At 71.8% G+C, this 115,343-nt stretch carries 99 protein-coding genes, 2 tRNA genes and 2 pseudogenes (1 of these 103 cut by a window edge); 68 read left to right on the forward strand and 35 right to left on the reverse strand.

Features of this window, described 5'->3' with window-relative positions; translation table 11 throughout:
• Positions 1–413: 413 nt before the first annotated feature.
• From FJK98_RS03675 to FJK98_RS03720, 11 genes and pseudogenes are all read left to right on the forward strand, one after another.
• Positions 414–926: a hypothetical protein gene (locus FJK98_RS03675; protein WP_194823073.1), complete on the forward strand. Its 513-nt coding sequence runs from the start codon at positions 414–416 to the stop codon at positions 924–926.
• A gap of 97 nt (positions 927–1,023) precedes the next feature.
• Positions 1,024–1,647, forward strand: a complete 624-nt coding sequence (locus tag FJK98_RS03680) for an RNA methyltransferase (RefSeq protein ID WP_145917764.1) — start codon at positions 1,024–1,026, stop codon at positions 1,645–1,647.
• A gap of 205 nt (positions 1,648–1,852) precedes the next feature.
• Positions 1,853–2,497, forward strand: a complete 645-nt coding sequence (locus FJK98_RS03685) for a DUF6758 family protein (protein WP_145922547.1) — start codon at positions 1,853–1,855, stop codon at positions 2,495–2,497.
• Positions 2,498–2,613: 116 nt separating this feature from the next.
• Positions 2,614–2,772, forward strand: a complete 159-nt coding sequence (locus FJK98_RS33055; protein ID WP_165942702.1) for a hypothetical protein — start codon at positions 2,614–2,616, stop codon at positions 2,770–2,772.
• A 6-nt stretch (positions 2,773–2,778) separates the two neighbouring features.
• Complete coding sequence (locus FJK98_RS03690) at positions 2,779–3,645, forward strand: PH domain-containing protein (protein WP_145917765.1); 867 nt, start codon at positions 2,779–2,781, stop codon at positions 3,643–3,645.
• A 103-nt stretch (positions 3,646–3,748) separates the two neighbouring features.
• Positions 3,749–4,174 (forward strand): annotated as a pseudogene (locus FJK98_RS03695) (SigE family RNA polymerase sigma factor); the annotation flags it as partial.
• A gap of 266 nt (positions 4,175–4,440) precedes the next feature.
• Positions 4,441–4,665 (forward strand): hypothetical protein, encoded by a 225-nt coding sequence (locus FJK98_RS03700; RefSeq protein ID WP_145917766.1) that lies wholly within the window; start codon positions 4,441–4,443, stop codon positions 4,663–4,665.
• A 56-nt stretch (positions 4,666–4,721) separates the two neighbouring features.
• A complete protein-coding gene (locus tag FJK98_RS03705) occupies positions 4,722–5,912 on the forward strand; it encodes a hypothetical protein (protein ID WP_240762594.1) in 1,191 nt (396 codons plus the stop codon).
• Positions 5,913–5,934: 22 nt separating this feature from the next.
• Positions 5,935–6,801 (forward strand): PHP domain-containing protein, encoded by an 867-nt coding sequence (locus tag FJK98_RS03710; protein WP_145917768.1) that lies wholly within the window; start codon positions 5,935–5,937, stop codon positions 6,799–6,801.
• A 40-nt stretch (positions 6,802–6,841) separates the two neighbouring features.
• The gene (locus FJK98_RS03715; protein WP_145917769.1) at positions 6,842–7,456 is read left to right on the forward strand and encodes a MarC family protein; all 615 of its coding nucleotides are present in this window, start codon (positions 6,842–6,844) and stop codon (positions 7,454–7,456) included.
• Positions 7,457–7,582: 126 nt separating this feature from the next.
• On the forward strand, positions 7,583–8,419 hold the full coding sequence (locus FJK98_RS03720; protein ID WP_205789480.1) for a PD-(D/E)XK nuclease family protein: 837 nt from the start codon (positions 7,583–7,585) through the stop codon (positions 8,417–8,419).
• Positions 8,420–8,455: 36 nt separating this feature from the next.
• On the opposite strand, the gene FJK98_RS03725 is transcribed toward FJK98_RS03720, so the two are convergent.
• Positions 8,456–9,310 (reverse strand): oxygenase MpaB family protein, encoded by an 855-nt coding sequence (locus FJK98_RS03725; RefSeq protein WP_145917771.1) that lies wholly within the window; start codon positions 9,308–9,310, stop codon positions 8,456–8,458.
• A 167-nt stretch (positions 9,311–9,477) separates the two neighbouring features.
• On the opposite strand from FJK98_RS03725, the gene FJK98_RS03730 reads away from it, so the two are divergent.
• Both FJK98_RS03730 and FJK98_RS03740 read left to right on the forward strand, forming a co-directional pair.
• The gene (locus tag FJK98_RS03730; RefSeq protein ID WP_145917772.1) at positions 9,478–9,960 is read left to right on the forward strand and encodes a DUF2231 domain-containing protein; all 483 of its coding nucleotides are present in this window, start codon (positions 9,478–9,480) and stop codon (positions 9,958–9,960) included.
• Between the two features lie 990 nt (positions 9,961–10,950).
• Positions 10,951–11,133, forward strand: a complete 183-nt coding sequence (locus FJK98_RS03740; protein WP_309236914.1) for a hypothetical protein — start codon at positions 10,951–10,953, stop codon at positions 11,131–11,133.
• A gap of 111 nt (positions 11,134–11,244) precedes the next feature.
• Here FJK98_RS03740 and FJK98_RS03745 read toward each other — a convergent pair whose 3' ends face one another.
• Positions 11,245–11,796, reverse strand: a complete 552-nt coding sequence (locus FJK98_RS03745) for a flagellar biosynthesis protein FlgA (RefSeq protein ID WP_145917774.1) — start codon at positions 11,794–11,796, stop codon at positions 11,245–11,247.
• Positions 11,797–12,106: 310 nt separating this feature from the next.
• Between FJK98_RS03745 and FJK98_RS33820 the strand changes: the two genes are divergently transcribed.
• Positions 12,107–12,346: a hypothetical protein gene (locus FJK98_RS33820; protein ID WP_240763111.1), complete on the forward strand. Its 240-nt coding sequence runs from the start codon at positions 12,107–12,109 to the stop codon at positions 12,344–12,346.
• 62 nt (positions 12,347–12,408) lie between these two features.
• Here FJK98_RS33820 and FJK98_RS33825 read toward each other — a convergent pair.
• Together FJK98_RS33825 and FJK98_RS03755 are read right to left on the reverse strand one after the other, a co-directional pair.
• Positions 12,409–12,687: pseudogene (locus tag FJK98_RS33825) on the reverse strand (FmdB family zinc ribbon protein); the annotation flags it as partial.
• A gap of 68 nt (positions 12,688–12,755) precedes the next feature.
• Positions 12,756–13,400 (reverse strand): 5-formyltetrahydrofolate cyclo-ligase, encoded by a 645-nt coding sequence (locus FJK98_RS03755; RefSeq protein ID WP_145917775.1) that lies wholly within the window; start codon positions 13,398–13,400, stop codon positions 12,756–12,758.
• Between the two features lie 85 nt (positions 13,401–13,485).
• Between FJK98_RS03755 and FJK98_RS03760 the strand changes: the two genes are divergently transcribed.
• From FJK98_RS03760 to FJK98_RS03785, 6 genes are all read left to right on the forward strand, one after another.
• On the forward strand, positions 13,486–15,747 hold the full coding sequence (locus FJK98_RS03760) for a diguanylate cyclase (protein WP_205789375.1): 2,262 nt from the start codon (positions 13,486–13,488) through the stop codon (positions 15,745–15,747).
• Positions 15,748–15,756: 9 nt separating this feature from the next.
• On the forward strand, positions 15,757–16,758 hold the full coding sequence (locus FJK98_RS03765; RefSeq protein WP_145917776.1) for a UTP--glucose-1-phosphate uridylyltransferase: 1,002 nt from the start codon (positions 15,757–15,759) through the stop codon (positions 16,756–16,758).
• Positions 16,755–18,047: a gephyrin-like molybdotransferase Glp gene (glp, locus tag FJK98_RS03770; RefSeq protein WP_088647610.1), complete on the forward strand. Its 1,293-nt coding sequence runs from the start codon at positions 16,755–16,757 to the stop codon at positions 18,045–18,047. The genes FJK98_RS03765 and glp overlap by 4 nt, the downstream gene beginning before the upstream one ends.
• A gap of 91 nt (positions 18,048–18,138) precedes the next feature.
• Entirely contained in the window at positions 18,139–18,741 is a 603-nt protein-coding gene (locus FJK98_RS03775; protein WP_145922550.1) for a GNAT family N-acetyltransferase, read from the forward strand.
• Between the two features lie 178 nt (positions 18,742–18,919).
• Positions 18,920–19,729 (forward strand): hypothetical protein, encoded by an 810-nt coding sequence (locus FJK98_RS03780; protein ID WP_205789377.1) that lies wholly within the window; start codon positions 18,920–18,922, stop codon positions 19,727–19,729.
• Positions 19,730–19,981: 252 nt separating this feature from the next.
• Positions 19,982–20,055, forward strand: a tRNA-Ala gene (locus FJK98_RS03785).
• Between the two features lie 96 nt (positions 20,056–20,151).
• Here FJK98_RS03785 and FJK98_RS03790 read toward each other — a convergent pair.
• From FJK98_RS03790 to FJK98_RS03805, 4 genes are all read right to left on the reverse strand, one after another.
• Entirely contained in the window at positions 20,152–21,108 is a 957-nt protein-coding gene (locus tag FJK98_RS03790) for an acyltransferase domain-containing protein (RefSeq protein WP_168222377.1), read from the reverse strand.
• Between the two features lie 177 nt (positions 21,109–21,285).
• Positions 21,286–22,047 (reverse strand): SDR family NAD(P)-dependent oxidoreductase, encoded by a 762-nt coding sequence (locus tag FJK98_RS03795; RefSeq protein WP_145917778.1) that lies wholly within the window; start codon positions 22,045–22,047, stop codon positions 21,286–21,288.
• A 108-nt stretch (positions 22,048–22,155) separates the two neighbouring features.
• The gene (locus FJK98_RS03800; RefSeq protein ID WP_145917779.1) at positions 22,156–23,361 is read right to left on the reverse strand and encodes a cytochrome P450; all 1,206 of its coding nucleotides are present in this window, start codon (positions 23,359–23,361) and stop codon (positions 22,156–22,158) included.
• Positions 23,362–23,363: 2 nt separating this feature from the next.
• Positions 23,364–24,035 carry a TcmI family type II polyketide cyclase gene (locus FJK98_RS03805; RefSeq protein ID WP_145917780.1) on the reverse strand — a complete coding sequence of 224 codons (672 nt, stop codon included), beginning with the start codon at positions 24,033–24,035 and terminating at the stop codon, positions 23,364–23,366.
• 213 nt (positions 24,036–24,248) lie between these two features.
• Between FJK98_RS03805 and FJK98_RS03810 the strand changes: the two genes are divergently transcribed.
• Both FJK98_RS03810 and FJK98_RS33060 read left to right on the forward strand, forming a co-directional pair.
• Positions 24,249–25,190, forward strand: coding sequence for an aromatase/cyclase (locus tag FJK98_RS03810; RefSeq protein ID WP_145917781.1), 942 nt, complete (start codon positions 24,249–24,251; stop codon positions 25,188–25,190).
• 48 nt (positions 25,191–25,238) lie between these two features.
• Positions 25,239–26,261, forward strand: coding sequence for a methyltransferase (locus FJK98_RS33060; protein ID WP_168222378.1), 1,023 nt, complete (start codon positions 25,239–25,241; stop codon positions 26,259–26,261).
• 45 nt (positions 26,262–26,306) lie between these two features.
• Here the strand turns inward: FJK98_RS33060 and FJK98_RS33065 are convergent, their stop codons facing one another.
• On the reverse strand, positions 26,307–27,023 hold the full coding sequence (locus FJK98_RS33065) for a TetR/AcrR family transcriptional regulator (protein ID WP_205789379.1): 717 nt from the start codon (positions 27,021–27,023) through the stop codon (positions 26,307–26,309).
• Between the two features lie 110 nt (positions 27,024–27,133).
• On the opposite strand from FJK98_RS33065, the gene FJK98_RS03820 reads away from it, so the two are divergent.
• From FJK98_RS03820 to FJK98_RS03845, 6 genes are all read left to right on the forward strand, one after another.
• Positions 27,134–28,105: an ATP-binding cassette domain-containing protein gene (locus FJK98_RS03820; RefSeq protein ID WP_145917782.1), complete on the forward strand. Its 972-nt coding sequence runs from the start codon at positions 27,134–27,136 to the stop codon at positions 28,103–28,105.
• Positions 28,102–28,887 carry an ABC transporter permease gene (locus tag FJK98_RS03825; protein WP_145917783.1) on the forward strand — a complete coding sequence of 262 codons (786 nt, stop codon included), beginning with the start codon at positions 28,102–28,104 and terminating at the stop codon, positions 28,885–28,887. Before FJK98_RS03820 ends, FJK98_RS03825 begins: the two co-directional genes overlap by 4 nt.
• Positions 28,888–28,970: 83 nt before the next feature.
• Positions 28,971–30,446: an FAD-dependent oxidoreductase gene (locus tag FJK98_RS03830; protein WP_145917784.1), complete on the forward strand. Its 1,476-nt coding sequence runs from the start codon at positions 28,971–28,973 to the stop codon at positions 30,444–30,446.
• Positions 30,447–30,707: 261 nt separating this feature from the next.
• A complete protein-coding gene (locus tag FJK98_RS03835; protein ID WP_145917785.1) occupies positions 30,708–31,910 on the forward strand; it encodes a cytochrome P450 in 1,203 nt (400 codons plus the stop codon).
• A gap of 26 nt (positions 31,911–31,936) precedes the next feature.
• Positions 31,937–33,238 (forward strand): beta-ketoacyl synthase, encoded by a 1,302-nt coding sequence (locus tag FJK98_RS03840; protein WP_145917786.1) that lies wholly within the window; start codon positions 31,937–31,939, stop codon positions 33,236–33,238.
• The gene (locus FJK98_RS03845; protein ID WP_240762596.1) at positions 33,231–34,463 is read left to right on the forward strand and encodes a ketosynthase chain-length factor; all 1,233 of its coding nucleotides are present in this window, start codon (positions 33,231–33,233) and stop codon (positions 34,461–34,463) included. The genes FJK98_RS03840 and FJK98_RS03845 overlap by 8 nt, the downstream gene beginning before the upstream one ends.
• Positions 34,464–34,544: 81 nt before the next feature.
• Here the strand turns inward: FJK98_RS03845 and FJK98_RS03850 are convergent, their stop codons facing one another.
• Positions 34,545–35,549, reverse strand: a complete 1,005-nt coding sequence (locus FJK98_RS03850; RefSeq protein WP_145917787.1) for a ketoacyl-ACP synthase III family protein — start codon at positions 35,547–35,549, stop codon at positions 34,545–34,547.
• Positions 35,550–35,793: 244 nt separating this feature from the next.
• Between FJK98_RS03850 and FJK98_RS03855 the strand changes: the two genes are divergently transcribed.
• The 4 genes from FJK98_RS03855 (at position 35,794) to FJK98_RS03870 (ending at position 39,155) form a co-directional block, all read left to right on the forward strand.
• Positions 35,794–36,027: an acyl carrier protein gene (locus FJK98_RS03855; protein WP_205789381.1), complete on the forward strand. Its 234-nt coding sequence runs from the start codon at positions 35,794–35,796 to the stop codon at positions 36,025–36,027.
• A gap of 173 nt (positions 36,028–36,200) precedes the next feature.
• Positions 36,201–37,010, forward strand: coding sequence for a class I SAM-dependent methyltransferase (locus tag FJK98_RS03860; protein WP_145917788.1), 810 nt, complete (start codon positions 36,201–36,203; stop codon positions 37,008–37,010).
• A gap of 573 nt (positions 37,011–37,583) precedes the next feature.
• The gene (locus FJK98_RS03865) at positions 37,584–38,177 is read left to right on the forward strand and encodes a response regulator transcription factor (protein ID WP_205789382.1); all 594 of its coding nucleotides are present in this window, start codon (positions 37,584–37,586) and stop codon (positions 38,175–38,177) included.
• Between the two features lie 258 nt (positions 38,178–38,435).
• A complete protein-coding gene (locus FJK98_RS03870) occupies positions 38,436–39,155 on the forward strand; it encodes an SDR family oxidoreductase (RefSeq protein WP_205789384.1) in 720 nt (239 codons plus the stop codon).
• A gap of 100 nt (positions 39,156–39,255) precedes the next feature.
• Here the strand turns inward: FJK98_RS03870 and FJK98_RS03875 are convergent, their stop codons facing one another.
• A complete protein-coding gene (locus tag FJK98_RS03875) occupies positions 39,256–40,065 on the reverse strand; it encodes an AfsR/SARP family transcriptional regulator (protein ID WP_205789386.1) in 810 nt (269 codons plus the stop codon).
• Between the two features lie 216 nt (positions 40,066–40,281).
• Here FJK98_RS03875 and FJK98_RS03880 point away from each other — a divergent pair, with 216 nt between their 5' ends.
• The 3 genes from FJK98_RS03880 (at position 40,282) to FJK98_RS03890 (ending at position 56,438) form a co-directional block, all read left to right on the forward strand.
• Complete coding sequence (locus FJK98_RS03880; protein ID WP_145917792.1) at positions 40,282–53,640, forward strand: type I polyketide synthase; 13,359 nt, start codon at positions 40,282–40,284, stop codon at positions 53,638–53,640.
• Positions 53,641–53,657: 17 nt separating this feature from the next.
• Positions 53,658–54,881 carry an enoyl-[acyl-carrier-protein] reductase FabV gene (gene fabV / locus FJK98_RS03885; protein WP_205789396.1) on the forward strand — a complete coding sequence of 408 codons (1,224 nt, stop codon included), beginning with the start codon at positions 53,658–53,660 and terminating at the stop codon, positions 54,879–54,881.
• A gap of 108 nt (positions 54,882–54,989) precedes the next feature.
• Complete coding sequence (locus tag FJK98_RS03890) at positions 54,990–56,438, forward strand: aldehyde dehydrogenase (protein ID WP_145917793.1); 1,449 nt, start codon at positions 54,990–54,992, stop codon at positions 56,436–56,438.
• 183 nt (positions 56,439–56,621) lie between these two features.
• Here FJK98_RS03890 and FJK98_RS03895 read toward each other — a convergent pair whose 3' ends face one another.
• Complete coding sequence (locus FJK98_RS03895; RefSeq protein WP_145917794.1) at positions 56,622–57,047, reverse strand: MarR family winged helix-turn-helix transcriptional regulator; 426 nt, start codon at positions 57,045–57,047, stop codon at positions 56,622–56,624.
• A 108-nt stretch (positions 57,048–57,155) separates the two neighbouring features.
• Here FJK98_RS03895 and FJK98_RS33830 point away from each other — a divergent pair, with 108 nt between their 5' ends.
• The gene (locus tag FJK98_RS33830) at positions 57,156–57,587 is read left to right on the forward strand and encodes a DUF6069 family protein (RefSeq protein WP_145917795.1); all 432 of its coding nucleotides are present in this window, start codon (positions 57,156–57,158) and stop codon (positions 57,585–57,587) included.
• A gap of 281 nt (positions 57,588–57,868) precedes the next feature.
• Here FJK98_RS33830 and FJK98_RS03905 read toward each other — a convergent pair whose 3' ends face one another.
• Positions 57,869–58,609 (reverse strand): TetR/AcrR family transcriptional regulator, encoded by a 741-nt coding sequence (locus tag FJK98_RS03905; RefSeq protein ID WP_145917796.1) that lies wholly within the window; start codon positions 58,607–58,609, stop codon positions 57,869–57,871.
• Between the two features lie 52 nt (positions 58,610–58,661).
• On the opposite strand from FJK98_RS03905, the gene FJK98_RS03910 reads away from it, so the two are divergent.
• Positions 58,662–59,639, forward strand: a complete 978-nt coding sequence (locus tag FJK98_RS03910) for an ATP-binding cassette domain-containing protein (protein ID WP_145917797.1) — start codon at positions 58,662–58,664, stop codon at positions 59,637–59,639.
• Entirely contained in the window at positions 59,636–60,454 is an 819-nt protein-coding gene (locus tag FJK98_RS03915; protein WP_145917798.1) for an ABC transporter permease, read from the forward strand. Before FJK98_RS03910 ends, FJK98_RS03915 begins: the two co-directional genes overlap by 4 nt.
• A 200-nt stretch (positions 60,455–60,654) precedes the next feature.
• On the opposite strand, the gene FJK98_RS03920 is transcribed toward FJK98_RS03915, so the two are convergent.
• From FJK98_RS03920 to FJK98_RS03945, 6 genes are all read right to left on the reverse strand, one after another.
• A complete protein-coding gene (locus tag FJK98_RS03920; RefSeq protein WP_145917799.1) occupies positions 60,655–61,509 on the reverse strand; it encodes a S1 family peptidase in 855 nt (284 codons plus the stop codon).
• 151 nt (positions 61,510–61,660) lie between these two features.
• The gene (locus FJK98_RS03925) at positions 61,661–62,662 is read right to left on the reverse strand and encodes a DUF4352 domain-containing protein (protein ID WP_145917800.1); all 1,002 of its coding nucleotides are present in this window, start codon (positions 62,660–62,662) and stop codon (positions 61,661–61,663) included.
• 54 nt (positions 62,663–62,716) lie between these two features.
• Entirely contained in the window at positions 62,717–63,373 is a 657-nt protein-coding gene (locus tag FJK98_RS03930) for a 4'-phosphopantetheinyl transferase (RefSeq protein ID WP_145917801.1), read from the reverse strand.
• Between the two features lie 167 nt (positions 63,374–63,540).
• Positions 63,541–64,320 (reverse strand): peptidase, encoded by a 780-nt coding sequence (locus FJK98_RS03935; RefSeq protein WP_145922555.1) that lies wholly within the window; start codon positions 64,318–64,320, stop codon positions 63,541–63,543.
• Positions 64,320–65,600, reverse strand: a complete 1,281-nt coding sequence (locus FJK98_RS03940) for a VWA domain-containing protein (RefSeq protein WP_145917802.1) — start codon at positions 65,598–65,600, stop codon at positions 64,320–64,322. Before FJK98_RS03940 ends, FJK98_RS03935 begins: the two co-directional genes overlap by 1 nt.
• A 614-nt stretch (positions 65,601–66,214) precedes the next feature.
• Positions 66,215–67,981 carry a dolichyl-phosphate-mannose--protein mannosyltransferase gene (locus tag FJK98_RS03945; protein WP_145917803.1) on the reverse strand — a complete coding sequence of 589 codons (1,767 nt, stop codon included), beginning with the start codon at positions 67,979–67,981 and terminating at the stop codon, positions 66,215–66,217.
• A 92-nt stretch (positions 67,982–68,073) separates the two neighbouring features.
• On the opposite strand from FJK98_RS03945, the gene rsmI reads away from it, so the two are divergent.
• A complete protein-coding gene (gene rsmI, locus FJK98_RS03950; RefSeq protein ID WP_228543020.1) occupies positions 68,074–68,913 on the forward strand; it encodes a 16S rRNA (cytidine(1402)-2'-O)-methyltransferase in 840 nt (279 codons plus the stop codon).
• Between the two features lie 13 nt (positions 68,914–68,926).
• Here rsmI and FJK98_RS03955 read toward each other — a convergent pair whose 3' ends face one another.
• Complete coding sequence (locus FJK98_RS03955; protein WP_370516994.1) at positions 68,927–69,793, reverse strand: hypothetical protein; 867 nt, start codon at positions 69,791–69,793, stop codon at positions 68,927–68,929.
• Between the two features lie 143 nt (positions 69,794–69,936).
• Between FJK98_RS03955 and metG the strand changes: the two genes are divergently transcribed.
• A complete protein-coding gene (gene metG, locus FJK98_RS03960) occupies positions 69,937–71,739 on the forward strand; it encodes a methionine--tRNA ligase (protein WP_145917805.1) in 1,803 nt (600 codons plus the stop codon).
• Between the two features lie 61 nt (positions 71,740–71,800).
• Here metG and FJK98_RS03965 read toward each other — a convergent pair whose 3' ends face one another.
• Complete coding sequence (locus tag FJK98_RS03965) at positions 71,801–72,652, reverse strand: alpha/beta fold hydrolase (RefSeq protein ID WP_145917806.1); 852 nt, start codon at positions 72,650–72,652, stop codon at positions 71,801–71,803.
• Between the two features lie 65 nt (positions 72,653–72,717).
• A complete protein-coding gene (locus tag FJK98_RS03970; protein WP_145917807.1) occupies positions 72,718–73,962 on the reverse strand; it encodes a hypothetical protein in 1,245 nt (414 codons plus the stop codon).
• Positions 73,963–74,092: 130 nt separating this feature from the next.
• Here FJK98_RS03970 and FJK98_RS03975 point away from each other — a divergent pair, with 130 nt between their 5' ends.
• Complete coding sequence (locus FJK98_RS03975) at positions 74,093–74,992, forward strand: TatD family hydrolase (RefSeq protein WP_145922557.1); 900 nt, start codon at positions 74,093–74,095, stop codon at positions 74,990–74,992.
• A gap of 10 nt (positions 74,993–75,002) precedes the next feature.
• Here FJK98_RS03975 and FJK98_RS03985 read toward each other — a convergent pair whose 3' ends face one another.
• From FJK98_RS03985 to FJK98_RS04015, 7 genes are all read right to left on the reverse strand, one after another.
• On the reverse strand, positions 75,003–76,046 hold the full coding sequence (locus FJK98_RS03985) for an Lrp/AsnC family transcriptional regulator (protein WP_168222379.1): 1,044 nt from the start codon (positions 76,044–76,046) through the stop codon (positions 75,003–75,005).
• An 11-nt stretch (positions 76,047–76,057) separates the two neighbouring features.
• Positions 76,058–76,906, reverse strand: a complete 849-nt coding sequence (locus FJK98_RS03990; RefSeq protein WP_145917809.1) for an alpha/beta fold hydrolase — start codon at positions 76,904–76,906, stop codon at positions 76,058–76,060.
• Positions 76,907–76,911: 5 nt separating this feature from the next.
• The gene (locus FJK98_RS03995) at positions 76,912–78,075 is read right to left on the reverse strand and encodes a Xaa-Pro peptidase family protein (protein ID WP_145917810.1); all 1,164 of its coding nucleotides are present in this window, start codon (positions 78,073–78,075) and stop codon (positions 76,912–76,914) included.
• Between the two features lie 7 nt (positions 78,076–78,082).
• The gene (locus tag FJK98_RS04000) at positions 78,083–78,967 is read right to left on the reverse strand and encodes an ABC transporter permease (protein ID WP_145917811.1); all 885 of its coding nucleotides are present in this window, start codon (positions 78,965–78,967) and stop codon (positions 78,083–78,085) included.
• A complete protein-coding gene (locus tag FJK98_RS04005; RefSeq protein ID WP_240762600.1) occupies positions 78,964–79,929 on the reverse strand; it encodes an ABC transporter permease in 966 nt (321 codons plus the stop codon). Before FJK98_RS04005 ends, FJK98_RS04000 begins: the two co-directional genes overlap by 4 nt.
• Positions 79,930–79,995: 66 nt before the next feature.
• Positions 79,996–81,597, reverse strand: a complete 1,602-nt coding sequence (locus FJK98_RS04010) for an ABC transporter substrate-binding protein (RefSeq protein WP_145917812.1) — start codon at positions 81,595–81,597, stop codon at positions 79,996–79,998.
• Positions 81,597–82,805 carry a dipeptidase gene (locus tag FJK98_RS04015; protein ID WP_145917813.1) on the reverse strand — a complete coding sequence of 403 codons (1,209 nt, stop codon included), beginning with the start codon at positions 82,803–82,805 and terminating at the stop codon, positions 81,597–81,599. The genes FJK98_RS04010 and FJK98_RS04015 overlap by 1 nt, the downstream gene beginning before the upstream one ends.
• Positions 82,806–83,022: 217 nt before the next feature.
• Here FJK98_RS04015 and FJK98_RS04020 point away from each other — a divergent pair, with 217 nt between their 5' ends.
• The 8 genes from FJK98_RS04020 (at position 83,023) to FJK98_RS04050 (ending at position 90,200) form a co-directional block, all read left to right on the forward strand.
• Positions 83,023–84,066 (forward strand): ABC transporter ATP-binding protein, encoded by a 1,044-nt coding sequence (locus tag FJK98_RS04020; RefSeq protein WP_240762602.1) that lies wholly within the window; start codon positions 83,023–83,025, stop codon positions 84,064–84,066.
• Positions 84,053–85,087 carry an ABC transporter ATP-binding protein gene (locus FJK98_RS04025; protein WP_145917814.1) on the forward strand — a complete coding sequence of 345 codons (1,035 nt, stop codon included), beginning with the start codon at positions 84,053–84,055 and terminating at the stop codon, positions 85,085–85,087. The genes FJK98_RS04020 and FJK98_RS04025 overlap by 14 nt, the downstream gene beginning before the upstream one ends.
• Before the next feature lie 34 nt (positions 85,088–85,121).
• Entirely contained in the window at positions 85,122–85,997 is an 876-nt protein-coding gene (rsmA, locus tag FJK98_RS04030; protein WP_145917815.1) for a 16S rRNA (adenine(1518)-N(6)/adenine(1519)-N(6))-dimethyltransferase RsmA, read from the forward strand.
• A 9-nt stretch (positions 85,998–86,006) separates the two neighbouring features.
• A complete protein-coding gene (locus FJK98_RS33070) occupies positions 86,007–86,147 on the forward strand; it encodes a hypothetical protein (RefSeq protein WP_168222380.1) in 141 nt (46 codons plus the stop codon).
• Entirely contained in the window at positions 86,144–87,097 is a 954-nt protein-coding gene (locus FJK98_RS04035) for a 4-(cytidine 5'-diphospho)-2-C-methyl-D-erythritol kinase (RefSeq protein WP_145917816.1), read from the forward strand. The genes FJK98_RS33070 and FJK98_RS04035 overlap by 4 nt, the downstream gene beginning before the upstream one ends.
• A gap of 183 nt (positions 87,098–87,280) precedes the next feature.
• Positions 87,281–89,083: an ABC-F family ATP-binding cassette domain-containing protein gene (locus FJK98_RS04040; protein ID WP_145917817.1), complete on the forward strand. Its 1,803-nt coding sequence runs from the start codon at positions 87,281–87,283 to the stop codon at positions 89,081–89,083.
• A 90-nt stretch (positions 89,084–89,173) separates the two neighbouring features.
• Entirely contained in the window at positions 89,174–89,629 is a 456-nt protein-coding gene (locus FJK98_RS04045) for a DUF4383 domain-containing protein (RefSeq protein WP_145917818.1), read from the forward strand.
• A gap of 109 nt (positions 89,630–89,738) precedes the next feature.
• On the forward strand, positions 89,739–90,200 hold the full coding sequence (locus FJK98_RS04050; protein WP_145917819.1) for a DUF4383 domain-containing protein: 462 nt from the start codon (positions 89,739–89,741) through the stop codon (positions 90,198–90,200).
• An 8-nt stretch (positions 90,201–90,208) separates the two neighbouring features.
• Here the strand turns inward: FJK98_RS04050 and FJK98_RS04055 are convergent, their stop codons facing one another.
• Positions 90,209–90,898: a TetR/AcrR family transcriptional regulator gene (locus FJK98_RS04055; protein WP_145917820.1), complete on the reverse strand. Its 690-nt coding sequence runs from the start codon at positions 90,896–90,898 to the stop codon at positions 90,209–90,211.
• Between the two features lie 113 nt (positions 90,899–91,011).
• Positions 91,012–91,971, reverse strand: coding sequence for an acyl-CoA desaturase (locus FJK98_RS04060; RefSeq protein ID WP_145917821.1), 960 nt, complete (start codon positions 91,969–91,971; stop codon positions 91,012–91,014).
• Between the two features lie 120 nt (positions 91,972–92,091).
• Between FJK98_RS04060 and FJK98_RS04065 the strand changes: the two genes are divergently transcribed.
• From FJK98_RS04065 to cysN, 9 genes are all read left to right on the forward strand, one after another.
• On the forward strand, positions 92,092–92,922 hold the full coding sequence (locus tag FJK98_RS04065; protein WP_145917822.1) for a helix-turn-helix domain-containing protein: 831 nt from the start codon (positions 92,092–92,094) through the stop codon (positions 92,920–92,922).
• 46 nt (positions 92,923–92,968) lie between these two features.
• A tRNA-Gln gene (locus tag FJK98_RS04070) sits at positions 92,969–93,040 on the forward strand.
• 159 nt (positions 93,041–93,199) lie between these two features.
• Entirely contained in the window at positions 93,200–94,642 is a 1,443-nt protein-coding gene (gene glmU / locus FJK98_RS04075; protein ID WP_240762908.1) for a bifunctional UDP-N-acetylglucosamine diphosphorylase/glucosamine-1-phosphate N-acetyltransferase GlmU, read from the forward strand.
• A gap of 87 nt (positions 94,643–94,729) precedes the next feature.
• Positions 94,730–95,710 carry a ribose-phosphate diphosphokinase gene (locus tag FJK98_RS04080; RefSeq protein ID WP_145917824.1) on the forward strand — a complete coding sequence of 327 codons (981 nt, stop codon included), beginning with the start codon at positions 94,730–94,732 and terminating at the stop codon, positions 95,708–95,710.
• Positions 95,711–95,937: 227 nt separating this feature from the next.
• Positions 95,938–96,630 (forward strand): 50S ribosomal protein L25/general stress protein Ctc, encoded by a 693-nt coding sequence (locus tag FJK98_RS04085; RefSeq protein ID WP_145917825.1) that lies wholly within the window; start codon positions 95,938–95,940, stop codon positions 96,628–96,630.
• A gap of 99 nt (positions 96,631–96,729) precedes the next feature.
• Complete coding sequence (pth, locus tag FJK98_RS04090) at positions 96,730–97,320, forward strand: aminoacyl-tRNA hydrolase (protein WP_145917826.1); 591 nt, start codon at positions 96,730–96,732, stop codon at positions 97,318–97,320.
• Between the two features lie 120 nt (positions 97,321–97,440).
• Positions 97,441–98,244, forward strand: coding sequence for a 3'(2'),5'-bisphosphate nucleotidase CysQ (locus tag FJK98_RS04095; RefSeq protein WP_145922560.1), 804 nt, complete (start codon positions 97,441–97,443; stop codon positions 98,242–98,244).
• Positions 98,245–98,322: 78 nt separating this feature from the next.
• Positions 98,323–99,237: a sulfate adenylyltransferase subunit CysD gene (cysD, locus tag FJK98_RS04100; RefSeq protein ID WP_145917827.1), complete on the forward strand. Its 915-nt coding sequence runs from the start codon at positions 98,323–98,325 to the stop codon at positions 99,235–99,237.
• Positions 99,237–100,532, forward strand: coding sequence for a sulfate adenylyltransferase subunit CysN (cysN, locus tag FJK98_RS04105; protein WP_145917828.1), 1,296 nt, complete (start codon positions 99,237–99,239; stop codon positions 100,530–100,532). Before cysD ends, cysN begins: the two co-directional genes overlap by 1 nt.
• Positions 100,533–100,845: 313 nt before the next feature.
• Here cysN and galK read toward each other — a convergent pair whose 3' ends face one another.
• Together galK and galE are read right to left on the reverse strand one after the other, a co-directional pair.
• Entirely contained in the window at positions 100,846–102,012 is a 1,167-nt protein-coding gene (galK, locus tag FJK98_RS04115) for a galactokinase (protein WP_145917829.1), read from the reverse strand.
• Positions 102,009–102,938 (reverse strand): UDP-glucose 4-epimerase GalE, encoded by a 930-nt coding sequence (gene galE, locus FJK98_RS04120; protein ID WP_240762910.1) that lies wholly within the window; start codon positions 102,936–102,938, stop codon positions 102,009–102,011. The genes galK and galE overlap by 4 nt, the downstream gene beginning before the upstream one ends.
• Before the next feature lie 227 nt (positions 102,939–103,165).
• Here galE and FJK98_RS04125 point away from each other — a divergent pair, with 227 nt between their 5' ends.
• From FJK98_RS04125 to FJK98_RS04150, 6 genes are all read left to right on the forward strand, one after another.
• Positions 103,166–104,227 carry a hemolysin family protein gene (locus FJK98_RS04125; protein WP_145917831.1) on the forward strand — a complete coding sequence of 354 codons (1,062 nt, stop codon included), beginning with the start codon at positions 103,166–103,168 and terminating at the stop codon, positions 104,225–104,227.
• 33 nt (positions 104,228–104,260) lie between these two features.
• A complete protein-coding gene (gene trpS, locus FJK98_RS04130; protein WP_145917832.1) occupies positions 104,261–105,286 on the forward strand; it encodes a tryptophan--tRNA ligase in 1,026 nt (341 codons plus the stop codon).
• 32 nt (positions 105,287–105,318) lie between these two features.
• On the forward strand, positions 105,319–105,888 hold the full coding sequence (locus tag FJK98_RS04135; protein ID WP_145922561.1) for a 2'-5' RNA ligase family protein: 570 nt from the start codon (positions 105,319–105,321) through the stop codon (positions 105,886–105,888).
• A gap of 164 nt (positions 105,889–106,052) precedes the next feature.
• Complete coding sequence (locus FJK98_RS04140; RefSeq protein ID WP_145922562.1) at positions 106,053–106,964, forward strand: YhjD/YihY/BrkB family envelope integrity protein; 912 nt, start codon at positions 106,053–106,055, stop codon at positions 106,962–106,964.
• Entirely contained in the window at positions 106,964–107,332 is a 369-nt protein-coding gene (locus FJK98_RS04145) for a GntR family transcriptional regulator (protein ID WP_145917833.1), read from the forward strand. The genes FJK98_RS04140 and FJK98_RS04145 overlap by 1 nt, the downstream gene beginning before the upstream one ends.
• Before the next feature lie 116 nt (positions 107,333–107,448).
• A complete protein-coding gene (locus FJK98_RS04150) occupies positions 107,449–107,886 on the forward strand; it encodes a hypothetical protein (protein ID WP_145917834.1) in 438 nt (145 codons plus the stop codon).
• A gap of 165 nt (positions 107,887–108,051) precedes the next feature.
• On the opposite strand, the gene FJK98_RS04155 is transcribed toward FJK98_RS04150, so the two are convergent.
• Entirely contained in the window at positions 108,052–109,686 is a 1,635-nt protein-coding gene (locus FJK98_RS04155; RefSeq protein WP_145917835.1) for a glycoside hydrolase family 13 protein, read from the reverse strand.
• 220 nt (positions 109,687–109,906) lie between these two features.
• Entirely contained in the window at positions 109,907–110,971 is a 1,065-nt protein-coding gene (locus FJK98_RS04160) for a LacI family DNA-binding transcriptional regulator (RefSeq protein ID WP_145917836.1), read from the reverse strand.
• A 200-nt stretch (positions 110,972–111,171) separates the two neighbouring features.
• Between FJK98_RS04160 and FJK98_RS04165 the strand changes: the two genes are divergently transcribed.
• The 4 genes from FJK98_RS04165 to FJK98_RS04180 form a co-directional block, all read left to right on the forward strand.
• Complete coding sequence (locus FJK98_RS04165; RefSeq protein WP_145917837.1) at positions 111,172–112,425, forward strand: maltose ABC transporter substrate-binding protein; 1,254 nt, start codon at positions 111,172–111,174, stop codon at positions 112,423–112,425.
• Positions 112,425–114,062 (forward strand): ABC transporter permease subunit, encoded by a 1,638-nt coding sequence (locus tag FJK98_RS04170; protein WP_145917838.1) that lies wholly within the window; start codon positions 112,425–112,427, stop codon positions 114,060–114,062. The genes FJK98_RS04165 and FJK98_RS04170 overlap by 1 nt, the downstream gene beginning before the upstream one ends.
• A gap of 155 nt (positions 114,063–114,217) precedes the next feature.
• Positions 114,218–115,027 carry a sugar ABC transporter permease gene (locus FJK98_RS04175; RefSeq protein ID WP_205789483.1) on the forward strand — a complete coding sequence of 270 codons (810 nt, stop codon included), beginning with the start codon at positions 114,218–114,220 and terminating at the stop codon, positions 115,025–115,027.
• 290 nt (positions 115,028–115,317) lie between these two features.
• Positions 115,318–115,343, forward strand: the start of a protein-coding gene (locus FJK98_RS04180) for a glycoside hydrolase family 13 protein (RefSeq protein ID WP_145917840.1). The gene runs 1,840 nt beyond the window's last position; only the first 26 of its 1,866 coding nucleotides appear in the window; the start codon lies at positions 115,318–115,320; its stop codon lies off the right edge, out of view.

Genomic DNA, 115,343 nt, shown 5'->3' on the forward strand with positions numbered 1-115,343 from the left:
CGCCCGGAGCAGCCAACATGCGCCAACTTGTCGCCTGACAAGGTACTACTTCACCTGCGGAGATCGCTCTCTCGTTGATCGTTAGTGACTCTGTGTATTGTTACGAAAAGATAAATGTGACCTCCGTCTCTGTTCGTTCATCGTCGTGGTGGGGCAGAATCTTCGACATCAGAGCGTGGGCGGCGGGTGCCGGGGAGGGCCCCGCCGCTCATTGCGTCTCCCCCCGGGTGGGCCCGGGAGTGACATTTCCCTGTCACCCGCCGCCCGGTGTCTCCTTAACCAGCGGTAAGGCGCGTCGAGTCGTACTCACTGCTGCCCGTCGACGGCGACGCGCGGGCACCCGGACCGCGACACCGGCGGCCGGGCGGGCGCGGATCGCGCCGGGACGGGCCCGTCACCCGTCCGGCGGGCTTATGCTGGCGGCGGAGGTCCTGATGAGCCACTCCCTCGCCGGAGAGCCGCCCTCTGCCGGACGGCGTGCCGCACCGCTGACCACCGCCGTCTACTCCGCCACCGAGTGGGAACTGCTCACCACACTGCCCGGTCGGGTGCTGGTGGCCGCCGCCTCGCCGGGCCCCGGCCGCCCGCCCCGGGACGTAACCGCCGGCCTCGTCGGACTGGACGCCGTCGCCGCCGGCCGGGCCTCCGACAGTGACCTCGTCCGCGCCGTGGTCGCCGCGATCTACGCCCGGCACGACGGCGCGACCGCTCCGGTCGGCGGGCCCGCCGGCCCCGGGGACCTGCCGCCGGCCTGCCGGGCCGCCGTCCGGGTGCTGCGCCGACGGGCCGACCCCGCGGACTCCGCCGCGTACCGGCAGTGGGTGGAGTCGGTGGCGGTCCGGGTCTGCCGGACCGGTGCCCCCGACCCCACCGACCGGCGGTTCCTGGAACGCCTCGGCGACGCGCTGGGCCTGCGCGGGCGGTGAGGGCGGTACTGCCCGGTGGACCCGGGGGCGCGCCCCGGACGACACCGGCCGGGGTGGGGTGCGAGGGTCGCGGCGGCGGCCGTACCCTCTTGGAACCGTGACCGAGGACCAGCTCGACGTGGGTGTCGGACCGTGGCCGGGCGACCCGCCGGACGACCCGCGCTACGACCCGGAGCTGCTCGCCGCCGGCGACCGGCGCAACGTGGTGGACCGCTACCGCTACTGGCGGCGGGAGGCCGTCGTGGCCGACCTGGACGCCCGGCGGCACGACTTCCACGTGGCCATCGAGAACTGGCAGCACGACTTCAACATCGGCACGGTGGTCCGCAACGCCAACGCCTTCCTCGCCGCCGAGGTGCACATCGTCGGGCTGCGCCGGTGGAACCGCCGGGGCGCCATGGTCACCGACCGGTACCAGCACGTCCGGCACCATCCGACCATCGAGGAGTTCGTCGGCTGGGCCGCCGGACGGGAGCTGCCGGTGGTCGGCATCGACAACCTGCCCGGTTCCCGGCCGCTGGAGACCACCACCCTGCCCCGGCGCTGCGTGCTGCTCTTCGGCCAGGAGGGGCCGGGGCTGTCCGCCGCCGCCCGCACCGCCTGCGACCAGCTCTTCTCGATCGCCCAGTACGGCTCGACCCGGTCGATCAACGCCGGGGTGGCCAGCGGCATCGCCATGCACGCCTGGGTGCGCGCCCACGCCGCCGCCCCGCCCGCCTGACCTTCCCCGGCCCGTGTCGGGCCGGCACCCCCACCGGGGGCGGAGGCCGGCCGCAGGAAATCGCCGTACGGGTGCTGAGGTGGGGAAAGGGAGGGCACGTCCGTGGAGGCGGCTTGACGGGGGCGCGTCGCCGGGCCACGGTGGGGATGTGAGTGTCGTGGTGAGTTGTCCGAGGTGTGCGGGTCAGGTGCGCCCACCGGACCTGATGCACGGTGAGTCGCGTTGCGTCCGGTGCGGACCGGTGGCCCCGCTGCACGTGCCCGAGCACATCGACGCCGACATCGTGGCGAGCGTGGTGGGCCGGGTCGCGGCCGAGAGCGACCCGCAGCGGCCCGCGCTGCCGCTGTGGTGCCCGTGGCCGCTGCCGTCCGGCTGGACGGTGACCGGGGTGGCCTGGGCCGGTGACGAGGCCGGTGGCGTCCGCGCCACGGCCGTCGCGTGCGCCGGGCCGGCGCCGCTCGGTGGCGGACCGGCCGAACTGGTCCTGGTGGCCGAGGAGCCGGGAGTGGGATTGGGCACCCGGTTCGCCGGGGTAGCCGGCCCGGACCCCGGTCCAGAGTTGACGGAGGTGCTGGCCGGGCCCGGTCCCGGCCCTGGTCACCCCGAGCATGTCGAGCCGGCGCGGATCAGGGTCGGCGGCCACCCGACTCCACTGTGGTTAATCAATTCGGCCACGGATCGAAGCGCGTACGCCGGTGAGGCTCGGGGAATGTGGCTCCATGCGATAGCCTGGCCGGCGAGCGCGGGTCACCTCCTCGCGGAAGATGTCGTCCTGCACGACCTCACCGAGTGGACTCCGCCCGAGCTCGTGTACGGCGCTCCGTCCCCGTACCTGCACGGAGGGGCTTGACGGCCTCCCGGGCGAGTCGGAGATGGGACGCAGATATTCACGCTACGACATCATGCTGATACTCTGGGTGCCGCTGCGGTAAACGGACCCGGCGCCGCGCGAGAGGATGGCCCGCTATGGTCAAGAAGGTCCTCACCTGGGCCGGTATCGCATTCTTGATCTTCTTCGTTGCCTACCGGCCAAACTCGGCAGCGGACGTCTTCAAGTCGCTCGGCGGTGGCATCGTGGACATCGCCCAGGGCTTCGGCGACTTCTTCACGAGCCTCGTCGCTTAACCGCCGATGGGCAGCCCCTCCGGACCCCCGTTCGACCCGGACGATCCCGGCCGGGACCGCCGGGAGCGGGACACCGAGCCGATCCCGAGGTACCGACCCGACGACGGGCCGGCCTACGGGTCCGGGGCGGGACCCGCCGGTGGACCGTCCTTCTCGGACGACGCCGGCTACGGCGACGCCCCGGGATTCGGCGGACAGGGGCGGACCTGGGTCCGTGACCCGGAGGCGGGCTACCAGCAGCCGGTCATCTCCGAAGAGGAACTGGCCGGCCTACGGTCCGACGCCCAGGGCATGACACCCCGCCGGGTGCTCCCCCTGGAGGACGAGCCCAGTTCTCTGGTCGCCCGCTACCTCTTCCCCACCGAGCGCTACCGGGGCGAGTGGAAGCGGCACTGGATCCACCTCGCCACCCCGATCGTCGTCGGCGTGGCGGCCACCTTCGTCCTCGGCTACCTCTCCGGCTTCCTCGCCGGGCAGGACGTCGGCGCCCTCACCACCATCGCCGTGCTGCTCTGGTTCGCGGTGATGGGCTGGGTCGCGTGGAAGGTCGCCGACTGGTGGTACGACCGGTTCATCCTGACCAACAAGCGGGTCATGGTGGTCAACGGCATCGTCACCCGCAAGGTCGCCATGATGCCGCTGGCCCGGGTCACCGACATGAAGTACGAGCAGACCCCCACCGGTCGGGCCCTCAACTACGGCACCTTCGTGCTGGAGTCCGCCGGTCAGGAGCAGGCGCTGCGTGAGATCAAGAACCTGCCCAACCCGAACGAGCTCTACCTGCGGGTCGTGGAGGAGATGTACGAGCCGCAGGCGGTCGAGGCCCGGTTGGGCAAGGAGGCCGACGAGGCGAAGGCCGACGACGGCGCCTGATCGGTTTCGTCCGTCCGTCGGGCGAACTGCCCACCTTTCGCCGTCGACCGGACCCTGTCCGGCGTGACAGCCTGCCAGGCAGGACGGGGTGCGGAGGTGAGCGGTGGCCGACCGGGATCCGCTGGAGGACGAGTTCCGCGACTTCGTCGCGGCGCGCTCCGGCGCCCTGCTGCGTACCGCGTACCTGCTCGCCGGGGACTGGGCCACCGCCGAGGACCTGCTCCAGACCGCGCTGACCAAGACGTACCTGGCCTGGCGGCGGTTGGGCGGGATCGAGGCGGTCGAGCCGTACGCCCGGCGGGTGATGGTCAACACGTCCACCAGTTGGTGGCGGCGTCGATGGCACGGTGAGCGCCCCACCGAGGTGCTGCCCGAGCGGGCCGGGGTGGACGAGATCGAGCAGCAGCTCGACCGGGACGCCCTCTGGCGGCACCTGCGCAGGTTGCCGGCCCGGCAGCGGGCGGTGCTGGTGCTGCGCTACTACGAGGACCTGTCGGAGGCCCAGACGGCGGCCCTGCTGGAGATCTCCCCGGGCACGGTGAAGAGCCAGACGTCACGCGCCCTGAACACCCTGCGCCGCCGGCTCGCCGCCGAAGGGCTGCCCGACCTCGCCGCCGACCCGACCGGCCGTCCCGCCCCGGCCGCCCCGACGGCCCGCCCGGCCACCACCGCCCGGCCCTCCCTCGCCGCCCGTACGCCGTCGCCCGACCGGGCCACCGGCGGCACCCCGACACCCGCGCCGGGCCGGACCCCGGCCGGCGGGGGCGGCGGGCCGCCCGACGCGCCGGTCCACCGGTGGCGGAGACCAGGCCGCCCGCCGCGGAGCACGCCGGGGCGCTGCCCGCCTCCGACCGCCCGCCACCCGCCCGCACCCCCGCCGGTGGGCCGCCCACCCGGGCCGGGGCCTCCCCGCCGGGAGCGGCACCCGCCGGGACCGGCGCCGACCCGGCGACGGCCCAGCCGGTCGGCGCGGGCACCCGACCGAACCCGACCACCGCGCTCGCTGCGGAGAGCCGATGAAACCCTCCTCACCCCGGACGGACAACCAGACCGGTGCCCCCGAGCGTCCATTCGCCGTGACGCACGACGAGCCGCTGGAGCAGGCGCTCCGGGAGACCCTCGCCCAGCGGGTCGCCGTGCCGCACCGGCTGCCCGTCGACCCGGCCGGGACGGCGCTCGGGCGGGCCCGTCGGGCGCGGCGACGGCGTACCGTCGCCGGACTCGCCCTGGCCGGCGTGGCGACCGCCCTGGTCACCGGGGGGATGACCCAGCTCGGCGGCCAGGCGGACCGCCCCACCACGCCGACCGTGGTGCTCGGCGACCCGCGCGGGGTGGCCAGCCTGTCCGCCGGGCCGGTCGCACCCGCCCCGCCGCAGCCGTCGACCGACGGCGGGGTCGACCTGATCGTCGCCGGCACCCTGGTCACCGTCGCCGGGCAGCGGTACGACCTGGGCGTCGGGCCGGTCGAACGTGCGCAACGGCTGCCCGAACACGGTGGCTGGCTGCTGACCGGGGCGGTCACCGCAGCCGGCCGTACTCTCTGGGTGGTGCCCGCCGGCGGTGAGCCCCGGGCGTTGCTCGCCGGGGCGGACGAGATCGCCCTGTCGCCCGACGGCCGGCAGGTGGCCTGGCGTGACGACGGCCGGCTCTTCGCCGCCGGAATCGTCGCCGGTCAGCTCGTCGCCCTCGTGGCCGGCCCGCCCGCCGACGCGGTGCCGGTCCGGTTCGTCGGCGACCGGGTGCTGCTGCGGGCCGGTTCCGCAGGCGGACACCGGTGGTGGCGGCCGACGCCGGGCGGGTCACCCGGGCCCGTCGCCCCGGACGTCCTCGACGTCTACGGGGTCATGCCGGACGGCCGGCTGGTCGCCCGGGTACGCGCCGGGGCCCGGAGCTGCCTGGCCGTGCTCGCCCCCGACCTGACCCCGACCACCACCCGGTGCGCGCCGACGCCCGCCGCCGACGGTCGGGGTGCGGTCTCCCCCGACGGGCGCTGGCTGCTGGTCAACGGCCGGCTCGCCGGGGTCGACGGCGCCGTCCTGGTCGACCTGGCCGACACCGCCCCGCCGTCGCGGACCGTCGGCCCGGTGATCGACGGCGTGGTGACCTGGACGGACACCCGGACGGCGGCGTACGTCGACCGGAACGGCGCACTGGTCCGGCTGCGCCCCGACGAGGCGCTGGCGGGCCAGCCGGCCACCTCGACCCCGGTCGCCGGGGTCGGTGACGGCGTCCGGCCGGTGCTGGTGACCGGAACCGACCCGGGGTGACCCGCCGGGTAGCGTCGGGATCATGCCCGCGCGCCCGTTGATCGACCTGCACGCCCACTCCACCGCCAGCGACGGCACGCTGGGCCCCGCCGAACTGGTCCGGGCCGCCGCCGACGCCGGGTTGGACGTGGTGGCGATCACCGACCACGACACCACCGCCGGGTGGGCAGCGGCGGCCGACGCGTTGCCGGCCGGGCTCAGCCTCGTGCGGGGCGCGGAGCTGTCCTGCCGCTGGCAGGGTGCGGAACCGGCGCTCCCGCTGCACCTGCTGGCGTACCTGTTCGACCCGGAGCACCCCGAGCTGGTCGCCGAGCTGGCCCGGGTACGGCAGGCCCGCGAGGCGCGCGGGGAACGGATCGTCGAGCTGCTGCGCGCCGACGGGATCGACGTGAGCTGGCCGGAGATCATGGCCGCCGCCGACGGGGGCACGGTCGGCCGCCCGCACATCGCCGCCGCGCTGATCCGGGCCGGCCTGGTCGCCACCACCACCGAGGCGTTCGGCCGGGAGTGGCTGGGGCAGCGGTACCGGCTGCCCAAGGAGGACATCGACGTGTTCCGGGCCGTCGCCCTGGTGCGGGCGGCCGGCGGCGTGCCGGTGTTCGCCCACCCCCGGGCCAGCCGGCGGGGGCGGATCGTCCCCGACGAGCTGATCGCCGAGCTGGCCGACGCGGGGCTGGCCGGCCTGGAGGCCGACCACGAGGACCACACGCCCGCCGAGGCGGCGCACGTCCGGCGGCTCGCCACCGACCTGGGCCTGCTGGTCACCGGCTCGTCGGACTTCCACGGCAGCCACAAGACCGTCCGGCTGGGCGCGCACACCACCGCCGTGGAGGCGTACGAGCGGATCGTCGCGGCGGCCTCCGGAGTGACCGGCGTCGCTTCCGGGTGATCCGCGTTTCGCCTGCCAGCGGCACCGCTACCCTCGTCCGGTGGATCTCAAGCTCTTCGGTGAGGTCTTCGTGACCCTGCTGGTCATCGTCGACCCGCCGGGCATGATGCCGATCTTCCTCGCCCTGACCGGCCCGCTGCCGGCCCGTGACCGCAACCGGGCCGCCTGGCAGGCGGTCGCGTTGGCGCTCGGGGTCATCGTGGTCTTCGCCGTCGCCGGCCAGACCCTCCTCGCCTATCTGCACGTCGACCTGCCGGCGTTGCAGGCCGCCGGTGGGCTGCTGCTGATCCTGGTGGCGCTGGAACTGCTCACCGGCAAGGCCGACGACCCCAGCCAGCAGGTCACCTCCAACATCGCCCTGGTGCCGCTGGGCACCCCGCTGCTGGCCGGTCCCGGCGCGATCGTGGCGACCATGCTCTTCGTGCAGCAGGCCGACGGCGTCGGGCAGGTCTCGGCGATCGCCGCCGCGATCGTCGCGGTGATGCTGGCGGTCTGGGTCGTGCTGCGGTTCTCCGGCGGCATCGTCAAGATCCTCCGGCCGGGCGGCATCGAGGTGCTGACCCGGATCGCCGGCCTGCTGCTGGCCGCCATCGCCGTGCAGCTCATCGCCGACGCGGTGGCGGCCTTCGTCACCCAGTACGTGAACATGGGCTGATCCGCCCGCCGTGCCGCCGCCGGGCTGTCGTACCGGGCTGGCAGGATCACGGGGGTGCGACGAGCCTCTTCCGCCGGCACCCCCCGGCCCCGCTCCGGCCAACCCGAGCAACTCGGCTTCGCCGGCATGCCCGAACGGCTCTTCACCTGCACACCCAGCAAACTCGGTGCGTACGCCGACTGCCCCCGGCGCTACCGCTACGCCTACCTGGACCGGCCCGCCCCGCCGAAGGGCCCGCCGTGGGCGCACAACTCGCTCGGCGCGAGCGTGCACACCGCCCTGAAGAACTGGTATGCGCTGCCCGCCGACCGGCGGCGTCCCGAGGCGTTGCCCGCCCTGCTCAAGGGCACCTGGGTCCGCGAGGGCTACCGCGACGACGAGCAGGAACGGGCGGCCTACCAGCGGGCGCTGGGCTGGCTGGAGGGCTACGTCGCGACCCTCGATCCCGGCGACGACCCGCTGGGCGTGGAACGGGTGGTCGCCGTGAAGACCGCCGTGCTGGCCTTCAACGGGCGGGCCGACCGGATCGACTCCCGCCCCGGCCCGGACGGCCCCGAACTGGTCATCGTCGACTACAAGACCGGCCGTACCGGGCTGGACGCCGACGACGCACGCGGCTCGCAGGCGCTGGCCCTCTACGCGTACGCCGCCGAGCGGACGTTCCGTCGACCCTGCCGGCGGGTGGAGCTGCACCACCTGCCGACCGGCACCGTCGCCGGGCACGACCACACCGAGGAGTCGCTGGCCCGGCAGCTCAGCCGCGCCGAGGACACCGCCCGGGACATCATGGCCGCCGAACGGGCGGTCACCGACGGGGCCGACCCGGACGAGGCGTTCCCCGCCGTCGCCGGGCCCCGCTGCGGCTGGTGCGACTACCGCCGGACCTGCCCGGTCGGCGCGCAGACCCCCGGCCGCGAGCCGTGGTCGGCGATCGACCGTCCCGCCGCTCCGGTGACCGACTGACCGGCCTCCCGCGTCGGGGCGACCGGTCAGGGGTGGTCAGGCGGCGGCGGTGAGGCGGGCGGCACGGTCCTTCGCCGCCTGCTGGATCGGGCTCTCCCGCCAGTTGCGGGGCAGCGCCGTCAGGGCCAGCCGCAGCGCCCGCACGCTCAGGTCGGCCGACAGCGCGGTGGTGGGCAGCCCCAGGCCGCCGTAGAGCCGCAGCGCCCACGGCGGCAGCAGCGCGAGCGCCGTGCCGGCCACCCCGAAGTACGCCCAGCGTGGCGGCCCCAGGCTCAGCCCCAGGCGGGCCGGTCGGCTGAGCTTCCACGGGATCGGCGGGGCGGTCAGGAACAGGGCCGTCTCCGCCGCCTCCTTCGTCATCCGCAGCTCGGGCCGGACCGCCCGGTAGTAGTCGGCCACCTCGGCGGCGCTGCCCGGCACCCCGGCCGGGTCCAGTCCCACCAGCGCGGCGGCCCGCCGCTGCTCGGCGTAGTACCCGTCGACCTCGGTATCGGTCAGCGACAGACCGGCCCGCCGGGCGGTGCTCACGAACGACTCGACCTCGGTGACGTGCACCCAGCGCAGCAGGTCCGGCTCGTCGATCCGGAACTGCTCCCCGGTGAACAGGTCGGTGGCGCGCAGCCGGGCGTGCCGGGCCCGCAACCGCCGGCCGGCCTGCTCGGCCTCGGCGGTGGTGCCGTAGTTCACCGTGTCGATGTACGTGCCGGTGCGGACCAGCCGCCCCCAGGCGTCCGACCGGTAGTTGCTGTTCTGGGCCACCCCGGCCATCGCCCGGGGGTGCAGGGTCTGGAGGTAGAGGGAACGCAGGCCGGCGACGATCAGGATCGGCTCGTCGTGCACCTTCCAGGTGACCGAACCGGGACCGAAGAGGCCGAGATCGTCGCTGTCCACCAGTCAACAGTGCCACGTCCGGCGTCGTGCCGCCCGCCGTCGGGAGGGGGCCGGGGTGGCCGGCGGCGTGCGGTGAACCGGAACGTTCGACGCCGCGTGTACGCCTACGGGGCAGGCCGCGACGTACGCTGACTGCCGCAACCCGCATTCCACGCTCGGAGGTGTCGGTGTTCAAGGAGATCAACGGTCTGCCAGGTCACGTCCTGGTGGTCCACGCCGTGGTGGTCTTCGTGCCACTGCTCGCGCTGCTGGCCAGCGCGTACGGCCTGATGCCGCGCTGGCGGCCCCGCCTCGACTGGGCGGTGGCCATCCTGGCCGTGGTCACCCCGGTCCTCGCCTGGGTGGCGACCGAGTCGGGGGAGGCGTTCGAGGCGGCGCTGCGGGCGAAGGGCTACTCGCCCGAACTGCTCGCCAAGATCCACGAGCATTCCGAGTACGGCGAGACGCTGCAATGGTTCACCATCGGCCTGGCCGTGGCGGCGTTGCTGCTGCTGGCGGTGACCAGCACCCGGGTGCGTACCCCGGACCTGCCCGCCTGGACGACCTGGGTGCTGACCGCGATCACCGTGGTGCTGGCGGTGTTCGCCCTGGTGTACGTCTATCTCACCGGGGACAGCGGCGCCGCCTCGGTGTGGAGCAACACCTTCTGACCGGTGACCCGGGTGGGTCGGGGTCTCGTCCGTCGGCGGTCTCGTCGGATTTGCCCTGCCGTCCGGCAGCGGTCAGAACAGCGCCCGGGAGCAGAGTAGGCAGAGCAGCACCAGCAGCACGACCCCGACCACAGCGCCGACGCTCCAGGTGATCCGTTGCGCCTGCTGCTCCGCGGTGTCCATCGCCTCCATGTCCTGCGCCGGCAGGGTGCGGGCCGGGGTCGCCGCTAGGTGTACGGGAGGACGCCAGCCCGGCGGTGGGGGCGTGGTCGGCGGCGGCCCGGCGTAACCAGCCGTCCCCGCCTGCCCCGCGCCCGCCCACCCCGGCCTGCCCGGTCCCGGTGCCGGCCTGCCCGATCCGGGTACCGGCCTGCCCGGTCCTGGTGGGGGCCCGCCCGTTTCCGGTACCGCCGGGCCCGCTCCCGGTCCGGACGCCCCCGTGCCGGGTCCCGCGTCGGACGGTGCCCCCGCACCGGGCTGGCCGGGCGGTGGTGCGGGCTGGGTCGGTGGTGGAGCGGACGACCGAGCCGGAAGACCCGTCGCCGACCCGTCGGCGGGGCTGGCCCAGGGCGAGGGGGCCGGTGAGGTCCCCGCGTCCGTCGCCGCTCTGGACCCGGCTCCCGTTTCCTCTCCCGGGCCGGCTTCGGCGGTTGCTCCTCCCACTCGGGCTGCGGAGCCTGCCTCCGCCGTACCCGCGTCGCTCGCCGGGGGTGTCGGCCCGGTGGGGGAGGGGGTGGGTGGCTGGTTGGGTGGGCGTCGCCAGTACCCGTCCTCGGGGCTGGCACCGCTGGGCGTCGTCACGCCGTCCGACGCTACCAACGTGACGAGCTAGTCAGCCGGTTCGACGCGGCGATCTTCGACCGGTGCACCCCCGCGCGCTGGTGGCGGTGCGGTCGCCTGCATCCCGCCCGCTGCGGTCCGGGCGGGTGCCGGAGAAGCACCTTCGGTGGTGCGCCGGGGTGGCGCCGGCGCGGAGTAGTGTTGCCGATCGTGAGCCCCGAGGACCCGGCCGGGCATGGCGTGCCCGGCGACGACGACCGTACGGTCGACCTCAGCGACGACTTCGTGGTGCTGCCCGAGCAGACCACCGACGACACCGACTTCGGCTGGGGTGAGCGCCGGGGCGGCAACGACGACTGGTTGCTCGCCGAACGCCCCCCGCACTGGAGCTGACCACCCCGGGGCCATCCGGCCGGGCGCGGTCTTTGGCAAGATCCACTTATTGGTGGCGATGTTGCGCTATCCGGGGTAGGTGATAGCGCAACATCGGCCCCGACGAGTGGATCAACCCCGGATGACGACGCTGAAGCGGCTGCCCTCCGGCTGGCCGACGGAGCGTTGCGCCTGATCGGGTCGGACCGCCAGGTAGAGCGCGGACGAGCCGTCTACAGCGTCCCGACCCACCACGTCGAGCACCAGCGCGTCGGCGGCCAGCAGGACCGTCTCACCGGCATTCCGTCCCGCCGGTAGCACGAGCAGGTCGACCCGCGCGCCGGGGCGCAGGACCGCGAGAGCGGCCGGCTCGGCCAGGCGTACGGGCACTCCGACGAAGCCGCTCGGCAGTGGCAGCGCAGCCCGAGCATCCCCGTCGGCGGCTCGATCACGGTTGGCTGGAGCGGACCGGCCACCGTCCTGGCCATGCGGGACGGCGACCCCGTCGGCAGCCGTACGCCCGTGGGATGTGGTGGGGGCGGGCCGGCCGGCGTCCAGGACGATCACCGCCAGCCCCAGCAGGACGGCGACCAGCATTGCGCGCAGCAGGGTCGCCCCACCCGGCCGGCGCGGCCAGCGGAACGGTCGTAGCGAGCTGTCACCGTCCGCGCCCCTGGCCGCCATGACCCACCTCCGCTGTCCGCCGGGCTGCCGTGGTGACATCCCGGCTCAGCAGGTTAGGCGGAAACCACACCCCTCACGAGCCGTTGTCCACAGCCTGTGGACAACGGCTCGCCCTGTGGAAAACCCGACCCCACCCCCAACCCGCCCACTGCCCCGGGTCAGGCCCGGTGATCAAGAGGTTCACGTCATCCGCAGAGATCCACTTGACCTGAATCTCTTGATCAACCCGGGCTGGCGGGGCGGGGGCGAGGGGGCGCGGAGGTGGGGCGGGGGTGGGGCGGGGGTGGGAGGGGGTCAGGAGGAGGTGCTGGTGGCGGGGGACTTGGTGGGGCTGGAGGACGACGAGCCGGACCCCGAGGACCCGGATGTCGAGGAGCCGGACCCCGAGGAGCCGGATCCTGAGGAGCCGCCCGAACTGGACGACGAACCCGAGCTGGACGACGAGCCGGAACCGGAGGCGTCTCCGCCGGACGAGGAACCCTCCGACTTCGCCGGCTTCGCCGCGCCGCTCTTGCCCTCGCTGCCGGAGGCCCGGGAGTCGGTGCGGTAGAAGCCGGAGCCCTTGAACACGACCCCGACCGAGTTGAAGACCTTGCGCAGCCGCCCCTCGCACGCGGGGCACTCGGTCAGCGGCTCGTCGGAGAACGACTGCACCGCCTCGAGCTGGTGGCCGCACGCGGTGCAGGCGTACTGGTACGTGGGCACGTTCTCCTCCGGATCTGGCACGGCCGGTTGGCACTCGACGTATTCGAGTGCCAATGGTGCGTCATCGGACCCGGGTTCGTCCAGCGGACGTGATCGTGATCCGTCCACCGGGCGTCCCCGTCCCCGGGCCCGCCGGGCGCGGACCGCACCCCACCGCAGGCCGCGACACCAACCGGACCAGACCATCAACCGGATGGCAGCATCAAACGCGCCGCAGCATCAAACGCGCCACGGCGTCAAGCCGGCCCCCGCCGTCAACCCGCCACATGATCGACAGACACGGGCGGCGGAAGCGTGAGCAACCCGTCCGACGGGGTGAGCACGGCACCCACCGGCCGGTCGTGCGGCTGGGCGGGCAGCGCGGGGAGCAGTTCGCCGTCGTGCAGCAGCGCCACGGTCAGGGTGGTCGCCGGCACCCGGGCCAGGGCGCGGTCGTAGGAGCCGCCGCCCCGACCCAGCCGGAGGCCGCGCCGGTCCACCGCCACCGCGGGCACCACCACCAGGGTGGCCCCGACGATCGCCGTCCGGCCCCGCCGGGGACTGTCCGGCTCGCGCATGCCCCGGCCGGCGGCGACCAGGGTGCCCGGCCCGGCGTACGGGGCCCAGTCCAGGTCGAGGTCGTCGCGGAGCACCGGCAGCAGCAGTTCCGCCCCGGCGGGCAGGGCGGCCCGCAGCACGTCGGGCAGGTCGGGGCCGCCCGGTTCGGAGCCGACCGGCACGTACCCGGTCATCCGGGCCGGCCGCAGCCGGCGTACCAGTGCGGTCAGTTCGGCCTGGACGCGCGCCGCGGCGGCGGCCCGTCGGGGTGCGGTGAGCGCCCGACGGCGGGCGAGCAGCGCGCCGCGTGCCTCGCGTTTGGCCGCGTGGGCGGCTTCCGCTCCATCAGAAAAATCGGGCACGCAACACTCCTGACGCAACGCTGTCAATACGGTCGCTCTGTGTCAGCATCGCAGGAACGGGCCTGGAACTTCCGGGGGGACAGCGTTGACGCTACGCGGGCGGTTGACGGCGGCCTTCCTCACGGTGGTGCTCGGTCCGGTGCTGCTCGGCGCGGTGTTCGTCGGCACCACGCTGTCGACGGTGGACCGCAGCCGGTCCACCGAACGCCTCGGTCTGGCCGCGTCCGCCGTGCGTACCTCGATCGACGCGCTCTGCCAGCAGTTGCGGGCCGCCGCCGACGCGGTGGCCCTGCGCCCCGACCCGGCGACCCGGGCGGGTGCGGCCGGTCAGGTGGTCAGCCGGGGCCTGGCCGCCGGCGTGCTGGTCACCGACGTGGCCGGCGGCACCACGTACGCCACCCCGGGTGGGCCGGCGACCCCCTGGCAGGACTGCACGGGGACAGCTCGGAGCGGCGGGCCGGTGCGGGCGCTGAGCGCCCGGGTGGACCTGCGTGACCCGGCCGGCACGCCGCTCGGCACGGTGGCCGCCGCCGAGGTGGTCGACCCGGCGTTCGTGGCCCGGCTGGCCGCCGCGACCGGCGTCGCGGTCACCCTGCTCGACGACGCCGACGGCCCCGACCGGATCACCCACACCACCGAGACCCGTCGGGTACGCGAGGAGGTGCTCGCCGCCGCCGGTGGCCTCGACGGCGACCGGGTCACGACGACCCCCGACGGCCGGTACGTCCGGCGGCTCGGGCCGACCCCCGGGCAGCCGCTGCCGCTGCTGCTCTCCGTCGCCGGTGAACGGCCGTCGGGTCTGCCGGCGGCGCTGGTCGGGGCGGTGCTGCTGGCCGCCGTGCTGGCCGTGCTGACCGCGTGGCGGCTGGCCCGGGTCACCACCCGGCCGCTGGTGGAGCTGGCCGGGGCGGTGGACCGGGTGGCCCGGGGTGACCTGACCGCCCGGGTGCCGGTGCGCAGCCGGGACGAGATCGGCCGGCTCGCCGCCGCGTTCAACCGGATGATCCGGGAGACCGCCGGGTACGTGACCGCGCTGACCAGCAGCCGGGACCAGTTGCGCGGGCATCTCGGGGTGCTCGGGGACACCCTGGCCAGCACCCACGACCTGCAACGCATCCTGCGGGTGATCCTGCACAGCGCCATCGCGGCGACCGGGGCGCGGGCCGGGGCGGTGCTGCTGCGCGACGACACGGCGACACTCGTCGGGCAGTGCGCCGAGGGGCTGGCCGGGCGCTGCCCGGCGGGCACCGAGCCGGAGGAACTGCGGGTGCCGGTGGGCGCGGGGGTGGTCGGTGCGGTCGCCGCCACCGGGGAACCGCAGCGGGGCCGGGTGCCGTCCGGGGCGACGCCGCCCGGCGAACCGTGGTGCGAGACGTACGTGGCGGTGCCGTTCACCGCGCCCGGCGGGGACGCCACCGGTCGGGACCCTGCGGTCGGCGTGCTGGTCCTCTACGACCGGCTGGGCGGCGACGAGTTCGACGACGACGACCTGGCCACCCTGCGTACCTTCGCCGGGCACACGGCGGTGGCGGTGGAGAACGTCCGGGTGCACGAGGAGGCGCAGCGGCTGTCGCTGACCGACCCGTTGACCGGGCTGTGGAACTACCGCTACCTGCGCGAGTCGTTGCGTCGGGAGGTGGAGCGGGCCAGCCGGTTCGGTCGGATGCTCAGCATCCTCGTCCTCGACCTGGACCGCTTCAAGACCGTCAACGACAGTTACGGGCACGCCGCCGGGGACGCGGTGCTCGCCGAGTTCGCCCGCCGGGTGCGCGGCGAGATCCGCGAGGTGGACCTCGCCTTCCGGCAGGGCGGCGAGGAGTTCGTGGTGCTGCTGCCGGAGACCGACGCCCGGGGCGCGGCGACCGTGGCCGAGCGGTTGGGTGCGGCGGTGCGGGAAACCCCGGTCGTGGTGGCCGGTCACGCGGGGGTCCCGACGACGATCGCGGTGTCGGTCTCCATCGGCATCGCCGTCTATCCCGATCACGCCAGCACCGGCGCGGAGGTGCTGGACGCCGCCGACGAGGCGTTGTACGCGGCCAAGGGTGCCGGCCGCGACGGCTACCGGGTGGCGACCACCCGGCACCGCACCGCCCCGCCCCGGGACGGTACGGCCGCCGAGGTCGCCGTGCCGGCGGGGGCGACCAGCCCGGACGACGGCCTGCCCCGCGCCGGGCCGCCCCCCGCCGACCGGCCGCCCACCCACCGGCCGCCCCCCGACCGGGCTCCCGCCGACGACCTGCCGGCCGACGGGTCGACCGGCCGGCACGCCGTCGGCGCTCCCGGTGTGACGCAGCCGGGCGGCGCGTCTTCCGGTCCTCACCCGCCGCGGCAGAGCCGTGGCCGATAGTCTCGCGGCATGTCGGAGCACTCAGCGAACCCCTCAACGGCCGCCGCGACCGGTCGTTCCCGTGCGGTCAAGGCCGTGATCCCGGCCGCCGGCCTGGCCACCCGGTTCCTGCCGGCCACGAAGGCGGTGCCCAAGGAGTTGCTGCCGGTGATCGACCGGCCGGTGCTCCAGTACATCGTCGAGGAGGCCGCCCAGGCCGGCATCGGTGACGTGCTGCTGATCACCGGGCGGGGCAAGACGTCGATGGTGGACCACTTCGACCGTCGCCCCGACCTGGAGGCCCGGCTGGAGGCCAAGGGTGACGCGGAGCGGCTGGCCGCGGTGAAGCGCCCCAGCGAGCTGGCCGAGATCTACACCTGCCGGCAGCCGGAGCAGCTCGGCCTGGGCCACGCCGTCGGGTACGCCGAGTCGCACGTCGGCGACCAGCCCTTCGCGGTGCTCCTCGGCGACGAGTTCGTCAAGCCGTCCGAGCCGCTGCTGCCGGCCATGTTGGAACTCCAGGCCCGCACCGGCGGCGTGGTGCTGGCCTTCTTCGAGGTCGACCCGGCCGAGACCAAGCGGTACGGCATCGCCTCCGTCGAGCCGGCCGAGGCCGAGCTGACCGACATCGGCGAGGTCGTCAGGGTCACCGGCATGGTCGAGAAGCCCCGGCCGGAGGACGCCCCGAGCAACCTGGCCGTCCTCGGCCGGTACGTCCTGCCGGGGCGGATCTTCGACGCGATCCGGCGTACCGAGCCGGGCAGCGGTGGCGAGATCCAGCTCACCGACGCGATGGAGCTGCTGCGCAGCGAGGGCGTGCCGGTGCACGCGATCGTCTACCGGGGCACCCGCTACGACACCGGCATGCCGCTGGGCTACCTCCAGACAGTCGTGCAGATCGCCGCCGAGCGGGAGGACCTCGGCGGTGAGTTCCGCGCCTGGCTGACCGAGTTCGTCAACCACGGCGACCAGACCGTCACCGCGGCGATCCTCGACGGGGTACGTGACGCGGCGGGCGGCTCCCGTACATGACCTCGACGGCCGACGCCGAGGCGGCCGCGAACGAGTTGACGCCGCTCGCCGACTACCTGGGCAGCGTGCTGCGCAGGTTGCGCGCGCTGCCTCCGCTCGACCTCGACCTCACCCAGGCGTACGGCAACGTCCTCGCCTCGGACGTCGTCGCCCCGCACTCGTTCCCCGCCTTCGACCAGGCGGCGGTGGACGGGTACGCCGCGCGCTGGGAGGACCTCGTCGGGTACGGCCCGGTCCCCTCGCAGGGGCCGGGCCGTCCGGTACGCCTCAACGTGGTCGGCGACCTGGGCGCGGCGAGCTGGCGTCCGGTGCGGCTCACCCCCGGCTCGTGCTTCTCGGTGGCCGCCGGTGCGCCGATGCCGATCGCCGCCGACGTGGTGGTGCCGGTGGAGTGGACCGATCAGGGCATGGCCGCGGTGGAGATCTTCCGCACCCCCAAGCGCGGGTACGGCGTCCGCCGCGCCGGTGAGGAGTTGCCCGCCGGCACGGTGCTCGCCCGGGCCGGCACGTACGTCGCCCCGGCGCTGGTGGCCGTCTTCGCCGCCACCGGCATCGGGCACGTGGTGGTGCGGCCCAGCCCCCGGGTGGTCATCGTGGCCACCGGTGACGAACTGGTCGACGTGGGCCGGGGCAGCCAGCCCGGTCAGGTGGTGGACGCCAACTCGCACGCGTTGACCGCCGCCGCCGCCGAGGTGGGCGCGTTGGCGTACCGGGTGGGGATCTGCGACGACGACCCGGAGGGGTTGCGCGGCCTGCTGGAGGACCAGACCCTGCGGGCCGATCTGATCATCACCACCGGCGGCACCGGCACCGGCCCCGGCGACATGGTCCGGCGCATCCTCTCCCGCCGGGAGGGCGGCCGGGCCGGTCCGGTGACGTTCACCGATGTGGCGCTGTACCCCGGCACGGCCCTCGGGTTCGGTACCGTCGGCGCCGAGGAGGTGCCGGTGGTGTGTCTTCCCGGTGAGCCCGGTGCGGCGTTGATCGGTTTCGAGGTGCTGGCCCGGCCGGCGATCCAGTTGCTGGCCGGCGCGGAGCCGGTGTTCCGGCCGAGCGTCCGGGCGCACCTGCTGGAGACCATCTCGTCGCCCGGCGGGCTGCGGGAGTTCCGGCCCGCGCACGTGGCCGAGCGGCGCGGCGGGGGCTACACGGTGCAGCCGCTCAGCGGTGGGCCGTACACCCTGTCCGGGCTGGCCGAGGCGAACGGCCTGATGGTGCTGGGCGAGCGGGTGACCACCGCGGCGGCCGGCTCCACCGTGGACGTGCTGCTGCTGGACCGGCGGCGGTGAGCCGGTCCGGGCGTGCCGACGCCCCGGGCGCGGACGGGAGGTCGGCGCGGTGAGCTGGTTCGGGCGGGCACCGGGGTGGCCGGTGGTGCTGATGGACGGTGCGGTGGTGCTGCGGCCGTACCGTCGTTCCGACGCCGGCGCCTGGTCGTCGGTGCGCCAGGCGAACCGGGCCTGGCTGGCACCCTGGGAGTCGCACCTGCCCGGCAGTTGGGACGAGACGAACTCGCCTGCCGCGTTCCGCTACGTGCACGCCGACCAGCGGCGCTCGGCGCGTACCGGTGAGGGGATGCCGTTCGCGGTCTGCCTGCGTGAGGACGGCCAGGAGCGGCTGGTGGGGCACCTGAACGTGGGCAGCATCGTGCGGCGGGCGTTCTGCTCCGGGTACGTCGGCTACTGGGTGGACTCCCGGGTGGCCGGGCGCGGGGTGATCCCCACCGCGATGGCGCTCGCCGTCGACCACGCGTTCGGCCCGGGTGGGCTGCACCGGGTCGAGGTGAACATCCGGCCGGAGAACAAGCCGTCCCGGCGGGTGGTGGAGAAGCTGGGCTTCCGCGAGGAGGCGTACCACGTGCGCTACATGCACATCGACGGGGCCTGGCGGGACCACATCGGATACGCGATGACCAGCGAGGAGGTGGCCGCCGAGGGCGGTCTGCTGGCCCGCTGGCACCGGATGCGTCACGACCTCGGGTGAGTCGTCCCACGCATGGGATGCGGCGCGGCGTGTCGGCATCCCGGTCGGTGGCCCGTAACCTCAAGTAACTGCAAGCTGCGGCAAGCGCTGCCCGGCCGCAGGATCTGCGCCCAGGGCGAGATTTCGGGGAAGATCCTGCTGTCGACCGGCGGTTGCCCCGAATTCGGTGACGGGAGGGGTGAGGGTGCCGACCTCGGTGCTCCTCGCCGTCCTCGCCGCCGCCGGTCTGCTCGCCCTCGCGCCGGCCCTGGTCCGTCGGTACGACGCCACCGAGCGGCTGGTGGCGGAGCGGGCGCAGTCGACGGCGCGGGTGCTCCAGCGCCGCCGGCGGCGTCGTACTGTCCCCGGCCGGCGGCCGGTCAACCAGCCCCGGGCGCTCGTCGTCACCCTTGCCGAGGACGCCGCCACCGGGAACCTCGGTGTCCCCGTCTCCGCGCCGCCGGCCCCCGCCCGCCGCGCCGCCCCGTCCGCCAAACGCCGTTCGGGCCGCCTGCGGGCCGTGCCGCCCACCGCCCGGCAGGCCCGCCGCCGCCCACCCCGGCACCACACCCCGGCCGTCTACCGGCGGCGTCGGGTGCTCGCCGCGCTGCTGCTGCTCAACTTCGTCGAGCTGGTCGGCGTGATCGTGGTCAGCCCCGGCTTCTGGATCAGCTTCTCGGTCACCGCCGCACTGCTGGTGGTGTACGTCGTACACCTGCGGCGACGGGCGCTGGCCGAGCGGCGTCGGCGGCGGCTGCGCGCCCGGGAGGCCGCCTGGCTGGCCGCCCGACAGGCCGAGGTACGCCGGGAGCAGGCCCGTCGGGCGGCGGCCCGCCGGGAGGCGCAACGCCGTCTTGCCGCGCAACGCGAGGCGGTACGCCGTACCGCGATGGGCCTGGACCGGCCGTCCGACCTGCCGGCGGCGGCCAGCGGGGGCGGCTCGGTGTCCTACCGCCGCTCCGGCGGCCTGCGTGGCCGCCCCTACCAGTCCGGCCGCGATCCCCGCTGACCCTGGGTCCGCACCCTCCGCCCCGCCTGCCCGCCCGGCTCGGGTCGGTGGCGCTCCTTGATCGACTCATCGGGGCCGAAAGGGTGCCACCGGGGCGGTCGGACACCGCAACCCGGGTGCACCGGGGCGGCGGAGCAGGTGGCCCGCGCGGCGGGAGGGGTGATTCGCCCGGGGGGCGGATGGGCTGTTAGTCTTGGCGCCGGCCCGCCCGGTGAAAGCCGGGTGGGACCGAAGCCGGTTTCACCCGGCGGAGGGGCTGTGGCGCAGTCTGGTAGCGCACCTCGTTCGCATCGAGGGGGTCTGGGGTTCGAATCCCCACAGCTCCACACCGACAAGGCCCCGGCCGGCAACCTGCCGGCCGGGGCCTTGACTATCTCCCACGAGCATCCGGGGCGAGCACGCTCGCCGGATGGGACGGACCACTACGCCTGGGCGGTGTGCCGGACGGACGGGTCGCCGCCGGCCAGCAGTTCGGCCGCCGCCGTCCACGCGCTGAGGTCCGCGCCTCTCGCGTCCGGCTGGGTCGGAGCCAGCAGCGGAACGACGAGGCTGCGCCCGTTCCGGACTGCCGGATGACGGCGGGCGGCGGCAGTCAGGCTGCGGTCCGAACTGCCGTCGAGCAGGACGAGGCCGGGACGATGACCCTGCTCGTCGAGCAGCGACTTGAGTGCGGGCCAGAAGAGGACCGGCAGCATGAGCTGATCTGCCCAGAAGGAGGGGTCGGCCGCCTGCGACGGGCTGACCGGCGCGGCCGTCCGGCTGGAGATCAGCGTGGAGTGCGGCGCGTTCAGCCGCAGCGCTCCCAGTTCGCGGCGGAACTGCGCCGCGGTATGCCTCATGACAGGGCTGTGGAAGGCATGACTGGATCGCAGGCGACGGAAGGAAAAATCGGCCGCAAGAAGTGACGACGCCGTTCTCCGCAGGGCCGGCTCGGGGCCGGCCAGTACGCAGTGCCGTGGCCCGTTGACCGCCGCGAGGGCGACACCGGGCTCGAACGGCTCGGGCAGCTCGTCGGGCGCCGCAGCGACCGCCAGCATGCCGCCGCGGCCGTCGGGGTGCAGAGTTCGCGAGCGTGCGGCCAGCAGCCGGACGAGATCCTCGGGTGGGAAGACGCCCGCCAGGCAGGCGGCTGCCAGTTCTCCCGCGCTGTGCCCGAGCAGCACGTCCGGACCACCGGCCAGGCCGCGCACCGCCGTGCCGAGGGCATATCCGACGATGAGCAGCAGCGCCTGGGCGACCCCCACGTCGTCCAGCGCCGGATTCGGGGCGGCGCGCTGCCATTCCACGGCGAGCCTGGCGCCTTCGGAGTCAAGCGACCGGAACAGGCCGTCCGTGCACGCGGTGAATGCCGGGTGCCGACCGTACAACTCGACGCCCATCCCCTCCCGTTGTGCCCCCTGACCGGGCAACAACAGAACTGTTCTGCGATCTGTCATGAGGACTCCCGAGAGATTGTTTCAGCGGTGCCGCCGGGCACTCCCGCGGAGCGGGGCGGTCGGCGGCGGGCCCGGCCTCCGCCCCGCGGCGCGGTGCGAAGGGCCGCGTCCGGGCAACGGTCAGGAGATCGACATGCCGCCATCGATGGACAGCACCTGGCCGGTCATGTAGTCGGCGTCCAGCAGCAGCGTGATGCCCTGGGCCACCTCGTCGGGGGTGGCCATGCGGCTGAACGCGGTCCGGGCCATGAGCGTGGCACGGGACCGCGCCGGGATGTCCTCGGTCATCGCGGTGGCCATCAGGCCCGGTGACAGCGCGTTGACGGTGATCTGGAATCGTCCGCACTCCAGGGCCAGACTCCGGGTCATGCCCAGCACCCCGGCCTTGGCCGCGGAGTACGCTGTCTGGCCCCGGCTGCCGATGAGGCCGGCGGGCGAGACGACGTTGATGATCCGGCCCCAGCGCGCGCGCATCATGTCCGGAAGCACCGCGCGGCAGGTGTGGAACGTGCCGAGCAGATTGACCTCAACGGTGCGGGTCCAGTCGTCGACGGCCTGGGTGGCCATGAAGCCGTCGTGACGGACCGCACCGGCGTTGACGAGCACGCTGATGCCGCCCAGTTCGGCGCGCACCCGGCCGGCCATGTCCTGCGTGACGGCCCAGTCGGCGACGTCCGCCTGTACGACGGTGCTGGGCCCGCTGAGCTCGGCCGCGAGCTTGTGTGCCCGGTCCGCGCCGGTGGTGTAGTGCAGGGCCAGCCGGTAGCCGCGGCGGTCGAGCACGTGTGCCACGGCGGCACCGAGCCCTCCCGAGGCGCCGATTATCAGGGCGACGCGGCCCTCGGTGCCCGGTTCGGCGGCGGGTTGGATGTCGTCGGCCATGTGCCGGTCCTCCTCAGCGTGAGCGGGCTGTCGTGCCCGCCGACCATCCGCAGCCGGTGCCGGCCGCCGCGCCCGGGGTCGGGGCACGGGTGCGGCGGCCGGCACCGCTCACCAGGTGAGCGGCATCTCGGCCGGACCGAACGCCTGGATCGAGTGGTACTTGTACGTCAGCTCCGACTCCGGTACCGCCAGCGCGAGGGTGGGAGCCCGCTCGAACAGCGTCGTGATGACGATGTCCATCAGTTCCGGCACCAGGCGGTTCGCCGGGCACTGGTGCGGCCCGTGACCGAACGTCAGGTGCCGGGTCGTCTTCTCCCGCATGAGATCGAGCTTGTTGGGATACGGGCACAACTCCGGATCACGGTTGACGGGCAGGGTCGGCACCACGACGCCGTCGCCGGCCCTGACCAGGGTGTCGCCGATCCGCACGTCCTCCACGGCCAGCCGCATCGGCGTGCCGTCGTTGACCGAGTAGAACCGGAGCATCTCGTCGATCGCCAACCGCAACTTGTTCGGGTCGGCGAGCAGGGTCGCCCGCTCCTGCGGGTGGGTCAGCAGGGTCAGTACGCCCAGCGTGAGCATCGTGGACGTCGAGTTGTGGATGCCCTGGGCGTTGGACAGCATCAGCGGCGCGAGCCTGAACCAGTCGACCTCGCCGTGCTTGTCGAGCTCGCGCTGGATCAGGCGGCTCATCAGATCGTCGCCGAGGTTCTCGGCCTTCTCCTTCAGCACGTCCTCCGCGTGCTGGTTCAGGCGTGCGGCCGACGCCTTCTCCTCCTCCTCGGTGGCGGTCTGCATCAGCAGGTGCCAGACGTTCTCCCGCATCTTGCGCTGCTCGGCCTGGGGGATGCCCAGGAAGATCTCCTGTAGACGCCAGGCGATCGGGTACGCCAGCTCCGTGACCATGTCGACCGGTTTGTCGGTCCGGGCCAGGTACTCGTCGACCTTCTCGCTCACCGCCTCGCGCAGCCGTGGCAACAGCCGGGTGAGTCCTTCCGGCGAGAATTCCTGAATGACCGGCTTCTTCTGCTCCACGTGCTCCGGCCCGTCCAGGTTGATCATGAAGGGTCCGCAGTACTTCAGCTTGTTCAGCGAGTTCGGTGTCATCTTGGGGAAGTCGTCGCTCATCTTGTCCGAGCTGAATCGCGGATCGGACAGGACGAACCGCGCGTAGTCTGGCCGCACCACCATCCAGGCCAGCTTCCCGGTCGGCAGGGTGACCCGGCCGATTCCTCGTTCACGCAGCGTCTCGTACTCGGGCGGGAGTTCGCCCGGGAGCTTTCGCCGGATGGGGTGGGTCGGTAGTTCGGTCATTCTCACACCTCTGCAGCCCAGTAGTAGAAACGAGTGGCCAACGAGTTGCCTGTCGGGTCGTATGGCGGAATGAGCTGCGTGAGGTCGTCGACGAGCTGGAGGAAACGGGGATCCCCCTCCGTCCACACCGCACTGATCACCTTGACGGGATCGGGCTCCGCGAAGTCCTGGATGTGCAGGTAGATGCCACGCCACAGATAGATCTGGCGACGCAGCGTCCCCATGGTCAGGGGAATGTCAGTCGCATCGGACTCGGCGAACAGCCGTGCCACCTCGGCGTTGTGCTCCCGCCGCTGGGTGTTCACGATCACCGCGCTGTACGTCTTTTCGAGATTCTCCAGTTGCTCGGTCGGCCACACGTAGAAGCGCTCGGCCGTCGGCTGATCGATCGGGCCGTCCCAGTCCTCCGTCCCGGCATGGTCGCCGAAGTAGGCCGAGAGGCTCTCGTTCAGCCGGGCGCACTGCGGTTCGGTGGTCGCCACCTGGTACGCCTCGGCGGAGTCCGCGACATCCCAGTCCTGCATGTGTACGTAGATGTCGGAGTAGAAGAAGACCTGCCGCCGGCGTAGCCGGGGAAGCCCGATGGCCGCCTTGCCGTCGAACTCCTGAAGGATCTTGGTAACGGCGGCGACGTCATCACTATCGAATCTACCGACAGTGACAATGTTCGGCATATGCCTCTCCTCGCGGTAGGCGGGCTGAATGTCTTGCCGCGTCACGGACCCTCGCAGGGCTCGTACCGAGGTCGCGCCGAGCTTGCGCCACCGCCTTCGACGCCGAATCGACTTCTGGTCAACTCGACGGGTCCTCGAATCCCGGTCGAGCGGCGACGGACACCGTTGAGCTGATCGATCCGGACCCCTACGACGCTTGTGAGGTGTCTCGCCGTGTCAGACAACCAGCAGGAGATCGACTCTCGCGTGATTGTCGACGTCGCCCGTGAAACGGCATTCGACCTTGTCGCCGATGTCGGACGCTGGCCGCAGTTCCACCCGTCGGCGGTGCACGCGGAAGTGCTCCACAGCAACGACAAGGGCGACCTGATCCAGTACTGGGCGCTGGTCAGCGACTCCGCCGTCCGCACCTGGCGGGCGGTACGCCGAGTCGACCGGCCGGGACACCGCATCACGCTCACGCACCTGGACGCGGAGTCCCCCGCCAGCGGGATCCGCGCCGAATGGGTGTTCACCGAACTGGCACCGCATCGCACCGAGGTCGTGCTGCGCCACCACATCGACGCGCAGGCCGAGGCCGATCTCGGCCCGCTCCTAGAGCAGATCACCAAGGACAGTGGTGAACAACTCGACACCCTGCGCGACACGGCGGCGCGGCTCACCGAGCTGGACGAACTGGTCGTGTCCTTCACCGATCCGTTGTTCGTCGCCGGTGCCGTCGAGGACGCGTACGACTATCTCTACCGGGCGGATCTGTGGCCCGAGCGCATCCCGCACGTCGTGGGACTCACCCTCACCGAGGAGGTCCCGGACGTCCAGTTCTTCGACATGGAGACGAAGGGCCCGGACGGCAGCACGCACACCGTCCGCTCGGTGCGGATCTGCCTGCCGCCGAAGCTCATCGTCTACAAGCAGATCTCGCTGCCTGCGATGCTCGACGCGCACACCGGCCACTGGAAGTTCACCGAGGTCCCCGAGGGCGTCATCGCCGAGGCCCGGCACACCAGCACGATCAAACCTTCGGCGCTGTCACTGCTCGGCGCGGGGACGACGATCGGTCACGCGCGCCGGTACCTGCGGCGGCTGCTGAGCGGCAACAGCATGAGCAACCTGACTCTCGCCAAGGCGTTCGCGGAGGGACGCGCCGGCTTCTGAAGCGGTCGCTCGTACGTGTCAACAGACAACCGTGTGTCGGGAGGGCCAATGGCCGAGAAGGTGACCGCCAGAGGCGGAGGAATATGGGCAGCGGCCGATCTGCTGACCCCGATGGCGATCCGGGTGGCCGCGACCCTGCGGCTGGCCGACCACATAGTCGCCGGCCTGCGGACGACCGAGGCGCTCGCCGAGGCGGTGCGAGCCGACCGGGATGTCCTGCGGCGGCTGCTGGACCACCTGTCGGTCGCCGGAGTGCTGTCGAGTACGGCGACCGGTGTCTACGACGTGACCGAGATGGGTCGGTACCTGTGTGACGGGCACCCCGAGGAGATGCGGTCCGTGCTCGATGTCGAGGGGGCCATCGGTCACGCCGAGCTGAGCCTCGTCCACCTGCTGCACACGGTCCGCACCGGCGAGCCCACCTTCCCCCAGCAGTACGGGCAGACGTTCTGGGACGACCTGTCGGTCAACGACGAGCGTGCCGAGTCGTTCGACGCGCAGATGGGCGCCAGGCTGGCGACCCACGCGCCGGCCGTCGCCGCAGGATACGACTGGGGCAGACTTCGTCGTCTCGTTGATGTCGGTGGCGGGGACGGCAGCATGTTGATGACCATCCTGCAGGCCCACCCGGGGCTCAGTGGGACAGTCGTCGATCTGCCCGGAGCCGCGCGTCGGGCCGCCAAGGCGATCGCCGCCGCTGGGCTCGACCATCGGGCCGACGTCGTGGCGGGCAGCTTCTTCGACGAGCTTCCGGCCGGCGCGGACGGCTATCTGCTGTCCAGCATCCTGCACAACTGGAACGACGAGGCGGCTGCCCGGATCGTGCGCCGGTGCGCCGAGGCGGCATCCTCTGCCGGCAGCGTGTTCGTGGTGGACTACTTCACCGGGCAGAACGAGCTGACGGCGGGCGATCTGCGCATGCTCTGCTACTTCGGCGGCAGACAGCACACCCTTGAGCAGTTGGGCGAGCTGGCGGCACCCACGGGCCTGGAGATCATCTCTGTTCTGCCGGCCGGCCGGATGTCGATCGTGGAGCTCCGGGCGGGGTCGTCGAACGCTCATGCCCGGTGACCCGCCCGCCGCGGTCATGCACCGTGCGACACCGGACGGGCTTCGTCAACCCTCGGCGGACGTCGAGTACCGGACCTCGATGCCACCCAGGATGATCGCCAATCCGGTCTCGAACTGTTCGTCGGCCTCGGCGATCTCCGTCGACTCGGTCATCCGGCTCAGATAGGGGAACTGGCCGGTCGCGAGCAGGGACACCAGATACGGCTTCATGCGCATCCGCCACCCGTGACGGTCGACGCCGGACTGGTGGGTGTTCGCCCGATCGGTCAGCTCGGCCTGGACGGTGCCGCTGACCCACGAGTAGATCAGGTTCATCACGTCGGTCGAGTCTTCGATGTTCAGACCGCAGCCGGCGAGAACACCGAGATCACGTTCCATGCCGCGCAGAAAGTTGGGGCCGATGATCGGGCGGGTGGCGAGGAGTGGGGCCAGCCAGGGGTGTCGCAGGAAGGTCTTCCGCCTGCGGCGGGCCAGCACGGTCAGGTCGGCGCGGAGGTCGCCGGTCGGCTCCTGCGGCTCGAAGATGGCCGCCTCGTCGATCATCACCGCCCACAGGTCTTCCCTGGTGGGAAGGTATCGATAGAGGGTCATCGCGCCGGTGCCGAGCTTCTTCGCGATGTTCCGCATCGAGGCGGCTTCCAGGCCTTCGGCATCCGCGATCGAGATCGCCACCATGGCGATCTCCTCACGGCTGTGCGACGGAGCCGGGCCACGCGTCGGTTTCTCCGGTCGCATCCAGACAATGGGTTTGGGGTCCGACACGGCACAAGGGTACGCGTGATCGTCGGCAGCCGCGTCATTGCCAGTTGCGTACGTCGTACCCAGTAGCTACTTTTATCCGCGTACGCCGTACTCGGTAGGGGAGAGGGGCCATGGAGGAAGCGATCATCCACACACAGGACCTCCGCAAGCGGTACGGGGATGTCGAGGCGCTGACCGGGCTCGACCTGGCGATCCCGCCGAACATGGTCTACGGCCTGCTCGGCCCGAACGGCGCCGGCAAGAGCACCTGCGTCCGCATCCTGAGCACACTGACCAGACCCACATCGGGAACGGCCGTGGTCGCGGGATTCGACGTGGCACAGGACCCGGGCAGCGTCCGGAAAGTGATCGGGCTGACCGGTCAGGACACCACGCTCGACGAGAAACTGACCGGCCGGGAGAACCTGCGGATCTTTGGCCGCCTGTCGCGGCTGGGCGTGCGGGGGGCGAGGAAACGCGCGGACGACCTGCTGGAACGATTCGGTCTCGCCGCTGCCGGTGACCGGCTGACCGCCAGTTACTCCGGTGGCATGCGTCGCCGGCTGGACCTGATCGCGAGCCTGTTGCGGGCTCCCGCGGTGCTGTTTCTCGACGAGCCCACCACCGGCCTCGACGTCCGGAGCCGCATGGAGATCTGGCAGACCGTGCGCGAGCTCGTCGTCGACGGCACCACGGTCCTGCTCACCAGCCAGTATCTGGAGGAGGTGGACCAGTTGGCCGCCTCCGTCGGCGTGATCGACCACGGTCACGTGGTGGCCGAAGGCACCCCGGTCGCGCTCAAGTCGCAGATCGGTAGCCACATCGAGGTCGTGGTGCAGTCCGAGGGCCACGTGGCGAATGCCATGGCGGTGCTGGAGCGGCTCACCGGCCGCCGGCCGGAGGCCGACGGATCGCACGTCGTGGTGGCCGCGGTGCATCCGGTGCCGACCCTGCCCCAGATCGTGCGGGAACTCGACAACGCCGGTGCGCTGGTACGCGACGTCGGGGTCCGCGAGCCGAGCCTCGACGACGTGTTCCTCGCCGTGACGGGCAAGCCCGTCAGCCCGGTGCAGCGGGCCGGTGACCTGGAGGCGGTGGCATGACCGTTCTCGCCGACGGCTGGGTGCTGACCCAGCGGAACCTGCTGCGGCTGCGGCACGAGCCCGGAACCCTGATCACCATCATGCTGATGCCGACGGTGTTCGTGCTGCTGTTCGGATTCGTGTTCGGCAGTTCGATCGGCATCACGGGCTCCTCGAACTACCGCGAGTACATGATGCCCGGGCTGTTCGTACTGGGCAGCGGAACCGCGTTGTCCTCGGCGATGGTGGATGTCGCGATGGACCAGGCACGCGGGGCGATGGACCGGCTCCGCTCCCTGCCGACCAACCGGGTGGCCATGCCGCTCGGGCAGAGCGGCGCCGAGGCCTTCATCGGCGCCTACGGCCTGGCGGTCATGATGCTGACCGGGTTGATCGTCGGCTGGAGGGCGCACGACGGCCTCGCGAAGGCGTTGCTCGCCATCGGCCTGCTGCTGCTGTTCCGATACACCCTGGCGTGGGTCGGCACCTATCTGGGACTGGCGATCCGTTCCGCAACGACGGCGGCGGCACTGGCGCCGCTGACGCTGCCGCTCACCATGGTTTCCAACGCGTTCGTACCCACCGCCAGGATGCCGGACTGGCTCCGGCTGATCTGTGAGTGGAACCCGCTCAGCGCACTGGCGACGGCGACCCGGACGTTGTTCGGCAATCCCGTTGCCGTGGATCCGGGTGCCGCGTGGCCACTGCACCATCCGGTCATCGCGAGCCTGCTGTGGGCCGGACTGCTGTTGGCGATCTTTGTGCCGCTCTCGGCGTTCCGTTTCGCCCGAGCGGGCCTGTAGACCAGTCGTCGGGTGCTGCCGACGCACGAAGTTAGCCCCACCAGTGGGATCAACGGACCGGTCCAATCGAAGAAGGGGACGTCATGCGTGTCACTATTGTCGGGGGCGGCACCGTCGGGCTCTGCACCGCGGTCTTTCTCGCCCGCCAGGGGGTCTCGGTCCACGTTCTGGAGCGCCGGGGCGAGGTCAACGACCATCCGAGGGCGTTCGGCCTCACCGACCGGTCGGCGGAGATCCTGCGGGAGGCCGGCTTCGAGCTGAACACGGCGGAATTCGCCCGGGGCCTGATGTCGGGGCCCAGCCTGGCCGCCCTCACCACCGTCACCACCAAGTTCGAGCGACCGGAGATCGGCCCGGCGAAGCTGGGCAGTTGTCCGCAGGACCTGGTCGACCGGGCCGCCGTGACGCTGCTGCGCGACCTGGGCAGCCAGGTGGACTTCGACAGCGAGGTGGTCGCTGTCACGCCGGACGCCGAGGTCACCACCGCGGACGGCCGGGTGATCACGGGAGACTACGTCATCGGCGCCGACGGCATCCGCAGCAAGGTCCGGGAGCTGCTCGGCATCGGCGTCACCGGCCCGGGAGCGATCAGCAAGTCGCACATGCTCAACGTGTTGTTCCGCGCCGACCTGCCTGTCCCGCCACTGTCCATGACGTTCCTGCGCAACGAGCGGGCGTCCGGGATCCTGTACCGGGTCGACGAACACGGCCGGTGGATCTTCCACATCCCCAACGGCGACCCCAAGACCCCCGCCGAGCAGATCCGGCAGCAGATCAGGGATGCGACCGGTGTGCCCGACATCGAGCCGGAGATCATCAGCCAGTTGCCGTGGTCGTCGACGGCGCATGTGGCCGACGTGTTCCGGCAGGGCAGGTACTTCCTCGTCGGGGATGCGGCCCACGCGGTGCCGCCGGTCGGTGGCTTCGGCCTCAACATGGGTATCGCCGACGGCCACAACCTGGCATGGAAGATGGCCGCCGGAGGCGACGCCCTGCTTGACACCTACGAAGCCGAGCGTCGGCCGGTCGCGCTCTTCAGCATGCGGCAGAGCGTGATCCGCTCGGAGAACCACAATCTGCACTGGAACAATGATCCGGCCCTGGCCGCCGAGCGTGCCGCCGTCGGTATGGCGGGGATCATGATCCCCGTGGTCGGCTATCGGTACGACTCCGCCGCGGTGATCGACCCGGAACCGTTGACGGACATGGAGAATCTCGTCCTCGACGGCGCTCCGGGCAGCCGCCTGCCACACATCTGGCTGCCCGACGGCCGGTCCACGGTCGATCTGGTGAACGGCTTCACCCTGCTGACCGGGACGGCGGCCGGCCACTGGCTCGACGCCGCATCGAAGCTGGGCATCACGGCCCACGCGGTCGAGGGGTGGGCCGCAGCCGCCTCCATCAAGGAGGACGGCGCCGTGCTGATCCGGCCCGACGGGTTCGTCGGCTGGCGCACGGTGACCACCCGGGCAGCCGACTCCAGCGAACAGCAGCTGCGGGAGGCGCGCGACCGGATCCTGTGCCGGCCGGTTCCGAGCGACATCGCCCAGGGAGTCTGACCCCCGCAGCGCTCCCGGCACCTCGGACCCGGCCCGCGGCCGGCACCGGCCCAGCCGGTGCCGGCCGCATGCTGTCCGGCAGCGGGACGACCGCGGGCGACGGTCCCCTGGTTCTAACCGGACACGAACTCCTCTCGAACCGGCGACGCCAAGCTGAGCGCACTACATCGTCTTCCTGGCTGTCCGCGTGCCCCTCCGGCATCGCACGGCGGGCCGGACCGTCGCGGTGACGGACTGAGCAGGAAGCAGAGGGGACAAGTCATGGACTTCGGCGCGGATCCCTATCCCGAGTACGCAAAACTGCGCGCGGACGAGCCGGTCCGGCCTGTTCTGGAGGGCAAGGGCCTGTACGGATTGCTGGTCACCCGGTACGAGGACGTACGGATGCTGCTCGGCGATCCCCGGATGAGCAAGGACCCACGCAACGCGCCACTCGACTGGCAGGAAGCGGGCAGGGGACGTCCGTTGGAGGACCGGACCGGGCTGGGCACCCACCTGCTCACCACCGACGCTCCCGAGCACACGCGACTGCGCCGGTTGGTCTCGACCGCGTTCACCGCTCGCCGCGTCGAGGGTCTGCGGGGCCAGGTGCAGCAGATCGTCGACGGGCTGCTCGACGAGATCGAGCCACGCGGCCGGGTCGACCTGGTCACCGAGTTCGCGTTTCCCATGGCGATCACGGTGATCTGCGCCCTGCTGGGCGTGCCGGTGGCGGACCAGCAGATGTTCCGCCAGTGGACCAAGGATTTCCGCAAGTGGACGAACGACAAGGACACCGCTGCGACCGACGGCGGCAACGCGCGTCCGGTCGGACTGCGCGACCTCCTCGGGTACCTCACCGAACTCGTCGAGAAGCGCCGCAGTGAGCCGGCCGACGGTCTGGTCGACGCGCTGATCGCTGCCCAGGACGACGGCGACCGGCTGAACGAGACCGAGTTGCTGTCGATGATGTCCCTGCTGCTGATCGGTGGCTTCGAGACGACCGTCAACCTGGTCGGGAACGGCATGCTGGCCCTGCTGCGCAACCCCGACCAGCTGGCGCTGCTGCGGGCGAAGCCGGAACTCGTGGACTCGGCCCTGGAGGAGATGCTCCGGTACGACGGCTCGTTCGAGACGGCGACCTGGCGGTTTCCCCTCGAGCCCATCGAGGTCGCCGGTACCCGCATCGAGAAGGGCTATCCGGTGCTGCTGTCCCTGGCCTCGGCGAACCGGGACCAGGCGAAGTTCGCCGGGGCGGACAACTTCGACGTGGCCCGCTCCGACACCGGGCACGTGGCGTTCGGACGCGGCGCGCACTTCTGCCTCGGCGCCCCGCTGGCCAGGCTGGAGGGCCGGATCGCGTTCGACGCGTTGTTGCGCCGGCTGCCCAACCTCGCCCTGGCCGTACCGCCCGAGCAGTTGCGGTGGCAGCGCAGCCTCACGATCCGGGGACTCGAATCACTGCCCGTGACCTTCGATGCCTGACCTCCGACATCAGGAAAGAGGCTCCCATGCCACATGCTGTGCGCGCGAACGGTGAGCGTACGACGAACCGACGGGTCGCCATCACCGGCATGGGCGTTCGTGCCCCGGGCGGCGGGAACAACAAGGAGTTCTGGCAGCTGATCTCGTCCGGCACGTCGGCCGTCCGTACCATCTCGCTGTTCGACCCGTCCGGGTTCCGCTCCCGGATCGCGGGCGAGTGCGACTTCGACCCGGTGGCGGAGGGGTTGTCCGCGAAGGAGATCCGCCGGCTGGACCGCAGTGCGCAACTCGCCGTCGCCGCGACCCGGGAAGCGATCGCGGACGCCGACCTCGACGTCGGGACGATCGACCCGTACCGCACCGGAACCTCGATCGGCAGCGCCATCGGCGGCACGATGAGCCTGGACCGCGAGTACAACGTGATGTCCGACGGTGGCCGCGAGTGGCTTCTCGACCACGGGTACGCGATACCGCACCTGTTCAACTATCTCGTCCCGACCTCGATCGCTGCCGACGTGGCCCGTGAGGCCGGTGCCTGCGGTCCGGTCGCGCTGGTCTCCACGGGATGCACGGCGGGCATCGAGTCGGTGTCCCACGCGGCGCAACTGATCCGGGAGGGCGCGGCCGACGTGATGCTGGCCGGTGGCACGGACGCGCCCATCTCCCCGGTGTGTGTCGCCTCCTTCGATGCGATCAAGGCGACTACCCCGCGCAACGACGATCCCGCCACCGCGTCCCGGCCGTTCGACCGGACCCGCAACGGGTTCGTGCTTGCCGAGGGCTGCGCGATCCTGGTGCTGGAGGAGTGGGAGCACGCCACCGCGCGCGGCGCACACATCTACGCGGAGATCGCCGGCTGGGGTGTGCGGTCGAACGGGTTCCACATGACCGGGCTCCGGCCCGAGGGCACCGAGATGGCCGAGGCCATCGACGTGGCGCTGCGGATGGCCCGTCGCACTCCTGACCAGGTCGACTACGTGAACGCGCATGGCTCCAGCACGAAGCAGAACGACCGGCACGAGACCGACGCGTTCAAACGCAGCCTGGGCGACCACGTGTACCGGACCCCGGTGAGTTCGATCAAGTCGATGATCGGCCACTCGCTGGGCGCCATCGGGTCGGTCGAGATCGCCGTGTGCGCGATGGCCATCGAGACCGGGCTGATCCCGCCGACGGCCAACCTGCACGAGCCGGACCCGGAGCTGGGCCTCGACTACGTCCCGTTGCGAGCACGGCCGGCGGATCTGCGGACGGTGCTGAAGGTGGGCAGCGGGTTCGGCGGCTTCCAGAGCGCGATGGTGCTGACGAAGGCGGACGTCGGTGAGTGAGACGAGCCCGCTGCCGGAGCGCAGCCGCGCGGTGATCACCGGTATCGGCGTGGTCGCGCCGAACGGATTCGACACCGACGAGTACTGGGACGCCCTGCTGCACGGGCGGAGCGGCATCGAACGGGTGACCCGGTTCGATCCGGCGCAGTACCCGGTCCAGCTGGCGGGCGAAGTGGCCGGCTACGACGTGCGCGAGCACATCCCCGGGCGGCTCGTGCCGCAGACCGACCAGGCCACCCGGCTGGCGTTGATCGCGGCGGACGGCGCGATCAGCGACTCGGCCCTCGACCTGGCCGCCGTACGGGCCGACCGGGTCGGCATCGTCACCGGCATCTCCGCCGGTGGCCTCGAATTCAGCCAACGGGAGCTGGCGAAACTGTGGAACCTCGGCAGCGAGCACGTGAGCGCCTATCTCTCGTTCTCCTGGTTCTACGCGGTGAACACGGGACAACTCTCCATCCGGCACCGGATGCTCGGCTCCGGCGGCGTCCTGACCGGGCAGACGGCGGGGTTGGACTCCATCGCCCAGGCCCGCCGGTACGTGGCCGACGGCATGTCCGTCGTGATGTGCGGCGCGGCCGAGAGCACGCTGTGCCCGCTGGGCTGGGTGATCGAGCTGACCACCGGCCGGATGAGCACGGCGATCGATCCGGCACGGGCCTACCTGCCGTTCGACGCCGCCGCATCGGGCTATCTGCTCGGTGAGGGGGGTGCCATGCTCCTCGTCGAGGAGGCCGGGCACGCCGCTGCCCGGGGTGCCCGGTCCTACGGCGAGATCGCCGGGTACGCCACCACCTTCGACCCTGATCCCGCGTCCGGACGAGAACCAGGACTGCGTCGGGCCATCGAGCTGGCGCTGTCGGACGCCGACATGAGCCCGGCCGACGTCGACGTGGTGTTCGCGGACGCGGCAGGCGTGGCCGACCTCGACCGTGCCGAGGCCGCCGCCGTCACCGGCGTGTTCGGTCCCCGGGCGGTTCCGGTCACCGCGCCCAAGACGATGACCGGCCGGTTGTATTCCGGGAGCCCGGCGCTCGACGTGGCCACCGCGTCGCTGAGCATCCGGCACGGCGTCATCCCACCCACGATCAACGTGACCGAACCGGTCGGGTCCGATCAACTCGACCTGGTGGTCGGGCAGCCGAGGGAGACGACGGTGACCAGTGCCGTGGTGCTGGCCCGAGGCGGGGGCATCAACTCCGTCATGGTGCTGACCGCACCCTGAGGGTGTCCCCTTCCGGATCCGGTCCCGGGTCCGGAAGGGGACGGGCCGCGGTCCGGCCCGCTCTGTCCGACGTCGTCTCGCTCACGGCCGGGCGACGATTTCCACGACCCCGGCGGTCCAGGTGAAGCCGACACCGACGCCGGCCAGCATGCAGGTCTGGCCGGGCTCGAGAACACCTTCGGCGACGAGGTGGGCCAGCCCGGCGAACTGGTCGCCCGCGCCCAGGTGTCCGACCCGCCGGCCCCAGGACCAGGTGGAGCGCTGCGGGTCGATGCCGAACGGCCCGAAGTACTGCGCTCGCATCCGGGTCCGGCCCAGGTTCGGCAGCAGGAACCAGTCGATGTCGCCGAACTTCACGTCCGCCTGCGCGCAGGCCCGGTCGAAGGCATCACGCTGACCCGCCGCGATGCGGTTGAGCAGGCCCTCCACCCCGAACTCGCGCGCCAGCGAGTCGTTGCTCAGGTCGACCGGCGACCGGTCGGCCAGCGGCGCGTCGCTGAACCGGTCCCCCCGGCTACCGTGCTCCAGGCCGCTGTCGGACACCGAGTCGAGCCCGCGGAGCCTGGCGAACCCGGTACGGGTGGACAGCACCACAGCGGTGGCGCCGTCACCGCAGACGGTCCCCGGATCGCTGTGCCACCGGTCGAAGCCGGGCAGGGAGAACCGGTCGGCCGTGGTGATCAGGGCAGCCGTCCGACCACCGGCCCCCAGGTATCCGGCCGCCAGTTGGAGAGCCATCATGCCGCCGTTGGACATCTGGCGTACCTCGACGGCCGGATACGAACCGCCGCCGCAGTGCCGCTGGATGTAGGACGCCGACGGCCACATGTCGTGACCCTGGTGGTACGCGCAGGCGTGCAGCAGCAGTTGGAGATCCTCCGGCCCCACCCCGGCCCGGTGGAGGGCATCCCGCGCGGCCAGCACGGCCATCTCCGGTGCGGACCTGTCCGTCGAGACACAGACCGACTCGATGCCGGTGTTCCACACCCGGGCCCGGTCGGCGAGGCCGGCCAGTTCCGCCTCGTCGAGCGTCATGCGCCCTGGCAGCCACGAACTCGCGGCGGCGATGTAGAGCTCGTCGCTCATCGTCGTCCTCCTCCGGATCGGATCAGTTGCCCGTATCCGACGAGGATCGTCATGGCCGGCCCAGGCTCGATCGAGGCCCAGGCGAAGCCCTGCCGGTCTGCCTGCGGTGTCGACGGGTGTCCGTCGGGGCCGAACGTGCCCGCCGTCGATCGGAACTCGACCCGGTGTCTAAGTCCTCCGGCGATGTTGATTGCCACAGCATGAGCCGAAGGGGGCAATGATGGTGGCGTTCACCCAGGCGGACTTGGTCGAGTACTTGCGGCGGGCGGCGGGCGACGACGACGGGCTCGACCTGGACGGCGACATCGCCGAGACCACGCTCGCCGATCTCGGCTACGACTCGATCTCGATCGTCGAGATGACGCTCCTGATCGAGCGTGAGCTCAAGATCAGCCTGCCGGAGGACCGGGCCAACAAGGACACGACGCCCAGGGAGTTCGTCGAGCTGGTCAACGAGTTGCTGCCCGCGTCGATCTAGAGCGCTGCCGGTGCGTCACGACAGCGTCGGGGTGGCGTCCGGGTTCCGCGTCGTGCGTGGGCCGGGCGGTCCGCGCGGCGGGGCCGAAGCCGCGACCCGGCGCGGGCCGTCACGAGCCACCGGGCGCGCCGTAGCCGTGGGCCCGGTCGCGAACGAACCCGTAGGGAGAAGCTATGTACCGCACGGATCACGAGCAACGTTTCGACAACGACTCGGTGGCAGCTCCCGAGCAGCTGAGCCTGCTCGCCGAGATCCTCAACCGGGAGACGTTCTCCATCCTGGGCGAGGTGGTGGGGGTGGGCCACGGATGGCGCTGCTGGGAGGTGGGTGCCGGGGACGGCTCCGTCGCCCGCTGGCTGGCCGCCCGGGTGGGAACATCCGGACACGTGGTCGCCAGTGACCTCAAGCCCCAGCACGTGCCCCGCCATCCACGTATCGAGGCGATCAGTCACGACCTCACCAGGGACCCGTGGCCGGAGCCGAAGTTCGACCTGATCCACGCGCGGTTGGTGCTGATGCACGTCGCCGACAGGGACGCGGTCGCGACGAGGCTGGCCACGCAGCTGCGGCCCGGCGGAGCGCTGGTGCTCACCGACTGGTACTGCGGGTGCGCCACCGAGGGACTCTTCGCGTCACCCGTCGACGAGTACACGGCTCGTATCTTCCAGGCCTATCACGATGCCGTGCACAAGCTCGCCGACCAGACCGGCATGGACTTCGGCTGGGCGGCGCGCACGCCGGAGGTGCTGGCGGCCGCCGGCTACGAGGATGTCACCGTACGGGACTATCGGGCGCCGGGACAGGGCGGGTCGCCGACCGCCCGGCTCGCTCGGCTGCACAGCGACATGCTGGAGCCGTTCCTGTTGAGCCAGACCGCTCTGACGGCTGCCGACCTTGACGTGATCAAGGAGAGGCTGCTGGACCCGGCTTTCGAAATGATCACCAATCACACGTACACCACCGTCGTCCGGGTCCCGAAGTGAGAGCGGGACGGGACCGCCCGGATCGTCGGGACTCCGGGCGGATCTGCCGCTGAACGCCCGAGGCGTCGTACGACGCGACGCGTCATGCACCGCGATCCCGGCGAGCGTCGGCGGCACCCCCGGTGGCGGTCGTCGCTCCGGTGCCGTGTCCGGCGTGCCCGGAGGGGAGTGCGGCCCGGCGAGGCGGACGGCGACCCGCATCCCGCTCTCGACCGAGCCTCAGACGATCACCGATCCGGCCCGTCGCTTGCTCCAGTTGATGGGAGATCAATTCAGACTGATAAATTTAAGATTCCACGGCCAAGTGCTGTGCGGCGGCTTCTGCCTGTTCGCGGGCGGTGGGGGCCGGGATGGCCGGTCACCCCCGTTGCCTGCCGCCTTCTCCTTGTCCTATCCCGCCTTGTCAGGATGGCGGGCTACGTCTTACGGTGTTAATACGTCAGCCGGCATGCGGGGGTTTCAATGTCTCGTCTTGTGATGGCAAGTGGGGAACGTCGCTCAAGCCGGGATCAGGTCATGCGGCCCAACAGCAATTCCCAGCTACGTATAGTTCTGATCTTTGATCATGCGCTGTTGCGGGAGCTGGTGCGTGAGGCGCTCGAGGGTGAGCCGGATATAGCGGTGGTCGAGGACACCGCCAGCTGCCCCTCCGGCATCATGACCTGCAAGGTCGAGCAGCCTGACGTCGTGCTGCTGGACGTGCCCAGCAGGTTGGTGGCCGAGGCCGTGCGTGGCATCCGTTCGGCCTCGCCGGCCACCAGGATCCTGCTGGTCAGCCGGCGCGACGATCCCGTGCTCGTGCGCCAGATGCTCGACAGCGGTGTCCGCGGCTTCCTGACCGAGTCGGTGAGCCGGCGCGACCTGGTGGCCAGCATCCGTACGGTCTGCGCCGACGACATCCGGGTCGTGCTGCACGTGTCCGCGGGTGCGCTGACCTCCATAGCCTCGGCGCCGAGCTGCACGAAGGCGCTCACCAAGCGGGAGCTGGAGATCCTCTCCCTGGTGAGCATGGCCATGAGCAACCGGCAGATCTCCCGGCAGCTCGCCATCGCCGAGGGCACGGTGAAGCGCCACCTCGGGATCATCTTCACGAAGCTGGAGGCGCGTTCCCGGCTCGAAGCGGTCAACAAGGCAGTCTCCATCGGGCTCATCGCCGGTGCCGCATAAGCCCCGACCGGCCATGCGGCGCCGGGCCGGGCAATGCCCGAGGTCGCGTACATTAAATTCTCGCTAGTAGCGCATTAGTGGCTGCCAAGAGTCCCGGAAAGGCGGGGCGTCATCGGGTTGTAGCCCTTTGCGGGCGCTGGTCTAATTGCGGTGAGGGGAACATTCGTCTCCTTGTTCCGGGGTGATTTCCGGAAATAGCTGGGCCACACCAACGGAGGTTCACAGACTGTGGTAAGCCTGAATGGCAAGACTGCCCTCGTGACCGGCGCTCGGACCGGCATCGGCTTCGGCATCGCCACCGCGCTGGTCGAGCGGGGCGCGAATGTGGTCATCACCTCACGGAGTGAGGACAAGCTGCGTACGGCGGCCGCCGAGCTGGGCGACGACAGAGCCCTCGGCATCGCGGGCGACGCCCACGATCCCGAGCATCAGCGGGCCGCGGTGGCGGCGGCGATCGAGCGGTTCGGGTCGCTCGACCTCCTGGTGAACAACGTCGGCGGAACGGAGCGGGACGGTCGTCGTCTGGTCGACACCGACGTGGCGGCCTACCGGCGCACCATCGACCTCAACCTGACGACCGCGCTGACCTGGGTGCAGGCGGCCTGGCACGGCTGGCTCGGTGAGCACGGCGGCGCCATCGTCAACATCTCGTCGATCGCCAGCAAGCTCGCCGTTCCCGACGGCACCTCGTACGGGACGGCCAAGGCCGCGGTCAACCACTTCACCCGGCAGATGGCAAACGAACTCGCGCCCGGGGTGCGGGTGAACTGTGTCGAGGCCGGCACCGTGCTCACCGATTTCACCAGGCCGAACGTCGAGGGCCGCGAGGAGAAGGTGGTCGGCTCGGTCCCGCTGAAGCGCATCGGCAAGCCCGCTGACGTCGGTGCCGCCGTGGCCTTCCTGCTCTCCGACGACGCGTCCTGGGTCACCGGGCACACCCTGGTCGTCGACGGCGGCCGGCTGCTCCACAACAGGTAGTACGGGCGCACCTCCCCGTACCCGTAGCAGGGCGTCGGCGCCGGATCGACGACCGCCTCCCCGGCGGTCCGCGGTCCGGCGCTGACGTCCCCCACGCGGCTCACCGGCTGACCGGCTCCGCCCAGGCCCGCTCCAACGCCTCACCGTCCGACCAGGAGTCGCGTCCGGCAAGGATCTCCTGATGCAGCTGTTGCAACACGTCCGACGGTTCGAGGCCGAGTTCGGTCGACAACGTCTTGCGGAGATGCTGGTACGCGACAAGTGACTCGTTGCGTCGGCCACTCGAAGCCAGCGCCTTGATCAGCTGAGCGTGGTACCACTCGTTGAACGGGTTGGTGACCAGGATGGCCTTCAGCTCGCCGACGAGTTCCCGGTGCCGGCCCAGCATCGCGTCGGCCTGGATCCGCAGTTCGACGGTGTGCGTCCGCTGTTCCATGAGATGGACGATGTGCGCCTGGATCGACGGTCCGGGCTTCACGTCGGCGAGCGCGGGTCCCGACCAGAGGGCGAGCGCCTGCCGTAACAACCGCCCCGCCGTGGCCGGGTCGCCGGCGGCGAGCGCGGTGCGCCCCTCCGCGGACAGCCGGAGGAACGCCTCCAGGTCGAGCTGGTCCGGCGCCACCCGGAGGATGTAGCCGGCGCCGGACGTGGCGAGCAGCTGCTCGGGCGTGTCGTCTGGAACTCCGGGTTGGAACTGACGCCGCAGTTGATAGATGTACGTCTGCGCGGTGGGGACGGCGCTCTTGGGCGGCTTGTCACCCCACAGCTCGTCGATGATGGCGTCGAGCATGACGATGCTGTTCGCGCGCAGGAGTAGTTGCGCCAGCACGCGTCGCACCATCGGCGCGGTCGGCGTGCAGTCGCCCCGCTCGTTGGTGACGGTGAGTCGGCCGAGTACCTGAAATCGCATCACGGACAAACGCCTCCACATGACAATTGGCGGAACGGCCTCGAACCAGACTCTGCCGACCCCCGTGAGCGTCGAGCAATGCTTCGACGCGAAGGTCCCATGTGGATGACCACTTCGGGTCGCGCCGAGTGCAACTTTCTGCGCATTGCCATGGACGCCGACACTGCGTACGGCGCTATCCAGTAAGTCCCCTGAAGCAGAGGAAGAGGCGCTGTCATGCCAGAGAAGTCCGAAGAATTGGCTGGTCAGGACCTCGTCGCGGTAGTTGGTCTGGCTTGCCGTCTGCCGGGGGCACGGTCACCCGAGGAGTACTGGGAGCTGCTTGCGGCCGGTCGGGAGGCCGTCGCCGAGGTCCCCGTGGACCGCGCCGCACAGGTGGACGCGTCGATCGACAGAGCTGGATTGATCGACGGCGTCGCGGACTTCGACGCGGGCTTCTTCGGAGTGTCACCCCGTGAGGCCACCGCGATGGACCCGCGGCAGCGACTCATGCTGGAGCTGGCATGGGAAGCCCTCGAACGAGCGGGGATCGACCCGTCGGCGGTGCGCGGGCACCGGGCGGGTGTCTTCCTCGGGGCGATGGGGGACGACTACGCGGGACTGGTGCACGACCAGGGCCCGGGGGCGATCGACAGCTTCACCCTCTCCGCGCTGCAACGCGGAATCCTCGCCAACCGGATCTCGTTCTTCCTCGGGCTGTCCGGCCCGAGTCTGGTCGTGGACTCGGCACAGTCCTCGGCCCTGGTCGCCGTGTACCAGGCATCCGAGAGCGTGCGTCGAGGCGAGTCGGCGTGGGCGCTCGCCGGCGGCGTGAACCTCATTCTCGCACCGCAGTCGACGGCGATCGCGGGCGAGTTCGGTGCGTTGTCGCCCGATGGCCGGTGCTACACCTTCGACGCGCGCGCCAACGGCTACGCACGCGGCGAGGGCGGCGGCATGGTGGTGCTCATGCGGCTGGCGGACGCCGTCGCGTACGGCCTCGACGTGGCGTGTGTGATTCGCGGCGGTGCCGTGAACAACGACGGCGGTGGCGAGCAGCTGACCACGCCGAGCCGTTCCGGGCAGGAGGAGGTGCTGCGGGCGGCCCTCACCGCCGCGGGAACGGACGCCGCCGAGGTGAGTTACGTGGAGCTGCACGGCACCGGTACGCCGGTGGGGGACCGGGTGGAGGCGGCGGCGCTGTCCTCGGTCTTCGCCCCCCGTGAGCGGCCGCTCGTGGTGGGGTCGGCGAAGACGAACATCGGGCATCTGGAGGGGGCGGCGGGGATCGCCGGCCTCATCAAGGCGACGCTGTCCGTCCGACACGCCCAACTGCCGGCGAGTCTGAACTTCGTCACTCCGCCGGACGACCTCCCGCTCGGTGAGATGGGCATCGAGGTGGCCACCGAGCTGCGCGCGTGGCCGGGCGACGGGCCCCGGGTCGCCGGCGTGTCGTCGTTCGGCATGGGCGGGACCAACTGCCACCTGGTGCTCGCGCAGGCCCCCGATCCGTCGCCGGTCGTGGGTGACCGTCCCGGGGCGGCGGGCCTCATCCCGTGGTTGGTGTCCGGCGGATCCCCGGAGGCGTTGCGCGCCCAGGCGGAGAGCCTGGACGGTTACGTCGCGGAACCGGACGCCCCGACGCCGCTCGACGTCGGGTTCTCGCTGGCGACCACCCGCGCCGCACTCACACACCGCGCCGTCGTGATCGGTGCCGATGCGGCCGAGCTGCGCGCCGGTCTGAACGCGCTGGCAACGAACAGGCCGGCGTCCGACGTCGTGTCCGGCGTGGTGGTGGAGGGCGGCACGGCGTTCATGTTCACCGGCCAGGGTGCCCAACGTGCCGGTATGGGCCATGAGTTGTACGCCGGGTTCCCGGTGTTCGCCGAGTCCTTCGACGCGGTGTGCGCGGAGCTGGATCCGTTGCTGGGCCTCGGGCTGCGGGAACTCGTCTGGTCCGGCGCTGATCTGCTGGGGCAGACCAGGTACACCCAGGCAGCGCTGTTCGCACTGGAGACGGCGCTGGCCCGGCTGGTGGAGTCGTACGGAGTCCGCCCGACGCACCTGATCGGTCATTCGATCGGTGAGATCACCGCCGCGCACGTCGCGGGCGTGCTGTCGCTGTCCGATGCCTGCACGCTCGTCGCGGCTCGCGGACGGTTGATGCAGGCGGTGCCGTCCGGCGGGGTGATGGTGGCCGTCAACGCCGGCGAGGACGACGTACGGGCGCTGCTGTCGGGACCGGGCGTGAGCATCGCCGCGGTCAACGGGTCCGGCTCGGTCGTGATCTCCGGCGACCCCGGCCCGGTGCTCGCGTTGGCGGAAGCCCTGCGTGCCGCTGGTGTGAAGACCCGGCGGCTGAGGGTCAGCCATGCGTTCCACTCGCACCATCTCGACGGGATCCTGGACGAGTTCGCCGACGCCATCCGGGCGCTGGACTTCCGTGCCCCGCTGATCCCGGTCATCTCGAACCTCACCGGGCGGATCGCCACCACCGAGGAGCTGACCGACCCGGCCTACTGGGCACGTCAGATCCGTGGCACCGTCCGATTCGCCGACGGCATCCGCACCCTGCACGGGGCGGGAGTCTCCCGATACCTCGAACTCGGCCCCGACCCGGTGCTCACCGGAATGGCTCGGGAGAGCCTCGCCGGGCCGACGTCGGTTGCGGTGTCCACCCTGCGCGTCGGCCAGCCGGAGGCCCGCACCCTGCTGAGGGCGCTCGGCCGGATGCACGCCGCGGGAGCAAGGGTGGACTGGAACACCCTGCTGGCCGGTGGCCGCAGGGTCGCGCTGCCCACCTATGCCTTCCAGCGTCGCCGCTACTGGATCGGCGAAGCGCGCGACAACTCACCCGTCGCCGCGCCGGCACATGCCCGGGACGGCCTGCTCGACCTCGTCCGCACCCATCTCGCGGCCATTCTCGGGTACGCCGCCGCCGACGTGGTACCGCAGGCCTCGTTCAAGAACCTCGGGCTGACCTCGCTCACCGCCGTCGAGCTGTGCGCCGGGCTCTCCGGGGAACTGGGTCTCGTCCTGCCCGGCTCGCTGATCTTCGACCACCCCACGCCGGACCGGCTCGCGGCGTATCTGGAGTCGGAGCTCACCGGGCGCCGGGACACGGGTGACGCGACGCCGCTGCGGCGTCCGGATGGCGACGCCGACGATCCGGTCGTGGTGGTCGGGATGGGGTGTAGGTATCCGGGTGGTGTGGGGTCGGCGGCGGATTTGTGGGAGTTGGTGCTTTCGGGTCGGGACGCGGTTTCGGGGTTGCCGCGTGACCGGGGCTGGGACCTGGACGAACTGTTCGACGCGGACCCGTCGGCCTCCGGGCGGACCTACGTGCGGCACGGCGGTTTTCTGGACGACGTCGCCGCTTTCGACGCCGGTTTCTTCGGGATCTCGCCGCGGGAGGCGTTGGCGATGGATCCGCAGCAGCGGTTGCTGCTGGAGACCGCCTGGGAGGCGCTGGAGGATGCGGGAATCGAGTCCGGCTCACTGCGGGGCAGCAGTACCGGTGTGTTCATCGGAGCCATGCCCGGCGATTACGGTCCGCCTCTCGACAATCCGTACGGCGGCGTGGACGGATATGTGCTGACTGGGACGACGGGGAGTGTGGTGTCGGGTCGGTTGGCTTATTTTCTGGGTTTGGAGGGGCCTGCGGTGACGGTGGATACGGCGTGTTCGTCGTCGTTGGTGGCGTTGCATCAGGGTGTTGTGGCGTTGCGTGGTGGTGATTGTGGTTTGGCGGTTGTTGGTGGGGTGACGGTGATGTCGTCGCCGGGGGTGTTGGTGGAGTTTTCGCGTCAGCGTGGGTTGTCGGTTGATGGGCGTTGTAAGGCGTTTGCGGAGTCGGCGGATGGTACGGGGTGGGGTGAGGGTGTTGGTGTGGTGGTGTTGGAGCGTTTGTCTGATGCGCGGGTGAATGGTCATCGGGTGTTGGCGGTGGTGCGGGGTTCGGCGGTGAATCAGGATGGTGCGTCGAATGGTTTGACGGCGCCGAACGGGCCGTCGCAGCAGCGGGTTATTCGGCAGGCGTTGGCGGGTGCTGGGCTTTCTGGTGCTGATGTTGATGTGGTTGAGGCGCATGGTACGGGTACGAGGTTGGGTGATCCGATCGAGGCGCAGGCGTTGTTGGAGACGTATGGGAGGGAGCATTCGGCGGATCGGCCTTTGTGGCTTGGTTCGTTGAAGTCGAATATTGGTCACACGATGGCGGCTGCGGGGATCGGTGGTGTGATCAAGATGGTGGAGGCGATGCGTCGGGGGGTGTTGCCGTCGACGTTGCATGTGGATGCGCCGACGTCTTTTGTTGATTGGGGTGCTGGTGGGGTCCGGTTGTTGACCGAGTCGCGGCCGTGGCCGGAGACGGGTCGGCCGCGTCGGGCGGGGGTGTCGTCGTTCGGGATCAGCGGCACGAACGCTCACGTCGTTCTGGAACAGGCCCCGGAAACAGAACCGACCCCGGAAACGGATCTGGTGCCGGGTTCGAATTCGGTGCCAGGTTCGGAAAAGGATCTGGCGTCGGGTTCGGGTCCGGTGGGGTGGGTGGTGTCGGCGCGGTCGTCGGAGGCGTTGCGGGCGTATGCGGCTCGGATCGGGGCGGCTGTCGAATCTGGTGGGTCCGGAGTTGAGGCGGACGGTGGGCGTTCGTTGTCGGTTGTTGATGTTGCGGGGACGTTGGCGGGTCGTAGTGTTTTCGAGCATCGTGCTGTGGTGGTGGCCTCGACTCGTGAGCGGTTGGTGGCGGGGTTGGGTGCGGTTGCCGGTGGGGGTGGTGGTGGGGGTGTGGTGACGGGGGTGGCTGGTTTCGGTAAGACGGTGTTGGTGTTTCCGGGGCAGGGGTCGCAGTGGGAGGCGATGGCGCGTGAGTTGTATGTGGGTGCGCCGGTGTTCCGGTCGCGGCTTGAGGAGTGCGCGGAGGCTCTTTCGGTTTATGTCGAGTGGGATCTGTTGGAGGTTCTGCTGACCGATGACGGAGCTGCGCTGTTGTCGCGGGTGGATGTGGTGCAGCCGGCGTTGTTCGCGGTGATGGTGTCGTTGGCTGCGTTGTGGCAGTCGTATGGTTTGCGGCCGGAAGCGGTGGTGGGTCATTCGCAGGGTGAGATCGCGGCGGCGTGTGTGATTGGTGCGTTGTCGTTGTCGGACGCGGCGCGGGTGGTGGCGTTGCGGAGCAGGGCTATTCGCGTGTTGGCGGGGCAGGGCGGGATGGTTTCGGTCGGGTTGCCGGTCGAGGAGGTGCGGCCGCGTCTGCGGCGGTGGGACGGTGATATCGGTGTTGCGGTGATCAATGGTCCCGGGTCGACGGTGGTTTCGGGTAGTGCGTCGGCTCTGGACGAGTTGCAGGCTGTCTTCGCGGCGGACGACGTGCGGACACGTCGGGTCCCGGTTGATTACGCGTCACATTCGTGGCATGTCGACCGGATCCGTGACGAGGTGCTGGAAATGCTCGCGCCGATTCGCCCGCAGGCGAGTGACGTCAGTTTCTATTCCACGGTCACCGGGCAGCGGATGGACACGGCCGGCCTTGATGCCCAGTATTGGTTCCGTAATCTTCGGAGCACTGTCGAGTTCGAGGCCACGACCCGGTCACTGCTGGCCGACGGTTACGGCTTCTTCGTGGAGTCGAGTGCCCATCCGGTTCTGCTTCCCGGGCTGCAGGAGACTTTCGACAGCGTCGGCGCCTCGGCGCGTGGTATCGCCACGCTGCGGCGTGACGAAGGTGATCTGGAGAGTTTCCTGTGTTCGGTCGGTGAGGCTTTCGTCGCGGGAGCGTTGCCGCGATGGAACCCACCGGACCAGGACACAAACCGGTTGGTGACGCTGCCCACCTATCCGTTCCAACGGACACGTTACTGGCTCACCGCCGACAACGGCCGGCGTGACGTCGGCGCGGTAGGACTGACGGCAGCGGGGCACCCGTTGCTGGGCGCGGTCACCGAAGGCGCCGCGAGCACGGTATTCACCGGCCGGATCTCACTGTCCACCTATCCGTGGCTGGCCGATCACCAGGTCGCCGACAGCATCGTGCTACCCGGAGCGGCTTTCGTGGAACTGGCGGTGCACGCCGCCGACCGGGTCGGCTGCGCGAGCATCCGCGAACTGACCGTGCAAACGCCACTGATCCTGCCCGAACACGGCGCGGTGCGACTACGCGTCGAAATCGAACACGACACCCCCGGCGAACAACGAGCAATCCGTATCGACGCACGCCCCGACACCGGCACCGACCTACCCTGGACCTGCCACGCCACCGGAACCCTCGACACCCAAGCACCAACACCCGACTGGGACCTCACCACCTGGCCACCCACCGGAGCACAACCCCTCGACATCTCCTACGACACCCTCGCCAACAACGGATACCACTACGGACCCACATTCCAAGGACTACACAAACTCTGGCACCACAACAACCACACCTACGCCGAAATCACCCTCCCCACCGACCCCGACAACTACAACATCCACCCCGCACTCCTCGACGCCACCCTCCACGCCGGACTGATGAGCCGGATCCTGCCGGAGAGCGATCTGATCCGGCTGCCGTACTCCTGGGAAGGAGTCACGCTGCACGCGGGTGGCGCCCGCACGCTGCGGGTGTCGATGACGACCCTGGGAGGCAACGCACTGGTGTTGCGCGCTGCGGACGGCACCGGCACGCCGGTGATCGAAGTCCGATCACTCGCCATGCTCCCGGCCGACCTCGGGCGCTCGGCGGTGAATCGGGAGTCTCTGCTGCGCCTGGAATGGACACCCGCGCCGTCGGCGAGCACAGCGCCGCCCGCCGCGGTCGTACAGCTCGGCCCCGATGTGTTCGGCTTGGGCGCGGCATCAGGACCCGGCATCGACCCGCACCGGATCACCGAGCTTTCCGAACTGCCCGGCGGCCCGGCCGACGTGGTCGTGTGCATCGACGGTCACGACGGGCCGGACGTGGCGCAGACCGCACGCGCAGTGTTGCACCGTGCGCTCAAGCTGATCCAGGAGTGGACGTCCGGCGACCGGTTCGCGGATGCCCGGTTGGTCGTGGTGACCCGACGTGCGGTGGCGACCGGGGACCGCGAGCCGGTACCCGATCTTGCTGTCGCCCCCCTCTGGGGGCTGCTGCGTTCCGCGCAGAACGAGAATCCGGGCAGGCTGGTCCTCGTCGATGTGGACGAGGACGAACGCTCACTCGTCGCGCTGCCGTCCGCGTTGGCCGGTGGTGCCACCCAGTTCGCGCTGCGCGCCGGACAGGTGCTTGTGCCGAGACTGCTCCGGGTGCGTTCCGTGGACCGGCCGGAGGCACCGCCTCGGTGGAGCACCACCGGCACCGTACTGATCACCGGTGGCACGGGAACGCTCGGTGGGTTGTTCGCCCGGCATCTGGCGACGAAGCACGCGGTGCGGAACCTGTTGCTGGTCTCCCGGCGCGGGCCGAACCACCCGGGCGCTGCGGACCTGGTCGCCGAGCTGTCCGCACTGGGCGTCGAGGTGACGGTCGCCGCATGCGACGTCTCCGACCGGGCCGCACTGGCTGCGCTCCTGGACGGGATTCCGCAGAGCCGGCCGCTCGCCGGCGTCGTACACACGGCGGGGACCCTGGATGACGGTCTGCTCTCCGGGATGACGCCGGAGCGGCTCGACGTGGTGCTGGCCCCGAAGCTCGACGCGGCGTGGAACCTGCACGACCTCACCCAGGATCTCGGGCTGTCGGCGTTCGTGCTGTTCTCCTCGATCATGAGCACGATCGGCAATGCGGGCCAGGGGAACTACGCCGCCGCCAACGGGTTCCTCGACGCGCTCGCCCAGTATCGCCACGGCACCGGGCTACCCGCGACCTCGCTCGCCTGGGGCTTCTGGGACGAACGCAGCGAGATGACCGGTGATCTGGATGCCGCCGACGTCGCCCGCCTGGCCCGCACCGGGCTGCGGCCACTGCCCACGAACGAGGGGGTCGCGCTGTTCGATGCGGCGATGACTTCCGGAGTGGCCACCGCCGTCCTGGCCGCGTTCGACCTGGATCAGCTACGTGCGCAGGCTGCCCGGGCGAGTCTGCCGGAGGTGCTGCGCGGGCTGGTCCGATCGCGGCGTACGGCGAGTGCGGTCACGACCGCCTCGACCCTCGCCGATCAGCTGGCCGGCCGGCCAGCTGAGGACGTCGACCGCGAACTGCTCGACCTGGTGCGGTCGCACGCGGCCACCGTGCTCGGTTATGCCGACGCCGGCTCGGTGCCGCCGGGTGTCGCGTTCCGGGAGATGGGTTTCGACTCGCTGTCCGCCCTGGAACTCCGCAAGCGGCTCAGCGAAGTGGCCGGGCTGCGGATGCCGGCCACCGTGGTGTTCGACCATCCGACGCCGTCCGCCCTGGCCGCTTTCCTGCGCGGACAACTGCTGGGGGAGGGCGCACAGGACGGTGCCGGGGTGGTGGCGTCGCCCGCTGCGGCGACGGACGACGATCCGGTCGTGGTGGTCGGGATGGGGTGTAGGTATCCGGGTGGTGTGGGGTCGGCGGCGGGTTTGTGGGAGTTGGTGGTGTCGGGTCGGGACGCGGTTTCGGGGTTGCCGCGTGACCGGGGCTGGGATCTGGACGAACTCTTCGACGCGGACCCGGGAAGAACCGGCAAGAGCTACGTCGACAGGGGCTACTTCCTCGACGACGCGGGGGAGTTCGACGCCGGTTTCTTCGGGATCTCGCCGCGGGAGGCGTTGGCGATGCACCCGCAGCAGCGGTTGCTGCTGGAGACCGCCTGGGAGGCGCTGGAGGACGCCGGTATCGAGTCCGGTTCCCTGCGGGGCACCAGGACGGGCGTGTTCATCGGTGCGATGTTCCAGGACTACGGACCACCGATGCACGAGGGGTCGCCGGAGACCGACGGGCTGCTGCTGACTGGGACGACGGGGAGTGTGGTGTCGGGTCGGTTGGCTTATTTTCTGGGTTTGGAGGGGCCTGCGGTGACGGTGGATACGGCGTGTTCGTCGTCGTTGGTGGCGTTGCATCAGGGTGTTGTGGCGTTGCGTGGTGGTGATTGTGGTTTGGCGGTTGTTGGTGGGGTGACGGTGATGTCGTCGCCGGGGGTGTTGGTGGAGTTTTCGCGTCAGCGTGGGTTGTCGGTTGATGGGCGTTGTAAGGCGTTTGCGGAGTCGGCGGATGGTACGGGGTGGGGTGAGGGTGTTGGTGTGGTGGTGTTGGAGCGTTTGTCTGATGCGCGGGTGAATGGTCATCGGGTGTTGGCGGTGGTGCGGGGTTCGGCGGTGAATCAGGATGGTGCGTCGAATGGTTTGACGGCGCCGAACGGGCCGTCGCAGCAGCGGGTTATTCGGCAGGCGTTGGCGGGTGCTGGGCTTTCTGGTGCTGATGTTGATGTGGTTGAGGCGCATGGTACGGGTACGAGGTTGGGTGATCCGATCGAGGCGCAGGCGTTGTTGGAGACGTATGGGAGGGAGCATTCGGCGGATCGGCCTTTGTGGCTTGGTTCGTTGAAGTCGAATATTGGTCACACGATGGCGGCTGCGGGGATCGGTGGTGTGATCAAGATGGTGGAGGCGATGCGTCGGGGGGTGTTGCCGTCGACGTTGCATGTGGATGCGCCGACGTCTTTTGTTGATTGGGGTGCTGGTGGGGTCCGGTTGTTGACCGAGTCGCGGCCGTGGCCGGAGACGGGTCGGCCGCGTCGGGCGGGGGTGTCGTCGTTCGGGATCAGCGGCACGAACGCTCACGTCGTTCTGGAACAGGCCCCGGAAACAGAACCGACCCCGGAAACGGATCTGGTGCCGGGTTCGAATTCGGTGCCAGGTTCGGAAAAGGATCTGGCGTCGGGTTCGGGTCCGGTGGGGTGGGTGGTGTCGGCGCGGTCGTCGGAGGCGTTGCGGGCGTATGCGGCTCGGATCGGGGCGGCTGTCGAATCTGGTGGGTCCGGAGTTGAGGCGGACGGTGGGCGTTCGTTGTCGGTTGTTGATGTTGCGGGGACGTTGGCGGGTCGTAGTGTTTTCGAGCATCGTGCTGTGGTGGTGGCCTCGACTCGTGAGCGGTTGGTGGCGGGGTTGGGTGCGGTTGCCGGTGGGGGTGGTGGTGGGGGTGTGGTGACGGGGGTGGCTGGTTTCGGTAAGACGGTGTTGGTGTTTCCGGGGCAGGGGTCGCAGTGGGAGGCGATGGCGCGTGAGTTGTATGTGGGTGCGCCGGTGTTCCGGTCGCGGCTTGAGGAGTGCGCGGAGGCTCTTTCGGTTTATGTCGAGTGGGATCTGTTGGAGGTTCTGCTGACCGATGACGGAGCTGCGCTGTTGTCGCGGGTGGATGTGGTGCAGCCGGCGTTGTTCGCGGTGATGGTGTCGTTGGCTGCGTTGTGGCAGTCGTATGGTTTGCGGCCGGAAGCGGTGGTGGGTCATTCGCAGGGTGAGATCGCGGCGGCGTGTGTGATTGGTGCGTTGTCGTTGTCGGACGCGGCGCGGGTGGTGGCGTTGCGGAGCAGGGCTATTCGCGTGTTGGCGGGGCAGGGCGGGATGGTTTCGGTCGGGTTGCCGGTCGAGGAGGTGCGGCCGCGTCTGCGGCGGTGGGACGGTGATATCGGTGTTGCGGTGATCAATGGTCCCGGGTCGACGGTGGTTTCGGGTAGTGCGTCGGCTCTGGACGAGTTGCAGGCTGTCTTCGCGGCGGACGACGTGCGGACACGTCGGGTCCCGGTTGATTACGCGTCACATTCGTGGCATGTCGACCGGATCCGTGACGAGGTGCTGGAAATGCTCGCGCCGATTCGCCCGCAGGCGAGTGACGTCAGTTTCTATTCCACGGTCACCGGGCAGCGGATGGACACGGCCGGCCTTGATGCCCAGTATTGGTTCCGTAATCTTCGGAGCACTGTCGAGTTCGAGGCCACGACCCGGTCACTGCTGGCCGACGGTTACGGCTTCTTCGTGGAGTCGAGTGCCCATCCGGTTCTGCTTCCCGGGCTGCAGGAGACTTTCGACAGCGTCGGCGCCTCGGCGCGTGGTATCGCCACGCTGCGGCGTGACGAAGGTGATCTGGAGAGTTTCCTGTGTTCGGTCGGTGAGGCTTTCGTCGCGGGAGCGTTGCCGCGATGGAACCCACCGGACCAGGACACAAACCGGTTGGTGACGCTGCCCACCTATCCGTTCCAACGGACACGTTACTGGCTCACCGCCGACAACGGCCGGCGTGACGTCGGCGCGGTAGGACTGACGGCAGCGGGGCACCCGTTGCTGGGCGCGGTCACCGAAGGCGCCGCGAGCACGGTATTCACCGGCCGGATCTCACTGTCCACCTATCCGTGGCTGGCCGATCACCAGGTCGCCGACAGCATCGTGCTACCCGGAGCGGCTTTCGTGGAACTGGCGGTGCACGCCGCCGACCGGGTCGGCTGCGCGAGCATCCGCGAACTGACCGTGCAAACGCCACTGATCCTGCCCGAACACGGCGCGGTGCGACTACGCGTCGAAATCGAACACGACACCCCCGGCGAACAACGAGCAATCCGTATCGACGCACGCCCCGACACCGGCACCGACCTACCCTGGACCTGCCACGCCACCGGAACCCTCGACACCCAAGCACCAACACCCGACTGGGACCTCACCACCTGGCCACCCACCGGAGCACAACCCCTCGACATCTCCTACGACACCCTCGCCAACAACGGATACCACTACGGACCCACATTCCAAGGACTACACAAACTCTGGCACCACAACAACCACACCTACGCCGAAATCACCCTCCCCACCGACCCCGACAACTACAACATCCACCCCGCACTCCTCGACGCCACCCTCCACGCCACGAATACCGGGGGCCCACGGCTGGCGACCTCGTGGCGTGGGGTCACCGTGTACGCGTTCGGCGCGTCCGCGCTGCGGGTCCGGATCAGCGAGAGCCGTACCGGCGCGATGTCGATGATGCTGGCCGACACCTTGGGCGATCCGGTCGCCGAGTTCACGGTCGGCACGACTCCTGTCGATCCCGGGGAACTCCGGGCCGTCGGGGCGGCGCAGCTCGGCGCCTTGTACCGGGAGGTGTGGGTCGACCACGTCGCGAAGTCGTTGCCCCGGCGGTCGAGCTGGGCGGTCCTGGGCGCAGATCCGCTGGGTGCCGTGGCGGGTTTGACGGCTGCTGGCACACCCGTCGTTGCGTACCGGGACCTCGGCGAGCTGGTCGGTGGTAGCGGTGACGGTCCGGACTACCTGGTGCTCACCGTGCCGGCGGACGCCGAGGTCGCCGGCACCGCGTGCGACGTGGCGCACCAGCTCGGCGTTCTGTCGGAGACCGAAGCGCTCGCCGCGACCACTGTGGTGTTCCTGACCACCTCCGCGATGCCGGCGTTCGACCCGGCCGCCGCCGACCTCGCCGGCGCGGCGGTGTGGGGGCTGGTCCGCGCCGCGCAGGCCGATCAGCCCGGACGCTTCGTCCTCGCCGACCTGGACGGCACCGAATCGTCCTGGCGTGTACTGCCCAGAGCCGTGACGTTCGGCGAGCCACAGCTGGCGCTGCGCGAAGGTCGGGTCAGGGTGCCACGGCTGGTGCCGAGCGAGCCCACGGGTGATCTTGGACAACCGGCCGGAGCCGGGGGTACGACACTGATCACCGGCGGCGACACACCCATGCGGGCCTGGCTTGCGCGGCACCTCGTCGCGGCGCACGGAGTGCGGCGCCTGGTGCTCACCGGCACCGAGGACCCGGAGCTGACCGCAGATCTCACCGCGCGGGGAGCCGAAGTCACCGTCGCGGGGTGCGATCCGGGGGATCGCCGGGCGTGGCGGGAGCTGATCCACCGGCTGCCCGAGGAACATCCGCTGCGTACGGTCGTCTACGTGCCGCAGGCGCTGCCGGGCGACGGGACGTCCTCGTCGGCTCCGGACGCGGTGGGCGAGGCGCTGCGTACGACGGTCGCCACCGCGGAGATCCTCGACGCGGAGTCCGGCGACGCCGACCTCATCCTGTGCTCGTCGCTCGCCGGGACGGTCGGCCGTCCCGGCACCACCGCCTCGGCCGCGTCGGCGGCCGCACTGGACGCGCTCGCCCGGCGGCGTCGGGCGCGTGACGCCTCGGGCCTGTCGCTGGTCTGGGGTCCGTGGTCGCTGGGCGACACGTCGTCCCGTACCGGCGCCGGGGGGATGGGTGTGCTGGGCCTGCGGGACGCCGCCGCTCTGTTCGACGCCGCCCGGGGCGGGAGTGAGGCCGTGCTGGTGCTCGCCAGACTGGACCTGGCCGAGCTGGACAGGCGGGCCAAGGCCGGGGAAGTGCTGCCGCCGGCGTTCAGATCGCTGGTCCGGAGCACGGGTAAACGGCCGGCGGGTGGCGGCGTCGTCTCGACGACATCGCTGCGAAAGCGACTCGCGTCGATGGCGGAGGTCGACCGGGGAAAGACACTGCTCGGCCTGATCTCCGCGCAGATCTCGGCCGTTCTCGGTCTCGAACCGGGCGACGCGGTGCCACCGCATCTGATGTTCCGCGAGCTCGGATTCGACTCGCTGTCCATCCTGGCCCTGCGGAACCGCCTGAACTCGACGACCGGTGTACGGCTCGACAACTCGTCGGTGTCGCACCAGTCGACACCGGACGACGTGGTCCAGCACCTCAGGCAAGCGTTGCTCGAGAACTGACGCGGCAGAGGGAGACGATGATGTACCCACCGTCCGTATCGTCCGAACGCGTCGTCAGCCCGACGGGGCGTGGCTATCTTCAGCTTGAATCGCATCCGGCTGGCTGTATCCGCAGCGTGGCGCTGATGCGTGCGCAAGTTGCGGCCCCCGAGCTGCCACCCGTACGGCGGCCCACGGCGCTGGTCATCGGATCGAGCGCGGGCTACGGCCTGGCGAGCACGATAACCGGGCTGGTGCGGTACGGCATCGACGGCGTGGGTATCGGCTTCGAGCGGCCGGCCGGGCAGCGCAGCGCGACTGCCGGGTGGTACCGCACCGTCGCCACCGCCGCGATCGCCCGCGAACTCGGGTCGGACTTCGTGTTCCGCAACGCCGACGCCTTCGCCGACGTCACGAAGGCCGAGACGCTGGATCTGCTGGGCGACCGGTTCGGCGGTGTGGACTACCTGATCTACAGCGTGGCCGCGCCCCGGCGCACCGATCCGAGGACCGGCGTCACCCATCACTCGGCACTCAAGCCGCTCGGCGCACCGCACACCACCCGGAACCTGGAGTTCGCCGACGACGGCACCGCGTCGTTGCGCGAGGTCACCGTCGAGCCGGCGAACGAGGCCGAGAAGGCCGCAACGGTGAGGGTCATGGGGGGTGAGGACTGGTCCCGCTGGGTCACCGCACTGGCGGAGCGTGGGCTGCTGCGTGACGGATTCCGTACGGTCGCCCTCAGCTACATCGGCTCGCCGCTGACCTCGGCGATCTATCGTGCCGGCACGATCGGAGCGGCCAAGGCCGATCTGGAGTCCACCGCGGTCGCCTTGACCGAGCAGCTGGCCGGTCGCGGCGGTCGCGCCCTGACCTCGGTGAACGGAGCAGTGATCAGTCAGGCGTTGACCGCTATCCCGGGCATCCCCCTCTATGTCTGCCTGCTCCGCGGCGTCCTCGGTGACCGCTTTCCGTCGCCCGTGGAGCAGTCGCTCCAGTTGTGGGAACAGCTGACCGCCGACCGCCCCGACGTGGACGAACACGGCCGCATCCGCCTCGATCGCTGGGAGCTGTCCGCACCGGTCCAGGCCGCCGTGGCCGACCGCTGGCGGTCGATCACTCCTGAGACGATGACCGAGCTGGCCGACATCCCGTGGTTCCGTGCCCAGTTCCGAGGGCTGTACGGCTTCGACGTCCCCGGCGTCGACTACGCCGCCCCGGTCGAGACCGACCTGCCGTGGCCGGACCCGTCGGCGCGTTGACCGTGCACCGGAGTCCATCACGGACGGTGGGATCGAATCCCGGGTCCCGTTCCGGTGCCGTCGACGGTGGCTCGAACGAGCCTCGGCCTCGCGAAGAGAGCCTCAATCATGGCTGATTCCCCGAAGAAGTACGGACACTGGATAGCTGGCGCTTGGCACCAGCCTGAGCAGGGCCATTACCAGATCACCGATCCGGCCACCGAGGAAGCCGTGGGCCACGCCTCCGAGGGTCACGCCGCCGAGGTGTGGATCGCGGCGAAGGCCGCCCGATCCGCCCTCCGCGAGTGGTCCCGCACCGATCCGGACGAGCGGGCCGTCGTCCTGGAACGTGTCGCCGCGCTGGTCACCGACCGGGCCGGCGAGTTGGTGCCGCTGGTACGGGCCGAGAGTGGTGCGACCACGTGGGTGGCCCAGTCCACCCAGGTGCTCGCCGCCGCCGCCTGTTTCCGCCTGGCCGCGCGGAGCGCTCGCGAGTCCGGTCCCGTGGCCCGCGCACCGCAGCCCGTTGCCGCGGGCCCGCTCGCGGCCGACGGGCTCATCGGCGCGGCGGCCGTGCGTCGTCCACTGGGCGTCGTGGGGTGCATCACCTCGCACAACTTCCCGCTCGCCCATCTCACCGGCATGGTCGCCCCGGCCCTCGCCATGGGCAACACCGTGGTCGCGAAGCCGGCACCACAGGACCCGCTCGGTTTCCTGGAACTGGGTCCGCTGTTGAAGGAGGCCGGTGTGCCCGACGGCGTGTTCAATGTCGTCACGGGATCGGGGCCCATCACCAACGAGGCGCTGGTCGCTCACTACGACATCGACATGATCAGCTTCTTCGGTGCCGCTGCGGTAGGCAAGCGGATCGCCAAATCCGCAAGCGACCAGCTGAAACGTACGAGTATGGAGCTCGGGGGCAAGGGCGTGGCCATCGTCCTCGAGGACGCCGACGAGCGGGCCCTCGAATCGGCGGTCCTGGCCGCCAGCCTGAACTTCTCGCTGCACAGCGGTCAGGTCGGCCCGGCGCCGGCCCGGATGCTCGTCCACCGGTCGCTGTACGGGAAGGTCGTCGATGCCCTGGTGAGCCATGCCCGGTCGGTGCCGGTGGGCAGCTCCGCGGACCATCCCGTGGGCGTCGGTCCACTGATCTCGGAGGCCCAGCGCGACCGGGTGGAGGCGTCTGTCGAGGAGGCCAGACAGCAGGGCGCCCGCGTGGCCGTCGGCGATGTCCGCCCGTCGATCAAGCCGGGGTTCTGGGCCGCCGCCACTGTCCTCGCCGACGTCACCGAGGACATGACCGTCGCGCGTGAGGGGATTGCCGGCCCGGTGGTGGTGGTGATCCCCTTCGACGAGGTGGACGAGGCGGTGCGGATCGCCGGTGGTGCTCCGGCAGCCCTGCACGACTACGTCTTCGGGGACGCCGCTCACGCGTGGCAGGTGGCGGCCAAGCTCCGCAGCGGCTCCGTCGGCGTCAACGCCGTGATGCTGCACCCGGAGACGCAGGTGCTCCGCGGCGGCGGCCCCTTCGAGGCACGGGCATACAGCGACTTCCGGCCGGTTGTCTGGGCGGCCTGAACCGGGACGGCAACGGGCACGTCGTGGGTGGCACATCGGGGAGGTGCGTTCTGTCGGGCCGCGGGCCGACGAAGCGCACTCCCCGATCCCCTGCGGTGCGCGGTGCCGTCGACGGGTCCGACGGATCGACCGCTGCCCATACGGCAGCGCCGGCTGGCGGGGACGCCGACGGTCGCAGCCTGATTACGAGGAGTCGTCCAGGGCCCGGGAGAGCAGGTCACGCAGCTGCGACCGGTCGGGGGCGGACAGGTTGAAGACGGCGGCGACCTTCGCCCTGTTGCGGGAGCCCAGCTCGGCGCGGTGGCGCTCGCCTTCTCCGGTGAGAGTCACGTGTTTGACCCGTCGGTCCGACGGATCGGGCTGGCGGGTGACCAGCCCGCGGCTCTCCAGCCCGTCGACGATCGCTGTCACGTTCGAGGGCTCGCACGACAGCCGATCGGCCAGTTCGCGCATCGGTGCCGGGGTGGACAGGTAGACCAGCGCGAGCGCCTGCGTGGGGGGAAGGCTCAGCTCGGCCGCGGATTCGTTGAAGTCGTCGCGCAACCGGCGGGTCATCTCGAAGACGAGGTTGCTCAACTCGTCCAGGACCGGATCGGCATCCGTGCTCATTCTCCCAGCGTACGCACTACTTCACCTCCTTCACTGTTCAGACTCTTGAGTACTGCCTATACTCGTTTTGTTCAGTCAATGAACTATCAAGCTGTATAAGGAGTATCCGTGGCGCTTCGGAACGATGTACGGGACGTCGGCGTGGGGACGCGTCGACGCCAACGGGGCCTCGCGGTGCTGGGGGCCGTCGTGGCGGCCGTCCTGGTCTGGGCGGTGGGCGAGCTGGTGCTCGGCTACGACATGGTCGTCAAGCCTGAGGGGCAGCAGGCGCTGGAGCTCGGGCCGGGTGCGATCGTCTCGTTCTCGCTGGTCATCTCCCTGATGGGATGGGCGCTGCTCGCCCTGTTGGAGCGCGTGACCTCTCGCGGCCTGCTGATCTGGACGGTGGTGGCGCTGGTGGTCCTGGCCGTGTCGCTCGTGCCGCTGTTCGCCGTCGATGCGTCGGTCGGGACCAGGGTCACCCTTGCGTTCGTGCACCTCGCGGTCGCCGCCGTGCTCATTCCGGTGTTCCGGCTGAGCTCGAAGCAGGCCAACCCGTAGGGGCCGGTCACCTCGAAGGGTCGCACGTCGCCGACGCCCCGGCCGGGCAGCGGGAGGACCGTGGTCGGCGTTGCCGTCACGCGGGTGGGCCGGGGTGGCGGGATCGTGGTGGGGAGGCGCTTGCGGAGGGCGGGGCTCCTGGTCGGGCGCAGCCTTCCCGGCGCCTCACCCCATCCGCCCCCGGGTCGCCCGCGAAGCCCGGACCCGCCCCGGGCCGAGCATTGACCGCCCCCCACGACGAGGTCCGGCCCGGGCGGACCGGTCGGTGGATCAGGCACTTCTCAGGCGTCTTCCGGGACCCGGTCGTGTGCCGGGAGGGCTGTGGCGATGCAGTCGAGAACACGGTGCAGCCCGTGCCGGAACTGATCGTCGCGGCTCAGGTGCGGCTGGCGCGCCTGCATGACGATCTTGGTGAAGATCGGGTACTTCCCGCTTCTCACCAGCTGGTCGACGTACGGGTAACTCCGCGCCATCCACTCCGATTCGCTGAGCCCGCTGCGGTGGAACTTTCTGGCTGAGCTGATCTCCTCGCGGACGGTGCCCTCGACGTAGCTGTTCAGCATGGCCGTGAGGGCGAGGTTCTCGTCGATGGGGACGAGGGGGTCGAGGATTCCCATCAGCCGTTCGATCAAGAGCAGCTGGTTCGGGCCGAAGCTGGGCAGTGACCGCTGCACGGTGGCGATCCACGGGTGCCTCAGCCACATGGTCCGCAGCTCGTCGGCATAGCGCGTCAGGTCTGCACGCCAGTCGCCCGAGGGCATGCCCGCAACGTCGATCTCGCCCATCACCCGGTCGGCCATGAGCTCGACCAGGTCGTCCCGGCTGGGGACGTACCGGTAGAGGGACATCGCGCCGGTGCCGATCTCGGCGGCGACCCGCCGCATGGTAGCGGCCTCCAGCCCTTCGGCGTCGGAGATCCGGATCGCCGTTTCGGTGATCTGGGTGCGGCTGTACGCCGGCTTGGGCCCGAAGGCCGGGCGCTCGGGCCGCATCCAGATGCTCACGTACTCGGTTTCGGTCATTGCTCCACCCTGTCAGTTGCGTACACCGTACCCAGTGTCTTACGCTGCCACCATGACCGCGTACAACGTACTCAGTGAGGGGACCATGGCGGAGCCGATCGTGGTCGCCGAAGGGCTGCGCAAGTCCTTCGGCGGCACCCACGCGTTACAGGGTCTGGACTTGGCCGTCCCGGAGGGGACGGTCTGCGGCGTGCTCGGGCCGAACGGGGCCGGGAAGACGACCGCGGTGCGTATCCTCGCGACCTTGTCGGACCCCGATGCCGGGCATGCCCGCGTCGCCGGTTACGACGTCGTCCGCGAGGCCGGCAGGGTGCGCGAGCGGATCGGGCTCGCGGGCCAGCACGCCGCCGTGGACGAGAAGCTCACCGGTCGCAGCAACCTGCGCATGTTCGGGCGTCTGTACCACCTGTCCCGCCGCGCGGCGCACCAGCGGGCCGACGAGCTGCTCGACCGCTTCGGTCTGATGGACGCCGCCGACCGCCCGGTCGCCGGCTACTCCGGCGGCATGCGTCGCCGGCTCGACCTGATCGCCAGCCTCATCCTGCGCCCCACGGTGCTCTTCCTGGACGAGCCCACCACCGGCCTCGACCCGCGCAGCCGCGGCGAAATCTGGGCGAGCATCCGCGAGTTGGTGGCTGACGGCACCACGGTGCTGCTCACCACCCAGTATCTGGACGAAGCCGACCACCTGGCGGACGACATCGCCGTCATCGACCACGGACGGGTGATCGCCACCGGCACGCCCGACGAGCTGAAGGCCACCATCGGGGACCGCCTCGAACTCATCACCGAAACCCCCGCCATGCTGCCCCTGGCGGCGACCGTCCTGGGCAATCTGACCGGCTCCGAAGTCACGACGACCGAGACCGACCGGCTCAGCGTCGCCCTGCCCGCCACCGGCCTCCGGCTCGCCGACATCGTGCGCGAGCTCGACCAGGCCGGAATCGCCGCCGCCGACGTGAGCGTGCGCCGTCCCACCCTCGACGAGGTGTTCCTGCGCCTCACCGACCGCAAGGAGGCCGTCCGATGACCACCGCCACCTCACCGATGAGTCGTCTCGGCTGGACGTTCACCGACGGGATGACCCTGGTCGGCCGCGAGGTCGGTCGGCTGCGGCAGGAGCCGGGACAGATCGTCGCCGCACTGCTCTTCCCGGTCATCATGGTGGTGCTGTTCGGGTACGTCTTCGGCAGCGCGATCCGGGTGCCGAACGGCGGCAACTACCGCGAGTACCTCATGCCCGGCCTGTTCGCGATGGTGACCTTCTCCGCGTGGTTGGGCGTCACGACGCGGATGGCCACCGACGCCTCTCGCGGTGTGATGGACCGGTTCCGCTCCATGCCGATGGCCCGCCTGGCGGTGCCGTTCGGGCAGACCGGCGCGGACCTGCTGATCGGCCTGCTCATGCTGGCCATCATGGTGGGCGCGGGCCTGATAGTGGGCTGGCAGCCGCACCGCGGCCTGATGCCGACGGTTGAGGCGTTCCTGCTGATGATCGTGCTGCGGTACGCGCTGAGCTGGGTCGGCGTGTACGTGGGCCTGGCGGTCAAGAACGAGCAGGTGGCCGACTCGCTGGTGCCGCTGGGCCTGCCGTTCACGATGCTGTCGAACGCGTTCGTCCCTACCGGCGGCATGCCGGCATGGCTCCGCTTCCTGGCCGACTGGAACCCGGTGAGCGCCCTCACCGCCGCGTCGAGGGAGCTGTTCGGCAACCCGGGTGCCCCGACCGGGAACGTGGCCTGGCCACTGGAGCATCCGTCGACCGCCGTCCTGCTCTGGGCACTCGGGCTGCTGGTGGTCTTCGTCCCGCTGTCGCTGCGTGCCTACACGCGTCGGGGGCGCTGAACGCTCCAGGGCAGCTACCGCCCGCGCGCACGACGCCTTCGGCGGGAGAGGGCCGAGGTTCGCCTTCCGGCGGCTCCACCAGGAACAAGCGGTCAAGGGCGGGTCCCACCACGGGGCCCGCCCTTGGCCGTCGTCCGCCCGGTGGTCAGTTGACGTCGACCGGGGACGAGCCGGTGCCGGGTGGGCGGCAGCGGGGCCGCTCAGGGGAGGGTGACCCCGTAGGCGGCGAGGATCTCGGCGACCGGCTGGTAGTAGGTGCTGCCCCCGCTGGTGCAGTTGCCGCTGCCGCCGGAGAGGATGCCGATGATCACCCCGGTCGCGGCGACGTAGAGCGGACCACCGCTGTCGCCCGGCTCGGCGCAGATGTTGGTGCGGATCAGTCCGGTGACGCTGCCCTCGGCGTAGTTGACGGTCTGGTTGAGGGCGGTGACGGTGCCGCACCGCACGCCGGTGGTGGCGCCGCTGCGGCACACCGCCTGCCCGACGTACGCGGTGCCGACGGCGTTGACGGTGAGCAGGCCGGGATAGGTGTAGATGGCACTCGGGTGGCTGACCCTGCCGGTGTAGCGGACCAGGCCGTAGTCGTTGACCGGGAAGCTGCTGCCGGTACGGGTGCCCAGCACGGTCGTCTGACCGCTGTCGGCGTACCAGGTGGTCGCGGCGGCGGTGCAGTGGCCGGCGGTGAGGAAGTAGTAGGTGCTGCCGCTGTGCACGTTCGCGCCGAGCGAGCACCGCGCGCCGCCGCCGTAGACGCTCTGCCCGCCGGCGATGAGCAGGCGCAACCGGCCGGGTTCGCGGCGCAGGTCGGCGCCGGCCCGCGCGGCGAGGGCGCGCAGCGCGCGTAGCTGCTCCGGCGCGACGGTGCCGTCGACGGTGAGCGTCGGCCGGCCGGTCGTCGGGTCCGGACCCCAGGCGGTGCCGGCCGTCCGTACCTGCGCCAGCCCGACCGTCGAGCCGCTGGCGTCGGGTCGGGCGGCGACGGGGTACGCGGCGACCGGGGTCGCCGGCAGCAGGGTGACGGCCAGGGCCAGGGCGACGAGCGAGAGACGACGCATCCCCCACCTCCAAGTCGATCGCTGGGGGTCGATGCGTCAAGCATCCGCCGGTACCGGACCCGATTCAAGGCACGGCAGCGATCCCGGCCCCCGTACGACGCCGACGGGCCGGCCCCCGGTCAGGGGACCGGCCCGCCGGAGGGGTCGGTGGTCAGGGCTTCCAGGAACCGGCCGCCTTGAACTTGTGCTGGTACTCGACCACGCCGTTCTTGTCGGCCACGTCGAACACCACCGAGCCGGAACGCTTGCTGCCGGCCGGGATGCCGCTGCCCGAGTCGAGCAGGTCGCCGCCGCAACCGGAGAACGCGCCGGCCAGGCCGTTCACCGTGGTCCCGTCGTCGGCCACCCACTGGAAGTAGAACGGGTTGATCGACGAGGTGCCCTTGGTCACCGTGGCGGTGACGTCGGCGATCAGATAGAAGCCCTTGTTCGGCGGCGGCGCGAACGAGCGGCAGCCCTTCGTCGAGGTGCTGAAGCTGCGGACGGTGATCTCGATGGTGCCGTCGTCGTCGCTGATCACCAGCGTCTGACCGGCCTTCAGGTTGAACGCCTCGTCGGTCGACGACGGGGCCGCCGACGGCGGGTCACCGGGCAGCCCCGGTGCCGCCGTGACGCCGGGCGTGGGCAGCGAGGGCTCGAACTCCCGGGCGGCCTCGTCGGCCTGTTTGCCGCCGGCCACGATCAGGGCGATGATGCCGCCGCAGCAGAGCAGCACCACGAGGGCGACCACGAGGCCGACGACGATCCAGACGTTCTTGTTCGACGAACCGGCCGACTTCGCCGGACCCAGCGGATAGCCGGGCCCGCCGGGCTGCGGCGGATAGCCCCCACCGGGCGGCGGGTAACCCCCGCCGGGTGGGGGATAGCCCCCGCCGGGCGGCGGATAGCCCCCACCGGAGACCGGCGGGTAGCCCGCGCCCGACACCGGCGGGTAGCCCGCACCGGAGACCGGCGGCGTGCCCCCGGGCTCGTACGACGGCTGCGGCGCCCCCGACACCGGCGGCGGCGCGTACGGCGACGGCGGGGCGTACGGGTCGGAGTAGGGCGGGTCGGGGACCGGGGGCGGCGGGGCGGTCGGGTCGACCGGGTAGTACTGCCCTGGGGGCGGCTGGTGCGGGTCCTGCGGCCCGTAGGGGGGCTGGGGCTGGTTCACCGTACTCCTCGTTCGACGGTCGGCGCTGGAGGGAAGCTGGGTGGCGGCAACGGGTCAGGGCAGGTGCAGCACGGCCGCGGTACGGACCAGGTCGTCCTCGACCGCGAACCGGCCGGTGACCACGGTGGGCGGGTCCGCCACGGTGGCCGCCGACACCCGGGCCGGGTCGATCCGGGCGGTGAAGACCCCCGCGTCCGGGTCCAGGTCGACGGTGGCGTCCAGGAAGTCCAACCAGGAGCCCACCACCGGATGCCAGACCTTGTAGATGGTCTCCTTGGCGCTGAACACCACGATCGGCCAGTTCACTCCGCCGGGGAGCCGGGCCAGCCGGTCCTCCTCCTCGGGGCGCAGGATCATCCGGCGTACCCCCGGGTTGAGGTCGCGCTGGCGTTCGGCGTCCATGCCGACCGCGCGCAGGTCGGCGCGGCGGGCGACCGCGGCGGCGCAGTAGTCCCGGGTGTGGGTGATGGTGCCGATCAGCCCGGCCGGCCAGACCGGGGCCCGGTTCGGCGCGGCGGGGACCGGCGTGGCCGGCAGGCCGAGGGCGGTCATCGCCCGTCGGGCGCAGACCCGACCGGCGGTGAAGTCCCGCCGCCGGCTCTCCACCGCCCGCTCGCCCAGCCCGGCCCGCTCCTCCGGGAGCAGCTCACCGACCCAGTCGGCGGTCCCGGCGACCGCCACCGAGACGGCCGCCGGCAGCAGGTCACGCATCAACCCACCCCTTTCCGGTACGACCACGCCCGGTCCGCCGGTGTGCGGACCAACGGCCATGGCTGGTGAACGTACCGCAACCGGGCGACACCGTAGGGTCCCCCGGCGGCCCGGTCCCCTCCGACGCGGCGGTGGCCACGCCCGACGGGGACCGGGCACCGGGTGGGTCAGGGGCGGCGGGGCCGGCGGGTCAGCGCGAAACCGACCACCCCGGCGACGGCGGCGAGCGCGCCACCGACGGTGCTCCACGCCCAGCGTGAGCCGAGCGCGGGCAGCCAGTCGCCGTCGAACCAGTCGTCGTCGGCCTCGGCGGGCTCCGCCGCCGGGTCGCCGGTCAGCACCGCACCGGCCCGGGTGTTCGGCACCAGCGGCGCCTTCAACTCGCCGTCGTCGCGGGAACCCTCGCCGTCGGCTGCGAGCAGCAGCTCGACGTCGACCGGCTGCCCCAGGTCGGCCTCGGGCAGGTCGGTCACCGACAGCCGGACGTAGTAGGTGCCCGGCAGCGGGTCGGCCGACCACGGCTCCGCCCAGGAGCGCACCTGCCGCAGCGTGCAGCCCAGCGCCACGCTGCCCGCCGAGGCGGCCACCGTCGGGGTCTGCGCCCCGGCCGTGCACGCCTGCCGGCGGCGCAGCCCGTCGAACACCTCCACCGTCCAGGTGGACGCGCCGGTGCGGGCCCGGGGCAGCGACACCGTCGCGGTGATCTCGTGCCGTTGCCCGGCCGAGGCGGGGAACGACCAGTACAGGAAGTCGCCGGTGGAGGCGTCGACCCGGACCGGTTGGCCGGCCGTGATGCCGGTGGCGGTCAGGAACGACGTCCCGGCCCGGGTGACCGGGGTGGCACCGGGGGAGGGGGTGGGCGCGGCCGTGGCCGGGGCCGGGGCGGCGAGCAGGGTCAGGCCGACGGCGGCCAGCGCCGCGCCGCCCCGGATGATCGGGGTACGCATCAGTTCGTCCTCCACGTCGCCACCCACCAGCGGGTGAGCAGTCCGACGACCAGGCCGGTGACCAGGCCGGCCAGGGTGAGCAGGAGCAGCAGCACCCAGCCGCGCCCCAGGTCCGGCGCGGCCGGTGCGGGCGACGAGGCGACCACGTCGATGGTCAGCTCGACCGGCATGCCCGGCTCGGCCCGGGTCCCCGGGCGCGGCGCGAAGGCGTTGCTGACCACCAGGCAGACCGTGGTGGCTGGAACAGGCGCGTCGGTCGCCGACGGGCTGGGCGACGCCCCGTCCTCCGTCTGCGACCAGCGCAGCCCCGCCGACACCACGTCGGTACGGCCGCTGCCGGCGTCGACGCCCCGGACCAGTTCCCGCCCGTCGGTGGCGGTGGCCCGCAGCAGCACCGCGTGGTCGGGGTTCACCGGACGGTCCAACGCCACGCTGACCGACGCCCGCAACTCCTGCCCCGGCCGGACGGGCACCCGGTACCACCGGTGCTCGGAGAACGCCTCCCGGTCGGCGTAGACGCCGGGGGCGAGCAGTGGCGCGTCGGCGCACGCGCCCCGGCCGGCGACGACGGTCGGTGCGGCGGTGTAGGTGTCCTTCGCCCGTTCGACGAGCTGCTTGATCCGGCCGGTCAGCTCGTCGGCGCTCTGCGCCGCCGTGTAGGTGCCGCCGGTGGCGGTGGCGATGCAGAGCAGCTGCCGGCGGACCTTCTCGTCGGGGGCCAGGCCGAGCGTGTCGACCACCAGCTTGGTGCCCTGCGCGGCCAGTTCGCGGGCTACCTCGCACGGGTCGGGCGGGGCGCAGGTGTCCTCGCCGTCGGTGATCAGCACGATCCGACGGGCGGTGGTGCCGGTGCCGAGGTCCCGGGCGGCGGACCGCAGGGCCAGCCCGACCGGGGTGAAGCCGGTCGGTCGCAGCGTCGCCACGGCGGCCTTGGCGGCCGTCCGGTCCACCGGCCCGACCGGCACGATCTGCTGGGTGTCCAGGCAGCCCTGTTTCTTGTCCTTGCCCCGGTAGGTCGCGCCGAGCACCCGGATGCCGAGCTGGGTCTCCTCGGGCAGTGCGTCGACCACCTCGTTGAACGCCTGCTGGGCGACGGAGATCCGGCTGCGTCCGTCGATGTCGTTGGCCCGCATCGAACCGCTCACGTCGAGCACCAGCTCGACCTTGGGTGGCTCGGTGGGCTCCTCGCCTTCGGCGCGGGCGGGTGCGGGGCCGGTCAGCGCGGTCGCCGCCAACACTCCGATCAGGACGGCCGTTGATCGTCGTCTCGTGTTGATCACCGGGCGAAGTGTAGTGAGATCCACAGTGGAGCTTCACCGGGGTGCGCGGCGCGAGTCTCGACCACGGGATTGCCCGCCCGGTGGGCCGGGCGGGGCGGCGGGAGTGCGGGTGGTCGCCCGGACCCCGGTCGATGACCGTCCGTTAGATGCTAGATGTAAACCATTTGCCGCGCGACGCATCGGTCGGAAATCTGACCCAAGTCGACCCGTTGTGCCGGTGGCACAACGTGGTTAAGCTCTCCTTGCGCGCCCCAATCGCCCGCTTCCCCCGTGGCAGGCGATCGGGGCGCGCCCTTCTGTCCCGGCACACTCACGGGACACCTCCCGGCATCATCGATCCCCACCGCCCACGGTCGTGCCTCCGCCCCGTCGGCGCACCCGCTCCGTGCCGGCCCGCCCGGCGGGCCGGCGGCGCACCCGGCTCTCTCCCGGCCTTGCCGCGTCCGCCCCACCCGGGCACCCCCTCGTGGCTGTCGACCGCGTCTCCGGTCACCCCCGTCGCACGCGCCGTGTCCACTGGGGAGCCCCGACAGAGGTCCGCCCCACCGGCTTCTGCCGCCGGGCTCGGGGCCCGGGCGGGAGGGACGGTGGGGCGGGCGGAGGATAGGGGCCGGTCAGATCCAGCGGCCGTCCAGCCACATCCGGGCGGACCAGTCGTCGTACGGCAGGATGTTGCCCACGAAGATCGGGTAGAAGTAGGCGAAGCAGAGCGCCACCAGCAGCACGTACGCGCCGACGATGACCCCGCCGACCAGTCGCCGGTCGGCGAGCTGCTCCGCCGCCGCCGCGTCGGCCTCCGCGACGAGCACGGTGGCCTTCGGGTCGGCCGGTTCGCCGGTGTCCGGTGCGGTGCCGTCCGGTGCGGGGCCGGCCCGACCGACCGGGGTGACCCGTTCCCCGACGGTGGGGGTGGCGATCGTGCCGAGCACGTACACCACGCTCAGCACCAGGAACGGCAGCGCCGGGGCGGCGTAGAAGGAGAACATCGTCCGGCCGTCGAGGGCGTACCAGAACCAGGGCAGCAGACCGGCGGCCACGGCCACCAGGAACGCCCCGGCCCGCCAGTCACGGCGCGCGATGCCGAGCCAGAGCGTGGCGGCCAGGGCCGGCAGGAACGACCACCAGAGCAGCGGCGTGCCCAGCAGCAGGATCTCCGACGCGCAGGTGGGCGCGCCGCACGCGCCGTCGCCGGACCAGTGGAACGCCACCGGCCGGCCGAGCAGCAACCACTGCCAGGGCCAGGACTGGTACTTGTGTGCGGTCTCCAGGCCGGTATGGAACTCGAACGCCGCCTTGTGGTACTGGAACAGGTTGGTCAGCGCGCCGATGACCGGGGTGTCGCTGAGCCCGGGCACGTTCGGGTACCGGGACGCGAGCCGGTAGTAGCCCTCGTCGGAGAGCAGCCACCCCGACCAGGTGACCAGGTAGGTGCCGACCACCAGCAGCCCGGCGAGCACCAGCCAGGGCAGCTCGTCCAGGAGCGCGTCGCGCCACGGCCGGCGGACCCCGACCGACCGGCGCAGGCCGACCTCCCAGAGCAGGGCGAGCAGCCCGAAGGCCGGTACGAAGTAGATCCCGCTCCACTTCACCGCGCACGCGCACCCGAGCAGCACCCCGGCGAGCAGCCGCCACCAGGGCCAGTTCCGCCAGCCGCCGGCGGGGCGACCGGCCCGGCCGGGTGCGGTCGGGTCGAGGCCGGCGTCCAGCGCGCGGGCCCAGCGCCGTCGCCGGGCGTCCCGGTCGAGCACCAGCGCGCCGAAGGCGGCCAGGATGAACAGCGGCAGGAAGATGTCGAGCAGCGCGGTGCGGGAGAGCACCAGGTGGAAGCCGTCGAGGGCGAGCAGCAGGCCGGCGGCGCAGCCGAGCGTGGTGGAGCGGAACAGCCGGCGGGCGATGCGGGTGATCATCAGCACCGTGAGGATGCCGGCCACCGCCGAGCTGATCCGCCAGCCGAACTCCGGGGCGGTGGTCATCAGGTGGCCCGGCACGGAGATGTTGGTCTCCGCGTCCTGGTAGCCGAAGGCCCACTCGCCGAGCCCGATCAGCCACTTGCCCAGCGGCGGGTGGACCACGTACGACGGGCCGTTGTCCTTGTAGTTCCACTCGACGCCCTTGTCGATCAGGCCGTAGCCGTCACGGGCGTAGTAGATCTCGTCGAAGATCTTGCCCTTGGGGCTGCTCAGCCCGAGCAGCCGCAGGACGGCGGCGATCGTCACCACGACGGCGGTGGCGATCCACGAGTTCACGTCGAGCCGGGACTCGACGGTGGCGAGTCGTCGCCGGACGATCGCCGGCACGCCGCCCCCTCCGCCCTCGGGAGGGGGTGCCTCCGGGTCGGTCCGGTCCGCGCTCGCACCCTGTGCTGTCGACGCACTCGTCACCCGGCGATCGTAGGCTGCGAAGGTGCCCGGTGGCGCCCGTCGTCCCCGAGATTGGTACGAGTATCGATGAAGGAGCGCGCCACGTGGGTGAAATGTCCGAGATCGGGCGCCTGATTCTGCTCGGCGCGCCACTGGGCAACCCCGCCGACGCGTCCGCCCGGCTGCGTGACGTCCTCGCCACCGCCGACGTGGTCGCCGCCGAGGACACCCGCCGGCTCGCCCGGCTCGCCCGCGACCTCGACGTCACCGTCGAGGGGCGGATCGTCTCCTACTTCGAGGGCAACGAGGAACGGCGTACCCCGGAACTGGTCGACGTGCTCCGCGCCGGGCACCGGGTCGCGCTGGTCACCGACGGCGGCATGCCCAGCGTCTCCGACCCCGGGTACCGGCTGGTCACCGCCGCGCTCGACGCCGGGGTGCCGGTCACCGCCGCGCCCGGCCCGAGCGCCGTCACCACCGCCCTGGCCCTGTCCGGGCTGCCCTGCGACCGGTTCTGCTTCGAGGGCTTCCTGCCCCGCTCGCCCGGCGGCCGGCGGGCCCGGCTGCGGGCCCTCGCCACCGAACCCCGCACCCTCGTCTTCTTCGAGGCCCCGCACCGGATCGCCGCCGCGCTGACCGACCTGGCCGCCGCGTTCGACGCCGACCGGCCGGCCGCGCTGTGCCGGGAGCTGACCAAGACCTACGAGGAGGTCGTCCGCCGGCCGCTCGGCGAACTGGCCGACTGGGCCGCCCGGGAGGAACCACGCGGCGAGATCACCCTCGTCGTGGGGGGAGCGCCGCAGACCCCCGCCGAACGCCCCGACGACGACACCCTGCGGGCCCGGGTGGCCGACCGGGAGGCCGCCGGCATGTCCCGCCGGGACGCGATCAGCGACGTCGCCACCGGGTACGGGCTGCGCCGCCGGGACGTCTACGCCGTCGTGCACCGCTGAGCGGAGCCGGCGCTCACCAGGCGGCGACCAGGAAGCCCAGGGTGATCAGCACCGGCCCGGCGTAGCCGCCGCCGGTCGCCCAGCGGCGCTGCCGGGGGTCGGCCAACCGGGTCGCCCCGGTCCACCTGACGATCCCCGCCGCGCAGCCGGCCACCGCCAGCAGGCCGAGCAGCCACCGCAGGTGCCGGCCCACCCCGGTGTCGGCGTACGCGGTGTCCGCGTCCGGCCCGGTCACCCGCGCCGGCAGGGTCGAGCCGGCGGCGGTACGGTCGGCCGGCACCCCGCTGACCCGTGCCCCGTGGGTGCGGAACCGGGCGTCGTCGGCGGTGAAGATGCCCCGGCAGCGCTGGGTCAGCCCACCGCCCGAGCAGTCGGTGACCACCACCGTCCCGGCCGTGGAGTGCCCGACGGCCAGCCAGAGCGGCCCCGCGCTCACCCAGGCGAAGAACGCCGCGACCAGGCTCAACGCCAGCAGCACGGCGAGCCCCCGGATCGGGTCCGGCGGGGTGGGGGCGCGGGCGGGGCGACGTCGGCGCGGGGTCCGCAACCGCTGCTTCGGCTCCTTGCGCAGCGGGGTGCCGTCCCAGTGCACCTGTTCGATGGGCGCCCAGAAGAACCCGTCGTCGTCCGGCTGCTCCCCGTCCCGCCGGTGGGTCCGCGGCTGGCGGACCGGCACCCGCCGGGGCACCGCGTCGACCGGCGCGCCGGTGGTCGGCTCGACCTCCACGGTCGCGTCGTCCGGACCGGGACCGGGCCGTGGCTGCGGCGCGACAGCCGAGCCGCGCGCCACCGGGCCGTCCCCGGGGCCGGGGCGCGGCGGTCGCCGGGTGCCCGCCGTCGACTCGTCGTGCCCCGATCGTCTGCCCGTCACGTCAGCCATTGGACACCGGGTGGCGGTCGGTGCCCGTGAGCTGACTCCGCGTGTCGGTGGGCAATTCCCGCGAACGGCGATTCGACGTCGGCGTGGCGCGGTGACCCTATTGGTTCGCCGGCCGCCGACCCGGGTCACTAGGCTTGCTGGTCATGAGTCACGTTCTCGCCGCGGTCGCCTGGCCCTACGCCAACGGTCCGCGCCACATCGGCCACGTGTCCGGCTTCGGCGTACCCTCCGACGTCTTCGCCCGGTACATGCGGATGGCCGGTCACGACGTGCTCATGGTCTCGGGCACCGACGAGCACGGCACCCCGATCCAGGTGCAGGCCGACGCCGAGGGGGTCACCCCGCGCGAGCTGGCCGACCGGTACAACCGGGTGATCGCCGAGGACCTGCTGGCGCTGGGCCTGTCGTACGACCTGTTCACCCGCACCACCACCCGCAACCACTACGCGGTGGTGCAGGAGCTGTTCACCGGGCTGCACCGCAACGGCTACATCGTCCCCAAGGTCACCACCGGGGCGATCTCCCCGTCCACCGGGCGGACCCTGCCCGACCGCTACATCGAGGGCACCTGCCCGATCTGCGGCTACGACAGCGCCCGGGGCGACCAGTGCGACAACTGCGGCAACCAGCTCGACCCGATCGACCTGATCAACCCCAAGTCCAAGATCAACGGTGAGACGCCGGAGTTCGTGGAGACCGAGCACTTCTTCCTCGACCTCCCCGCCCTCGCCGACGCGCTGCGCCAGTGGCTGGACACCCGCGAGGGCTGGCGGCCCAACGTGCTGCGCTTCTCCCGCAACCTGCTCGACGACCTCCAGCCCCGGGCCATCACCCGGGACCTCGAATGGGGGGTGCCGATCCCCCTCGAAGGCTGGCAGGAGCGCGGCGACAAGCGGATCTACGTCTGGTTCGACGCGGTGATCGGCTACCTGTCCGCGTCCATCGAGTGGGCCCGGCGCACCGGCGACCCGGACGCGTGGCGGAAGTGGTGGTCGGCCGACGGGGAGGGCAAGGACTCCCCGGGCTACTACTTCATGGGCAAGGACAACATCGTCTTCCACTCGGTGATCTGGCCGGCCCTGCTCGGCGGCTACTCCGGGGCGGGCAGCCGCGACGGCCAGCCCGGCGAACTCGGCCGGCTCAACCTGCCCACCGAGGTCGTCTCCAGCGAGTACCTGACCATGGAGGGACGCAAGTTCTCCTCCTCCCGCAAGGTGGTCATCTACGTCCGGGACTTCCTGGAACGCTACGACGCCGACGCGCTGCGCTACTTCATCGCCGTCGCCGGCCCGGAGAGCAACGACACCGACTTCACCTGGGCCGAGTTCCTCCGCCGCAACAACGACGAACTCGTCGCCGGCTGGGGCAACCTGGTCAACCGGTCGGTCTCCATGGCGGCGAAGAACTTCGGCGCGATCCCGCCGGTCGACCCGGCCGGGCTCACCGAGGCCGACGAGGCGCTGCTCGCGGTGGCCCGCGCCGGCTTCGGCACGGTCGGCGACCTGATCGCCCGGCACCGGCAGAAGCAGGCCATCGGCGAGGCCATGAAGGTCGTCGCCGAGGCCAACAGGTACCTGTCCGAGCAGGCCCCCTGGAAGCTCAAGGCCGAGGCCGACAAGCCCCGGATGGGCACCATCCTGCACGTCGCCCTCCAGGTGGTCAGCGACGCCAACACCCTGCTCACCCCGTTCCTGCCGCACTCCGCGCAGCAGATCCACGAGCTGCTCGGCGGCACCGGCGTGCACGCCCCGATGCCGGTCCTCGAAGAGGTCGACGACCTCGACGGCGGGCCCGGCTACCCGGTGCTCACCGGGGACTACACCGTCGGCGCGCGCTGGGAGTCCGTACCGCTGCCGGCCGGTCGGCCGCTCGCCGCGCCGAAGCCGGTCTTCCGCAAGCTCGACCCGTCGATCGTCGACGAGGAACTCGCCCGGCTGGAGGGCTGACCGGCCGCCACCGGCGGGCAACGGCCCCGGGGGAACCCCCCGGGGCCGTGCCGGCACAGCGTCAGGCGCGGGCCATCGCCGGTGCGCCGATGAACTCCATCAGCGCCCGGTTCACCTCGGTCGGGTGCGTCCACGGGATACCGTGCGGCGCGCCCTTCAGGGTGACCAGCTTGCCGTCGGGCAGCATCGGCGCCAGCCGCTGACCCGTCTTCGGGTACGGCAGCACGTTGTCCTTGTCACCCTGGATGATCAGCACCGGGACGTCGATGTTCGGCACGTCGCCCCGGAAGTCGGTCTGCCAGGCGTCCACCGAGTCGTGGGTGCCCTTCGCCGACGCCTGCGCGCCGATCTGCCAGTGCGCCCGGTACGCCTCCTCGCTGACCCATTTGCCCTTGTTCTCCGAGTAGTTGAAGAACGCGTCGCAGAACTGGCTCAGGTAGGCGAACCGGTCCGCGAGGATCGCCTGCTGGAACCCGTCGAAGAGGCTCTTCTCGACGCCCTCCGGGTTGTCCTTGGTCTGCAACAGGTACGGCGCCAGCGGCGCCATCAGCACCGCCCGGTCCACCCGGCTCGACCCGTACGTGCCGAGATAGCGGGTCACCTCACCGGTGCCCATCGAGTGGCCCACCAGGATCGCGTTGCGCAGGTCCAACTCGGTCATCAGCACGTCGAGGTCGGCGGCGAAGGTGTCGTAGTCGTAGCCCATGGCCGGCTGGGCCGAACTGCCGTACCCGCGCCGGTCGTAGGTGATCACCCGGTACCCCGCCGCGAGCAGCGGACCCGACATCTTCTCCCAGGTCGCCCCGTTGAACGGGAAGCCGTGGATCAGCACGATCGGCTGACCCTGGCCGTGATCCTCGTAGTACAGGTCGATGGGGGCGGAGTTCTCCGTACCCACGGTGATGAAGGGCATGCTCTTCTCCTGATCCGTCGGTGTCGGACGCCCCGCGCTTTCCCCGGCCGGCCACCGTCATGCCTTCACAGCGCGTACGGCAGGTCCACCACCCGGTCGTCGGTCACCTCGGCGGCCGGCGCCCACGTCTCGTACACGCCCCGTTCGTGACACTGTGCCCCGGTGTCGCGCACCGCGTCCGGATCGGGCTGCCGCAGGCGCAACCGCAGCCAGCCCGCCTCCTCCCGGAGCACCAGGCACGCCACGCCCCGCCACCGGGCGTGGCGCAGCCGCCGACCCACCGACTCCACCGGATAGCGGGCCGCCCGGGTCATCGCCAGCACCCGGAACCCGCCCGGCAGGTCCGCCACCGCCTCGTACTCGCCGCCGGCCAACCCGCCGACCAGCTGCGTCGACCGCGGCACCTCGCCGGTCGGCACGTACTCCTGGTCGGGGGAGAGCCCCGGCACCGCGGCCAGCAGGTGCCGCCACTGCGGCCCCACCATCCGCAACCAGCCCCGCTGCTCCGCCTGGTAGCTGTAGAGCACCACCTCGGCCCCGTCGGCGGTGTACGCCAGCAGGCTGGCGTTGGCGGGCATCGGCAGGTCGGCGAAGTCCCGGGTGACGAACTCCGGGATCAGCTGCGCCGAACTCGGCACGAACCCCGTGCCCAGCACCGGCGGGCCGAGCCGGTCCCGGGGCGGCAGCTCCAGCAGGCCCCGGTGCGCGTCGCCGACCGGCACGTCGTAGTCGCCCGGGTCGGCGGCCCGCCAGCGCAGCGCGTACCCGACGTCGGTGCCGTCGCCGCTGGTGCCGTCGCCGCGCAGCACCGCCAGCGCGGCCGGCGTGCGCAGGTGCGCCACGTCGTGCTCGCGGTAGCAGAACCCGTGCGGCAGCCACCCCCGCACGTACCCGGCGAGCTGCCGGGCGGAGAGCACCTTGACCATCCGGGTGCCCCGCCGCAGCACCGCCGAGGCGCGCACCGCGGCCAGCGTCGGATCGCCGGCCGCCGTCGGCTGCTGGCTGAGCTGGTGCACGTACGACCAGCCCCGGTCCCGGTGCACCGGCATCAGCAGCGCCGCCTCCGGCTCCTCGACCGGCGGGGTGCCCCCGCGTACCTCGGTGACCTCGGTCACGTGCACGAACCGCCGCCACGGCCAGCTGACGCCCGGTCGGGGCGCCCACTCGAAACCGGGTGCCGCCTCGGCGCTGAACAGCTCGTAGGCCGCGCCCCGGGCCAGTTCCTCCGCCGGGTGGACCACCCCGCCGTACGTCACGCGCAACGCGGTCCGCTCGGGGGCGGCGTCGCTGGCCCGGTCGGTAAGGCTCATCCCGGCGAGGCTAGGCCGGTCAGGTTCCGCCCCGGTGAACAGCCGGTGGCCGCCCGGGAACACCCCCCGGCCCGCACGCCGCCCCACCCGGCGGGTGCGGGTCGGTGCCACCGGCCAGCCCCGGTGTGTGATGCTGGCCGCGATGACCGAACGGACCGAATCCCGCAAGCAGCGTGCCGCCCGCCGGGCCGGTGAGTTCCCGCCCGCCCCGCCGCCGCTGCCCCGTCCCGTGCTGGACAGCCACACCCACCTCGACATCACCGTCAGCGAGGCCGGGGTGCCCGGCGGCGGCGACGCCGCCGACCCGGTGGCCGCCGCGATCGAGCTGGCCGCCACCGTGGGCGTGGACCGGCTCGTGCAGGTCGGGGTGGACGTCGACTCGTCCCGCTGGGGCGCCGACGTCGCCGACCGGTACCCGGCGGTGCTCGCCACCGTGGCGCTGCACCCCAACGAGGCCCCCCGGCTGGCCGACCTGGACGCCGCGCTGCGCGAGATCGAGACGCTCGCCGCCCGGGACCGGGTCCGGGGCGTCGGCGAGACCGGAATGGACTTCTTCCGCACCGGCGACGACGGCCGGGCCGCCCAGGAGGAGAGCTTCCGGGCGCACATCGCCATCGCCAAGCGGTACGGCAAGGCCCTGGTCATCCACGACCGGGACGCCCACGCCGACGTGCTGCGCATCCTCGACGACGAGGGTGCCCCGGACACGGTGGTGCTGCACTGCTTCTCCGGCGACGCCGACTTCGCCCGCGAGTGCGTCCGCCGGGGGTACCTGCTCAGCTTCGCCGGCACGGTCACCTTCGGCAGCGCCGCCGGGCTGCGCGAGGCCGCCGCGCTCACCCCGGTCGACCAGCTTCTCGTCGAGACGGATGCGCCGTACCTGACCCCGATGCCGCACCGGGGACGGCCCAACGCGTCGTACCTGATCCCGCTGACGGTCCGGTCGCTGGCCGAGACCACCGGGGCCGACCTCGACGCACTCTGCGCGGCCGTCTCCGCCACCGGGGACCGGGCCTTCGGCCCCTGGTGACCAGGCGGCGTCAGCCGCGGCGGGCCCGGGGGGCCCGGGGGGCCCGGGGGGCCGGGGCGGCGGGGCGCTGTTCCGGGGCCGTGCCCAGCCGGCGGGCCGCCCACGGGGTGACCACGAAGCCCCGCTTCACGGTGAGCAACTGCACCCCGGCGGTCCACGCCTGGATGCCGTCGATCCCGGCCAGCGTCTTGGTGGTGAACTCGAAGACGTCGGCGTGGGTGGGCAGGATGACCTCGCACATCAGCGACTCCTGCCCGAGGGTGGCCGCCACGTAGCGCACCCCGCGCAGCGCGGCCAGTTCCCGGGCCACCCCGTCGAGCCGGGCCGGCGCCACCGACAGCCAGAACAGGATCTCCGCCTCGAAGCCGAGCGCCGCCGCCGGCACCAGCGTGATCACCTGTACGCAGCCGGCCTGGTGGAGCGCCTCGAACCGGCGGCGGACGGTGCTCTCGCTGACCCCGAGCCCACCGGCGACGGCCTGGAAGCTGGCCCGACCGTCGGCCTGGAGGGCGGCGACGATCCGCTCGTCCACCTCGTCCAGGTGGTTGGCCGAGCAGTTGTGCACCGGGGGCGGGCCGGCGAGCTGGCCGGCGTCGCCGAGCAGGTGCTGACTCCACTCGTGGCTGGCCTTGTAGGTGTGCAGCTCCAGGTCGGCCACGCTGCCCTGCACCCCGTCGATGGCCTGTAGGCCGCTGAGCAGCACGCTGTGCATGCTGGTGCCCTTCGGCACCAGCACCTCGGCGACCAGGTCGTACACGCCGGTGACCAGGGCGACGAAGCGGACCTCGGGCATCGCGGCGAGCGCCTGCGCGGCGGGCAGTTGACTCCCCGGCGAGCAGCGGATCCGGACGATCAGCAGATCGCCGGGGCCGCCGCCGCCCGGCTGGGGCACGGCGGCGACCTTGACCAGCTCGTCGGCGAGCAGCTGCTGGGCCCGGCGGGCCACAGTGGTCACCGAGGTGCCGGTGAGCTGGGCGATGTCCGTCCAGCTCGCCCGGCCGTCTACCTGGAGCGCCGCCACGATCCGGCGGTCGGTGGAATCGAGGTCATACATCTCGATCGGCATCATGCCGTAGTGGCCGGCAACTCGGCCAGGAAGGCACGGACCACCGCCTGGAACTTCTCCGCCTCCTCCACCTGCGGCGAGTGTCCGGAGTGCTCGAAGATCTCCAGCCGGGCCTGCGGGATCAGCGCCGCGATGGTCTCGCTGCACGCCACGGGGGTGATCCAGTCGTGCCGGCCCACGGTGACCAGGGTCGGGCAGGTGATCCGGGGCAGCAGCGGCGTGATGTCGTACTGCGGCTGGTTGACGGAGAAGGCGAAGTTGTGCGTGGCGTACCGGTAGGGGGTGGTCTCGACCCGCTGCCGGACCTTCGCCCAGTCCAGGTCGTGGTCGTAGAGCGGGAGGATCTCCGCCCAGCAGTCCCGCAGGTCGGCGTCGTCGCGCACGGTCCCGGACATGATCCGGTCCAGCTTCGCCCGGTCGATCTCCACCCGGGACGAGGCGAGCGCGTTGCGCAGCGCCAGCTCCTGGTTGGCGTTGTCGGCGGCGGTGTCCCGCAGCACCAGGCCGGCGACCCGGTCGGGGTAGCGGATCGCGTACTCCATGGCGATGAAGCCGCCGTACGAGCCGCCGGCCATCACGATCCGCTCCGCGCCGGCCCAGGCCCGCAACCCGTCCACGTCGGCCGCCCACTGCTCGTGGGTGAACGGCGGGTTCCCCTCGCTCGCCCCGGAGCCGCGGGCGTCGAACACCACCACCCGGTACGTGTCGGCGAACGCCGCGAACGAGGCGCGCGGTTCGGCCTTCGAGCCCAGCCCGGGTGCGCCGTGATGCACGATCATGGTCGGCTTGCCCGGCGCGTCGCCGAGCACCTCGACGTCCAGCCGGTTGTCGTTGATCTCCACGAACATGTCAGTCAGGCTCCGATCACGATGTCGTCGAGGTCCCGGGGGTAGCCGGTCAGCCGGCGCGGTCCGGCCGCGGTGACCAGCACCGTGTCCGAGATCCGGTAGCCGGCGTGGCCGGGCACGTACAGGCCGGGTTCGCTGGAGAGCACCATTCCCGGCTCCAGCACGGTCTCGTCGCCGTCGGCGACCCAGGGCGGCTCGTGGAAGCCGAGCCCGATCCCGTGCCCCTGCCGGTGCCGCAGGAACCGGGCCAGCCCGGCCCGGCGGATCACGTCCAGGCAGGTCCGGTTGGCGTCGACGCAGCGGACACCGGGGCGCAGCGCCTCGGTGCCGGTCTCCTGCGCCTCGCGGACCACCTGGTAGTACCGCCGCTGCTCGGCGGTGGGCTCGCCGAGCAGGAAGGTCCGTTCGCTCTCCACGAACCGGCCCCCCACCGCGCAGCCCAGCGAGAGCATGAACGGCTCGCCCCGGCGCAGCCGGTCCGCGGTGGGCAGCCGGTGCGGCTGGGCCGAGTTCGCCCCGCCGTAGACCAGCCCGCCGGTGAGCATCGGCACCACCACGACGTCGTCGTGCTCGGCGTACATCATGGCGGTGCCGAACCGGGTGACGTGCCCGGCGAGTTCGGTCTCGGTGGGCAGGTCGTCCGGGCCGGTGGCGGCGGCGACCAGCCGGGCGCCCTCGGCGAGCATCGCGTCGGCGATCCGGGCCGCCTCGGTGTGCAGCGTGATCTCCTCCGGCGTCTTGCGCAGCCGCAGCCGCCCCACCAGGTCGCTGGTCACCGGCTCGACGCCGGGGAACGCGGCGGCGAGCGCGGCCACCCGACCGGTCGACGTGGACGGCGCGTGCCCGACCCGCCGGACGGCGCCGGCCACGGCGTCGGCCAGCACCGTGAACGGGCCGCGTTCGCCGGGGAACTCGGGGTAGACCACCAGCCGGGCGGCGGCGCGCTGGTCGAGCGCGTACTCCCGTTCCAGGTCCGGCACCAGCAGCAGCACCTCGCCGTCGCGGGGCACCCAGGCGGCCACCGGCCGCTCGTTGGGGAAGTGCGCGAACCCGGTCAGGTACGCGACGTCCAGCGGGTCGTCCAGCAGCAGCGCGTCCAGTCCGGCCCGGTCCAGGGCGATGCGGACCCGGTCGTGCAGGGCGGGGTAGAAGGTCGGTGGCAGTCGCACCGGGTGGTCACCTCGTCCGGGGGTTGCGGGCGTCGTTGTACGCCACGGCGAGCAGGGTGGTGGCCACCACCAGCAGCAGGATGGCCAGGGAGGGGAAGAGCGTGGTCCACCACGCGGTGGCCAGCGACCCGGAACGCTGCGCCTGGTGCAGGATCGTGCCCCAGGACCAGCTGTTCGGGTCGCCCAGACCGAGGAAGGAGAGCCCGGCCTCGGAGAGCACCGCGCGGGAGGTGGTCAGCACCACCGACACCGCGATGACCGGGGCCACCCCGGGCAGGATGTGCTTCCGGATGATCCACAGGTGCGAGCCGCCGATCACCCGGGCCGCCGACACGTACGGCATCGGCACCACGGCCAGGCCCTGCGAGCGGACCACCCGGGCCACCTCGGGCCAGCTGAACAGGGCGATCACCACCACCAGGGTCGGCACGCTCGGCCCGGCCAGCGCCGCGACCAGGATCATCAACGGCAGCACCGGCAGGGACAGCGACAGGTCGACGACCATGCCCAGGACGGCGTCGGCCCACCGGAAGTAGGCGGCGGCCACCCCGACCAGCACGCCGATCACGATGGCCAGCACGCTGGCGGCCAGCCCGACCACGATGCTGACCCGGGTGCCCCAGACCACCTGGGCGAAGACGTCCCGGCCCAGGTCGTCGGTGCCGAACCAGTGCGCGGCGCTCGGCCCGACGAGCACGTCCTCGCCGTACCCGCTGGGGTAGTCGGCGATCAGCCCGGCGGCGGCGGCGACCACCATCAGCACCAGCAGGACGGCGGCGCTGGCGAGGCCGAGCGGGTTGCGCCGGAACGCCTGCCAGGTCTGCTGGGCCACCGACTCGGGTGGCGGCAGGGCGGTGGCCGGTTCGGTGACGGGAGCCAGTGGAGTGGTCATGCGGTCCGTACCCTCGGGTCGAGCAGCCCGTACGCGATGTCGGTGAGCAGGTTCGCCACGATCACGGCGAAGGCGAGCATCAGGAAGGCGCCCTGGAGCACCGGGAAGTCGAGCTGCCCGACGGCCTCGAAGATGCTCCGTCCGACACCCGGGTAGGCGTAGATGGACTCGGTGAGCACCGCGCCGCCGACCAGGAAGCCGAGTTGCAGGCCGATCAGGGTGGTGGTGGGCAGCAGCGCGTTGCGCAGGGCGTGCCGCCAGACCACCGTCCGGTTCGGCAGCCCCTTGGCGCGGGCCAGCGCGCAGTAGTCCTCGCCGAGCGCGTCGATGAGGGTGCTGCGCAGGGTGAGCACGTACGAGCCGAGTTGCACCAGCACCAGCGACAGGCAGGGCAGGATCAGGTGCCGGCCGATGCTCAGGTAGGCCGCGAAGCCGGTCACGTCGTCGTCGATCGCCCCGCCGATCGGCAGCAGCCCGAACTGCACCCCGAACAGGTAGAGCAGGAACACCCCGATGCTCGGGACGAACAGCGACTGGCCGGTGATCCCGCCGACCTGGATGAGCCGGTCCACCGGTCCCTTGGCCCGGGTGGCGGCGAGCACGCCGAGCGGGATGCCGAGCGCGACGGTCACGGCGAGCGCCGAGCCGGCCAGCAGCAGCGTCCACGGCAGCCGTTCCAGCAGGATGTCCAGCACCGGCTGGTTCTGCCGGAACGACATCCCCAGGTTGCCCTGCGCGAGCTGGGTCAGGAACTCCCAGTACTGCACGCCCAGCGGCTTGTCGAGGCCGTAGTCGTTGAGCAGCTTGGCGCGCAGTTCCTCGGTCATCCCGGGGTCGGCGATGGCCAGCGCCGGGTCGCCGGGCAGGAGCCGGAGCAGGAAGAACGTCACGGTCACCGCGAACCACATGGTGAGCAGGCCGCGCAGCAGGCGGCGCAGGATGAAGCTGGTACCGGCGGGCACGGTTCCTCCTAGGTCGTGCCGGTGCCCGCCGGGCCGGGGTGCGGCCGGCCCGGCGGGCGTCTGGGGTCAGTCCCCGGTGGCCTGCGCCAGGGACTGCGGGTTGACGATGGAGAGCAGCTCACTCGGCTGGACGAGGAAGTTCGACCACTTCGCGGAGTGCGCGAAGGTGAACTCCTCGACGTAGAGCACGTTGTCGTACACCTGGTCCGAGATGATCTTCGCGGCGGCCTGGATCGAGGTCTTCTGCGACGGCTGGTCGAGGTGGCTGCGGGACTCGTCGATCAGCTTGTCGAGCTGCGGGTCACAGGCGTTGGCGTAGTTGATGAACCCCTCGCACTTGAAGGCCAGGGTGAGGTTGGCCGGCGGGTTCTCCATGATCGCCCAGGAGCCGGCGTAGATGTCGAAGTCCCGCTCCTTGGTCTTGGCCAGGTAGGTGTTGCGCTCCAGCCCCTCCAGCTTGATCTCGATGCCGGCCTCCTTGGCGGAGTCCCGCACGAGCTGCGCCCACTTGGCGATGTTCGGGTCGGCCTGGTCGTAGATCATCCGCAGGCTCAGCCCGTCGAACAGGCCGTCGCCGTTGCCGTCGGCGTAACCCGCCCCGGTGAGCAGGGACCTGGCCCGCGCCGGGTCGTGGGTGTACTCCTTGGCCGACGGGTCCTGCCACTGCTTGAGCGTCGGGGTGAGCACCGAGGAGTTCGACGACACCGCCGAGCCCTGGAGGGCGACCCGACGGATCGCCTCGTAGTCCACCGCCGCGGCGAGGGCCTGCCGGACCTCCAGCTTGTCCAGCGGCTTGCGGGCCAGGTTGTACTGCATGTGCGCCCAGCCCAGCGACGGCACCTTGACCAGCTTCAGCTTGTCGTCGTTCTCCAGGGTCTTGGCCAGCGCCGGGGGCAGCGCGTTGGCGATCAGGTCGATCTCGCCGTTGCGCAGCGCCAGGGCCTCGGTGTTGACGTCCGGGAAGACCCGGAAGACCACCTCGGCGGTCTTCGGCCCGCCGTCGACCAGCGGGTAGTCCGCCACCTTCTTGAGCACGTACCGCTGACCCCGCTCCACGGTGGTGAGCTGGTACGGGCCGGCGGAAACCCAGTCGGCGTCGTTGGCGAACTCGGCGACCTTGCCCACCTTGCCGAAGACGTGCGCGGGCACCACCGGCATCCAGAAGCCGACGTTCTCCAGGAACGTGCCGTCGGGCTGGGACAGGGTGAACTCCACCTCGGTGGGGGAGACCGCGGTCGCCTTCTGGAACGCCGGGATCAGGCCGGCGACCACGCCGATCTTCTCCTTGGCCACCGCCTCGATGGTGAAGACCACGTCGTCGGCGGTGACCTTCTTCCCGTCGGTCCAGGTGAAGTCGTCGCGCAGGGTCACCTTCGCGCTCCTGCCGTCCGGGGCGTACTCCCACTTGGTGGCGAGGTACGGCGTCCGGACGCCGTCGAGGCCCATGCCCATCAGGCGCGGGTACATCAGGTTGGTGACCCAGGTGTCGGTCCGGCTGTTGCCGACCAGCGGGTTGTAGTTGACCACGTCGGCCGTGGTGCCGACGACGATCCGGTCGGCCCCGCCGGACCCACCGGAATCGGGGCTGCTGGGCGAACACGCGGTCGCCGCCAGCCCTATCGAGAGCAGCCCCACCGCCGTGGCGAGGGCGCGCAGTGTGCCACGCATCAGTGCCAGACCTCCTCAAGAACGCGCAGGATGTTGCCCCCCAGGACCTTGCCGATCTCGTCGTCCGAGTAGTCGTGGCTGACCAGCCAGGAGACGATGTTCCAGTAGCACTCGGCCGGGTTCTCCAGCCCGTCGACGTAGGGCACCCGGGGGTGGTCGACGTGCCCGTGCACCTCGGCGATGGACAGGTGGGCGGCGAAGGTGTCGTGCAGCCCGACGTGGTCACCGAAGAGGGTGTCCGGGCCGAACGCCACGTGGTCGATGCCGACCAGGTCCACGCAGTGGACGAAGTGGTCCATCACCGAGTCGAGCGAGTGCCGGGGGTGGGCGGCGGAGAGGGTGGTGTGCGGTGCCGCCTCCAGGCCGATCACGCCGCCCCGGTCGGCGCAGGCCACGATCACCTCGTCCGGCTTCATCCGGTTGGTCGGCCAGACCGTGCGGGAACCGGCGTGGGTGATGAAGATGGGCTTGGTGGAGTGGGCGATCACGTCCAGTGACGTGCGGTCCCCGGAGTGCGAGACGTCGATGGCGATGCCCAGCTTGTTCATCCGCCGGACCGCCTTCTCCCCGAAGTAGGTCAGCCCGCCGTCGGTGCGCTCCTTGAGCCCGCCGCCCAGGGTGTTCGCCTCGCTGTAGGCGATGCCCATCTGCCGGACGCCGAAGCCGTACAGCATGTCCAGCCGGTCCAGCTCGTTCTCGATCATGGTGGCCGCCTCGGTGGCGAGCACCAGGCCCATCCGGCCGGTCTCGTGCGCGTACCGGATGTCGGCCAGCCGCTCCACCCGGATCAGGAAGTCCTGGTGCGCCAGGTCGGACAGGCGCATCCCCAGGTCGGCGATGACGTCCGTCCACTTCCAACCCATCTGGCTGGTCACGCAGCAGGTGCCGTCCATCAGGTTGTCGAAGACGGCGGTCATGCCGGAACGGGCCAGCCCGGCGTAGCCGGTGTGGTGGCGGGCGGTCCGGTTGTAGTCGACGGTTTCCCGGATGTCCTCGGGGAAGACCGACGGGTGGTCGTGCAGGGAGATCACGATCTCGTCGGTGAGCAGCCGGACGACCCGGGCGCGCTGGGCCTGGGTCAGCGTCACCCCCTGGTACGCGGGCACCCGGCCGAGTTCGGGCGACAGCTTGAACTCTCGGTAGTCGGTGCCGGCCTCCAGGTAGTCGTAGGAGGTGTACCCGGTGTAGCGCGGCGCGGGGTTGAGCACGCGGACTCTCCCTTCGTGTGGTGGTCCGGCCCGGGGGGAATGGTGGGAGATTCCGTCGTCCGGTCTTGGAGTGGGTGCCGATTCTCGGCGCTGTGAGACGGAAGATTGCCAGGATCAGGCGCAACGTGTCAATATCCTGAGCAACTCCGGCGGCGATCGCCGGATCGGTGCCAGAAGTCGTTACGCCCGGAAATCTGCCGGAAACCAGGGGGCCGCAGTGGCTCGACGATCAACACAGCCAGTAGCCGGTCCCGCGCCGGCCACCGTCCCGACCGACGCCGCGCTGCGGGTCCGCGGGCTGGACGTCACCTTCACCACCCGCCGCGGCGACGTGCCCGCCGTACGCGGGGTCGACCTGGACATCGCGGCCGGCGAGGTGCTCGTCCTGCTCGGCGAGTCCGGCTCCGGCAAGTCGGTCACCGCCCGGGCGGTGATGGGCCTGCTCGACTCCGGCGGGGTCCGGGTCGACGCCGGGGAGATCCGGGTCGCCGGCCACGACGTCGCCACCGGCGACCCGGACCACGTCCGGTCCCTGCGCGGCAGCACCATGGCCCTGGTCTTCCAGGACGCGCTCTCCGCGCTCAACCCGGTGCTCTCCATCGGCGACCAGCTCGGCGAGGTGTTCCGGCTGCACCGGGGCGCGTCCCGGCGGGCCGCCCGCGCCGAGGCAGTGGAACTGCTCCGACTGGTCGGCATCCCGGCCCCCCAGCGCCGGGTCCGCGACTTCCCGCACCAGTTCTCCGGCGGGATGCGGCAGCGAATCCTGATCGCGATGGCCGTCGCCCTCGGCCCCCGGCTGCTGATCGCCGACGAACCCACCACCGCCCTCGACGTGACCGTGCAGGCGCAGATCCTCGACCTCATCGACCGGCTCCGCCGGGAACTCGGCATGGGCGTCCTGCTCATCACCCACGACCTCGGCGTCGCCGCCGAACTCGCCGACCGGGTCGCCGTCATGTACGCCGGCCGGATCGTGGAGACCGGCACCGTCACCGAGACGCTCGACGCGCCGGCCCACCCGTACACCGCCGCCCTGCTGCGCTCCGTCCCCGACCTGGCCGACCCCGGCGAACCGCTGCGGCCCATCCCCGGCAGCCCACCCAACCTGCTGGCGCTGCCCACCGGATGCGCGTTCCACCCCCGCTGCCTCCGGGCGGACGACCGGTGCCGCGCGGACCGGCCACCCCGCCGGGCCCTCGCCCACCCCGGCCGGACCGCCGCCTGCCACCACGCCGAGGAGGACGTCGATGCCACCGTCTGAGTCACCCACCGCGACCCGCCCCCCGGCCCCGACCGGCGAGCCGCTGCTGGTCGCCACCGGCCTGCGCAAGACCTACCGGGCCGGTCGCGGCACCGGCCGGTCCGCCCGGGTGCACGCCGTCGACGGGGTCGACCTGAGCGTCGCCGCCGGGGAGACCCTCGGCGTGGTCGGCGAGTCCGGATGCGGCAAGTCCACCCTGGCCCGGATGCTGGTCGGGCTGGAACGCCCCGACGCCGGCACGGTCCGCTACGCCGGCTCGGACGTCGCCACCGCCCGCGGCACCCGCCGCCGCGACCTGCGCCGCGCCGTGCAGATGGTCTTCCAGGACCCGCTGACCTCGCTGAACCCGCGACTGCCGGTGCTCGACCTGGTGGCCGAACCGCTCGACGTGCACCGGCTGGCCCGGGGTGCCGCCGCCCGCCGGGACCGGGTCGCCGAGCTGCTGGAACTGGTCGGCCTGGCCCCGGAGATGATGCACCGCTTCCCGCACGAGTTCTCCGGCGGGCAACGTCAGCGCATCGGCATCGCCCGCGCCCTGGCCACCGAACCCCGGGTGGTGGTCTGCGACGAACCGGTCTCCGCGCTCGACGTGTCGGTGCAGGCCCAGGTGGTCAACCTGCTCGCCGAACTCCAACGACGGCTCGGGCTGACCCTGGTCTTCATCGCCCACGACCTCGGCGTGGTGCGGCACGTGTCACACCGGGTGGCGGTGATGTACCTGGGCCGGCTGGCCGAGATCGGCCCCGCCGCCGCCGTCTACCAGCAGCCCGCGCACCCCTACAGCCGGGCCCTGCTCGGCTCGGTGCCGGTGCGGCACCCGTCCCAGCGCGGCCGGCAACGGGTCACCCTGGCCGGCGACCCGCCCAGCCCGGTCGACCCACCCGCCGGCTGCCGGTTCCACACCCGCTGCCCGATCGTCCACGACCTCTGCCGGACCGGCGAACCACCGCTGCTGGCCGGGCCCGGCGGCAGCATCGCCGCCTGCCACTTCGCCGCCGAGGCGAAACCACCGGTCGGCTGAGTCGGTGCGCGGGCGGCCCGTACCCTGTCGGGTTATGGCCGCAGACCTGCTCGGCCCGGCGGAGATCCGGGAACTCGCCGCGCGCCTCGGCGTCAACCCGACCAAGAAGCTCGGCCAGAACTTCGTGCACGACCCGAACACCGTCCGCCGGATCGTCACCACCGCCGGGCTCACCCCCGACGACGTGGCGCTGGAGGTCGGCCCCGGCCTCGGCTCACTCACCCTGGCCCTGCTGCCGGCCGCCGCGCACCTGCACGCGGTGGAGATCGACCCGGTGCTGGCCGGCGCGCTGCCGCAGACCGCCGCCGCGCACGCCGGCCCGGACGCCGCCGCCCGGCTCACCGTGCACCGGGCCGACGCGCTGCGGATCACCGCCGCCGAGCTGGCCGACCCGCCGCCCACCGCGCTGGTGGCGAACCTGCCCTACAACGTCGCCGTGCCGGTGGTGCTGCACCTGCTCGCCGAGCTGCCCACCCTGCGGCACGGCCTGGTGATGGTGCAGAAGGAGGTCGCCGACCGGCTGGTCGCCGGTCCCGGCTCCAAGGTGTACGGCATCCCGTCGGTCAAGCTCGCCTGGTACGCCCGGTCCCGGGCCGCCGGCCGGGTGCCACCGAACGTGTTCTGGCCGGTGCCGAACGTCGACTCCGGCCTGGTCGCCTTCACCCGCCGCGAACCACCCCGCGACGACGTGCCCCGGCAGGCTGTCTTCGCCGTGGTCGACGCCGCGTTCGCCCAGCGCCGCAAGACGTTGCGGGCCGCGCTGGCGGGCTGGGCGGGTGGCCCCGACCGGGCCGCCGCGGCGCTCACCGCCGCCGGGGTCGACCCCGGAGCACGCGGGGAGTCACTCACCGTGGAGCAGTTCGCCGCGATCGCCGCGTCGGCTCCGACCGTCGCCACCGCCGCACAGTAGGCTGACGCCGTGCCCGCCGAGGGACACGCCGCACCTGCGCGTACGACCTGGTTGCCGGCCGGTACGCCGCCGGCCGCCGACTCCGCCGAGGAGCTGATCGTGGAGATGCCGTTCGACATCCGCCCGTGCCGGCGGGACGTCACCCGGTGACCGAGGCCTGGCGACCGGACGACGACGACCAACAGCGGCGGGGCAGCAGCGGCCCGGTGCGGGTCCGGGTCCCCGCGAAGGTCAACCTGCACCTCGGGGTGGGCCCGCTGCGCCGGGACGGGTACCACGAGCTGAACACCGTCTACCACGCGATCTCGATCTACGACGAGTTGACCGCCCGACGCGGCGACACGCTCACCCTGACCATGGAGGGCGAGGGCGCCGGCGAGCTGGCCCTGGACGACTCCAACCTGGCCATCCGCGCCGCCCACGCCCTCGCCGGCTACGCCGGGGTGCTGCCGCACGCCCGGCTGCACCTGCGCAAGCAGATCCCGCTCGCCGGTGGGCTGGCCGGGGGCAGCGCCGACGCCGCCGCCGCGCTGGTCGCCTGCGACGCCCTGTGGGGCACCGGGCTGTCCCGCGACGAGTTGGCCGGGATCGCCGCCGATCTCGGCTCCGACGTGCCGTTCCTGATCCACGGCGGCACCGCGCTGGGCACCGGCCGGGGCGAGGCGGTCAGCCCGGTGCTGGCCCGCCCCACCTCCTGGCACTGGGTGGTGGCCGTCGCCGACGGCGGCCTGTCCACCCCCGCCGCCTACCGGGAACTCGACCGGCTGCGCGCCGCCGGCACCGCCGGCCCCCCGCTGGGCAGCACCGACGGCCTGCTCGGCGCGCTGCGTCAACGCGACCCCCGGGTGCTCGCCGGCTGCCTCGGCAACGACCTCCAGGACGCCGCCCTGTCGATGCGCCCGGCCCTGGCCGACACGTTGAAGGCGGGGGAGGCCGCCGGCGCGCTCACCGGTATCGTCTCCGGCTCCGGCCCCACCTGCGTCTTCCTGGCCCGGGACGCCACCGACGCGCAACGGATCGCCACCGAGCTGCAGGCCGCCGGAGTGTGCCGGGAAACCCGGGTCGCCCACGGCCCGGTCCCCGGCGCCCGCATCGGCTGACCCCTACCGGCCCTGCGCATGTGAGCCGATGTTGCGCTGTCCCCACCGCCGGATACCGCAACATCGCCTCCGTTGAGCTGATCACCGGGCGTTCGGGACGGCCCGGGTGTCCGCGTACCCTTGACCCAGGCGTCCCGAGGTGCCCGCCGGCACCGGGACGCCTTGATCATGAAAGGTGGGACCGTGGCCAACATCGTCAACCTGGACCGGGTGTCCAAGGGGTACGGCGCCGCCGGGCCGCTGCTCACCGACGTCTCGCTCGGCCTCGACGACGCCGACCGGATCGGCGTGGTCGGCCTCAACGGCGCCGGCAAGTCCACCCTGCTGCGGATGCTCACCAAGCAGGAGGACCCCGACGACGGCCGGGTCACCCACCGCCGCGACCTGCGGGTGCTCTGGCTGCCGCAGGCCCTCACCCTGACCCCCGAGGCCACCGTGCGGGACGTGGTGCTCGGCACCGCCTGGCTCGGCGAGAGCATGGGCGCCGAACACGAGTGGGCCGGCGACGCCGGCGTCCGGGGCATCCTCGACGGCCTCGGCATGCCCCACCTCGGCCTCGACCAGCCGGTCGGCCCGATGTCCGGTGGCGAGCGCCGCCGGGTGGCGCTGGCCGCCCTGCTGGTCCGCGAGTCCGACCTGCTCATCCTCGACGAGCCCACCAACCACCTCGACGTCGGCGGCGTCGACTGGCTCGCCCGGCACCTCGTCGGCCGCCGGGGCGCGCTCGTCGTGGTCACCCACGACCGCTGGTTCCTCGACGCGGTCTGCACCACCACCTGGGAGGTCGCCGACCAGACCGTCCGGGCCTACGAGGGCGGCTTCGCCGCCTGGACGCTGGCCCGCGCCGAACGGGAACGGGTCGCCGCCGCCACCGAGGCTCGCCGGCAGAACCTGCTCCGCAAGGAGATCGCCTGGCTGCGGCGCGGCCCGCCCGCCCGCACCTCCAAGCCGAAGTTCCGCATCGACGCGGCCAACGCGCTCATCGACGACGTGCCGCCGCCGCGCGACACCATGTCGTTGCAGCGGATGGCGACCGCCCGGCTCGGCAAGCAGGTGTACGACCTGGAGCACGTCCGGCTGCACGCCGGCCCCAAGGAGATCCTGCACGACACCACCTGGCAGGTCGGCCCCGGCGACCGGATCGCCATCCTCGGCCGCAACGGGGCCGGCAAGACCACCCTGCTGCGGCTGCTGGCCGGCATCACCCGCGCCGACGGCGGCCGGTTCCACACCGGCTCCACCGTCAAGCCGGCGTTCCTCTCCCAGGAACTCGCCGAACTCCCCGGCCACCTGCGCGTCCTGGAGGCCGTCGAGGAGGTCGCCCGCCGGGTGCAGCTCGGCGACCGGGAGATCTCCGCCGCCCAGCTCGCCGAGGTGTTCGGCTTCGACGACCGGCGGCTCTGGACCCCGGTCGGCGACCTCTCCGGTGGGGAACGCCGCCGGTTGCAGATGCTCCGGCTGCTCGCCGGGGAGCCCAACGTGCTGCTCTTCGACGAACCCACCAACGACCTGGACACCGACACCCTCGCCGCCTTGGAGGACCTGCTCGACTCCTGGCCCGGCACGATCATCGTGGCCAGCCACGACCGGTACCTGATCGAACGGGTCACCGACGCCGCGTACGGGATGTTCGGCGACGGCCGGCTGGTGCACCTGCCCGGCGGCGTCGACGAGTACCTGGCCCGCGCCGCCGACCCGGGTCCGGCCCGGACCACACCCGGCCCCGCCACCGGCCCCGAGACCCCGGCCACGGGCGGCATGTCCGCCGCCGAGGCCCGGCAGGCCCGCAAGGAGCTGACCCGGCTGGAACGACAGATCGGCAAGCTCGACCAGAAGGAGGCCACCCTCCTCGACCAGCTCGCCACGCACGCCACCGACTACGCCCGGGTCGCCGACCTCGACGCGCAGCTCAAGGAGGTACGCGCCGAACGGGAACGGACCGAGGAGACCTGGCTGACCCTCGCCGACGAGATCCCGCCCCTGTAGACCGGGGACGACCCCGTGTGCGGCGTCACACCCCGCCGTACGGGACAATCGTCGGCGACCCTCACCTCGAACGGCGTTGGAGACACAGTCATGGCCCACACCCCCGTCAACCACCCCGCGCGGCCGGTCTACCGGGCGATCGGCGGGCTCATCGGTCTCTACCTGGTGGTCTTCGGCGTGCTCGGCGTCATCGCCAGCGCCGGCAACGACTTCTTCGCCCAGGACGACACCAAGGTCCTCGGCCAGGGCACCAACCTCGGGTTCTCGCTGCTGTCCGTGCTGTTCGGGGTGGTCATCCTGGTCGGCACGGTGATCGGCCGCAACCTTGACGTGGCGATCAACCAGTGGCTGTCCTACACCCTGATGGTGATCAGCCTCGCCGGCCTGGCCTTCCTCCAGACCGAGGCCAACGTCGTCAACTTCAGCATCCTCACGGTGATCGTGCTGATGACCCTCAGCCTCGTCCTGCTGATGGTCGGCATGTACGGCAAGGTCGGCACCGAGGACGAGAAGGAAGCCTGGCAGAAGGCCCGCCTGGTGCTCTGACCCGCTCCGGCGTGCGGGCCGGGATGCGGCGTGACCTGGCGTTTCTCCGACGCCGGGCGGCGCGACGGGAGACAATCGTCCCGACACGTCGTCCGCGCAGGGAGGGGCCATGGCGCACTTTCCGGTCAACCATCCGGCCCGCCCGCTGTACCGGGTCTTCGCCGGCCTCGTCGGCCTCTACATCCTGGTCTTCGGCGTATTCGGCGTCGTGCAGACCTGGGGTGAGCCGCTGTTCGCCCGGGGCAGCCACTGGGCCCTGGGCCTGCGTACCAACCTGGCGTTCTCGCTGGTGTCGGTCGTCTTCGGGGTCGTCCTGATCATCGGGGCGTCCCGGCGCGGCAACCTCGGGCACATCATGAACCTCACCGCCGGGGTGGTCTTCATGGTCACCGGCATCGCGATGATGAGCGTGCTCCAGACCCGCGCCAACATCCTCAACTTCTCGATGTCGACGGTGATCGTCTCGCTGCTGTTCGGCCTGCTGCTCCTCGCCACCGGCCTGTACGACAAGATCGGCACCGACGAGCACGCCGCCCAGGAACGCGCCGACCGCCTCCACCCGGCCCGCTGACCCGCCGCTCAGCCACCCGGCCGTCCGGTGATCAGACCCGGCCGGGCCTCCAGGTGCGACAACCCGTTCCAGGCCAGGTTCACCAGGTGCGCCGCCACCGTCTCCTTGCGCGGCTGACGGACCTCCAACCACCAGCGCCCGGTCAACGCCACCATCCCCACCAGCGCCTGCGAGTACAACTCGGCCAGCTTCGGGTCGTAACCCCGGCTGGAGAACTCGGCCCCCAGGATGTGCTCCACCTGGTGCGCCACGTCGTTCATCACGCTGCTGAAGTTGCCGGCCGCCGACATCAACGGCGACTCCCGCACCAGCACCCGGAACCCGCTGGTCTCCTCCTCGATGTAGCCCAGCAGCGCCAAGGCCGCCTGCTCCAGCAACTCCCGGGGGTGGCCGGCGGTCAACGCCGTGGCGATCCGGTCCAGCAGGGCCCGCACCTCCCGGTCGACGACCACCGCGTACAGGCCCTCCTTGCCGCCGAAGTGCTCGTAGACCACCGGCTTGGAGACCCGGGCCCGCGCCGCCACCTCCTCGATCGAGGTCGCGTCGAACCCCTTCTCGGCGAACACCTGCCGGCCGATCGCGATCAACTGCTCGCGCCGCTGCGCCGCCGACATCCGTACCCGTGCCGCCGGCTTCGCGCCCGCCGCCGGCGCCGCCCGTCGTGTGCCGGTGTTCTCCCCACCCGGGGGCTGCGCCATCTCGTCACCTCGCCGGCGCTCGGTGACGCCCTGTCGTGGAATGCTCCGGTCGTGCCCGTCTGTCTCGGTCACCTGGCCATCCTGCCAGGTGACACCCCGGGGCACCGCCGGGTTCAGCGCCGCAGCGGCTCCCGCACCCGCTTCGCCGCCACCCGTTCCGGCCTCGGCCACCGCACGTCGTGCACCGCGCCGGCCCGCTCCAGCAACCAGATCGCCCGGGCCGACGGGTCCCACTGCCCGCGCAGCACCCCGTGCCGGGCGCTGGTCGGCTCGGCATGGTGCAGGTTGTGCCAGCTCTCCCCGAACGACAGCAGGGCCAGCGGCCAGAAGTTGGCCGCCCGGTCGCCCGGCCGCATCGCGAACGGCCGCTCACCGTAGACGTGACAGACCGAGTTGATCGCCCAGGTCACGTGGTGCAACAGGGCGATCCGGACCAGCCCGCCCCAGAAGAACGCGCTCAGCGCGCCGGCCCACGACCAGGTCAGCAGCCCGCCCATCAGCGCCGGGCCGAGCAGCGAGACGGCCACCAGCAGCGGCGAGAGCCGGTCCACCCGGCGGGTGTCCGGGTCGGCGAGCAGATCCGGCGCGAACCGCTCCCGGTTGGACAGCTCCCGGCCGAACAACCATCCCAGGTGCGCGTGGAACAACCCCTTGGCCAGGCCCCGCACGCTCTCGCCGTACCGCCAGGGGGAGTGCGGGTCGCCGTCGAGGTCGGCGAAGGCGTGGTGCCGCCGGTGGTCGGCCACCCACTGGATGATCTCGCCCTGCACCGCGAACGACCCGGCGACCGCCAGGGCCACCCGGACCGGGCGGCGGGCCTTGAACGCGCCGTGGGTGAAGTACCTGTGGTAGCCGACGGTGATGCCGAGCCCGGACACCACGTACCAGAGGGCCGCGACGAGCACGTCGGTCGCGTGCAGCCAGCCGCCCCAGGCCACCGGCACGGCGGCGAGCAGGGCCAGGAACGGCACCACCACGAAGACCCAGAGGGCGATCAGGATGCCCCGCGACTGGGGACCCTGGGTGAGCGGCTTCGGGCCGGCGGCACCGGCGTCCCGCAGGGTGGTCGACATGGCACCTCGCAGCGATCGGATACGCCTACGTCACCGTAACTTACGGGCCGGCCACAGTGGAGTGAACAGTGGCGCACGTGAATGAGTGCAGTGTCATACGGTCGTCTTAACCTGCCGGTCATGACCGATCCGACGGCCGCCGAGGTGCGCCGGCTACGCACCGGCGAGGGGCTCTCCGTCCGGCAGATCCAGGCCCGCACCGGCCTCGGCCGCAACCGGGTGTACGCGCTGCTGCGCGACGGCGCGCCCCCGGCCCGCACCCGACGACCCGCCGCCCGCGACGACCTGCGCGCGGCGGCGGTGGCACTGCGCGGCGAGGGCCGCTCGGTCGGCGACATCGCGGCCCGGTTGGGCGTCGCGAAGTCCACCGCCTACCTCTGGGTACGCCACCTCCCCCTCGACCCGGACGAGGAGGGCGCGGCGCGACGGCGGGCGCGGGCTAGGGCGATGAACGACGACCGGTGGGCGACGTACCGCGCGACACGTGACGCCGCGCAGGCCGAGGTGCACAGCCGGATGCGGGAGACGGTGGGGCGACTCGCCGACCGCGAGGTGCTGCTGCTCGGCGCGGCCCTCTACTGGTGCGAGGGCACCAAGTCCAAGCCCTGGCGACGTCACGATCATGTGCAATTCGTCAACACCGACGCCGGGCTGCTCCGGCTGTTCCTCCGCTTCCTCGCCGCCTGCGGGGTCGAACGGGACGTGCCCACCTACCGGGTGAGCATCCACGAGTCGGCCGATGCGGCGGCGGCGCAGCGCTGGTGGGCCGAGACCCTGGATCTGCCACCGCACCGGTTCCGGCGGCCCACCATCAAGCGCCACCAGCCGACGACGCGGCACAACACCGGCGAGAGTTACCACGGCTGCCTCGTGGTCGACGTGCCGAGGAGCCGGGAGCTGTACTGGAAGATCGAGGGTGTCGTCGCGGCACTCACCGGAGAGATCACATAGGGGTGGGGGTCGCCCGGGGGAGGCGCTAAGCTGTCTTGCGTCACATTCGGCCGTGGTGTAATTGGCAACACCCGGGTCTTTGGTACCCGTGTTTCAGGTTCGAACCCTGGCGGCCGAGCCGTCCGTCACCTCCTCCCTGATCGGGGTAAGGGGCGAAGTGTCCCCACAGTCTGGTTAGCATGGCGGCGAGACTGTCGCCTTCCCCGACGGGAGCCCACCCGTGTCCCAGCCCCACCGCCGTACCGTCGTCGTGCTCGCCGCCGGGGAGGGCAAGCGGATGAAGTCGGCGCTGCCCAAGGTGCTGCACCCGTTGCTCGGCCGGACGCTGCTCGGTCACGTGCTGGCCGCGGCCGGCCCGCTGCGCGCTGACCGGACCGTGGTGGTGGTCGGGCACGGGGCCGAGCAGGTCCGCGCCCACCTGGCCGAGGTCGCCCCGGACGCCACCGCCGTGCTCCAGGCCGAACAGCTCGGCACCGGACACGCCGTACGGATCGCGCTGGACGCGGTGCCGGAGGCCACCGGCACCGTCGTGGTGATCAACGGGGACGTGCCGCTGCTGCGTACCGAAACGGTGGACGCGCTGGTCGCGGCGCACGAGGGTGAGGGCGCGGCGGCCACGGTGCTCGCCGCCGAGGTGCCCGACCCGACCGGGCTGGGGCGGATCGTCCGGGACGCCGCCGGCCGGCTGGAGCAGATCGTCGAGGAGCGTGACGCGACCCCCGCCCAGCGCGCGCTGCGGGAGATCAACGCCGGCATCTACGCCTTCGACCTGGCCCGGCTGCGGGCCGCGCTGGGCAAGCTCTCCACCGACAACGACCAGGGCGAGGAGTACCTCACCGACGTCTTCGGGCTGCTCGGGTCGGCCGGTGAGCCGGTGGGTGTGCACGTGGCCGCCGACCACGTCGAGACGTTGGGCTGCAACGACCGGGTGGAGTTGGCCGGGCTGCGCCGGCTGCTGCGGGACCGGGTCAACGAGGCGTGGATGCGGACCGGGGTGACGATCCTCGACCCGGCGACCACCTGGATCGACGTGACCGCCACCGTCGGACGGGACGCGGTGCTCGACCAGAACACCCAGTTGCGGGGGGCCACGGTGGTGGGGGCCGAGGCGGTGGTCGGGCCGGACGTCACGCTGATCGACACGGTGGTGGGGGCGGCGGCGACCGTGCTGCGCAGCCACGCCACCGGCGCCGAGGTGGGCGCGGGGGCGAGCGTCGGCCCGTACGCCTACCTGCGGCCGGCGGCGCGGCTGGCCGAGAAGGCGAAGGTGGGCACGTTCGTCGAGGTGAAGAACTCCGAGGTCGGGCCGGGCGCGAAGGTGCCGCACCTGTCGTACGTGGGGGACGCGACGATCGGGGCGAAGGCGAACATCGGCGCGGCGACGATCTTCGTGAACTACGACGGGGTGAACAAGCACCGCACGGTGGTCGGTGACGGTGCGTTCGTCGGCTGCGACACGAACCTGATCGCGCCGGTCGAGGTGGGCGCGGGGGCCTACGTGGCGGCGGGCAGCGCGTTGAGTCAGGACGTGCCGCCGGGGGCGTTGGGGGTGACCCGGGCACCGCAGCGCAACATCGAGGGGTGGGTGTTGCGTAACCGGCCGGGCACGGTCTCCGCGCGGGCCGCCGAGCAGGCCCGGACGGCTGGTGAGGATGCGTCGGGTGGGCCGGCGTCGGCAAGTGAAGGTGAGGCAATCCACGGGGGTGCCGAGACGGTGTGAGGGTCGCCGTGGTCGGGGCATACTGCAACCGAATAGCCCCGGCCCACCGCCGCCGGGCACCACCGACCAACGGGAGCAGACGGGCCCATGGGCAGCATCGTCGCCGAAAACCGCAAGAGCCTGATGCTCTTTTCCGGACGTGGCTTTCCGGAGTTGGCCAAGGAGATCGGTGAGGTGCTCGGTGTAGCGCCGACCCCTTCCGACGCGTACGAGTTCGCCAACGGTGAGATCTTCGTACGGTTCCGGGACTCGGTGCGTGGTTCGGACGCCTTCGTGGTGCAGTCCGTCACGCACGGGGTCAACACCTGGGTCATGGAGACCCTGATCATGATCGACGCGCTGAAGCGGGGTTCGGCGAAGCGGATCACCGTGGTCCTGCCGTTCTACCCGTACTCCCGGCAGGACAAGAAGCACCGCGGCCGGGAGCCGATCTCGGCGCGGCTGGTGGCCGACCTGCTCAAGACGGCCGGCGCGAACCGGATCCTCACCGTCGACCTGCACACCGCGCAGATCCAGGGTTTCTTCGACGGCCCGGTGGACCACCTGTTCGCGATGGACATCCTCGCCGAGTACGTGGAGCACAAGTTCGCCGGCCGGCCGATGACGGTGGTGGCGCCGGACTCGGGCCGGGTGCGGGTGGCGGAGCGGTGGACGGACCGCCTCGGTGGCTGCCCGTTGGCGTTCATCCACAAGACCCGGGACCCGTTGAAGCCCAACCAGGTGGTGGCGAACCGGGTGGTCGGCGAGGTCGAGGGCCGGGTCTGCCTGATCGTCGACGACATGATCGACACCGGTGGGACGATCACCAAGGCGGCGGACATCCTCAAGGAGTCCGGTGCGGCGGAGATCGTGGTGGCCTCCACCCACGCCCTGTTGTCCGACCCGGCGACCGAGCGGTTGAAGAACAGCCCGATCACCGAGGTGGTGGTGACGAACACGCTGCCGTTGCCGCCGGAGAAGCAGTTGGACAAGCTCACCGTGCTGTCGATCGCGCCGTTGCTGGCGCGGGCGATCCGGGAGGTCTTCGACGACGGGTCGGTGACAACCCTCTTCGGTGGCCTGAGTTGACGCGCGGACCGGGGGACTGCCGGAAGGCGCGGAAAGACCTCGGGTAGACTGGTGCGGTTGCCACGGCGAGGGTGCCCGGCGGGCCGCTGATCGAGCGCCGCACGGAGGCACCGTCATCGACGCGGTGCTCCGGGCAGTCGTTCATGACGCATGAGCCCCAAGCGAGCCCCTCGCCCCAGCACCGCCAGACGACAAGCCGCCGTAGCGTTAGCATCAGGAGTTTCCCCGTGTCCGAGGTAAAGATCAGCGCCGAGCCCCGTACGGAGTTCGGCAAGGGTGGTGCCCGTCGTACCCGTCGGGCCGGCAAGGTGCCCGCCGTGCTGTACGGTCACGGCGAGAAGCCCAAGCACATCGCGCTCCCGGCGCGGGAGTTCGCCGCCGCGATCCGTAAGGGCGGCGCCAACCAGCTCTTCGCGATCGAGGTCAGCGACGGCACCCAGGTGCTGGCGCTGCCGAAGGCGATCCAGCGTGACCCGATCCGGGACAGCTTCGAGCACGTGGACCTGCTGCTGGTCCGTCGGGGCGAGAAGGTCACCGTCGAGGTTCCGGTCCAGCTGACCGGTGAGGCCGCGCGGGACACCCTGATCGTGCACGACCACGACACCCTCTCGGTGACCGCCGACGCCACCAAGGTGCCGGACCACCTGGAGGCGTCGATCGAGGGGCTGGAGGCCGGCAGCCAGGTCACCGCCGCCGACGTCGAGCTGCCCGCGGGTGTGGAGCTGGCCGCCGACGCGGAGCAGACGGTCGCCTCGGTGACCGCCGCCCCGACCGCCGAGCAGCTGGAGGCCACCCTGCCGGAGGTCGAGACCCCGGCGACGGAGGCCGAGGAGGCCGCCGAGGGTGCGGAGGCCGCCGAGGGCGCCGAGACTCCGGCCGCCGAGGGCGAGGAGAGCACCGAGGCGAAGACCGAGGCCTGACCGGTCGCATCGTTCACGGCAGGCGCTCCCGTCGCGGGGGCGCCTGCCGGCGTATCGGGGCAGCGGCGGCGCGCAGACGGCGAGCGGGAGGTACGGGACGTGACGGACGAGACGGGGCCGTGGCTGGTGGTCGGCCTGGGCAATCCGGGTCGGGAGTACGCCGGGAACCGGCACAACGTCGGTTTCATGGTCGCCGAGTTGCTCGCCGTACGGCTGGGTGGGCGGTTCGGGCGGTACAAGCGGGTGGTGGCGGACGTCGCGGAGGGGCGGATCGGCTTCGGTGGGCCGAAGCTGGTGCTGCTCAAGCCGCAGACGTACATGAACCTGTCGGGTGGGCCGGTGGCCGCGCTGGCCCAGTTCCACAAGATCCCGGCCGACCGGGTGATCGCGGTGCACGACGAGCTGGACATCCCGTACGGGCAGCTGCGGGTGAAGCTGGGCGGCGGCGAGGGCGGGCACAACGGTCTGCGGTCGATGTCGAAGTCGCTGGGGACGAAGGACTACGTGCGGGTGCGGTTCGGCATCGGCAGGCCGCCGGGGCGGCAGGACCCGGCGGATTTCGTGCTGTCGGATTTCGGCACCGCGGAGCGCAAGGAGTTGGAGTTTCTGGTGGACCGGGCCGCTGACGTGGTGGAGTCGGTGGTCACCAAGGGGGTCGAGCCGACCCAGAACGCGTACCACGGGGCCTGAGTCGCGGGGGGCGTACTCGTGGCGCGCTCGCGTTGGCGGTAGTCTGCGCGTTCTGGCGTGGCGCGCGACCCCGCGCGGGCCGTGGTAGGCGACGGGAGCGAGTTCGTGGGCAGTCCTCCGATGATCGACGGCGCGTTCGCCCGCTGGCTGGCGGACCGGGCCGGGCAGGCCCTGCTGGAGCTGCGCGCCGAGATGGGGTTCGCGGACGCGGCGGCGTTGAAGTCGGCCGGGGACAAGGTCTCGCACGACCTGATCCGCAGCGAGCTGGCGAAGTGGCGGCCCGGTGACGCCGTCCTCTCCGAGGAGGACGAGGGGTCGCGGCTGGTGGACACCGCGGGTGGGGTGTCCCGGTTGACCGCCGACCGGGTGTGGATCATCGACCCGTTGGACGGCACCCGGGAGTTCTCCGAGGAGGGCCGCGCCGACTGGGCGGTGCACGTGGCGCTCTGGGCGCGTAACGCGCCGACGCCGCACGGGCTGGTGGCGGGGGCGGTGGGGTTGCCGGCGCAGCACCGGGTGCTGGGCACGGACTATCCGCCGGCGTACCCGCCGATGACGGTGGAGGCGGCCACGACGGGTGACCGTACGCTGCGGTTGGCGGCGAGTCGGAGCCGGCCGCCGGCGTTCCTGACCGCCCTGGCCGAGGACGTGGGCGCCCAGTTGGTGCCGATGGGTTCGGCGGGGGCGAAGATCGCGGCGGTGGTGACCGGTGACGTGGACGCCTACATCCACGCGGGCGGCCAGTACGAGTGGGACTCGGCGGCCCCGATCGCTGTGGCGACGGCCACCGGGCTGCACGCTTCCCGAATCGACGGTTCTGCGCTGAGATACAACGAGGCGGATCCGCGCCTGCCGGACCTGCTGGTCTGCCGCAAGGATCTCGCCAGCCGGTTGCTTGCAGCGCTGCAGAGGCATTCCGGGTAGCCTGAGCGCTGTTTTTGATTTGTCCGACCGGAAAGGTCTGGAATCCATGTACGGATCCGCGCCGATCGAGCCCGTGGCATGACCGCCCCCGGCCGCTTCTACCAGGTCTCCCAGCTCGACGAGTTGGAGGCGGAGAGCATCTTCGTGATGCGTGAGGTGGTCGCCGAGATGGAGCGGCCGGTGCTGCTCTTCTCCGGTGGCAAGGACTCGATCGTGATGCTGCGGCTGGCGCAGAAGGCGTTCGCCCCGGCCAACATCCCGTTCCCGGTGATGCACGTCGACACCGGGCACAACTTCCCCGAGGTGCTCGACTACCGCGACCAGCGGGTCGCCGAGCTGGGTCTGCACCTGGTCGTGGCGAGCGTGCCCGACGCCCTGGCGGCCGGGACGGTCCGTGAGTCGGGTGACGGGATGCGGAACCGGATCCAGACGCCGGTGTTGTTGGACGCGGTGGAGAAGCACCGGTTCGACGCGTTGTTCGGTGGGGCGCGGCGGGACGAGGAGAAGGCGCGGGCGAAGGAGCGGGTGTTCTCGTTCCGGGACGAGTTCGGGCAGTGGGATCCGAAGAACCAGCGGCCGGAGTTGTGGTCGTTGTACAACGGTCGGCATCATCCGGGTGAGTCGATCCGGGTGTTCCCGTTGTCGAACTGGACCGAGTTGGACATCTGGCACTACATCGCCCGGGAGCGGGTGCCGTTGCCGTCGATCTACTACGCGCACGACCGTGAGGTGGTCGAACGCGACGGCATGCTCTACGCCGTCAACGAGTTCTTCCGGCCCCGGGCGGGTGAGCAGCGGTTCAAGGCCCGGGTGCGGTACCGGACGGTGGGCGACGCGTCGTGCACGGCGGCGGTGCGTTCGGACGCCGACACGGTGGAGAAGGTGATCGACGAGGTGGCCGCGACGCGGATCACCGAGCGGGGGGCGACCCGGGGCGACGACCGGGTCAGCGAGGCCGCCATGGAGGACCGCAAGCGGGAGGGCTACTTCTGATGAGCGCCGAGACGGTGTCACCCGAGGTCGAGGCCCGACCGATGGATCTGCTGCGGTTCGCGACGGCGGGCAGTGTGGACGACGGGAAGTCGACCCTGATCGGTCGGTTGCTGTACGACACGAAGTCGTTGTTCACCGACCAGTTGGCGGCGGTGGAGGCGGTCAGCGCGGCCCGGGGTGACGAGTACACCAACCTGGCGTTGCTCACCGACGGTCTGCGGGCCGAGCGGGAGCAGGGCATCACCATCGACGTGGCGTACCGGTACTTCGCCACCCCCCGGCGCAAGTTCATCATCGCCGACACCCCGGGGCACACCCAGTACACCCGCAACATGGTGACGGGCGCGTCCACCGCCGATCTGGCGTTGATCCTGGTGGACGCGCGCAAGGGGCTGGTGGAGCAGTCGCGGCGGCACGCGTTCCTGTGTTCGCTGCTGCGGGTGCCGCACCTGGTGCTGTGCGTCAACAAGATGGACCTGGTCGACTTCTCCCAGGAGGTCTTCGAACGGATCGCCGACGAGTTCACCTCCTTCGCGGCGAAACTCGACGCGCCGGATCTGACCGTCGTGCCGATCTCGGCGTTGCGTGGCGACAACATCGTCACCCGGTCGGAGAACATGCCGTGGTACGAGGGGCCGTCGCTGCTGCACCACCTGGAGCACGTGCACATCGCCTCGGACCGGAACCTGGTCGACGTGCGGTTCCCGGTGCAGTACGTGATCCGCCCCCAGTCGACCACCGTCACCGACTACCGGGGTTACGCCGGGCAGGTCGCCTCCGGCGTGCTCAAGCCCGGCGACGAGGTGATGGTCCTGCCGTCCGGGTTCACCAGCCGGATCGCCGCCATCGACACCGCCGACGGCCCGGTCGACGAGGCGTTCCCCCCGATGTCGGTCACCGTCCGCCTCGACGACGAGATCGACATCTCGCGCGGCGACATGATCTGCCGGCCGAACAACGCCCCGGCTGTCTCGCAGGACATCGAGGCGATGGTCTGCTGGATGGACGAGACCCGCCCGCTCCAGGTCGGCGGCAAGTACACCATCAAGCACACCACGCGTTCGGCGCGGACGATCGTGCGCGGCCTGTACTACCGCCTCGACGTCAACACCCTGCACCGTGACGAGACCGCCAGCGAGCTACGCCTCAACGAGATCGGCCGGGTGCGGTTGCGGACCACCGTCCCGCTGCTGGCCGACGAGTACCGCCGTAACCGCACCACGGGCGGCTTCATCATCATCGACGAGTCCACGAACCGCACCGTGGCCGCCGGCATGATCGTCGACACCGCCTGACCCACCCCGATCCCTCCCTCCCGGCGCTTGCGCCGCGCCCCGGCCCCGCCGGCTCTCGGTGATCAAGAGGTTTGCGTCAGTTTCCGCCCGGCGGATGACGCAAACCTCTTGATCACCGCGCCCCAGCGCGCCAACTCGCCCGGCCGCCCGGCTGTGGCTCGGTGATCAAGAGGTTTGGGGCAGATTTCGCTGGCGGGTTGACGTGAACCTCTTGATCACCGGGCGAGACCGGGCGGGGACGGGGCGGGGCCGGGCGGGCCGGGGCAAGGCGCGGGGCCGGGCGGGCCGGGGCAAGGCGCGGGGCAGGGGTAGGTCAGGGGAGGCGGGCGGTGCCGGGGGCGGGGAGGGCGGTGAGGGTGTCGGGGGCGGCGAAGCCGCGTTCGGCGTAGGCGGCCCGGACGGCTGCCGCCACCGGTTCCGCAGCCGCCGCCTCGACCAGGGCGAGGACGCAGCCGCCGAAGCCGCCGCCGGTCATCCGGGCGCCGAGCGCGCCGGCCGCGAGCGCCGCCTCGACGGCGGTGTCGACCTCGGGGACGGTGATCGCGAAGTCGTCCCGCATGGAGGCGTGCGAGGCGGTCAGCAGCGGCCCGATCTCGGCGACCCGGCCGGCACGCAGCAGGGCGACGGTGTCGAGCACCCGCTGGTTCTCGGTGACCACGTGCCGGACCCGGCGCCGGGTCTCGTCGTCGGGCAGCCGCGCCAGGGCGGCGTCGAGGTCGGCGACCGGCACGTCGCGCAGGGCGGGCACGCCGAGCAGGTCGGCGGCCCGTTCGCAGGCGGCGCGGCGGGAGGCGTACTCGCCGTCGGCGTGCCGGTGTGGCGCGCGACTGTCGATCACCAGGATGGCCAGGCCGGCGGCGTCGAGATCGAACGGGACGTGCTCGACGGACTCGTCCCGGCAGTCGAGGAACAGGGCGTGGCCGGCGCGGCAGCGGATCACCGCCGACTGGTCCATGATGCCGGTCGGTGCGCCGACGTAGCCGTTCTCGGCGCGTTGGGCCAGCCGGGGCCGGCGCTCGGCGGGCAGGTCCAGCCCGCCCAGGTCGGCCAGGGCGGCGAGCACCGCCGCCTCCAGGGCCGCCGAGGAGGAGAGCCCGGAGCCGAGCGGCACGTCCGAGGCGATGGCCAGCCGCGCGCCGGGGACGGCGTGCCCGGCCTCGCGCAGGGCCCAGACCACCCCGGCGACGTAGCCGCCCCAGCCGGTGACCCGGCCGGGGGAGTCGGCCTCGGCGGCCCCGAAGTCGACCGGCCGGTCGGCGATCTCCGAGCGGACCGTCCAGCGTTCGCCGGGCTGCGGGTCGGCGGCGACCACGGTACGCAGTGGCAGGGCGAAGGGGAGCACGAACCCGTCGTTGTAGTCGGTGTGCTCGCCGATCAGGTTGACCCGTCCGGGTGCCGCCCAGCGTCCGGCGGGCGTCGCGTCGTACCCGGAGGAGAAGCCGGCGGTGGCGCGGTCGGCGACGTCGGGCCGGCCCGTCACGACTGCTCCAGCACGTGCGCGCGGTAGAACGCCCAGGCGTCGCCGACCATGTCGGTGAGGGTGGGTTTCTCGGGCACCCAGCCCAGTTCCTGCCGGGCCAGCGCCGAGGAGGCGACGAGTTCGGCCGGGTCGCCCTCGCGGCGGGGGGCGGTCTCGACCGGCACCGGCTGGCCGGTGACCTCGCGGACCACGTCGACGACCTGCCGGTTGGTGAAGCCGCTGCCGTTGCCGAGGTTGTAGATGCGGTGCCGGCCGGGCACGGCGGCGGTGAGCGCCAGCAGGTGGGCGCGGGCCAGGTCCTCCACGTGGATGTAGTCGCGGACGCAGGTGCCGTCGACGGTGGGGTAGTCGTCGCCGAAGAGTTGGAGTTTCTCCCGGCGGCCGGCGGCGACGTCGAGGGCGATGGGGATGAGGTGCGTCTCCGGGTCGTGCCGTTCGCCGATGGCGAGGCCGTCGCGCAGGTACGCCCCGGCGACGTTGAAGTAGCGCAGCGACACGGCGGCGAGGTCGTGTGCGGTCGCCTCGGAGGTGAGCACCAGGTCGACGGCGAGCTTGGTGGCGCCGTACGTGTTGGTGGGGGCCTTGACGGCGGTCTCCGGGATGGGCAGCTCGACCGGGTTGCCGTAGACGGCGGCGGTGGAGGAGAAGACCAGGCGCGGCACCCGGGCGGCCCGGACGGCGTCGATCAGCGCGATCGAGCTGACCGTGTTGGCGTGCCAGTACCGCTCGGGGTGGACCATCGACTCGCCGGCGGCGATCAGCGCGGCGAAGTGCAGCACCCCGTCGAAGCCGGCGTCGGGGGTGAGCACCCGGGCGGCCTCGTGCACGGGCAGGTCGACGTGGGTGGCGTCAGGGGCCAGTGCCGCCCGGTGCCCGGTGCGCAGGTCGTCCAGGACGGTCACCCGGTGGCCGGCGTCGAGCAGCATCCGGGTCACCACGCTGCCGATGAAGCCGGCACCGCCGGTGACGAGCAGTTTCACGTCGGTCCTCCTGCCTGGCCGCGCCCGCTGCGGCCGTTCGTGATCACCCTACGGCCGGGTGCTGTCGCCGCGCTGTGCGTCGGGGGTCACCCTCATTCCATCATGAACCTTCATGATTGAACAGATCCGCACATTGCCCACCGGCCGGGTCCGCCGGCCCTACCATCACTTCCATGCGGGAAGCGGGTGGTCCCGGGCCCCGGAGACGCGCGCCGGGGCGGAGCCGACGCGTACCCGGGCCGGTGGCCCGCAGCGTCGCGCGGCTGGTCGTCCGGGCCGCCGACGGCGCCACCCGGCTCGTCACCGACCTGCTCGGGGCCAGCCCCACCGCCGGTCGGGAACGGATCAGCGAGCACGAGCTGCGTGACCTGGTCGCCGCGAACACCGTCCTCGACCCGGACGAACGGCGGATCATCGACGAGGTGCTGGTCGCCGGGGCCAGCCTGGTGCGCGAGGTGATGATGCCCCGCACCGAGGTGGTCTTCCTCGCCGCCGGGCTGACCCTCGCCGAGGCCGAGCGCCTGGTCCGGATCGACCCGCACACCCGGTACCCGGTGGTCGACGGCACCCACGACGACGTGGTCGGCTTCGTCCACCTGCGCGACGTGTTGCTCCGCCCCGACCTGGACCCGGCCACCACGGTGGGCCGGCTGAGCCGCGAGGTGAAGCGGCTGCCCGGCAGCAAGCGGGTGCTCGCCGCGCTGACCGAGATGCGCCGCGAGGGCCACCACCTCGCCGTGGTGGTCGACGAGTACGGCGGCACCGCCGGCATCGTGACCTGCGAGGACCTGATCGAGGAACTGGTCGGGGAGATCCACGACGAGTACGCGGGCCCGCCCGAACCGGCGTCGGCCGGCCTGCCCGCCGTGGTCGACGGTCGGCTCAACCTGGCCGATTTCGCCGAGCGGACCGGGGTGCCGCTGCCCGCCGGCCCGTACGAGACGGTCGGCGGGTACGTGATGGCGGCGCTCGGCCGGCTCCCGGTGGCCGGCGACGAGGTCCCGGTCACCTCGGGAGACGATCCGTCCCCGGCCGACGGGTGGCTGTTGCGGGTGCTCGCCCTCGACGGGCGTCGGGTGTCCCGGGTCGCGGTCTCCGCCGCCCGCCTGCCGGAGCCGCGCCGGGGGTCCGCCGCTGCCGCCGCACCGGTCGACGTCGCGGCGGCGCGGGTGCCGGTACGCGAGGTCACCGCCCCGGCGGAACCGGCGGCGAGTCGACCCGCCGGCCCGTCATGACGGACGCCTGGGGTTGCTGACAGAATTGCCGGCATGTCCGACGCTCCCGCCCGCCCCCGCGTCTTCTCCGGCATCCAGCCGACGGCCGACTCGTTCCACCTCGGCAACTACCTGGGCGCGGTGCGGCACTGGGTGGCGTTGCAGGACACCCACGAGGCGTTCTACTGCGTGGTCGACCTGCACGCGATCACCGCCGGGCACGATCCGGCGGTGCTGCGGCAGCGCACCCGGGTGGCCGCCGCGCAGCTCCTCGCGGTCGGCATCGACCCGGAGCGCAGCGCCCTGTTCGTCCAGTCGCAGGTGCCCGAGCACGCGCAGTTGGCGTGGGTGCTGGGTTGCCTCACCGGTTTCGGTGAGGCGAGCCGGATGACCCAGTTCAAGGACAAGTCGCAGAAGCAGGGCAGCGAACGCTCCAGCGTCGGCCTGTTCACGTACCCGATCCTCCAGGCCGCCGACATCCTGCTCTACCAGGCCGACGCGGTGCCGGTCGGCGAGGACCAGCGGCAGCACCTGGAGCTCTCCCGGGATCTGGCCCAGCGGTTCAACTCGCTGTTCGGGCCGACCTTCACGGTGCCCGCCCCGCACATCGTGAAGGACACTGCCAAGATCACCGACCTCCAGGAGCCGACGGCGAAGATGTCGAAGTCGTCGTCCTCCCCGGCCGGCATCATCGACCTGCTGGAGGACCCGGCCCGCTCGGCCAAGAAGATCCGCTCGGCGGTCACCGACACCGGCCGGGAGATCGTCTTCGACACCGAGACCAAGCCCGGGGTGTCCAACCTGCTCACCATCCACTCCGCCCTGTCCGGCCGGAGCATCGACGACCTGGTGGCCGCGTACGCGGGCCGGGGCTACGGCGATCTCAAGAAGGAGCTGGGCGAGGTGGTCCGCGAGTTCGTCACCCCGATCCAGGAACGCACCCGGGCCTACCTCGACGACCCCGCGCAGCTCGACAAGCTGCTCGCCGTCGGGGTGGAGAAGGCCCGCGCGGTCACCGTGCCGACGCTGCGCACAGCGTACGAGCGGGTCGGGTTCCTGGCGTCGGCCCCCGTGGCGTAACGGTGGGCGGGTCGGCGGTACGGGTCGAGACGATGGCCGGAGGGGTGGCGCGGAGCGTGGATCGCAGCGACGGGATACCGGTGGCCGGCGACACCATCCAGATCGGGATCGCGGTGGACATCCCGGAGCCGTGGGGTGGGCTGCTCACCCGACGCCGGATGCAGACGGGTGACCCGCAGGTCGTCCCGGCACACGTGACCCTGCTCGGCCCGACCGAGATCCCCCTGGCCGCCCTGGAGTCGGTCGAGGCGCACCTGGCCGAGGTGGCCACCGCCCACCTGCCGTTCACCCTGCACCTGCGGGGCACCGGCACGTTCCGGCCGGTGACCCAGGTGGTCTTCGTCGCGGTCGCGGCCGGGATCAGCGAGTGCGAGCTGCTCGCCGCCGCCATCAGCGCCGCCCCGCACCTGCACCGGGAGCTGCGCTTCCCGTACCACCCGCACGTCACCGTGGCGCAGGACGTCGCCCCGGAGGCGCTGGACCGGGCGTACGAGGATCTCGCCGACTTCTCGGCGATGTTCGAGGTGGAGGGCTTCACCCTCTTCTCGCACAGCGGTGAGACCCGGTGGCAGCCGCGCCGGGACTTCCGGCTCGGCGGCTGACCCGTCCCGTGGCCGGCCGGAGGGGCCCCCGGTGCGGCGCCCCGCCCGCCGGTGGCACGCTGGTGGCCGGCACCCGCTCCCGCCGACCGCCGGTTGGCCGGCACCGGTGACGACAGATCGGTGAGGATGACGTGGTGGACGCGTGGGGCCGGTGGACGGCCGGCATGGACCGCCGGTTCACCGTGGCCCGGCACCGGTGGCCCCGGCTCGACCACCTCTGGCGGGCGGTCGACCTCTACGGCGAGGTGCTGGGCGGCCGGTTGGCCGCCGCCATCGCCTACTACGGGTTCTTCGCCGTGTTCGCCCTCGCGCTGGTCGCCTACTCGGTCTTCGGGGCGATCCTGGAGGACAACGACGAGGTCTCCGAGGCGGTGGCGGAGTTCCTGCGGGACAACCTGCCCTTCCTCGACCCGCAGCAGATCGCCGAGAGCAGCAACGCGGTAGGCGTGGTGGGCCTGGTCATCCTGGTCTTCACCGGGATCGGCTGGGTGGAGGCGATCCGGTCGTCGCAGCGGCTGATGTACGGCTTCAACCAGCAGCCGGGCAACCTGGTGGTCCGCCGGCTGGTGGACCTGGGTGTGCTGCTGCTGGTCTTCGTCATGCTGGGCATCTCGGTGGCGGCGGTGGACGCGTTGGAGTCGGTGCTGCGGTTCCTGCTGCGGGCCACCGGTTCGGTGGGGCTGACCACCATCAGCGCGGTGCTCAGCGTGCTGGTCAACGCGGTGCTGGCGACGGCGCTGCTGGTGGCGGTGCCCCGGCTGCGGATGAGCCGACGCCGGCTGCGGCCGGTGGTGCTGCTGGTCGCGGTCGGGATCACCCTGCTCAACACGGTCGGCCGGTTCTACATCGTGCGGACCGAGCGGAACCCGGCGTACGCGGTGGTGGCCGGCGCGGTGGCCGTGCTGCTCTACCTCTACCTGCTCAACCAGTTGGTGCTCTTCGGCGCGGCGCTGGCCGCCACCAGCCGGCACGGCCGGGTGGTCGACCTGTCGGAGGGGGCGGTGATGCGGCAGGTCAACGTCGAGGCCGACGTCGACACCGAAAGCGATCCGGGTACGCCGGGAGGGGCGGGCTGATGCCGGTCGAGATCGATCCGGGTTCCCCGGTGCCCCCGTACGAGCAGGTGCGGGCGCAGCTCGCCGCGATGATCGGCGACGGCCGGCTGGCGGTGGGCACCCGGCTGGCCCCGGTCCGGCAGTTCGCCGTCGAGTTGGGGTTGGCGGTGAACACGGTGGCCCGCGCCTACCGGGAGTTGGAGTCGGCCGGGCTGGTGCAGACCCGGGGCCGGCACGGCAGCTTCGTCGCCCCGGGGCGGGACGACGCGGCCGACCGGTTGCAGCGGGCGGCGGCCCGCTACGCGGAGGAGGCGACCCGGCTAGGCGTGCCGCCGGACCGGGCGTTGGCCCTGGTCCGCGCCGCCCTGGGCGGGTCACCCCCGGCCTGACCCCGCACCCGCTTCCGGCCCGGTCCGTGCCGTTTCCTGGACACCGACAGTCGTCGGAAAAGATGAATGGGGCAAATGCCGCCCGGTGGGCGGGTCGGGGCGACCATGATGAGCCGGTGGGCGCACTCGTGACGCTGGACCTGCCGGACGACTCGCCGCTGCTCACCCTGCCCTGGATCATCACGTTCGGCCCGCTCGCCGATCCGGCCGAGTGGGAACCCGTGGTCTGTGGGCCGTACGAGCGACCGCACGCGCTGGCCCTGGCCGAGGCGGTGGTGGCCGACGAACAGTTCATGGCGGTGGTCGAGCCGTTGGTGCCGGCGCTGTCGCCCGGGGAGATCCGCCAGGAGATCGCCGCGTCGCAGCTCGCCGCCGCCGACGAGGAGGCCCGGATCGAGGCGGCCGACCTCTACGGGGACTTCGACGACGTCCTCGACGAGCAGGAGGACGAGGCGGTCGCCGGGGTGGACCGGCCGCAGCCGCCGCCGGTACCGACCGAGGTGCAGGTGCGGGCGGGTTTCGGGCGGATCGCGGGGCTGCTGCGCGGGCGCTGACCGGTCGGGCGACGCGGGTACGCGGTGGTGCACCGGCACCCCGGGAAGCCGGACTCCCCGGGGTTGCCGGTGCCACCTTCACCCCCCACCACAAGGGGTCGGCAGCCCAGCCGCCCGTCGGCGCGGGGCACAACGGACGACCAGGTCAAAGGCGGGTTACCCGGCTCAGCGCCGTTCGAACCACGCGGCTGCGTCCACCGGCAGGACGTGTCCGGCGTCCTGCTCGGTGAGGTCGGCGCTGGCCACCAGGGGGCGGCCGTACCCGTCGATCCGGACCGGGGCGCCGCTGAGGTTGACCACGCAGGTCAGCGCGGCGTCGTCGGCGTCCCGGCGGAATGCCAGCACCCCGGGCCCGGTCTCCTGCCAGATCACCGGACCGGCGGTGGCCGACAGCGCCGGGTGGGTGCGCCGGACCCGCAGCGCGGCCCGGTACAGCTCCAGCGTCGAGCCGGGCGTCCCGGCCTGGGCAGCCACCGAGAGGGCCCGCCAGGTGGCCGGGGCCGGCAGCCAGCTCAGCTCGCTGCTCTCCGGCCCGAAGCCGTACGGGGGCAGCTCGCCGCCCCACGGGATCGGCACCCGGCAGCCGTCGCGGCTCTCCCCGGTACGCAGGAACGCCGGGTCCTGCCGCAGCGCGTCGGGCAGGTCCAGCACCTCCGGCAGGCCCAGTTCCTCGCCCTGGTAGAGGTAGGTGGAGCCGGGCAGGGCCAGCATCAGCAGGGCGGCGGCCCGGGCCCGGCGCAGGCCGACCTCGCCGTCGCCGTACCGGGTGACGTGCCGCTGCCGGTCGTGGTTGGACAGCACCCAGGTGGTCGGCGCGCCGACGATCGTCGACTCGGCCAGCGCGGTGTCGATGACCTTGCGGAACGAGTCGGCCGACCAGGTGGCGTCGAGGAAGTCGAAGCTGAACGCCTGGTGCAGCTCGTCCGGGCCGATGTAGCGGGCGAGCCGCTGCGGGGTCTCCGCCCACGCCTCGGCGACCGCCATCCGGCCGCCGGGGTAGCTGTCCAGGATGGGCCGCCAGGCGCGGTAGATGTCGTGCACCTCGTCCTGGTCGAAGTAGGGCAGCCGGCCCTTGCCGAGCAGCTCCGACTGACGCCGGCCGGTGGTCATCGAGTTGAAGCCGACGTCCGGCAGCCCCTCGGCCTTGATCATCCCGTGGGCCACGTCGATGCGGAACCCGTCGACGCCCCGGTCGAGCCAGAACCGCAGCACGTCGGTGAACTCGGCGCGTACCTGCGGGTGCCGCCAGTTCAGGTCGGGCTGGGCCGGGTCGAACAGGTGCAGGTACCACTGGCCGTCCGGCAGCCGGGTCCAGGCGGGGCCGCCGAAGATGCTCTCCCAGTCGTTGGGGGGCTGCTCCCCGTCGACGCCCCGGCCGTCGGCGAACAGGTAGCGCTCCCGCTCGGGGGAGCCGGGGCCGGCGGCGAGGGCGGCGGTGAACCAGGGGTGCGCGCTGGAGGTGTGGTTGGGCACCAGGTCCACGATGATCCGCAGGCCCAGCGCGTGCGCGTCGGTGATCATGGCGTCGAAGTCGGCGAGGTCGCCGAAGAGCGGATCGACGTCGCGGTAGTCGGCCACGTCGTAGCCGGCGTCGATCTGCGGCGAGGTGTAGAACGGGGTCAGCCAGAGCGCGTCTACCCCGAGGTCGCGCAGGTAGGGCAGCCGCTGCCGGATGCCCCCGAGGTCGCCGACGCCGTCGCCGTCGGAGTCGGCGAAGCTGCGGACGTACACCTGGTAGACGACCGCGGCGCGCCACCAGTCGTCGTCGGAGGCCAGCGGCGTGGGGTCGGTGGCGGTCATGGGCGGAGATCCCCGTTCTGTGGCGGGACGGCGGTGCCCGCGCGGCGGTGGGTGACGGACGCGGGTGTGGAGAGAATGCCGGCCAAATGCTGCAAGAGTCAAGCATGGCTTGCGCAAGAAATGACGCCCGTCACCGACGGCCAGGGCGGGCCGTTCGTGGGTGCGTCCCATCCACCGGGAGGCGGACCCGGTCGAGGGGGGCTCGGGAGGTGGCGGGGGCTCAGGCGGGGACGGCGAGGGCGGGCGGGGCCGGACGCTGCCGGCCGGTGCCCGCCTGCCGCACCACCGCGGTCGAGCCGCGTACCACCAGCTCGGGGCGGAACAGGTACTCCGAGTGCGGGGCGGCGTGCCCGTTGATCTCGTCGACCAGGGCCCGGACCGCAGCCACCGCCATCGCGGCCACCGGCTGTCGCATGGTGGTCAGCGGCGGGTCGGTGAAGGCCATCAACGGCGAGTCGTCGTAGCCGACCACCGACAGGTCGCCCGGCACGGACAGGCCGCGCTGCCGGGCGGCCCGGACCGCGCCGAGCGCCATCAGGTCGGAGCCGCAGACGATCCCGGTGACCCCGCGTTCGATCAACCGGCCGGCGGCGGCCTCGCCGCCCTCGACGCCGAACAGCGACAGCTCGGCGAGCGCGTCCAGGTCGCCGCCGGTGGAGCCGAGCCGGGTCATCGCGGCCCGGAAGCCGGCGACCCGGCGCTGCACCGGCACGAACCGGTCCGGCCCGGTGATCAGGCCGATCTGCCGGTGCCCGAGCGCGACCAGGTGCGCCACCGCCAGCTCGGTGGCCTCCCGGTCGTCGCAGGAGACGAAGGGTGCGGCGATGCCCGGGGCGTACCCGTTGATCATGACAACCGGCAGCGGCCGGGCGATCAGCGCGCGGTACCGGTCGTGGTTGGCCGCCGTGTCGGCGTGCAGGCCGGAGACGAAGACGATGCCGGAGACCTGCCGGTCGAGCAGCATCTCCACGTACTCGTCCTCGGTGACCCCGCCCGGGGTCTGGGTGCACAGCACCGGGGTGAACCCGCTCTGCGCCAGCGTCGACTCAATCACCTGGGCGAACGCCGGGAAGATCGGGTTGTCCAGCTCCGGCACCACCAGCCCGACCAGGCCGGCGCTGCGCTTGCGCAGCCGGGCCGGACGCTCGTAGCCCAGCACGTCGAGGGCGGTCAGGACGGCCTGCCGGGTCTCGGGGGCCACGCCGGGGCGGTCGTTGAGCACCCGCGACACCGTGGCCTCGCTGACTTCGGCCTGTTGGGCGATGTCGGACAGTCGAGCGCGCATGGCCGCACTTTAGCCCACAGGCAAGTTCTTGCGTACACATCTGCAAGCCCTTCCATTGGCTGCAACCTCTTGCTAACGTCCCGGCAACACGTGACAGCAGCGACGCGGCCTGCCCGGCGTCGGTTGGCAAGAACTTTCAGCGTTTCAACGGTGCGGCCGGCCCTCCCCCGGCGCGGCCCGCCATGACGACAGGAGTACCGATGCGCATCCGTACCGCGGGTGTGGTCACCGTTCTCGGCCTGGCGCTCGCCGCGTCGGGCTGCGGCGGCGACAACAACAAGGACGAACCGGCCGCCAAGGCGACCTCCCCGGCCGCGAGCGGCAAGCTCGTCATCTGGGCGGACGACAAGCGGACCGCGGCGCTCAAGCCGTTCGCCGAGAAGTTCGGCCAGGAGAACGGCGTCACCGTCGAGGTGCAGGCCGTCTCCAAGGACCTCCAGACCAACTTCGTCACCGCCTCCCAGCAGGGCAGCGGCCCGGACGTGGTGGTCGGCGCGCACGACTGGATCGGCAACCTCGTGCAGAACGGGGCCATCGACCCGGTGCAACTCGCCGCCGAGCAGAAGTCCGGCTTCAACGAGACCGCGATCAAGGCGGTCACGTTCAACGGCCAGCTCTACGGCGTCCCCTACGCCACCGAGAACGTCGCGCTGATCCGCAACACCGCGCTGGCCCCCGAGGCACCGAAGACGATCGAGGACCTGGTCGCCACCGGCAAGAAGCTCAAGGCCGAGAAGAAGGCCAGCGAGATCCTCTGCCTCCAGTCCGGGCAGAACGGCGACGCCTACCACATCTACCCGCTGTACACCTCGGCCGGCGGCTACCTCTTCGGCACCGCCGCCAACGGTGACTACGACCCGAAGGACCTGGGCGTGGGCAAGCCGGAGTCGATCGCGGCCTTCCAGAAGATCGCGAAGCTGGGTGAGAAGGGCGACGGCGCGCTCAAGCGCTCCATCACCGGCGAGAACTCCATCGCCACCTTCACCGGCAAGAAGTGCGCCTTCCTGGTCTCCGGCCCGTGGGCGATCGCCGACGCCAAGAAGGCCAACATCTCCTACGACATCTCCCCGGTCCCCGGCTTCGCCGGTGGCAAGCAGGCCCAGCCGTTCGTCGGCGTCCAGGCGTTCTACGTCGCCGCCAAGGGCAAGAACAAGGCGCTGGCCCAGGAGTTCGTCACCAACTACGTCACCACCCCCGAACTGGCCGTGGCGCTCTACCAGGCCGAGCCCCGCCCGCCGGCGCTGACCGCCGCGTTCGACCAGGTCAAGGGCACCGACCCGGACCTCGCCAAGTTCTCCGAGGCGGGCAAGGACGGCCAGGTGCTGCCGGCCATCCCGGCCATGGCCGCGATCTGGGACCCGTTCGGCAAGGCCGAGGCCGCCGTCATCGGTGGCGCCGACCCGGCGAAGACCGTCACCGCCGCCGGCAAGACGATCTCGGGTCAGATCAAGTAATGAGCACGCTGTCCGGCCCGGGACCTGCCCCGCAGGCCCCGGGCCGGGGGCCCGTGCGCTCCGGGCCCCCGGACACCTCCCGTACCGCGCGCCACCACGCGCCGATCACCGCGACCGGTCTCGCCGTCAAGGTGGTCCTGCTCGGCCTGGTGGCCGGGATCGCGATCTGGGCGGCCTTCCCGCTCATCGCCGCCCGGCTCTGGGGCGGTCTCGCCGTCCTGGCGGCCACCACCGTCGGCCTGTGCTACCTCTACCTGACCCGCCGGCACATCCCGGCCAAGTACCTGGTGCCAGGAACGATCTTCCTGATCGCCTTCCAGGTCTTCCCGGTGCTCTACACCGCGAGCACCGCGTTCACGAACTTCGGCGACGGCCACCGGGGCTCCAAGGCCGACGCGGTCGTCGCCATCGAGAGTTCCTCGGTCAAGCAGGTCCCCGGCTCCGCCGAGTACGCCCTGGCCATCGCCACCACGGGCGACCCGGCCACCGGGCCGCTGGTCTTCCTCGTCACCGACCCGGCGACCGGCCGGGTGTCCGCCGGGGACGCCGACGGGCTGCGCCCGCTCGACGCCGCCGACGTGACCGTCGCCGGCAGCGGCAGGGTCACCGCCGCCCGGGGCTACACCGTGCTCAACGTCGGCCAGGCCAGCGTCCGCAGCGAGGAGATCACCGCCCTGGTGGTGCCGACCTCCGGTGGCGCGGTGCGCTCCAACGGCCTGTCCCGCGCCTACGAGGGCAAGGCCGTCCGGGCGTACGACCGTGGCTGCGACTGCATCACCGACAGCGAGACCGGCAGAACCTGGACGGCCGACCCGGCCACCGGCGCCTTCGTCGCCGCCGACGGCGAGCGGCTCGCCCAGGGCTGGCAGGTCGGGGTGGGGCTGAAGAACTTCGCCCGGGTGCTCACCGACCCGAACATCTCCGGCCCGTTCTTCGGCACCCTGCTGTGGAACTTCGCCTTCGCGATCGGCTCCACCGGGTTCACCTTCCTGCTGGGCATGGCGATCGCGCTGGCTCTGCACTCGCCCCGGATGCGGGGCACCAACCTCTACCGGGTCTTCCTGATCCTGCCGTACGCGATGCCGTCGTTCGCGATGCTGCTGGTCTGGCGGGACATGTTCAACACCGACTTCGGCCTGGTCAACAACCTGTTCGGCCTCGGCGTCGACTGGTTCGGCGAGGCCTGGTCGGCGCGGGCGGCGGTGCTGCTGGTGCAGCTCTGGCTCGGGTACCCGTACATGTTCCTGGTGGCCACGGGCGCGCTCCAGGCGATCCCGAAGGAGCTGACCGAGGCCACCTCGGTCGACGGCGCGTCGCCCTGGCAGTCGTTCCGGGCGGTCACCCTGCCGCTGCTGCTGGTTGCGCTCTCGCCGCTGCTGATCGCCTCGTTCGCGTACAACTTCAACAACATCAACGCGATCTGGTTGACCACCGAGGGTGGCCCGTTCGCGCCGGACAACCCGACCAACGGGGCCACCGACCTGCTGATCACGTACACCTACCGGCTGGCCTTCGGCGCGCAGGGCGCCGAGTTCGGGCTGGCCGCCGCAGTGTCGATCTTCATCTTCGCGATCGTGGCCACGGTTTCGGCGATCAGCTTCCGGCGCACCCGCCAGCAGGAGGAGGTCTACTCGTGACGACCCGTCCGAACGCCGCCGGGCCGCAGGCCCCCGCCGCGCCTGCCGTCCGGTCGGCTGCCGCCGGCCCGCGTGCCGGCCGGCCGGGTGCTGCGGTACGCGGTCGTGGCGGCCGGCGCGGGAGCCGGTGGTTCACCCAGGTCGGCTGGCGGCACGTGGTCGGCGTGCTGGCGGTGGCGTTCAGCCTCTTCCCGATCCTGTTCGTGCTCTCCGCCGCGCTCAACCCGCTCGGCACCCTCTCGTCGACCGAGCTGCTGCCCACCGGGGCGTCGTTCACCAACTTCGGCAACCTGTTCGAGCGGACGGAGTTCGGCCGATGGTTCCTCAACTCGCTGCTCATCGCGGGCGGGGCGAGCTTCGTGTCGATCTTCCTGTCCTCGCTGGCGGCGTACGCGTTCTCCCGGATGCGCTTCGCCGGGCGGCGGTTCGGGCTGCTGACCCTGCTGCTGATCCAGATGTTCCCGCAGTTCCTGGCGATCGTGGCGATCTTCCTGATCTTCACCCGGGTCACCGACCTGTGGCCGTCGATCGGCTTCAACACCCCCTGGGGGCTGTTCCTGCTCTACATGGGCGGGGCGCTGGGTATGAACACCTGGCTGATGAAGGGGTTCTTCGACACCCTGCCCCGCGAGCTGGACGAGTCGGCCACCATGGACGGCGCCAGCCACGCCCAGGTCTTCTTCCGGATCATGCTGCCGCTGGTGGCACCGATCCTGGCGGTGACCGCGCTGCTGTCGTTCATCGGGACGATCAACGAGTTCATGATCGCCAACGTGTTCCTCACCGACCCCGGGTCCAAGACCCTGGCGGTCGGCATGTTCGGCCTGGTGGCCGGGGAACGGAACAACAACTTCGGCATCTTCGCGGCGGGCACCCTGCTCACCGCGGTCCCCACCGTGCTGGTCTTCCAGCTCCTCCAGCGCTACATCGTCTCCGGCCTCACCGCCGGGGCCGTCAAGGGGTGAGTCGGAGGGGTGGCCGCTGTGGCACGGCGGGCGGGCTGAGTGGTCCGGGTTCGCGCGGGGCCTGTTCGGGGGCGACACAGCGGTGTCGCGGTCGGGTGGACACCGCTGCATCGCCCCCGTTGAGTTGATCATGGACGCCGGCCAGGCCGGCGTTCCCCGGTACGGCACGCTGCGGCAAGGGCGTCGGGTCGACGTACACCGGAGCAGTTTCGGGGGTCCGTCCCCGCCGGGAGACCGGCGGGGACGGACGACCCCACTCTCTCTGTCCGATCGACGCGAAAGGTCACACCATGTCCCTGTCACCGCACCACGACGG

The organism is Micromonospora sp. HM134 (assembly GCF_007833915.1).
Lineage (GTDB): Bacteria > Actinomycetota > Actinomycetes > Mycobacteriales > Micromonosporaceae > Micromonospora > Micromonospora wenchangensis.

Bases quoted from the DNA above. Each gene is read 5' to 3' on its own strand.
- FJK98_RS03970 (WP_145917807.1), bottom strand. From the start codon at position 73,962: ATGAGCCTTACCGACCGGGCCAGCGACGCCGCCCCCGAGCGGACCGCG.
- FJK98_RS04080 (WP_145917824.1), top strand. From the start codon at position 94,730: ATGGGCAGCATCGTCGCCGAAAACCGCAAGAGCCTGATGCTCTTTTCC.
- FJK98_RS03975 (WP_145922557.1), top strand. From the start codon at position 74,093: ATGCTGGCCGCGATGACCGAACGGACCGAATCCCGCAAGCAGCGTGCC.
- FJK98_RS04055 (WP_145917820.1), bottom strand. From the start codon at position 90,898: ATGGCGCAGCCCCCGGGTGGGGAGAACACCGGCACACGACGGGCGGCG.
- FJK98_RS03720 (WP_205789480.1), top strand. From the start codon at position 7,583: ATGCCCGAACGGCTCTTCACCTGCACACCCAGCAAACTCGGTGCGTAC.
- FJK98_RS03840 (WP_145917786.1), top strand. From the start codon at position 31,937: ATGCCACATGCTGTGCGCGCGAACGGTGAGCGTACGACGAACCGACGG.
- FJK98_RS03790 (WP_168222377.1), bottom strand. From the start codon at position 21,108: ATGGGCGTCGAGTTGTACGGTCGGCACCCGGCATTCACCGCGTGCACG.
- FJK98_RS03860 (WP_145917788.1), top strand. From the start codon at position 36,201: ATGTACCGCACGGATCACGAGCAACGTTTCGACAACGACTCGGTGGCA.
- FJK98_RS03830 (WP_145917784.1), top strand. From the start codon at position 28,971: ATGCGTGTCACTATTGTCGGGGGCGGCACCGTCGGGCTCTGCACCGCG.
- FJK98_RS04125 (WP_145917831.1), top strand. From the start codon at position 103,166: ATGCGGGAAGCGGGTGGTCCCGGGCCCCGGAGACGCGCGCCGGGGCGG.
- fabV (WP_205789396.1), top strand. From the start codon at position 53,658: ATGATGTACCCACCGTCCGTATCGTCCGAACGCGTCGTCAGCCCGACG.
- glp (WP_088647610.1), top strand. From the start codon at position 16,755: ATGACCTCGACGGCCGACGCCGAGGCGGCCGCGAACGAGTTGACGCCG.
- FJK98_RS03710 (WP_145917768.1), top strand. From the start codon at position 5,935: ATGCCCGCGCGCCCGTTGATCGACCTGCACGCCCACTCCACCGCCAGC.
- FJK98_RS04135 (WP_145922561.1), top strand. From the start codon at position 105,319: ATGGCCGGAGGGGTGGCGCGGAGCGTGGATCGCAGCGACGGGATACCG.
- FJK98_RS04160 (WP_145917836.1), bottom strand. From the start codon at position 110,971: ATGCGCGCTCGACTGTCCGACATCGCCCAACAGGCCGAAGTCAGCGAG.
- FJK98_RS03825 (WP_145917783.1), top strand. From the start codon at position 28,102: ATGACCGTTCTCGCCGACGGCTGGGTGCTGACCCAGCGGAACCTGCTG.
- FJK98_RS03765 (WP_145917776.1), top strand. From the start codon at position 15,757: ATGTCGGAGCACTCAGCGAACCCCTCAACGGCCGCCGCGACCGGTCGT.
- FJK98_RS03930 (WP_145917801.1), bottom strand. From the start codon at position 63,373: ATGCGTGACCTGCTGCCGGCGGCCGTCTCGGTGGCGGTCGCCGGGACC.
- FJK98_RS03985 (WP_168222379.1), bottom strand. From the start codon at position 76,046: ATGTATGACCTCGATTCCACCGACCGCCGGATCGTGGCGGCGCTCCAG.
- metG (WP_145917805.1), top strand. From the start codon at position 69,937: ATGAGTCACGTTCTCGCCGCGGTCGCCTGGCCCTACGCCAACGGTCCG.
- FJK98_RS03920 (WP_145917799.1), bottom strand. From the start codon at position 61,509: ATGCGTCGTCTCTCGCTCGTCGCCCTGGCCCTGGCCGTCACCCTGCTG.
- FJK98_RS03905 (WP_145917796.1), bottom strand. From the start codon at position 58,609: ATGACCGAAACCGAGTACGTGAGCATCTGGATGCGGCCCGAGCGCCCG.
- FJK98_RS04060 (WP_145917821.1), bottom strand. From the start codon at position 91,971: ATGTCGACCACCCTGCGGGACGCCGGTGCCGCCGGCCCGAAGCCGCTC.
- FJK98_RS03895 (WP_145917794.1), bottom strand. From the start codon at position 57,047: ATGAGCACGGATGCCGATCCGGTCCTGGACGAGTTGAGCAACCTCGTC.
- FJK98_RS03800 (WP_145917779.1), bottom strand. From the start codon at position 23,361: ATGACCGAACTACCGACCCACCCCATCCGGCGAAAGCTCCCGGGCGAA.
- FJK98_RS33060 (WP_168222378.1), top strand. From the start codon at position 25,239: ATGGCCGAGAAGGTGACCGCCAGAGGCGGAGGAATATGGGCAGCGGCC.
- trpS (WP_145917832.1), top strand. From the start codon at position 104,261: ATGTCCGACGCTCCCGCCCGCCCCCGCGTCTTCTCCGGCATCCAGCCG.
- FJK98_RS03805 (WP_145917780.1), bottom strand. From the start codon at position 24,035: ATGCCGAACATTGTCACTGTCGGTAGATTCGATAGTGATGACGTCGCC.
- FJK98_RS04065 (WP_145917822.1), top strand. From the start codon at position 92,092: ATGACCGATCCGACGGCCGCCGAGGTGCGCCGGCTACGCACCGGCGAG.
- FJK98_RS03795 (WP_145917778.1), bottom strand. From the start codon at position 22,047: ATGGCCGACGACATCCAACCCGCCGCCGAACCGGGCACCGAGGGCCGC.
- FJK98_RS03890 (WP_145917793.1), top strand. From the start codon at position 54,990: ATGGCTGATTCCCCGAAGAAGTACGGACACTGGATAGCTGGCGCTTGG.
- FJK98_RS03915 (WP_145917798.1), top strand. From the start codon at position 59,636: ATGACCACCGCCACCTCACCGATGAGTCGTCTCGGCTGGACGTTCACC.
- galE (WP_240762910.1), bottom strand. From the start codon at position 102,938: ATGCTGCTCGACGCCGGCCACCGGGTGACCGTCCTGGACGACCTGCGC.
- FJK98_RS03690 (WP_145917765.1), top strand. From the start codon at position 2,779: ATGGGCAGCCCCTCCGGACCCCCGTTCGACCCGGACGATCCCGGCCGG.
- FJK98_RS03955 (WP_370516994.1), bottom strand. From the start codon at position 69,793: ATGGCTGACGTGACGGGCAGACGATCGGGGCACGACGAGTCGACGGCG.
- FJK98_RS03965 (WP_145917806.1), bottom strand. From the start codon at position 72,652: ATGCCCTTCATCACCGTGGGTACGGAGAACTCCGCCCCCATCGACCTG.
- cysN (WP_145917828.1), top strand. From the start codon at position 99,237: ATGAGCGCCGAGACGGTGTCACCCGAGGTCGAGGCCCGACCGATGGAT.
- FJK98_RS03850 (WP_145917787.1), bottom strand. From the start codon at position 35,549: ATGAGCGACGAGCTCTACATCGCCGCCGCGAGTTCGTGGCTGCCAGGG.
- FJK98_RS33055 (WP_165942702.1), top strand. From the start codon at position 2,614: ATGGTCAAGAAGGTCCTCACCTGGGCCGGTATCGCATTCTTGATCTTC.
- rsmI (WP_228543020.1), top strand. From the start codon at position 68,074: ATGTCCGAGATCGGGCGCCTGATTCTGCTCGGCGCGCCACTGGGCAAC.
- FJK98_RS04170 (WP_145917838.1), top strand. From the start codon at position 112,425: ATGAGCACGCTGTCCGGCCCGGGACCTGCCCCGCAGGCCCCGGGCCGG.
- FJK98_RS04010 (WP_145917812.1), bottom strand. From the start codon at position 81,597: ATGCGTGGCACACTGCGCGCCCTCGCCACGGCGGTGGGGCTGCTCTCG.
- cysD (WP_145917827.1), top strand. From the start codon at position 98,323: ATGACCGCCCCCGGCCGCTTCTACCAGGTCTCCCAGCTCGACGAGTTG.
- FJK98_RS03820 (WP_145917782.1), top strand. From the start codon at position 27,134: ATGGAGGAAGCGATCATCCACACACAGGACCTCCGCAAGCGGTACGGG.
- rsmA (WP_145917815.1), top strand. From the start codon at position 85,122: ATGGCCGCAGACCTGCTCGGCCCGGCGGAGATCCGGGAACTCGCCGCG.
- FJK98_RS03935 (WP_145922555.1), bottom strand. From the start codon at position 64,320: ATGCGTACCCCGATCATCCGGGGCGGCGCGGCGCTGGCCGCCGTCGGC.
- FJK98_RS03675 (WP_194823073.1), top strand. From the start codon at position 414: ATGCTGGCGGCGGAGGTCCTGATGAGCCACTCCCTCGCCGGAGAGCCG.
- FJK98_RS04045 (WP_145917818.1), top strand. From the start codon at position 89,174: ATGGCCCACACCCCCGTCAACCACCCCGCGCGGCCGGTCTACCGGGCG.
- FJK98_RS03910 (WP_145917797.1), top strand. From the start codon at position 58,662: ATGACCGCGTACAACGTACTCAGTGAGGGGACCATGGCGGAGCCGATC.
- FJK98_RS03875 (WP_205789386.1), bottom strand. From the start codon at position 40,065: ATGCGATTTCAGGTACTCGGCCGACTCACCGTCACCAACGAGCGGGGC.
- FJK98_RS04145 (WP_145917833.1), top strand. From the start codon at position 106,964: ATGCCGGTCGAGATCGATCCGGGTTCCCCGGTGCCCCCGTACGAGCAG.
- FJK98_RS04000 (WP_145917811.1), bottom strand. From the start codon at position 78,967: ATGACCACTCCACTGGCTCCCGTCACCGAACCGGCCACCGCCCTGCCG.
- FJK98_RS04140 (WP_145922562.1), top strand. From the start codon at position 106,053: ATGGACCGCCGGTTCACCGTGGCCCGGCACCGGTGGCCCCGGCTCGAC.
- FJK98_RS03685 (WP_145922547.1), top strand. From the start codon at position 1,853: ATGCACGGTGAGTCGCGTTGCGTCCGGTGCGGACCGGTGGCCCCGCTG.
- FJK98_RS03990 (WP_145917809.1), bottom strand. From the start codon at position 76,906: ATGTTCGTGGAGATCAACGACAACCGGCTGGACGTCGAGGTGCTCGGC.
- FJK98_RS04095 (WP_145922560.1), top strand. From the start codon at position 97,441: ATGATCGACGGCGCGTTCGCCCGCTGGCTGGCGGACCGGGCCGGGCAG.
- FJK98_RS03835 (WP_145917785.1), top strand. From the start codon at position 30,708: ATGGACTTCGGCGCGGATCCCTATCCCGAGTACGCAAAACTGCGCGCG.
- FJK98_RS04155 (WP_145917835.1), bottom strand. From the start codon at position 109,686: ATGACCGCCACCGACCCCACGCCGCTGGCCTCCGACGACGACTGGTGG.
- FJK98_RS03775 (WP_145922550.1), top strand. From the start codon at position 18,139: ATGGACGGTGCGGTGGTGCTGCGGCCGTACCGTCGTTCCGACGCCGGC.
- FJK98_RS04050 (WP_145917819.1), top strand. From the start codon at position 89,739: ATGGCGCACTTTCCGGTCAACCATCCGGCCCGCCCGCTGTACCGGGTC.
- FJK98_RS03880 (WP_145917792.1), top strand. From the start codon at position 40,282: ATGCCAGAGAAGTCCGAAGAATTGGCTGGTCAGGACCTCGTCGCGGTA.
- glmU (WP_240762908.1), top strand. From the start codon at position 93,200: ATGAAGTCGGCGCTGCCCAAGGTGCTGCACCCGTTGCTCGGCCGGACG.
- FJK98_RS04165 (WP_145917837.1), top strand. From the start codon at position 111,172: ATGCGCATCCGTACCGCGGGTGTGGTCACCGTTCTCGGCCTGGCGCTC.
- FJK98_RS04025 (WP_145917814.1), top strand. From the start codon at position 84,053: ATGCCACCGTCTGAGTCACCCACCGCGACCCGCCCCCCGGCCCCGACC.
- FJK98_RS03745 (WP_145917774.1), bottom strand. From the start codon at position 11,796: ATGGCGGCCAGGGGCGCGGACGGTGACAGCTCGCTACGACCGTTCCGC.